The 112,599-nt window shown below is 67.3% G+C and carries 100 protein-coding genes and 3 pseudogenes (1 of these 103 only partly in view); 45 read left to right on the top strand and 58 right to left on the bottom strand.

What is annotated here, in order from left to right; genetic code table 11:
• Window positions 1–13, bottom strand: the 5' end (the start) of a protein-coding gene (locus NR810_RS35155; RefSeq protein WP_257458906.1) for a TIGR02587 family membrane protein. 869 nt of this gene lie to the left of the window's left edge; the window shows 13 of its 882 coding nt (coding positions 1–13); it begins with the start codon at window positions 11–13; its stop codon lies off the left edge, out of view.
• Window positions 14–104: 91 nt separating this feature from the next.
• Here NR810_RS35155 and NR810_RS35150 point away from each other — a divergent pair, with 91 nt between their 5' ends.
• The 5 genes from NR810_RS35150 (at window position 105) to NR810_RS35130 (ending at window position 6,019) form a co-directional block, all read left to right on the top strand.
• Complete coding sequence (locus NR810_RS35150) at window positions 105–1,925, top strand: CocE/NonD family hydrolase (RefSeq protein ID WP_257458904.1); 1,821 nt, start codon at window positions 105–107, stop codon at window positions 1,923–1,925.
• A gap of 466 nt (window positions 1,926–2,391) precedes the next feature.
• On the top strand, window positions 2,392–3,609 hold the full coding sequence (locus NR810_RS35145; RefSeq protein ID WP_257458903.1) for an esterase-like activity of phytase family protein: 1,218 nt from the start codon (window positions 2,392–2,394) through the stop codon (window positions 3,607–3,609).
• Window positions 3,610–3,630: 21 nt separating this feature from the next.
• Window positions 3,631–4,095 (top strand): GNAT family N-acetyltransferase, encoded by a 465-nt coding sequence (locus tag NR810_RS35140; RefSeq protein ID WP_257458901.1) that lies wholly within the window; start codon window positions 3,631–3,633, stop codon window positions 4,093–4,095.
• Between the two features lie 592 nt (window positions 4,096–4,687).
• A complete protein-coding gene (locus NR810_RS35135; RefSeq protein WP_257458899.1) occupies window positions 4,688–5,179 on the top strand; it encodes a hypothetical protein in 492 nt (163 codons plus the stop codon).
• 12 nt (window positions 5,180–5,191) lie between these two features.
• On the top strand, window positions 5,192–6,019 hold the full coding sequence (locus NR810_RS35130) for a nucleotidyltransferase domain-containing protein (RefSeq protein WP_257458896.1): 828 nt from the start codon (window positions 5,192–5,194) through the stop codon (window positions 6,017–6,019).
• Window positions 6,020–6,049: 30 nt separating this feature from the next.
• On the opposite strand, the gene NR810_RS35125 is transcribed toward NR810_RS35130, so the two are convergent.
• Window positions 6,050–7,828 (bottom strand): phosphatase PAP2 family protein, encoded by a 1,779-nt coding sequence (locus tag NR810_RS35125; protein ID WP_257458894.1) that lies wholly within the window; start codon window positions 7,826–7,828, stop codon window positions 6,050–6,052.
• A gap of 304 nt (window positions 7,829–8,132) precedes the next feature.
• Here NR810_RS35125 and NR810_RS35120 point away from each other — a divergent pair, with 304 nt between their 5' ends.
• Window positions 8,133–9,143 (top strand): Rossmann-fold NAD(P)-binding domain-containing protein, encoded by a 1,011-nt coding sequence (locus NR810_RS35120; RefSeq protein ID WP_257458891.1) that lies wholly within the window; start codon window positions 8,133–8,135, stop codon window positions 9,141–9,143.
• Between the two features lie 12 nt (window positions 9,144–9,155).
• Here NR810_RS35120 and bfr read toward each other — a convergent pair whose 3' ends face one another.
• The 3 genes from bfr to NR810_RS35110 form a co-directional block, all read right to left on the bottom strand.
• Window positions 9,156–9,632 (bottom strand): bacterioferritin, encoded by a 477-nt coding sequence (bfr, locus tag NR810_RS35115; RefSeq protein ID WP_257458890.1) that lies wholly within the window; start codon window positions 9,630–9,632, stop codon window positions 9,156–9,158.
• Window positions 9,629–9,871, bottom strand: a complete 243-nt coding sequence (locus tag NR810_RS52895) for a (2Fe-2S)-binding protein (RefSeq protein ID WP_407653870.1) — start codon at window positions 9,869–9,871, stop codon at window positions 9,629–9,631. The genes bfr and NR810_RS52895 overlap by 4 nt, the downstream gene beginning before the upstream one ends.
• Window positions 9,872–10,162: 291 nt before the next feature.
• Window positions 10,163–11,092 (bottom strand): class I SAM-dependent methyltransferase, encoded by a 930-nt coding sequence (locus tag NR810_RS35110; protein ID WP_257458888.1) that lies wholly within the window; start codon window positions 11,090–11,092, stop codon window positions 10,163–10,165.
• 116 nt (window positions 11,093–11,208) lie between these two features.
• On the opposite strand from NR810_RS35110, the gene NR810_RS35105 reads away from it, so the two are divergent.
• Window positions 11,209–13,365 carry a neutral/alkaline ceramidase gene (locus NR810_RS35105; protein ID WP_257458886.1) on the top strand — a complete coding sequence of 719 codons (2,157 nt, stop codon included), beginning with the start codon at window positions 11,209–11,211 and terminating at the stop codon, window positions 13,363–13,365.
• A 4-nt stretch (window positions 13,366–13,369) separates the two neighbouring features.
• Here the strand turns inward: NR810_RS35105 and NR810_RS35100 are convergent, their stop codons facing one another.
• Entirely contained in the window at window positions 13,370–14,287 is a 918-nt protein-coding gene (locus tag NR810_RS35100) for a phosphotransferase (protein WP_257458884.1), read from the bottom strand.
• 174 nt (window positions 14,288–14,461) lie between these two features.
• Window positions 14,462–17,344: a YncE family protein gene (locus tag NR810_RS35095; protein ID WP_257458883.1), complete on the bottom strand. Its 2,883-nt coding sequence runs from the start codon at window positions 17,342–17,344 to the stop codon at window positions 14,462–14,464.
• Between the two features lie 260 nt (window positions 17,345–17,604).
• On the opposite strand from NR810_RS35095, the gene NR810_RS35090 reads away from it, so the two are divergent.
• Window positions 17,605–20,403, top strand: a complete 2,799-nt coding sequence (locus NR810_RS35090; protein WP_257458881.1) for a LuxR C-terminal-related transcriptional regulator — start codon at window positions 17,605–17,607, stop codon at window positions 20,401–20,403.
• A gap of 108 nt (window positions 20,404–20,511) precedes the next feature.
• On the opposite strand, the gene NR810_RS35085 is transcribed toward NR810_RS35090, so the two are convergent.
• From NR810_RS35085 to NR810_RS35075, 3 genes are all read right to left on the bottom strand, one after another.
• Complete coding sequence (locus NR810_RS35085; protein ID WP_257458879.1) at window positions 20,512–20,931, bottom strand: hypothetical protein; 420 nt, start codon at window positions 20,929–20,931, stop codon at window positions 20,512–20,514.
• Between the two features lie 186 nt (window positions 20,932–21,117).
• Window positions 21,118–21,615, bottom strand: a complete 498-nt coding sequence (locus tag NR810_RS35080) for a hypothetical protein (RefSeq protein ID WP_257458878.1) — start codon at window positions 21,613–21,615, stop codon at window positions 21,118–21,120.
• 11 nt (window positions 21,616–21,626) lie between these two features.
• Complete coding sequence (locus NR810_RS35075) at window positions 21,627–21,869, bottom strand: hypothetical protein (RefSeq protein WP_257458877.1); 243 nt, start codon at window positions 21,867–21,869, stop codon at window positions 21,627–21,629.
• Between NR810_RS35075 and NR810_RS35070 the strand changes: the two genes are divergently transcribed.
• A complete protein-coding gene (locus NR810_RS35070; RefSeq protein ID WP_257458876.1) occupies window positions 21,868–22,167 on the top strand; it encodes a DUF5110 domain-containing protein in 300 nt (99 codons plus the stop codon). The genes NR810_RS35075 and NR810_RS35070 overlap by 2 nt on opposite strands.
• A gap of 91 nt (window positions 22,168–22,258) precedes the next feature.
• Here NR810_RS35070 and NR810_RS35065 read toward each other — a convergent pair whose 3' ends face one another.
• On the bottom strand, window positions 22,259–22,840 hold the full coding sequence (locus NR810_RS35065) for a TetR/AcrR family transcriptional regulator (RefSeq protein WP_257458875.1): 582 nt from the start codon (window positions 22,838–22,840) through the stop codon (window positions 22,259–22,261).
• A gap of 76 nt (window positions 22,841–22,916) precedes the next feature.
• Between NR810_RS35065 and NR810_RS35060 the strand changes: the two genes are divergently transcribed.
• Entirely contained in the window at window positions 22,917–23,900 is a 984-nt protein-coding gene (locus NR810_RS35060; protein WP_257458874.1) for an aldo/keto reductase, read from the top strand.
• Between the two features lie 209 nt (window positions 23,901–24,109).
• Here NR810_RS35060 and NR810_RS35055 read toward each other — a convergent pair.
• Window positions 24,110–24,405, bottom strand: a pseudogene (locus tag NR810_RS35055) (transposase); the annotation flags it as partial.
• 241 nt (window positions 24,406–24,646) lie between these two features.
• Window positions 24,647–25,822 (bottom strand): MFS transporter, encoded by a 1,176-nt coding sequence (locus NR810_RS35050; protein WP_257458873.1) that lies wholly within the window; start codon window positions 25,820–25,822, stop codon window positions 24,647–24,649.
• 127 nt (window positions 25,823–25,949) lie between these two features.
• On the opposite strand from NR810_RS35050, the gene NR810_RS35045 reads away from it, so the two are divergent.
• The 4 genes and pseudogenes from NR810_RS35045 to NR810_RS35030 all read left to right on the top strand — a co-directional run.
• Window positions 25,950–26,450, top strand: coding sequence for a MarR family winged helix-turn-helix transcriptional regulator (locus NR810_RS35045; RefSeq protein ID WP_257458872.1), 501 nt, complete (start codon window positions 25,950–25,952; stop codon window positions 26,448–26,450).
• A 394-nt stretch (window positions 26,451–26,844) separates the two neighbouring features.
• The gene (locus NR810_RS35040) at window positions 26,845–27,708 is read left to right on the top strand and encodes a hypothetical protein (protein ID WP_257458870.1); all 864 of its coding nucleotides are present in this window, start codon (window positions 26,845–26,847) and stop codon (window positions 27,706–27,708) included.
• Window positions 27,709–27,769: 61 nt separating this feature from the next.
• Window positions 27,770–27,994 (top strand): annotated as a pseudogene (locus NR810_RS35035) (transposase); the annotation flags it as partial.
• A gap of 5 nt (window positions 27,995–27,999) precedes the next feature.
• Window positions 28,000–28,158 (top strand): annotated as a pseudogene (locus NR810_RS35030) (IS3 family transposase); the annotation flags it as partial.
• Window positions 28,159–28,183: 25 nt separating this feature from the next.
• On the opposite strand, the gene NR810_RS35025 reads toward NR810_RS35030, so the two are convergent.
• Window positions 28,184–29,044 (bottom strand): DJ-1/PfpI family protein, encoded by an 861-nt coding sequence (locus NR810_RS35025; RefSeq protein WP_257458869.1) that lies wholly within the window; start codon window positions 29,042–29,044, stop codon window positions 28,184–28,186.
• Window positions 29,045–29,305: 261 nt separating this feature from the next.
• Here NR810_RS35025 and NR810_RS35020 point away from each other — a divergent pair, with 261 nt between their 5' ends.
• Both NR810_RS35020 and NR810_RS35015 read left to right on the top strand, forming a co-directional pair.
• The gene (locus NR810_RS35020; RefSeq protein ID WP_257458868.1) at window positions 29,306–30,496 is read left to right on the top strand and encodes a sialidase family protein; all 1,191 of its coding nucleotides are present in this window, start codon (window positions 29,306–29,308) and stop codon (window positions 30,494–30,496) included.
• A gap of 119 nt (window positions 30,497–30,615) precedes the next feature.
• The gene (locus NR810_RS35015) at window positions 30,616–31,740 is read left to right on the top strand and encodes a hypothetical protein (RefSeq protein ID WP_257458867.1); all 1,125 of its coding nucleotides are present in this window, start codon (window positions 30,616–30,618) and stop codon (window positions 31,738–31,740) included.
• 1 nt (window position 31,741) lies between these two features.
• Here the strand turns inward: NR810_RS35015 and NR810_RS35010 are convergent, their stop codons facing one another.
• Window positions 31,742–34,486, bottom strand: coding sequence for a PKD domain-containing protein (locus tag NR810_RS35010; protein WP_257458865.1), 2,745 nt, complete (start codon window positions 34,484–34,486; stop codon window positions 31,742–31,744).
• Window positions 34,487–34,845: 359 nt separating this feature from the next.
• On the opposite strand from NR810_RS35010, the gene NR810_RS35005 reads away from it, so the two are divergent.
• On the top strand, window positions 34,846–36,981 hold the full coding sequence (locus tag NR810_RS35005) for an RCC1 domain-containing protein (protein WP_257458864.1): 2,136 nt from the start codon (window positions 34,846–34,848) through the stop codon (window positions 36,979–36,981).
• Window positions 36,982–36,998: 17 nt separating this feature from the next.
• Here NR810_RS35005 and NR810_RS35000 read toward each other — a convergent pair whose 3' ends face one another.
• Window positions 36,999–37,688, bottom strand: coding sequence for a chloramphenicol phosphotransferase CPT family protein (locus NR810_RS35000; RefSeq protein WP_257458863.1), 690 nt, complete (start codon window positions 37,686–37,688; stop codon window positions 36,999–37,001).
• A gap of 161 nt (window positions 37,689–37,849) precedes the next feature.
• Here NR810_RS35000 and NR810_RS34995 point away from each other — a divergent pair, with 161 nt between their 5' ends.
• From NR810_RS34995 to NR810_RS34980, 4 genes are all read left to right on the top strand, one after another.
• A complete protein-coding gene (locus NR810_RS34995) occupies window positions 37,850–38,317 on the top strand; it encodes a nucleoside deaminase (RefSeq protein ID WP_257458861.1) in 468 nt (155 codons plus the stop codon).
• 254 nt (window positions 38,318–38,571) lie between these two features.
• A complete protein-coding gene (locus tag NR810_RS34990) occupies window positions 38,572–39,783 on the top strand; it encodes an MxcI protein (protein ID WP_257458860.1) in 1,212 nt (403 codons plus the stop codon).
• Between the two features lie 53 nt (window positions 39,784–39,836).
• A complete protein-coding gene (locus NR810_RS34985) occupies window positions 39,837–40,490 on the top strand; it encodes an MXAN_6652 family MXYO-CTERM-anchored protein (RefSeq protein ID WP_257458859.1) in 654 nt (217 codons plus the stop codon).
• A 174-nt stretch (window positions 40,491–40,664) separates the two neighbouring features.
• Entirely contained in the window at window positions 40,665–41,645 is a 981-nt protein-coding gene (locus NR810_RS34980; RefSeq protein WP_257458858.1) for a hypothetical protein, read from the top strand.
• A gap of 30 nt (window positions 41,646–41,675) precedes the next feature.
• Here the strand turns inward: NR810_RS34980 and NR810_RS34975 are convergent, their stop codons facing one another.
• The 3 genes from NR810_RS34975 to NR810_RS34965 all read right to left on the bottom strand — a co-directional run bounded on the left by NR810_RS34975 (window position 41,676) and on the right by NR810_RS34965 (window position 44,168).
• Window positions 41,676–42,038: a DUF4180 domain-containing protein gene (locus NR810_RS34975; RefSeq protein WP_257458857.1), complete on the bottom strand. Its 363-nt coding sequence runs from the start codon at window positions 42,036–42,038 to the stop codon at window positions 41,676–41,678.
• An 18-nt stretch (window positions 42,039–42,056) separates the two neighbouring features.
• Complete coding sequence (locus tag NR810_RS34970; protein ID WP_257458855.1) at window positions 42,057–42,473, bottom strand: helix-turn-helix domain-containing protein; 417 nt, start codon at window positions 42,471–42,473, stop codon at window positions 42,057–42,059.
• 123 nt (window positions 42,474–42,596) lie between these two features.
• A complete protein-coding gene (locus tag NR810_RS34965) occupies window positions 42,597–44,168 on the bottom strand; it encodes an FAD-dependent oxidoreductase (RefSeq protein WP_257458854.1) in 1,572 nt (523 codons plus the stop codon).
• Window positions 44,169–44,258: 90 nt separating this feature from the next.
• On the opposite strand from NR810_RS34965, the gene NR810_RS34960 reads away from it, so the two are divergent.
• The gene (locus NR810_RS34960; RefSeq protein ID WP_257458853.1) at window positions 44,259–44,996 is read left to right on the top strand and encodes a TetR/AcrR family transcriptional regulator; all 738 of its coding nucleotides are present in this window, start codon (window positions 44,259–44,261) and stop codon (window positions 44,994–44,996) included.
• Window positions 44,997–45,098: 102 nt separating this feature from the next.
• Here NR810_RS34960 and NR810_RS34955 read toward each other — a convergent pair whose 3' ends face one another.
• The gene (locus NR810_RS34955) at window positions 45,099–46,565 is read right to left on the bottom strand and encodes an alpha/beta hydrolase (RefSeq protein ID WP_257458852.1); all 1,467 of its coding nucleotides are present in this window, start codon (window positions 46,563–46,565) and stop codon (window positions 45,099–45,101) included.
• A 283-nt stretch (window positions 46,566–46,848) separates the two neighbouring features.
• Between NR810_RS34955 and NR810_RS34950 the strand changes: the two genes are divergently transcribed.
• Window positions 46,849–47,463, top strand: coding sequence for a glutathione S-transferase family protein (locus NR810_RS34950; protein ID WP_257458851.1), 615 nt, complete (start codon window positions 46,849–46,851; stop codon window positions 47,461–47,463).
• Here the strand turns inward: NR810_RS34950 and NR810_RS34945 are convergent.
• Window positions 47,373–48,452, bottom strand: a complete 1,080-nt coding sequence (locus NR810_RS34945) for an AraC family transcriptional regulator (RefSeq protein ID WP_257458850.1) — start codon at window positions 48,450–48,452, stop codon at window positions 47,373–47,375. The two genes, NR810_RS34950 and NR810_RS34945, sit on opposite strands and share 91 nt — an antisense overlap.
• Window positions 48,453–48,623: 171 nt before the next feature.
• Here NR810_RS34945 and NR810_RS34940 point away from each other — a divergent pair, with 171 nt between their 5' ends.
• Window positions 48,624–49,073 carry a nuclear transport factor 2 family protein gene (locus NR810_RS34940; protein WP_257458849.1) on the top strand — a complete coding sequence of 150 codons (450 nt, stop codon included), beginning with the start codon at window positions 48,624–48,626 and terminating at the stop codon, window positions 49,071–49,073.
• A 14-nt stretch (window positions 49,074–49,087) separates the two neighbouring features.
• Here NR810_RS34940 and NR810_RS34935 read toward each other — a convergent pair whose 3' ends face one another.
• From NR810_RS34935 to NR810_RS34905, 7 genes are all read right to left on the bottom strand, one after another.
• Window positions 49,088–50,041 (bottom strand): hypothetical protein, encoded by a 954-nt coding sequence (locus NR810_RS34935; RefSeq protein ID WP_257458847.1) that lies wholly within the window; start codon window positions 50,039–50,041, stop codon window positions 49,088–49,090.
• Window positions 50,038–50,871, bottom strand: coding sequence for a hypothetical protein (locus NR810_RS34930; protein ID WP_257458845.1), 834 nt, complete (start codon window positions 50,869–50,871; stop codon window positions 50,038–50,040). Before NR810_RS34930 ends, NR810_RS34935 begins: the two co-directional genes overlap by 4 nt.
• Window positions 50,872–50,896: 25 nt before the next feature.
• Entirely contained in the window at window positions 50,897–52,303 is a 1,407-nt protein-coding gene (gene pyk, locus NR810_RS34925) for a pyruvate kinase (RefSeq protein WP_257458843.1), read from the bottom strand.
• Between the two features lie 203 nt (window positions 52,304–52,506).
• Window positions 52,507–53,712, bottom strand: a complete 1,206-nt coding sequence (locus tag NR810_RS34920) for a PD-(D/E)XK nuclease family protein (protein WP_257458842.1) — start codon at window positions 53,710–53,712, stop codon at window positions 52,507–52,509.
• Window positions 53,709–56,054, bottom strand: coding sequence for a DEAD/DEAH box helicase (locus tag NR810_RS34915; protein ID WP_257459018.1), 2,346 nt, complete (start codon window positions 56,052–56,054; stop codon window positions 53,709–53,711). The genes NR810_RS34920 and NR810_RS34915 overlap by 4 nt, the downstream gene beginning before the upstream one ends.
• Before the next feature lie 64 nt (window positions 56,055–56,118).
• On the bottom strand, window positions 56,119–56,853 hold the full coding sequence (locus tag NR810_RS34910) for a bifunctional nuclease family protein (protein WP_257458841.1): 735 nt from the start codon (window positions 56,851–56,853) through the stop codon (window positions 56,119–56,121).
• Between the two features lie 120 nt (window positions 56,854–56,973).
• Window positions 56,974–57,324, bottom strand: a complete 351-nt coding sequence (locus tag NR810_RS34905; protein WP_257458840.1) for a CpXC domain-containing protein — start codon at window positions 57,322–57,324, stop codon at window positions 56,974–56,976.
• A gap of 86 nt (window positions 57,325–57,410) precedes the next feature.
• Here NR810_RS34905 and NR810_RS34900 point away from each other — a divergent pair, with 86 nt between their 5' ends.
• Window positions 57,411–59,231 (top strand): AMP-dependent synthetase/ligase, encoded by a 1,821-nt coding sequence (locus NR810_RS34900; RefSeq protein WP_257458839.1) that lies wholly within the window; start codon window positions 57,411–57,413, stop codon window positions 59,229–59,231.
• A 117-nt stretch (window positions 59,232–59,348) separates the two neighbouring features.
• Here NR810_RS34900 and NR810_RS34895 read toward each other — a convergent pair whose 3' ends face one another.
• The 8 genes from NR810_RS34895 to aroF all read right to left on the bottom strand — a co-directional run bounded on the left by NR810_RS34895 (window position 59,349) and on the right by aroF (window position 67,524).
• Window positions 59,349–60,644: a citrate synthase gene (locus NR810_RS34895; protein WP_257458838.1), complete on the bottom strand. Its 1,296-nt coding sequence runs from the start codon at window positions 60,642–60,644 to the stop codon at window positions 59,349–59,351.
• A gap of 89 nt (window positions 60,645–60,733) precedes the next feature.
• A complete protein-coding gene (locus NR810_RS34890; RefSeq protein WP_257458837.1) occupies window positions 60,734–62,002 on the bottom strand; it encodes a 3-phosphoshikimate 1-carboxyvinyltransferase in 1,269 nt (422 codons plus the stop codon).
• Entirely contained in the window at window positions 61,999–63,069 is a 1,071-nt protein-coding gene (locus tag NR810_RS34885; protein ID WP_257458835.1) for a 3-dehydroquinate synthase, read from the bottom strand. The genes NR810_RS34890 and NR810_RS34885 overlap by 4 nt, the downstream gene beginning before the upstream one ends.
• On the bottom strand, window positions 63,066–64,085 hold the full coding sequence (gene aroC, locus NR810_RS34880) for a chorismate synthase (protein ID WP_257458834.1): 1,020 nt from the start codon (window positions 64,083–64,085) through the stop codon (window positions 63,066–63,068). The genes NR810_RS34885 and aroC overlap by 4 nt, the downstream gene beginning before the upstream one ends.
• Entirely contained in the window at window positions 64,082–65,359 is a 1,278-nt protein-coding gene (locus NR810_RS34875; RefSeq protein ID WP_257458833.1) for a shikimate dehydrogenase, read from the bottom strand. The genes aroC and NR810_RS34875 overlap by 4 nt, the downstream gene beginning before the upstream one ends.
• Window positions 65,356–65,961, bottom strand: a complete 606-nt coding sequence (locus NR810_RS34870) for a shikimate kinase (RefSeq protein ID WP_257458832.1) — start codon at window positions 65,959–65,961, stop codon at window positions 65,356–65,358. Before NR810_RS34870 ends, NR810_RS34875 begins: the two co-directional genes overlap by 4 nt.
• Entirely contained in the window at window positions 65,942–66,631 is a 690-nt protein-coding gene (ubiE, locus tag NR810_RS34865) for a bifunctional demethylmenaquinone methyltransferase/2-methoxy-6-polyprenyl-1,4-benzoquinol methylase UbiE (RefSeq protein ID WP_257458831.1), read from the bottom strand. The genes NR810_RS34870 and ubiE overlap by 20 nt, the downstream gene beginning before the upstream one ends.
• On the bottom strand, window positions 66,628–67,524 hold the full coding sequence (aroF, locus tag NR810_RS34860; RefSeq protein WP_257458830.1) for a 3-deoxy-7-phosphoheptulonate synthase: 897 nt from the start codon (window positions 67,522–67,524) through the stop codon (window positions 66,628–66,630). The genes ubiE and aroF overlap by 4 nt, the downstream gene beginning before the upstream one ends.
• Before the next feature lie 132 nt (window positions 67,525–67,656).
• On the opposite strand from aroF, the gene NR810_RS34855 reads away from it, so the two are divergent.
• From NR810_RS34855 to menE, 6 genes are read left to right on the top strand one after another with little or no spacing between them, the layout of a single operon-like run.
• Window positions 67,657–68,958, top strand: coding sequence for an isochorismate synthase (locus tag NR810_RS34855; RefSeq protein WP_257458828.1), 1,302 nt, complete (start codon window positions 67,657–67,659; stop codon window positions 68,956–68,958).
• Window positions 68,951–70,720, top strand: a complete 1,770-nt coding sequence (menD, locus tag NR810_RS34850) for a 2-succinyl-5-enolpyruvyl-6-hydroxy-3-cyclohexene-1-carboxylic-acid synthase (protein ID WP_257458827.1) — start codon at window positions 68,951–68,953, stop codon at window positions 70,718–70,720. The genes NR810_RS34855 and menD overlap by 8 nt, the downstream gene beginning before the upstream one ends.
• Complete coding sequence (menH, locus tag NR810_RS34845; protein WP_257458825.1) at window positions 70,711–71,571, top strand: 2-succinyl-6-hydroxy-2,4-cyclohexadiene-1-carboxylate synthase; 861 nt, start codon at window positions 70,711–70,713, stop codon at window positions 71,569–71,571. The genes menD and menH overlap by 10 nt, the downstream gene beginning before the upstream one ends.
• Before the next feature lie 21 nt (window positions 71,572–71,592).
• Window positions 71,593–72,504, top strand: coding sequence for a 1,4-dihydroxy-2-naphthoate polyprenyltransferase (locus NR810_RS34840; protein WP_257458824.1), 912 nt, complete (start codon window positions 71,593–71,595; stop codon window positions 72,502–72,504).
• Window positions 72,505–72,508: 4 nt separating this feature from the next.
• Window positions 72,509–73,588 carry an o-succinylbenzoate synthase gene (menC, locus tag NR810_RS34835; RefSeq protein ID WP_257458823.1) on the top strand — a complete coding sequence of 360 codons (1,080 nt, stop codon included), beginning with the start codon at window positions 72,509–72,511 and terminating at the stop codon, window positions 73,586–73,588.
• A complete protein-coding gene (menE, locus tag NR810_RS34830) occupies window positions 73,585–75,027 on the top strand; it encodes an o-succinylbenzoate--CoA ligase (protein ID WP_257458822.1) in 1,443 nt (480 codons plus the stop codon). Before menC ends, menE begins: the two co-directional genes overlap by 4 nt.
• Window position 75,028: 1 nt before the next feature.
• Here menE and NR810_RS34825 read toward each other — a convergent pair whose 3' ends face one another.
• A complete protein-coding gene (locus tag NR810_RS34825; protein ID WP_257458820.1) occupies window positions 75,029–75,385 on the bottom strand; it encodes an STAS/SEC14 domain-containing protein in 357 nt (118 codons plus the stop codon).
• Between the two features lie 241 nt (window positions 75,386–75,626).
• Between NR810_RS34825 and NR810_RS34820 the strand changes: the two genes are divergently transcribed.
• From NR810_RS34820 to NR810_RS34810, 3 genes are all read left to right on the top strand, one after another.
• Window positions 75,627–76,700, top strand: coding sequence for a type IV pilus twitching motility protein PilT (locus NR810_RS34820; RefSeq protein ID WP_306818781.1), 1,074 nt, complete (start codon window positions 75,627–75,629; stop codon window positions 76,698–76,700).
• 77 nt (window positions 76,701–76,777) lie between these two features.
• Window positions 76,778–77,125, top strand: a complete 348-nt coding sequence (locus NR810_RS34815; RefSeq protein ID WP_257458819.1) for a PilZ domain-containing protein — start codon at window positions 76,778–76,780, stop codon at window positions 77,123–77,125.
• 108 nt (window positions 77,126–77,233) lie between these two features.
• Window positions 77,234–77,830: a hypothetical protein gene (locus tag NR810_RS34810; RefSeq protein ID WP_257458818.1), complete on the top strand. Its 597-nt coding sequence runs from the start codon at window positions 77,234–77,236 to the stop codon at window positions 77,828–77,830.
• A gap of 11 nt (window positions 77,831–77,841) precedes the next feature.
• Here NR810_RS34810 and NR810_RS34805 read toward each other — a convergent pair whose 3' ends face one another.
• Window positions 77,842–78,597: a hypothetical protein gene (locus NR810_RS34805; RefSeq protein ID WP_257458816.1), complete on the bottom strand. Its 756-nt coding sequence runs from the start codon at window positions 78,595–78,597 to the stop codon at window positions 77,842–77,844.
• A 449-nt stretch (window positions 78,598–79,046) separates the two neighbouring features.
• Here NR810_RS34805 and NR810_RS34800 point away from each other — a divergent pair, with 449 nt between their 5' ends.
• The 10 genes from NR810_RS34800 to sbnB all read left to right on the top strand — a co-directional run bounded on the left by NR810_RS34800 (window position 79,047) and on the right by sbnB (window position 89,709).
• On the top strand, window positions 79,047–79,748 hold the full coding sequence (locus tag NR810_RS34800; RefSeq protein WP_257458815.1) for a polysaccharide deacetylase family protein: 702 nt from the start codon (window positions 79,047–79,049) through the stop codon (window positions 79,746–79,748).
• A gap of 13 nt (window positions 79,749–79,761) precedes the next feature.
• Window positions 79,762–80,421: a class I SAM-dependent methyltransferase gene (locus NR810_RS34795; RefSeq protein ID WP_257458814.1), complete on the top strand. Its 660-nt coding sequence runs from the start codon at window positions 79,762–79,764 to the stop codon at window positions 80,419–80,421.
• Between the two features lie 137 nt (window positions 80,422–80,558).
• Window positions 80,559–81,854 (top strand): NADP-dependent isocitrate dehydrogenase, encoded by a 1,296-nt coding sequence (gene icd, locus NR810_RS34790; RefSeq protein WP_257458812.1) that lies wholly within the window; start codon window positions 80,559–80,561, stop codon window positions 81,852–81,854.
• Between the two features lie 21 nt (window positions 81,855–81,875).
• Window positions 81,876–82,817 carry a malate dehydrogenase gene (mdh, locus tag NR810_RS34785; RefSeq protein WP_257458811.1) on the top strand — a complete coding sequence of 314 codons (942 nt, stop codon included), beginning with the start codon at window positions 81,876–81,878 and terminating at the stop codon, window positions 82,815–82,817.
• A 230-nt stretch (window positions 82,818–83,047) separates the two neighbouring features.
• A complete protein-coding gene (gene sdhA, locus NR810_RS34780; RefSeq protein ID WP_257458810.1) occupies window positions 83,048–84,925 on the top strand; it encodes a succinate dehydrogenase flavoprotein subunit in 1,878 nt (625 codons plus the stop codon).
• 12 nt (window positions 84,926–84,937) lie between these two features.
• Complete coding sequence (gene sdhB, locus NR810_RS34775) at window positions 84,938–85,768, top strand: succinate dehydrogenase iron-sulfur subunit (protein ID WP_257458808.1); 831 nt, start codon at window positions 84,938–84,940, stop codon at window positions 85,766–85,768.
• A gap of 225 nt (window positions 85,769–85,993) precedes the next feature.
• Window positions 85,994–87,154 (top strand): ADP-forming succinate--CoA ligase subunit beta, encoded by a 1,161-nt coding sequence (gene sucC, locus NR810_RS34770; RefSeq protein ID WP_257458807.1) that lies wholly within the window; start codon window positions 85,994–85,996, stop codon window positions 87,152–87,154.
• 24 nt (window positions 87,155–87,178) lie between these two features.
• On the top strand, window positions 87,179–88,081 hold the full coding sequence (gene sucD, locus NR810_RS34765; protein ID WP_257458805.1) for a succinate--CoA ligase subunit alpha: 903 nt from the start codon (window positions 87,179–87,181) through the stop codon (window positions 88,079–88,081).
• 36 nt (window positions 88,082–88,117) lie between these two features.
• Window positions 88,118–88,561: a nucleoside-diphosphate kinase gene (gene ndk / locus NR810_RS34760; protein ID WP_257458804.1), complete on the top strand. Its 444-nt coding sequence runs from the start codon at window positions 88,118–88,120 to the stop codon at window positions 88,559–88,561.
• A gap of 134 nt (window positions 88,562–88,695) precedes the next feature.
• Window positions 88,696–89,709 (top strand): 2,3-diaminopropionate biosynthesis protein SbnB, encoded by a 1,014-nt coding sequence (gene sbnB, locus NR810_RS34755; protein WP_257458803.1) that lies wholly within the window; start codon window positions 88,696–88,698, stop codon window positions 89,707–89,709.
• Between the two features lie 164 nt (window positions 89,710–89,873).
• Here sbnB and NR810_RS34750 read toward each other — a convergent pair whose 3' ends face one another.
• The 15 genes from NR810_RS34750 to NR810_RS34685 all read right to left on the bottom strand — a co-directional run bounded on the left by NR810_RS34750 (window position 89,874) and on the right by NR810_RS34685 (window position 104,881).
• Complete coding sequence (locus NR810_RS34750; RefSeq protein ID WP_257458802.1) at window positions 89,874–90,635, bottom strand: DUF5953 family protein; 762 nt, start codon at window positions 90,633–90,635, stop codon at window positions 89,874–89,876.
• A 1-nt stretch (window position 90,636) separates the two neighbouring features.
• Entirely contained in the window at window positions 90,637–90,783 is a 147-nt protein-coding gene (locus NR810_RS52300; protein ID WP_326522533.1) for a DUF6310 domain-containing protein, read from the bottom strand.
• Entirely contained in the window at window positions 90,776–91,390 is a 615-nt protein-coding gene (locus NR810_RS34745; protein WP_326522532.1) for a DUF6310 domain-containing protein, read from the bottom strand. The genes NR810_RS52300 and NR810_RS34745 overlap by 8 nt, the downstream gene beginning before the upstream one ends.
• A 526-nt stretch (window positions 91,391–91,916) precedes the next feature.
• Entirely contained in the window at window positions 91,917–93,371 is a 1,455-nt protein-coding gene (locus NR810_RS34740; RefSeq protein WP_257458800.1) for a DHA2 family efflux MFS transporter permease subunit, read from the bottom strand.
• 10 nt (window positions 93,372–93,381) lie between these two features.
• On the bottom strand, window positions 93,382–94,617 hold the full coding sequence (locus NR810_RS34735) for a cytochrome P450 (RefSeq protein ID WP_257458798.1): 1,236 nt from the start codon (window positions 94,615–94,617) through the stop codon (window positions 93,382–93,384).
• A gap of 53 nt (window positions 94,618–94,670) precedes the next feature.
• Window positions 94,671–94,997 (bottom strand): (2Fe-2S)-binding protein, encoded by a 327-nt coding sequence (locus NR810_RS34730; RefSeq protein WP_257458797.1) that lies wholly within the window; start codon window positions 94,995–94,997, stop codon window positions 94,671–94,673.
• Between the two features lie 32 nt (window positions 94,998–95,029).
• Complete coding sequence (locus tag NR810_RS34725) at window positions 95,030–96,274, bottom strand: NAD(P)/FAD-dependent oxidoreductase (protein ID WP_257459014.1); 1,245 nt, start codon at window positions 96,272–96,274, stop codon at window positions 95,030–95,032.
• Window positions 96,275–96,353: 79 nt separating this feature from the next.
• Window positions 96,354–96,998, bottom strand: a complete 645-nt coding sequence (locus NR810_RS34720) for a TetR/AcrR family transcriptional regulator (protein ID WP_257458796.1) — start codon at window positions 96,996–96,998, stop codon at window positions 96,354–96,356.
• Between the two features lie 94 nt (window positions 96,999–97,092).
• Window positions 97,093–97,785, bottom strand: coding sequence for a ubiquinone biosynthesis protein COQ4 (locus tag NR810_RS34715; protein WP_257458794.1), 693 nt, complete (start codon window positions 97,783–97,785; stop codon window positions 97,093–97,095).
• A 41-nt stretch (window positions 97,786–97,826) separates the two neighbouring features.
• Complete coding sequence (locus NR810_RS34710; protein WP_257458792.1) at window positions 97,827–98,639, bottom strand: SDR family NAD(P)-dependent oxidoreductase; 813 nt, start codon at window positions 98,637–98,639, stop codon at window positions 97,827–97,829.
• A 16-nt stretch (window positions 98,640–98,655) separates the two neighbouring features.
• The gene (locus NR810_RS34705; RefSeq protein ID WP_257458791.1) at window positions 98,656–100,308 is read right to left on the bottom strand and encodes an SMP-30/gluconolactonase/LRE family protein; all 1,653 of its coding nucleotides are present in this window, start codon (window positions 100,306–100,308) and stop codon (window positions 98,656–98,658) included.
• Between the two features lie 26 nt (window positions 100,309–100,334).
• A complete protein-coding gene (locus NR810_RS34700) occupies window positions 100,335–102,152 on the bottom strand; it encodes a flavin-containing monooxygenase (protein ID WP_257458790.1) in 1,818 nt (605 codons plus the stop codon).
• A gap of 77 nt (window positions 102,153–102,229) precedes the next feature.
• The gene (locus tag NR810_RS34695; protein WP_257458789.1) at window positions 102,230–102,874 is read right to left on the bottom strand and encodes a TetR family transcriptional regulator; all 645 of its coding nucleotides are present in this window, start codon (window positions 102,872–102,874) and stop codon (window positions 102,230–102,232) included.
• A gap of 207 nt (window positions 102,875–103,081) precedes the next feature.
• Complete coding sequence (locus NR810_RS34690; protein WP_257458788.1) at window positions 103,082–103,507, bottom strand: hypothetical protein; 426 nt, start codon at window positions 103,505–103,507, stop codon at window positions 103,082–103,084.
• Between the two features lie 45 nt (window positions 103,508–103,552).
• The gene (locus NR810_RS34685; protein WP_257458787.1) at window positions 103,553–104,881 is read right to left on the bottom strand and encodes a metallophosphoesterase; all 1,329 of its coding nucleotides are present in this window, start codon (window positions 104,879–104,881) and stop codon (window positions 103,553–103,555) included.
• A 327-nt stretch (window positions 104,882–105,208) separates the two neighbouring features.
• On the opposite strand from NR810_RS34685, the gene NR810_RS34680 reads away from it, so the two are divergent.
• Window positions 105,209–105,853: a hypothetical protein gene (locus NR810_RS34680; protein WP_257458786.1), complete on the top strand. Its 645-nt coding sequence runs from the start codon at window positions 105,209–105,211 to the stop codon at window positions 105,851–105,853.
• Window positions 105,854–105,932: 79 nt separating this feature from the next.
• On the opposite strand, the gene NR810_RS34675 is transcribed toward NR810_RS34680, so the two are convergent.
• The 5 genes from NR810_RS34675 to NR810_RS34655 all read right to left on the bottom strand — a co-directional run.
• Window positions 105,933–106,517 carry a DUF2911 domain-containing protein gene (locus NR810_RS34675; protein WP_257458785.1) on the bottom strand — a complete coding sequence of 195 codons (585 nt, stop codon included), beginning with the start codon at window positions 106,515–106,517 and terminating at the stop codon, window positions 105,933–105,935.
• A 158-nt stretch (window positions 106,518–106,675) separates the two neighbouring features.
• A complete protein-coding gene (locus NR810_RS34670) occupies window positions 106,676–108,259 on the bottom strand; it encodes an MBL fold metallo-hydrolase (protein ID WP_257458783.1) in 1,584 nt (527 codons plus the stop codon).
• A 39-nt stretch (window positions 108,260–108,298) separates the two neighbouring features.
• The gene (locus NR810_RS34665) at window positions 108,299–109,156 is read right to left on the bottom strand and encodes a glycosyltransferase family 2 protein (RefSeq protein ID WP_257458782.1); all 858 of its coding nucleotides are present in this window, start codon (window positions 109,154–109,156) and stop codon (window positions 108,299–108,301) included.
• Between the two features lie 19 nt (window positions 109,157–109,175).
• Entirely contained in the window at window positions 109,176–110,819 is a 1,644-nt protein-coding gene (locus NR810_RS34660; protein ID WP_257458781.1) for a cyclic peptide export ABC transporter, read from the bottom strand.
• Window positions 110,816–112,599, bottom strand: a 1,784-nt coding sequence (locus NR810_RS34655; RefSeq protein ID WP_257458780.1) for a condensation domain-containing protein, incomplete at its 5' end; no start/stop codon positions are given. The genes NR810_RS34660 and NR810_RS34655, both read right to left, overlap by 4 nt.

Genomic DNA, 112,599 nt, shown 5'->3' with positions numbered 1-112,599 from the left:
GCGCGTCATCCATGGCGCCGCCAATGTATGCAGTCCCTCCCGGGTGGACAGTCCCCACCCACGCCTCGCTGTTGCCCGGATTCGATTGTGGATACCCTCGGCGCATGCGGAGTGTTCGAGCGTTCTGGGTCCGGTGTTTCGTCGTCCTCCTGGGGTGCTGCACCGTGGGCTGTGGCCTGGTGCGCAACGCCATCCAGGAAGATCGGCGGTCCTCCCATGAGCTTCCGGCCTTCACCCACGAGCCGGGGTCCTGGCGAACGGAAGCCGTGCGCATGCGGGATGGTGTGGAGCTGTCCACGCGCATCTTCCTGCCGAAGGGAGTGGAGCGCGCACCGGTGGTGCTCATCCGCAACCCCTACGACCTCGGGCCGTTCATCGATCTGACCTGTGATCTGTTCGTCCGCTACGGCCTGGGTTGTGTGCTGCAGGACGTGCGGGGACGGATGGCCAGTGGCGGTGAGTGGTGGCCCCTGATGAACGAGGTCTCCGATGGCCAGGACACCCTGCGCTGGCTCGTGGGGCAACCCTTCGTCGATGGCAACATCGCGCTCTACGGCATGTCGTACCTCGGAGGCACGGCGCTCGCCGCGATGACGGGGGAACTGCCGGTCGAGGTGAGGACGGTGGTCGTCTCCGTCTTCGGCACGGACCTGCGGGAGGTGGTCTCCGAGCGAGGGCACCTCCCGCATGAGCTGTTGACGGCGTGGGCGGCCTTCATGCCGGGCCGCCAAGGGACCCGTGCCTCGGCGGGGAAGGCCTACCGGAAGATGCTCGAGCACCGGCCGCATCTCGAGGCCGATGTCGCGGCCACCGGCGCGCCGCTTCCGTTCTACCGGGAGTGGCTGAACGCGTTGGAGCCCGGGGGAGGCCTGTGGCGGCGGCCGGAGACCGAGGCCCTGCGGCGGATGCCGGAACGGCTCCCGGTCCCGATGCTCCTCGTCGGTGGCTTCGATGATCCCTTCCTGCCGGCCACCCTGCGCACGTGGGAGTCACTCGCCTCGCGCGACCGGAGCGTGATGGTGCTGGGGCCGTGGAACCATGTGGGCGCGCAGAGCGGGGCCGTGAAGACCCCCGGTATCAAGGACGACATGAACCAGTGGGGGTTCACCATTCCGTGGCTGCGCCATGCGCTCCAGGGCGTGCCCCTGCCGTACGAGGCGGGCCGCGTGGTGGTCGCCGGGCACGGGGACAGCGGGGCCCGTGTCCTGCCCACGTGGCCTCCCGCGACGCGGGAGCAGGTGTTCTTCCTGGACACGGCGCCGGCCGGAGGTGCGCCCGGGGCGTGTGCCTCGGCCTCGTTGGGCGCCCAGCCACCGGCCGCGTCCGCGTCGCTGACCTACCGATACGATCCCGCCGAGCCCTGGCGGAGCGAGGGTGGGGCGCGAGGGCTGGCCTTCGCCATGTTGGGCCGCCAGGGAATCACGCCGGGCCCGGTGGTGCAGACGTGGCCGTGCGCGCGGCAGGACGTGCTGCGCTTCGTTGGACCCGCGGCGGAGTCCGATATGCGCATCGCCGGCCGCGCTCGGCTGCGTCTTCGCGTGCGGTCGAGCGCGGAGGACACCGCCTTCGTCGCCAAGCTCGTCGACGTGGATGCGGAAGGGCGCGCGCTGCATGTCACCGACGGTGCGGCGACCCTGCGTCTGCCGCTGGCGGACACGCTGGAGCCCCTGCCATACGCACTGGGCAGTGAGCGCGAGGTGGAGATCGACTTCTATCCCGCCTCGTGGGTGCTGGCGAAGGGCCACCGGCTCGGGCTCTGGGTGTCCTCGTCGAACTACCCCATGCTGTCGGCGCACCTGAACACCGCGCGCCCCTGGTACGAGGAGACGACGCCGGTGGTGGCCGCGCAGACGGTGGAGCTCGGAGGAGGGGAGGGAGCTTCGAGGCTGCTCCTGCCGGTAGAGCTTCCGGGTGGAATCCCATGACCGAGCCATCGGGCATCTTGTGTCCGCAGTGTCAGACCCGATCGGTCCACTTCCTCCGCGAGGACCCGATGGGGATCCGGCTGTACCAGTGCACGTCATGTCTGGAGGTGAAGCGGAGTTGTCCTCGCTGCAACGAGCAGGGCTGGCTGGAGCATTTTGTGGTCACCGAGAGTCCATACAGCCGTTACATCTGCGATGAGTGCGCATCGGTGTGGACTCCGTCCCTGATTCGCTTGGATGCCGATGGCGTGATCCAATCGGCCCTGTATGGGAGTGAGCTTCGTCAGGTCTGGGACATGGAGGTTTCAACTCCTCCAAAAGCGAAGGCTTGATCGAGCGCTGTCCGTTCGATGCCAGGGGGGAAGACACACTCCGGTCAGGCAGATGTTGCCGCAGGTTCATCGTCGCCCGGTAGATGCCCCGCCATGAGCGCTCTCGCTCATCCCTGCTCGACGAGAACCTCCCCATGAGAAGGTTGCTGCTGTTCTCCACGCTCTGCGCCGCGGTATCGGGCATTGCCTGCGATTCCCCTCCCAAGGACAACGGCACGGTCAAGGAGCCCACGCTCATCAGCCGGGCCATCCTACCCTCGGATCTCTACCAGCCGGGGCCTCCCTCGGGTGCTCTCGTCACCCCCGACAACGGTGTGACGGGTCCGCTTCCGGGCCAGCCGATCCCCGGCTTCTCGGCCATTCTCGATGCGGGGGGTGGTGAGTTCTGGGCCATGCCCGACAACGGCTTCGGTACGAAGAACAACTCGCCGGACTTCCTGCTCCGCATCTACCGCATCCGCCCGCAGTTCCGCACGGAGAAGGGCGGCAGCGGTACGGTCGAAGTGCTCTCCTTCGTGCAACTCAGCGATCCGGATGGGAAGATTCCCTTCGCGCTCACTCGCCAGGACCGGCTGCTGACCGGCGCCGACTTCGACCTCGAGTCCGTGCGCCGCACACAGGCCGGCGACTTCTGGTTCGGTGAGGAGTTCGGGCCGTTCCTCCTGCACACCGACGCGAACGGCAAGGTGCTCGAGGCGCCGATTCCCCTGCCCGATGTGCGGTCGCCGCAGAATCCCTACCTCCCCGGGGAAAATGCGTGGACGCTCCGTGCCAGCCGTGGCTTCGAGGGCATGGCCCTGAGCACCGATGGCAAGTGGCTCTACCCTGTGATCGAGGGGGCGCTCCGCGAGGATACGGATCCCCGGCGCCGCATCGTGAACCAGTTCGATCTGGCCGCCGGCAAGTACACCAGCCAGAAGTGGAACTACCGGGTGGACGCGGAGTTCCCGGACGCTGTCATCGGCGATTTCACGGCACTGGATGCCAACCGCTTCCTGGCGATCGAGCGCGACGATGATCAGGGCGAGCAGGCCCGGCAGAAGAAGATCTACCTGGTCGACCTGCGGCGCATGGACGCCGAGGGGTACCTGGAGAAGCAACTCGTGGTGGATCTGCTGCGGATCCGGGACCCGAACGGAATCTCGCTCCCGGCCCGGGCGGGTGAGTTCGGTGTCGGCGACCCGTTCTCCTTCCCCCTCCAGTCCGTCGAGAGCCTCGAGGTGCTCGACTCCGAACGGCTGCTGATCGCCAATGACAACAACTACCCTGGGAGTGACGGGCGCTGGATCGCCCGCGATCGCCCGGACGACATCGAGCTGATCATCGTCCGCGTGCCGCCCCTGCGCCCCTGAGCCAGTGGCTATGATGGCGGCATGATCCACATCGTTCATGCCGCCATGCCAGGGCAGATCGATCAGGCACGTACCCTCATCCTGGAGTACACGAAAGCCCTGGGTATCGACCTCGGCTTCCAGGATTTCGAGCAGGAGATGGCCGATTTCCCGGGGGCCTACTCTCCACCGAGCGGCCGCTTGTTGCTCGCCCTGGACGGGTCTGACGCCGCGGGCTGCGTGGGAATTCGCGGGTTGGAGCAGGGCGCGTGCGAGATGAAGCGGCTCTACATCCGTCCCGCCTATCGCAGCCACGGCCTGGGGAGGAGGCTCGTCGAGGCCGCCTTGGAGCAGGCGCGAGCCATCGGATATTCCGCCATGTACCTCGACACGCTGCCCGAGATGGAATCCGCCATCAGGCTGTATCAGGCTTTAGGATTCGAGCGGACGGCGCCGTACTACGACAATCCCATCCCCGGGGCTCTGTTCTTCAGGCTCCAAATGTAGCTGACGGCTGACGCGATGCGTCGAGCGCTGCCTGGGGGAAAGTAGCTACGGTGGTCGTTCCGCCGATAACCCCAAACGGCCGGATCCCCACCCGGGTTCTGGAGTTGGTCATGCAACAAGCCCGTGTCGCCGGTCGTGGCCAACTGTACCGGCGGGTCTGCCTCGCCGTAGGTCTGGCCCTTCTGCCATCTGGGTGTGCATCAACGAGCGTCTCGGGACTCGGCGGTAGCTTCGCACTCGCTCAGGCACAGTGCGACCAGACTGACAGCACCGTCACCTGTTGCCTCAAGCAGAACCCAGGTCAGTACGAGCGGTGTGGTGCAATACCCCCAACAGAGGCCACTCTCCCCAACTATCTACCGCCTGGACGCCCTGAGTCCGAAGCGTCGCCAATCCCCGAGCTTCCGACGCAAGACGAGAGGGACGAGTGGGAGAAGGACATTTGTCTACCGAGCTACGAGAAGTGCAGAAGTGGGAGACATGACGGCCGGGTCTGGGGTGAGTCGCAGTGCAAGGCGTGCTTCGACGCCTGCATGCGGTACGGCTACTGGCCCTTGCGTGCTAACGGGAAACCCTGTCCTGGAGCGTGAGCATGAAGACTTCACCCCAGGAGCATTCCGCGACCTTCAACGAGGATCTCGATCTTCACTACCTGGAGTTGCTCAAGGCGAAGGCACCCTATGAGCAATGCAGGCGCGAGCTCCTGATGCTGGAGAAACACTGGCTGCAAAAAGCGAAAACCCCTGCCCAGCGCCTCGCGGTGCAGCGCATCATCGCAAGTACCCTTCTCACCGAGACATACGGCAACAGACTGCCTTGGAAGGAGTTTGGTCGGTGGCTTCGTCGTATCCAGCAGCTCGGCTTTCGCGATCTGGGGATGCGCGTTCATGTCGCCTGCCTCTACGTGCAGTCACTTCACCTCTTTCCCCGGCAGGCTCGCGAGGCGTGGGCCATGTTGGAGGATACGGAGAGGAGAGCGCACCGACTCCGTCGAGAGAACCCCCTCCGCGAGGAGCACCTGGAGGCCATCGCGCACGCGAAGAAGGTCGCCAGAGTGGGCCCGCCCCGGTTACGTGGACAGTAGATGGAAGATCCAATGCTTACCCGTGTGGTTGATGCGCTCCGGCCCGTTCCTGGTCTGACCGCGCTCGTTCTCGGTGGTTCGCGCGGAAGAGGCACGGCTGGCCCCGCTTCCGACTACGACATCGGCCTGTACTACGAGCCCGACGCGCCGATCGATCTCGTGGCCCTCCAGGCGGCCATCGCCCCACTCGTCGATGCTCCATCGTCGACGGTGACCCGGATCGGTGAGTGGGGGCCGTGGATCAACGGCGGCGGTTGGCTCACCATCGCGGGCACGGAGGTCGATCTCCTCTACCGCGATCTCGGACGCGTGCGCGAGGTCATCGCCGAGGCGCGGCAGGGCCGCTTCTCGATGAACTACCAGCCAGGCCACCCTCACGGCTTCTGCTCGGTCATCTGGATGGGAGAGGTCGCGACCTGTCGGCCGCTCCTCGATCCGTTCGGCCGCATCGCGGAGCTGAAGGGGGAGACCTGGCCCTTCCCGGAGGCGCTGAGGGACGCGCTGATTGCCCGCTTCGGCTGGGAAGTGGGCTTCGCCATCGAGAATGCCGGGCTCGCGGCCAGGCGCGCCGAGCAGACGCACATCGCGGGCTGCGCCTACCGGGCGCTGTGCTGCGTGGCGCAGGTGCTGTTCGCCTTGAACGGCCGCTACCTCATCAACGAGAAGGGCGCCGTCGCCGAAGCCGCGACCTACCCGATCACGATCGAGGGCCTGGCCAATACGCAGGCCGAGATCTGGCGCGACATCGGCAACGCGGACCATGAGAGCGCGCTGCGTCGGCTGCACGGCTTGTCCGACGCGCTACGCGCGATCGTCGAGCGAGCGGGGGCGAAGGTGTGAGTCGCACCGCTGGCCGTGACGGTCTATTCGTCACAGCTCGATAGGGGTGCCATCCAGACGGGTGAAGGCAAACCCCTGGAAGACCGACTCGGCGTAGGTGGGGCGCTCCTCCCGGAGAAGGCGGATGGCCACATCCTCGCCCAGACGGAAGCCGGCGAGATCATCGGCCCGGTAGTGGATGCCGTACGCATCCCGTCCCATCGAGGTGTTGTGGGCGAGCTTGTTGAGCTCCCCGGCCACGGTGAGTGGGGGTCCATCCACACCGGGCACGTAGGGCTCGAGTCCCGTGCCGTCACGGTTGGGTTTGACGGGGTTGGGGATCACGAAGTCCTCCTTGAACCAGGCCTTGAGGAGGGAGACGCGGGAGCCCGCGGTGTAGCCGTGCCCCGCCGGGTGGGAGGGATCCGTGGGCGAGCCGATGGGCATCATGACTGGCAGCAGGAACGAGCCCTGGCCGTCGTTCAACCCCCGCCGCTTGTTGACCAGCTCGTTGTAGGCATGGATGCGATCGAGCACGGGCGAGTCCAGCAGCTCCGGGTGGATGGGGTAGTCCGCGGCGCCCTGCCGGCGGTTGTGCACGCGCCCGCCAAAGGCATCTGGCCGCAGGTAGCGGTGGATGAACCACTTGCCATAGAAGCCGTGGTGGCTGGTCCGGGTGAGGCAGCCCAGCAGCGTGAGCAGGTGGGACGCCCCGAAGCTGGCGAACCCGGTCTGCGTCCTGCTCGCCTTGTAGGGATTGCGGTCGCTCAGGGCTGCATCGCCCAGGCCCAGGAGGATGAGGGCCGCCCGGAGGTAGGGGGTGAAGTGCACGTCCGAGTTGGCGTTCTGGCCCAGCGCGCGCAGATCGTGGATGTACCGGGGCACCGGATCCATGCGCGGAGGGGTGATGGTCGTCCCCGCGGGGAAGCCGCGCTGCGCCGCCAGCCACTCGTCATAGGACGTCATGAAGTCGATGCCCTCGCCGGTGGTCACGGGCAGCGGAACCCTGAGCCGGGACTCGATGGGGATGCCATCGTACGTCCAGGGCCGCAGCAGGAACTGGGAGACCATGGGTCCCTCCAGGACTCCGGGGCTGTCCATGCGGAAGAGCGTCTGCGGGGTGATGGGCTTGGGGCCCTGGTAGCCGGAGTACCGGTTGAGATCCTCGATGGCCGCGGCGATGGTGGGATCGGTGGAATAGTCGGTGAAGGGGATGTCGCGGCAGAGCGCCATCCAGTAGAGCTCCGCCACCTGGGCCGCCGCCTCGGGACTGGCCAGGGCAGGGGGCGTGTCGAGATGCACGGCGGCGGCATCCGGTCCCACCAGATCGTACGTCAGGCCGCCCAGGGGGTTGGTCAGCTTCAGTCGGCCGCCCAGCGGGAGGGCCTCGAAGTCCTCGAAGCGGCCGGTGGCGAGCGCGCGCAGCATCGCGTTGTAGGCACTGGGGTCCACCTCGCCCAGCTCATTGTGGGGCAGGCCCTTGGAGTAGTTGCCAATGCGATGGGGGTAGCGCTCTTCATCCCCGTTGGTCCGCTTGGGGAAGACGCCCTGCTTGAACTCGTTGAGGGCGGCCTGGTGGCGCAGTTGGTACGAACGGATGCGCCGGGCCTGGGCCCGGTGCGTTTCCGGATTCGTGGGGTCCTCGGGCGGCTCACAGGCGAATTCGCTCACCGGGGCGCCCGCCGCCAGGGCGGCCAGCGCCGTGCCTCCCAGCCCGCCCAGGAAGCTGCGGCGGCTGGGCAGTGCCGGCGGGTTCACCTCCTTGGGTGTTGCCTGGGCGTGGTCCGCCGCTGACTCCCGTGACGGAAAGTCCTCGTGTTGCTTTTCCATGTGTCTCCCCCCACTGCCGCGGCTCGCTTCCCACGAGCCTCGCCCCCACCTCAATCACTCATCCTCCAAGGCCGTCAATTTCACTCTCCAGCCCGGTTGATTCACTGACGCTCATCCATGACGACTGTTGGCCCGCCGCCTGCGAAGACGTCTTGGAGGGCCACGTAGCTGTCGAGCAGCACTCCCTGAACAAATCGTGGCGAACCTACTATTGGTAGGTTACTAGAGGTAGGAACCCGGGCCGGATGGGCGCGACCGCTTCCGGCCACGCCACCGCCCCGCCATGCAGAGGAGCCCTCCCGACATGTCCACGAATACACAGCAGCCCGTTCTCATCATCGGAGGCTCCGGCGTCGTCGGCAGTCGCGCGGCCCGAGCACTTCGTCGGCTCCAGCCAGCCCTTCGCATGACCCTCGGCGCGCGAGACCTCGCCCGGGCCGACGCGCTCGCGAAGGAGCTCGGCGGTGCGAATGCGGCGAGAATCGACCTGGAGCGCCAGGACCTGGGCCTCCCCACCGATGCGGCCTTCAGTGCCGTGGTCGTGTTCCTGAAGGACACCTCGCTCAATTCGATGAAGTACGCGCAGGCCAAGGGCATCCCCTATGTCGCCTTCTCGGACTTCGTCTTCGACATCGGTCCAGTGGTCGCGCACTACATCCACAAGCCTGGCAGCGCCCCCATCCTCATGCTCGGCCACTTCCTCGGCGGAACGGTGACGCTGGCGGCCCTCCTCTTCGCCAGGGAGTTCCAGCGCATTCATTCCATCGAAATCGGCGCGGTCTTCGATGAGGAGGACGTGGGCGGGCCCGCGGCGAAAGGCGACCTGGAGCGCGTCGCTCAGAGCGTGCCGCATCCTCTGCTGCTCAAGGACGGGAAGTTCCTCTGGGCCCAGGGAGAGGACGCGACCCGCGTCTTCCGGGGCGTGGATGGAACGGAGTGGAAGGGGCAGGCCTACCCGCTGCTCGACGTCGTGAGCCTCGCGGCCGCGACGGACGCCAGAACCGTTCGCCTCGACTTCGCGGTGAGGCCCACGGCCAGCCGCCGCCCTGGCCAGGGTCTTTCACACGAGGTCATCATCGAAATCGTGGGCGAGCGGAAGGATGGGACGACGGGACGCGTCCGTCACGAGCTCACCGACGGCGACGTGCACTCCGGCATGAGCGCCCGAGGCGCTGCGCTCGCGGTAGAGCGGCTGCTCGGCCTCGCGGGGGGTCCTCCCGTGGTGCCAGGGCTCTACCACCCCGAGGGACTGCTCGACCCGGCCTACGTGATCGAGCGGTTGAAGGAGTTCGGCACCCGCGTTCAACGCGTGTGACGCCGGGTTCGATCAGCTTTCCTTCTTGATCTGCTGGGCGAGGTAGTTCGTCTCGCCTACCTGCTTCATCAGCTCGATCTGGGCTTCGAGCCAGTCGATGTGCTCCTCGGTGTCCTCGAGGATCGTCTCCAGCAGCTCGCGGCTGCCGTTGTCCGCCAACGAGCGGCACAGCTCGATGCCCTCGTTGAGGCGCTTCTGCGAGCCGAGCTCCAGGTCCAGATCCAGGCGGAGCATCTCCGGGATGGTCTCGCCCACGTTCACCTTGCCCAGACGCTGCAGGTTGGGCAGGCCATCGAGGAACAGGATGCGCTGGACGATCCGGTCGGCGTGCTTCATCTCGCCGATCGACTCTTCGTAGATCTTCTTTCCGAGCCGCTCATACCCCCAGTTGCTCGCGATGCGCGCGTGCAGGAAGTACTCGTTGATCGCCGTCAACTCGGTGGTCAGGATGTCGTTGAGGAGGTCGAGGACCTGGGGGTGGCCTTTCATATGGCCGCGGACACTACCGGGAGGGTGATGCCCGTACAATCCTCCCGAGCGGCGGATGCGGATGTTGAACGGGCCTCTTGCCGGGTCTCCATGATCAGCTGAGCCAGCTGGCCCTTGCACCCGCCACACCCGGTTCCAGCTCCACACGCGCGTCCCAGGTCATCCACGGTCCGCACTCCCTCGGAAATCCGGGCTCGAATGGTCCGATCCGACACGACACGGCACAGGCACACGATCATACGGGGCTCGAGTCACGACTTGCCGCGACAAGCGGCGCTCATTCAAATGAGAATGATAATAAGTTTCAAAACCCCCCTGGTCAAGCCGCGCCCGGGGAGGGCTCTGACCAGGAGCGCACACCAGGCTCTTCGCGGTTGCGGGCTGGCTGGAGGGCAGGCGGCCTCCCGTGACGAAGAGGGCAGCGCTGGTGGACGCCCGGCACGGGCCTTGCCATGGCAGAATCTTGAGTGAATCCGGGCACCTGGAATCCACGGAGGCAGTCCTCGCCAAGGAGGATCCCGCATGAGCGCCTACCCTGGCTTGCGGCCCGACACGATCGGTACGTGCCACACCACGTATTGGGGTGGGGTCTCGATCGCAGAGATCATGGCATCGAAATCGGCGGTGACCTCGGCGATCGGACGCCGGGTCACTCCCGCCAAGGGGGCCGCGTAACCGTCGCGCCAGGCCTTGAGAATGCCGGCGAAGGTGGCGCGCGGCACGCGCAGCGTGTCGACGGTGACGTAGTCCATCGCGATGTCGAGATAACCGAACCGTTCCAGCAAGGGCGGCGAATGGCGGCCGATGCGGGCATCGCAGCCGATGTTGTGTGCGAACGGGATCACGTGCGTGTTCCAGAACCGGTCCGGATCGAAGGTCGCACCCTCGTGCACGGGCATGTGCAACATGCCGTAGTCCTCGGACAGCAGGTGGAGCCAGCCGCCGGGCTTGAGCACGCGGGAGAGCTCGGTCAGCACCTGTGGGAAGTCGGGCACCGCCTGCGATACGTGCCGGCACACCACGAGGTCGAAGCTGGCATCGCCCTGCTTGAGGGCGAAGGCATCGCCCTGCTCGTAGCGGATGCGCCCACCGGACGCGTCTCCCTGGCGGCGCGCGAGCGCGAGGTTCGACTCGAGGATGTCGATGCCGAGCAAGGTCGCCTGTGGGTAGAGCGCGGCCAGCCGCCGGGTGATCTCCCCGGTGCCACAGCCCAGATCGAGGATGCTCAACGGCCCCGACAGGCCATAGCGGTCGAACAGCCTCTGTTCCTGCGGCCAGATGGCCTGGGCCTGGTGCGAGAGGTTGCGCGCCATCGACTCGTCGCCCATCTGTTCTGCTTGCGGATTGCGATCGTTATCCATGTTGTTCCCTGCGGCGATCCTACTGACGGTGGAGGTGGCCGGGCCAGACGCGTGCTCCGGCTGCGGATGCACCTTCTGCTGGGGGGAGCCGGTCTTCAAGTACGGACTGTTCAGCATCGGGCATGGCGTTGAGTCGTATGTATTCGCAAAACACATGACTGGTGCATTGTCTGGCGCCTTTGTTTGTTTTCTCGGGAGCGGATGGGAGGATGTTCATGCGCGCAATCATAGCCAGAATCCATCGGATTCTTTCCTTGCTGCTCTGGGGATGCATCGTCTGTGCAGCCGGGTGCTTGGACAGCGCCCGGGACAACGGCTCGCCGCCGGAAGGGACGGGATATCACCGGAGCGAGCAGGACCTGAGCGGCGTGACTGCCCAGTCCGGTGGCAACGTCTTTCTCATCGGTAGCGGCATCTATGACATCACCGGCCCGGCCGGAGAGATCACGATGATGGGATTTGCCGTGTCGGATCAGAAAACCGCCGGCATCCACATGAGGTTGCGGTCGCGGGCTTTCGTCATCGGCGACGGTAGCAGGCGGGTCGTCTTTGTCAGTGCCGACCTGGGCCAACTCTTCCAGATGGTGAAACTCAAGGTGAGCGAGAAGATCGCGGCCAATGCCGAGCTCGCTCAATATTACAGCACGAAAAACGTCCTCCTGTCGGCGACGCATACCCACAGCGGCCCCGGGGGCTATTCGGGACACTTCCTGTATGACGCGACCGTCAACGGGTTCGTGAAACAGAACTTCGACGCCATCGTGGACGGCATCTACCAGTCCATCCTGCGCGCCCATGACAACGTGAAGCCCGGCAAGATCCTCGTCAACGAAGGAACGATCGAGGGCTGCGGCGGGAACCGCGCGGTGGAAGCCTACAACAACAACCCCGCGGCGGAGCGGGACCGGTATGACGGCATCACGGACAAGACCATGACGCTTCTGAAGCTCGTCGGCCTCGATGGCGAGGAGATCGGCATGGTGAACTGGTACGCGGTGCACCCGGACAGCATCGGCCCTGGAAACAAGTTGATCAGCGGCGACAACAAGGGCTGGGCGTCGTACCTCTTCGAGAAGGACAAGGGGACGGATTACCTGGCGGCCAGGACGTTCGTGGCCGCGTTCGCCCAGTCCAACGCCGGCGATGTGACGCCGAACATCGGGTTCGGCCAGGCGCCCCCTGATTTGACGTTCGAAAAGAACAAGAGCCTGGAGAACGCCACCCTCAAGCAATACAACAAGGCGAAAGAGCTTTACGACGGCGCGACGAGGGAGCTGACCGGCTCGGTGGATTTCCGCCACGAGTGGGTGGATATGAGGACGCTCTACGTCGCTTCCGCGGGAACCACGACCTGCGCGGCCGGCATGGGGGCCTCCTTCTCGGCCGGCAGCCCGTATGACAATCCGAGCCCCTCGCCGCTCTTCCCGAACGGGACCACGGTGGACAGCGTGCAGTGGAGCGAGGGCGCCGGCAAGGCGGCGCTCTTCCAACTCCTGGGCGGCGTCTTCGCCTTCGCGTGGCCGACGACCACCGACGCGGCGTACAAACAGTGCCATGCGGAAAAGCCGGTGCTGATACCGACCGGCGTGGCGCACCTCAACATCAACGGTCCGACCATGACCCCGCAGATCATGCCCCTCCAGGTATTGAAAGTAGGGAACCTGGCCATCGTCGCCGTACCCGCCGAGGTGACCACCATGGCGGGCCGCCGCCTGGCGGACACGGTGAAAACAGAGCTTGCGAGTGTCGGCGTCGACACGGCAGTCATCGCCGGGCTCTCCAACTCGTACGCGTCATACCTGGCCACCCGGGAGGAGTACGCCCTTCAGTGGTATGAGGGAGCCTGCACGCAGTTCGGCCCGAACGAGCTGGCCGCCTTTCAGCAGGAGTTTACCAGGCTCAGCAAGGCCATCGTCAGTGGCGCCGACGTCGCGGCCGGCCCCACGCCCGAGGACGTGACGGGCCAGACGGTCGATCTGACCGCGAAGGTGGTGCTGGATGACAAGCCGCTCGACAAGGACTTCGGGAGCGTGATCACCCAGCCGGCCGCGAGCTATTCGAGGGGAAGCTTGGTGACCGTGCAGTACTGGGGCGGGCATCCGAACAACAATCTCCAGACGCAGGGCTCGTTCCTGGCGGTCGAAAGACTGGTGAACGGCGCATGGGTCGCAATCGCGTGGGACTGGGACCCGGAAACGACATACCGCTGGGAACGGAGCGGCATCTCCTATTCCAAGATAACGATTACCTGGGACACGAAGAACGCCGCGGCCGGGACCTACCGCATCCGCCACAAGGGCCACTGGAAGTCTGGATGGACCGGGCAGATAAGCCCCTATGAAGGGGTTTCAGCGTCATTCACGGTGCTGTAAGGGGCTACACGGCGATGCCATGACGGAGCGCGTCCCGGCCCACCCGCGTGATGGCTTCGTCTCCCTCGCTCCTGCCGTACAGCAGCAGCGCCACTCCATAGTGGAACGCCCGGAAACGTGCCCGGTCCCACGTGGCCTCGTCGATGGCGCCGTAGGCCTCGCGGAACGCGCCTCGCGCCTCCGGCGGCAGGAAGGTGAAGGCGAGCGTCAGGTCGATCGCCGGATCTCCCAGGTGCACGTCTCCCCAGTCGAGCACCCCCGTCACCGTGTGGTGCTCGTCCACGAGCAGGTGTCTCGCGTACAGGTCCCCGTGCACCCAGCAGGCGCGCCGCTCCCAGGGCGGCGTGTCTACCAGCCGGGACATCCAGGCGCGCACCGCCGCTCCATCCACCTCCGGGTCGTCCGCTTCCACCTTCGCCAGCCGCTCGAGAATCATCGGCGCGCGCTTGCGCAGGTCCGCCCGGGCCAGCTCGTCCCCCGGGCCACGCGCCCGTGTCTCGTCATCCACGGGAAGGCCGTGCAGCGCCGCGAGGAACCTCCCGAGCGCCCCGGCGTTGCGCAGCCGCTCCCCGGGCGTCCACGTCACGGCGCACGCGGTGACCCCCGGCAGCCGTGCGTACCCGGCGAAGGGGTAGGGGTAGTCCCCCTCCGGCTGGCCGTGCCACACCGGTTCGGGGATGCGCAGCGGCAGGTGGGGGGCCAGCCGCGGAAGGACGCGGGCCTCGTTCTCCAGTAGCCCCACCGCCACCTTCCGGCGCGGAAAGCGGAACACCCACTGCCCATTCACCGTGTACGCCACGTTGTCCCAGCCCGTTCCCAGGTGCTCCAGCCTCGCCGGGGCGAGCTCCGGAAATTGATGCTCCACCAGCCGGGTGGCATCCTCGTGGGTCAGGCTGACATCTGCTTCCCAGATGGGTGGCATGGTGCTTTGTCCCCGCTCCAGGGACTTACGCCGAAGCGCGCACGGAAGGCTAGGAAGAAGGCGTAGCGCTCCTCGCCGTGCACGCAGTAGGCGAATCGTGCACAGAAGAAACCCCGCCTCCGGTAGGCCGGGGGCGGGGCATGAAGAGCAGGGGAGGCCTGCCTCGCTCGCTGGCTACTGGCCGTCGAGCTTGCCGTCCAGGTTGCGGTCGATCGCGATGCGCACGCCAGAGCCCGGCGGAACCGCGGTGAAGGTCACCTCCTGGCCCGCCTTGGTCGCCAGCGCGCGGAGGGCCGTGGTGGTGATGTTCGCGGTGCCGTCATCGGGCTTCCACGTCCCCGCGCTGCGGTCGTAGAGGAAGCCCTTCGGCTTGCCGCCCACGACCGCCTTCGCCACCAGGTCGGCCTCGTAGGTGGCGCCGCCCAGGACCTTCGACACGAACGGCGCCCGGGCGCGCGCGATGAGCAGGTCGATGCGCGAGCCGACGGCGGCGGCGTTCGCCGACGTGAGCGTCACCTGCTGGCCCACGATGGGCGCCAGGTCGCTGTCCACCGCCAGCATGAAGGCCTCCACGTTGCGGCGGTCGGTGTCGCCCGGGAAGCCCACCAGCGGCCCTCCGACGCTGGTGTTGGAGAACACGATGGCGCTGAAGAAGCGGAACAGGGTGTCCACCGCGCCGTCATGCGTGAAGCCGAAGCCGCGGATCTGGTCTCCCAGCTGCCCCGTCTCCGGATGCTGGAAGAAGCTGCTGTCCGGGAAGCCGAACATGCCGACCTTCGTGTACATGTTCCGCACGTGGGGAATCTTCATGATCTGGCTGATTCCCTCGAAGCTCGAGCGGCCGTCGGTGCCGTAGAAGCCCTGCGCGGCGTCGATGGTGTGGCAGCCGTTGCAGTTGAAGCCGGTGTCCGCGCCGATCGCGAGGCCGTCCACGCGGCGGCTGCCGAAGTAGAAGTCGCGGCCGGCCTTCTGGGCGGGGGTGAGTGAGTTGTCCAGCTGGCGGATGGGGTTCGGCGGCAGCTGCACCTGGAGCTGGAAGGAGGTGAACTTGTTCATCTCCTCCTCGGTCGGCATCGAGACGCGGCCGAGCAGCCCCTCGTACGCCACGATGAAGTTCTTGAACGACACGTCCTCCGCGTCCGAATTGACGCCGAAGAAGCCGTTCGAGCGGTCACCCCGCCAGTGCATGGCGCCCGAGTTCGCCATGCCGCGCAGGGTCTGCGTCGTCATGGGCCCCTTCATCGGGTGGAAGGCGTGCTGGTCTCCGGTGCCGTTGATGGGCGAGCCCGGGTGGCCGGTGAGCAGCTGGAACGCGCCGATGGCCAGATCGCTCGCGAGGCGCTTGTCGATGGGGTTGGTGGACACCTCGTCGTCCGGGTTGCCCAGATCCCAGGCGAGCTCGTCCTTGTCGCCGAAGATGTGGCAGCTGGCGCAGGACGCCTCGCCGTTGGCGGAGGAGAAGTTCGCGTCGTACAGGAAGGGACGGCCCTCCACGACGGTGGTGGGCTCCGGGTTGTAGAGGGCGGCCGAGGCCACCTGCTTCTTGGTGGACAGGTCGATGACCTTCACCGCGTTGTCGAAGCGGGTCATCACGTAGAGGCGGTTGCGCGCCTCATCCAGCACCAGACCGCTGGGGCCGCCGCCGCTCACCGGGATGTAGTTGGCGCTCGCGGTCTTCGGGTTGAAGGTGTCGGCCTCCAGCGCCGCGGTGTCGAAGACACCGACCTTGCTCGAGCTGAACGCGGCCACGTACAGCTTCGTGCCGTCGCTCGAGATCGCCATCTCCGTCGGGGTGGAGAGGCTGTGATTCTTGGCCGTGGGGTCGAACCCGGCGGAGTTGGCCAGCTTCGAGTAGTCGATGTGCTTGTTGAGGTGGCGGGGGTAGACACTTCCTCCGGAGATGACGGTGATGCGCATCTTCGCGATGTTGCCCTGCACCGTGCTGCCGCCGAAGACGCCGGGGCCCTCGAAGCGCGTGAGGTTGTTGGCTTCGCTGTTGGACGCGTACACCACGCCCGTCTTCGGGTTGGTGGCCAGGTTGAAGAGGGTCGTGCCCACGCCCGTGTAGAAGGCCTTCTCCTGCAGGCTTTCCGCGTCGATGGCGAAGACATCCTTGTCGGGCAGGTTCAGGCGCACACCGTTGTTCCAGTTGCGGCCGAGCGCGTCCTCCCACTGGCCGGTGCTGCTGTTCCACTTGACGATCAATCCGGTCTCAGGGGCCTTCGCGCCCGCGACGTTCGTCCGCGGACCGGGCAGACCACCCGGAAGGAGGTTGTTCCCCCACGGCCACGTGTCGGGGAACACGAAACAGATGCCCGATTCCTTGAACCCGTCGCACACGCTGTCCATGTTGACGGTCGTCGTCTGGTTGCCGGATTGGGCAATGGCCGCATAGACCGTCTTCTTGTCCGGGCTGACGGCGAGCCCACGCGGCGTGTCGCCGAAGAGCGTCACGATGCGCACGGGCGTGCCGCCCAGCGTCGTTCCCAGGGAGGCCGGGTTGAAGACCCAGACGTCCGCGCGGCCCACGCTCGGCGTGGTGAGCTGCGGGTCGCCCGCGCCGGGGACGGAGGCGATGGACGGGTCGGTGCGGTGCTGGCCGCGGTGCGCGGTGGTGATGAACGCATAGCCCTTGGTTCCAGCGAACACGACGTCGCGCGGCTCATCGCCGACGAGCAGGGTGCGCACCACGCGCGGAGTCCCTTCCAGGCTCACCACGCTGATGCTGTCCGAGAGGTGGTTGACCACCCACACCTCGGTGTTGCTGCGCGCGGCGACGGAGACGGGCTCGAGGCCGACCGGCACCTCGGCGATGAGCGAGAGGCCGGAGGCGGAGACCGAGAAGACCTCCAGGCGATTGTCCGGCGTGTTGACGGCGAAGAGCCGCGTCCCGTCTGGCGAGAGGGCCATCGGACGTACGTGCGCGCTATCGAACTCGATGAACGATGGCGTCTGGGCGGCGGCATTGACCGAAACCAACATCGATACGGCGGCGCACAACGAAGCGGCTCGAGCGCGCCATCGGCTCGGGCTCGCGCCCACTTGCTGGGTTCCCATGGTTGGACCTCCTCGACGGGGGGGGTAAGCGTTGCAGTCCAGACCGCAACGGACGGGGAGTACCAAGCGACGCCACGACATCGCCCCCACCGAAGGGAGGGGAAACACCCCATTGACGCATCGCGTCCTGAGCAGGACGACCCTTCTCACGACGCATCGCACCACAAGGGCTGTAAAACTCTATTTCCACGAAATAGGAGCAAAAGGCCAGCAGTCCGTGGTCTAATTGATTCTGTAATCGGTCGTAGGGGGACGTACCCATGCCGAGCCTTCGAACCGCAACGAGGAGTCGTGCGTCATCGCCTTTCCTGACGGACGTCGCGGAGCATGCGGCACCGTTCGGCGAACATCTCTCGCACCTGCTGCCGACGAAGCTCTCTCCGCCGCAGACGACCTCCGTGCTGGTGGCGCGTGGCGCGCCGCTCCGGAAGATGGACCGCGGCGCTGGCGGCAAGCTGGTGCTGGTCACCGCGCCACTCGGCTGGGGCAAGACGACGCTGCTGACGCAGTGGTACCAGGAAGCGCGCGCGCAGCGGCTGTTCGCGTGGCTGTCGCTCGACGAGCTGGACAACGCACCCGAGCGGTTCTTCTCCTATCTGGTGGGGGCGATTCGCCGGGCCGCTCCGGACTTCGACGCGTACATCGCGAGCCAGCTCGACGCGCAGGTGGAGCTTCCGCTCGACCACGCCATGTCCGTCGTGCTGCGGAGCCTGTGGAACCTGGGACGCGAGCTGGTGGTGGTGCTCGACGACTTCCACGTGCTGCGCGAGCGCGCGCTGGTGCGGGCCTTCTCGTACCTGCTCGAGCACTCGCCGCCGCACGTCCACTGGGTCGTCTCGTCGCGCAACCTGCCCGAGCTGGACCTGGCGAAGCTGAAGCTCACCGAGCAACTGGTGACGCTCGACAGCCGAGACCTGAGCCTGGATGGCGAGGCCATCCGCGAGCTGGGACAGCGCCTGTGTGACGCCGAGCTCTCGCCCGATGATGTCGAGTACCTGCTCTCGCGCACCGAGGGATGGGTCGCCGGTGTGAAGCTGGCGCTGCTGTCGGTGGGCGAGCACGCGAACGTGGGTGACGCGCTGCGCAAGGCCAGCGGCTCCAACCGGGACGTGGCGCGGTACCTGGCGGACGCGGTGCTGCGCGAGCAGACCCGGGAGGTGCAGGAGTTCCTGGTGCTGAGCTCGGTGGTGGACCAGCTCAACGGGGAGCTCTGCAACGCGCTCCTGGGCATCACCCATGGCCCGGCGTTGCTGGCGGACCTCGAGCGGGCGCAGCTCTTCATCCAGCCGCTCGACTCCCAGCGTCAGTGGTACCGGTACCACGCTCTGTTCCTCGACTTCCTGAGGACCCAGCTCGCGTGCGACTTCGGCGACCGCATCCCCTGGCTGCATCGGGCGGCGAGCGCGTGGTTCGCCGAGCACCAGCGGCCGGACGAGGCGTTGAAGCACGCGTTCGCCTCCGGCGACCGGAGCTGGTGCCTCGAGCTCACGGCGCGCTGCGCGGAGGCGTGGATGCGCGAGGGGGAGATCGCCTCCGTGCTCCACTGGACGGAGAAGCTGACGGCGGAGGAGATCATCCGTTCGCCGGCGATCTGCGTGGCGCACATCGCGTGCCTCATCCTGTCCCGGCGCTACGCGCAAGCCTCATCGGCGCTGCGGGACGCCCAGCACCGCCTCGCCACCGCGCACGCCACGTCCGGCCCGGTGCGCGAGCGGCTGTCGAAGCAGCTCGAGCGCCTCACGCTGCTCCACGCCATCCTGTCCGGCTCGGCCCCGGGCGCTGGCCTCGAGCTGGACGCGTGGTCGGGCGATGAGGACCTGGACGTCTTCATGGCGGGCGCGCTGCTGGCGGCGAAGGCCTACCAGGCGCTCCGGATGAACAGGTTCGATGCGATGCGCCGGCTCGCGCTGAGCGCGCGAGAGACCCTGCAGGGACTCAACAGCCCCTTCATCAACGGCTACACGGACGTCCTCATCGCGCTGGCGGACCGGGCGCAGGGGAACATGAAGGACGCGGCGGAGCGGTGCGACGCGGCGTTCGCGCAGGCGAACCGCGGCCGGCGCAACCCGGTGTGGGTGAACGCGGCGACGGCACTGGCCAACGCCCGCTACGAGCAGAACCGGCTCGACGAGGCCGAGGCGCTCTGCATCGAGGTGCTGCCGCTGCTGCCGCAGGCGCCCGCGTTCGAGACCTTCGCGATGGCCTACCTCGTGCTGGCCCGAATCAAGTCCATCCGCGGGAAGTACACGGAGGCCTGGCAGCTCGTGGACTATCTCCACAGCGTCCTCGAGTGCGGTCACCAGACGCGCTTCCTGGCCCATGTGTGCGGCGAGAAGATCCGGCTCGGTCTGGTGGAGCAGGCGCCGGAGCGCGTGAGGGAGGTGGCGCGGGAGTTCGGCCTGGGCGAGCGCATGCGGCGCGGAGAGTGGAGCGAGCGGCGCTTCTACGACGAGACCTGGGAGCGGCTCGGGCTGGCGCAGGCGTGGGTGCTGATGGCGCGAGGGCGGTACGGCAAGGCGCACGCGATGCTGGAGACCCTGCGAGCCAGCGCCCATGACGTGGGCTACGTGTCCCGGGAGAGCGCGCTGCTGGCGGCGATAGCGGTGTGTCACTGGCGCGGGGGAGACCCCGCGGCGGCGTTCGCCGCGCTCAACCGTGGCATCGCGTTGGTGCAGCGGTTCGGCTTCAACCGGGGCGTGTTCGACGAGACGCCGGGGCTTCAGGAGGTCATCGTCGCGGCCGCCACCCAGAGGAAGCTGAGCCACGTGCTGCCCTCGCGGTACACCGAGAGGTTCCAGGACGTGCTCTCGGCGGGAATGAGTGGGCCGCGGGAGTTGGCGGAACCGCCCAGCGTGCCGCTCGAGCCGCTCACCGAGCGCGAACTGCAGATGCTCAAGCTGCTGGCGCAGGGGCTGAGCAACCAGGAGATCAGCGAGCGCTCGAACGTGGCGCTCTCCACCACGAAGTGGCACCTGCGCAACGTGTTCGCCAAGCTCGAGGTGACCACGCGCACCGCGGCCATCGTGAAGGCACAGGAGCGACTCCACCGGAACCTGTGAGGTGCCGGCGGGGAGGGGCGGCCCAGGGGCTGCTAAAGAGGACGTGGCCATGCGTTTCCGAGCGCGCATCGCGGGCAGGCCACAGCGGCCTGCCGCTGGCCGGGTCCGTTACTTGCCGGTGAGCGTCTCCTCGTAGGGCGGGCAATCCCACTCTCCACGGCAGTAACACGTATAGGTGCCTCCGATGCCATCCGTGCAGCTGCGCTTCGTGCCGATGGCGCCGCAGGCGAGCGCGTCGAGCTGATAGCAATAGGGCAGGGTGGTCCACTCGCTGGTGGAGGCCTTCTCGGCGCTGAGGGCGTCCTCACGGGCCGGCGGGTCCGGGCAGAAGGTGGCCTCGCAGTCCATGCGGCCGATTTCGCAGTTTTCCTTGGCCTCGGCAGTCGTCGCGCGCGACATGCACCGCACGTAGAGCCAGTGGCAGTCGTCACAGCTGGCCGCCTTGACGGTGGCCGGGGTTTCCATCTCCGTACCACCGCATCCCGCCAGCAGCCCGGTCAACAGCAGTGCTCCGATCATCGCTCGCATGTGTTCTCCCAGTTGTGAAGTCCTTCCAGGCGCGAAGTTGCGGCCATTGCTGGTCCCTCACGCCCGGAAGGTATCAAAGGATTCGGAAACGTGGGACTTTGAGCCGAAACGAGACTCGGCATGGACGGTTGAACCCACCCATCGTCAAATGGTTCCGAGGACTTGCGAGTTGGCGCGCGCTTTGATTCATGCTTGTCGCCGTCGCGGTGGCTCGGGATACCACCACCACCAGTGAGAGAGCGGGAGCTCGGGCGGGATTTGGTCGTCGGACAGGTAGCCTTCGCTTCCCCGTTCGCGGATGAGCCCATCGATGGCACTGGTATCGATGGAGGCCACGTGCTCGGCGAGCACGGTCTCCTGGAACAGCTCGATGAAGAACTGGAGCCCGGAGCGGATGACACACAGTTGCTCCCACTCATTGGCTTCCCAGATTCCCTCGAACTGGTGCAAGACATTCAATGGGAAGAACGTGAGATCCACACCCTGCTTCTCGAGCACGGAAACGGTCTCGTTCAGGAATCGCTGGAGAGCGATTTCGGAGCGGAGCTCGGGGGATGTCGTGAGCACCTTCCCCACCTGGTACGTGTCGGCCATCAGCTCCGCGACCGCGCCGTTCTCGTAGCCATCGCCCCCCTGTCGAAGGACATCGAGCTTCCGACGGGCTCCCTCCAGGATCTGTGTCAAGGCCTCTGCTCTCATTTCGCTCCTTGATTCATGTAGGTCGCCAGGAAGACCTCTCCGGCTTCGGTTACGTTGACAATGGCAAACATCTTGTATTTCTTGCCGGCTTCCTCGAACTCACGCAGGAAGTGAAACTGGTACGACCCTCCTTGGGTCACCTGGTCGTGACCGTTCCATTCTGGATGGACCGACTGGTTCACCGGCAAGACGTACGCGGGCGGCACGACCCAGAGCATCACCACCGGGCTGGACACCATGCCGGTGTTCGTCAAGTCCGGCGGGATGGTGCCCACGCGCAGCAAGGACGTCACCAACGACGTCCAGAACCCGCTGGACGCGGTCACGCTCACGGTGGCGGCGGGCGCGACGGGGCACGCCAGCCTCTTCGAGGACGACGGCACGACCTCCGACCGCAAGCAGAGCACCAGCACGGACATCCGCTACACCGAGGGCGGCCAGCTCGCGGCGCTCCGTGTCGACGGCCCTCGACGAGCCTGGGTTTGGACGTGGCCTACCGGTACAGGTAGGGCGCGTTTGCCCCGGGTCAGCTTCTGACCCGGGGTGGCCGCTTGGGCCGGCGACCGAGGAGCAGCACCGCGCGTGGGGGCTGGTGTGAGCTAGGTGCTCCTGCTCATCGGCGAAGAGGTCATTTCGCGGCGGCGAGCCCGCGCAGCAGCGTCTGCAGCACCCGCTTGAGCTCGGGCTCGCGATTCTTCTCTGCGGTCTCGAGGATCAAGCGCGGATGGAAGAACCCCGCCGTGCCGTCGAGGAGCACTTCGGCGTGGCGCTGCGGTGATGGGTCTCCGGCTTCCTCGAGCAGACCGACGAGCTGCCTGGTCCGCTGCTCGAGGTACGCCTGCACGAACGGCTTCTTCACCGCGGTGGCCGTCTCGAACGCTGCATAGGTCTCGCGATCGTTCAGCGCCCGGTCTCGCTTCATCGCGTACTGGGCGACGAACCACTGTTCGAGCTTCTGCGACGCCTTTCGATTCGACGCGCAGACCTTCTCGAGCTCAGAGGTCGTCTCCCCCAGCCACCGCTCGAGCACCGCGTCGAGGAGCGCCTCCTTGCTCTCGAAGTACGCGTAGAGCGCGACGTGACTGATCCCCAGCTCGCGGGCGATGTCGGTCAGCCGAACCTTCTCGAACCCCTGGGTGCGGATGCGCGCGAGCGCGACGTCGATGGCGCGGGTCTTGAGCTCAGCGGGGGACGATCCGGTTCGAGGCATGGCGCTGCGATTCCCTTGACGATGGTTTGGTTACAACTTACAAATGTTGTAATAAGTAACAATGAGGGTACCATCAATGGCGGATTCGAGAAAGCTGGGCAACGGCGGACCGGTGGTCTTTCCCATCGCACTCGGCTCGGAGGCGCTCGCCCACGGTGACGGCATGCGGGTGCTCCACGAGGCGATCGAGCGCGGAGTCGAGCTGCTCGACACCGCCGATTTCTACGGCGCGGGCGGTGACGAGCAGCTGATCGGCAGGGCGATCGAGGGCCGTCGCGACAAGGTGAAGCTGTCGGTGAAGTTCGGGGGGCTTCGCTCTCCCGACGGGACGTTCGTCGGTCTCGATGCGCGGCCGACGTCGGTGAAGAACTTCCTCTCGTATTCACTCAAGCGGCTGGGCGTCGATCACATCGACGTCTATCGCCCGGCTCGGCTCGATCCGGTGGTGCCCATCGAAGACACCATCGGTGCCATCGCCGACCTGGTGAAGGCCGGGTACGTGCGGCACATCGGACTGTCCGAGATGGGCGCGGACACCCTCCGCCGTGCGCACGCCGTGCATCCGATCAGCGACCTGCAGATCGAATACTCGCTGTTCAGTCGCAAGCCCGAGCAGAGCGTCTTTCCCGTATTGAGCGAGCTCGGCATCGGGGTGACGGCGTACGGTGTGCTCGCGCACGGCCTCCTGAGCGGCAAGGCGAGACCTGCGGACCGGACAGGGCATCGAACGCACCTGCCGTGGTTCCACCCGGGGAACTTCGAGCAGAACGTGAAGCTCGTCGACGCGCTGTCGAGGATCGCGGCCGAGAAGGCGGTCGCCACGTCGCAGCTGGCGATCGCCTGGGCGCTGGCGCGGCGGAAGGACCTGGTGCCGGTCGTCGGCGCGCGGACCGTGGCCCAGCTCTCGGAGACCCTGGCGGCGCTGAGCATCGAGCTCAGTGCGGAAGACCTTGCGAGGATTGAGGCCGCCGTTCCGCGAGAGGCAGTCGCCGGAACGCGGTACCTGCCACGGTTGATGGAGCTGCTCGACAGCGAACGTGAGCCGCGAGGTCTCCGATGAAGGCGATCCGATCATCGCCCCCGAGGGAAGGACAGCGCGAGCGAGCGGGGAAGGCGGTCCGGACACGGCACGTCGCCGTGCTCCCGCATGTCCACCTGCTGGATTTGTCCGGTCCGGTGCAGGCGCTCTTCGAGGCCAACGGGTTCGGGGAGGACCACGGCCCGCTGATGGTGGCCCGCGTGGCGCGCGAGCTGGTCGTCTACCTACGCCTCGAGGTCTCCTTCGCGAAGAAGGCCGCCGCTTTTTTCAGGAAGTCGCGCTCCATCTCCAGATGACGCACCTCCTTGCGCAACCGGACCAACTCCTCCCGCTCGGCCGTGGAGAGCGCGCCTGCCGACTCCTTGCCCTCGCCTCCGTCCGCCTCGCGCCCCCAGTTACGCAGGGCCGATTCCGTCAGGTCGATGTCGTTGGCCACCTGGGGCAGGCTCTTGCTGCCCTCTCGCGCCAGCCGGACCGCCTCGGCCCTGAACTCCGGGGTGAAACTCCGCCCCTTCCTTCGCTCCATGAACACTACCTCCCGTGTAGCCGACTTACGAGGTGTGTCCACAAAATCGGGGCAGGCTCACGATCACCCGGAACCCCGCGTCCGCGAGTGGGACGATCTGCGGGCCCCAGGCACGACCGGAATTGCTGATGCCGTGCAGCAGGATCACCGGCCGGCCAGAACCGAACTCCATGAAGTAATTCCTGCGACCTTCATTCTCATAACGGGCCAAGGCGAGCCTCCCTGACTTCGAAGGAAATGGTTACCCGCTCATCCGGGCGTATGACGCAGGCGAGAAGCGCAGGGCGATTCCGACGAGCACGAGAGAGAGACCCGCCATCAGCACCCAGGCCAGGCTGAGACTGGCCATGTGTTGCCGGAGAACGCCGGCAATGAAGGGGAACGTCGCGGCGATCAGATATCCGCTCCCCTGCACGAAGGCGGCGAGCTCACCGGCCTGGCGGGGATCGCTCGCATGGTCCATCGCGACAATCAATGACAAGGGGAACAGCGCGCCGATGCCGAGCCCCATCAAGATGGCGGACGGCAAGGCCAATTGAAGGGGGGTGATGAGCAGACAGAGCAGGCCGACGAACAGCGACAGAATCGCAGAGAGGAGGGCGGGCCGTCGATCTGGCAGGCGGTCGATCCAGAAGGACACAGCAAGACCCGCGACGACTTCGGCGAGCGTCACCACGCCGAGCAATTCTCCTGCGTCCACCGGAGCCCACCCCAGGCCCGTGTAGTAGGGAGGAAGCCACGCAAGAACGAGCGTGTAGGCGCCAGTGCCAAGCCCGAAGAACAGCGCGAGGAGCCAGGCGCGTGGACTGCGGGAAAACGGTGTCCTGGTTGCTTCGGTGATGACAACGGAGTGTCCCGCTCCACGAGTTGCCAGCATCCACGCTCCTGCCGCGAGCAGGGCGGGAAGGCACCAGCTCGCCAACGCCGCCACCCACCCGAAGTGGCTGGCCAGACGCGGGGACAGCACGCTCGCGGATACAGCTCCTCCCATGATCGCGGTCGAGTAGTAACCCATGACTCCGCCGGCCCTTTCAGCGAAACAGCGTCTGATGAAGGCCGGCAGCAATGCCTGCACAATGGCGATCCCGATTCCAGCGGCCACAGCCGTTCCGACCAGCCCCGCGCCGGTAGAGACCCCGGCGCGCCCCGCGCACGCCAACCCGATGACAGCGATTCCGAGCAGGATACCGTAACGCTCACCCGTCAGCCGCCGCAGGCGATAGGCGCTGAGCGCACAGGCCCCCATGAGAAAGACTGGAATGGTGGTCAGCAGACTCGCGCGTGTGTCGGTGAGGCCGATCGCCCGTTGAATCGCGTCGAGAAGCGGCCCGATGGACGCAAGCGCCGGACGCAGATTCAAGCCAACCAGGACGATGGCGATGAGCAACAACAAGGAGCTTTTCCCGAACTTCGACATGTTCGCCTTTCGGCGGGGCCACGAGGCGCGCTCCCGGTTTGCACCCGCACTCATCTTGACGTAGAGTATCTTCACGCCGAGATATATGGGGAGATATCTCCATGTCAAGACACATGGACGGAGCAAGATGGATCGCGCGATGAAGGCGGCCGAGCAGTGGCGAGGGGAACGGCCAGATATCGAAACGGGACCCATGGTGGTGCTGGGCCGCTTGCTCGAAGCGGCGCACCGTATTGCCCAGGAGCGACTCAATCCGCTCTTCGCCGAGTACGGGCTCCAACCTGGAGAGTTCGATGTCCTGGCGACCTTGAGGCGGAGCGGCGCCCCCTATGAGCTGACGCCAACCGCGTTATACGATGCCGCGATGATCTCCTCCGGAAGCATGACCAACCGCATCGACCGGCTGGAGAAGGCGGGGTTGGTCAAGCGCAGACCGCATCCAACCGACCGCCGGGGGACACTGGTCGCGCTGGCGCCCAAAGGGCTGGATGTGATTGAACGCGCCATTGGCCCGCACGTACGAAACCAACAGATGATCCTGAGCGTCCTCACGAAGAGCGAACAGGAACAACTTTCCAATCTTCTGGCAAAACTCATCACCGCGGAGCGGAATCCTTCATCCAGATGATACGGCCCCGCACTTCGCCGCGGGTCGCCGCATGAGATGGCGGCCATTGCCAGACGTCCTGCCGCCGCGGACCTCCTCGGCCTCTCTGCACCAGCCCTCACCCTCCACATGGTCTCTATCCCGCCTATACGCCGTCGAGGTAGCGGGGCGTGTGGACGCGCTCCAGCGCCAGGCGATGCAGGTGTTACGGCAGAAGCACGTGCACCCGTACTTCTGGGCACCATTCCTTCCCATTACGGCGAGTCGCTCTACGCCGCCGCGGACGCGGTCGACATCGCCGTGCTCGCCGCGTTCGGCTCGCGTTGAGTCCTGCCAGACCCCGTGCGCTTTCGCATGGGCTGAAAAATCGTCGCAGGTATGGCGGGCTCGCCGTGCTACTGTCTGCTCGATGCGCATGATCCTTCTGATCGTCGGGGCCCTGCTGGCCAGCGATGCCGTTGCAGCACCGGTACGGCTGAGAACGCAGATCGAGTGTTTGGCCGAGCAAGTCCAGTGCAAGGCTGTCGAGGCCGCGATGGCCGTGGGGGTAGAGGCCGAGCGGTTGGGTTCCGCCGCGGCGGATGCCTACGACTTCGAGCTCGTCGCAAAGGTTCAGCCGATCGCGGTGTTCTTCGAGCTACGGGATCGCAAAGGTATTCGGCTCATCGCTCACACCGACGTCGCGGAGTATCGCGCCCCGCATGCGGCCTCGGACGGGCTCGTGTTGCTGGGCTTTTCCACGTTAGTCTTCGCGCCGATCGCATACGATCTCCATCAGCCGACAACGCTGGCGGATCGGTCACGAGCGTGGACCGTGATGACACGGCGGGTGATCCGGCAGGGAATCCGTGGTGGGAAGTCGTACGTTGGCGCGCGCGAGGGGCGCTCCAAGCAGTGGAGGGTGGATTTCGGCACGCCCGAGGTGCGCCGAAAGCGGGTGATCGCGGATGACGAGGTGCTTGCCCAGGACTCCGACTTCGAACTCGCCACGGCGGGATCCGACGAGGTGCTCGAGGCGACGTACAGTGCGAGCTTGCTGCTGCCGGAGCTCGTATCGTTGCTCGACAGCGCCGAGTCGATCGAGATCGGCGACGGTAAGGCCACCCTGGTGGTTCAGATGATCGAAGGTCGTTTTCACCCGTCATTGCAGGTGCGCGGGAACGCGGCGCTCTCGCGCACGCTACCGAGGTCGAGCAAGCTCGTTCCACCGCGCACTCGCGCCATCAGCCTACCCGGCGCCACACGCGTCCTGGTGCCGGTGACGCTGCGCCGGCGGTGAGTGAGCCTGCCCCGATTTTGTGGACACACCTCGTAAGTCGGCTACACGGGAGGTAGTGTTCATGGAGCGAAGGAAGAGGCGGAGTTTCACCCCGGAGTTCAGGGCCGAGGCGGTCCGGCTGGCGCGAGAGGGCAGCAAGAGCCTGCCCCAGGTGGCCAACGACATCGACCTGACGGAATCGGCCCTGCGTAACTGGGTGCGCGAGGCGGACGGAGGCGAGGGCAAGGAGTCGGCAGGCGCGCTCTCCACGGCCGAGCGGGAGGAGTTGGTCCGGTTGCGCAAGGAGGTGTGCACCACTTGGACCGGGGCAGCCAGTACGCCAGCACCGATTACCAGCAGGCGCTGGCCGCTCGCGGGATTCAATGCAGCATGTCGCGCAAGGGCAGCTGCTTGGACAACGCCGTGGTGGAGAGCTTCTTCAGCAGCTTGAAGCAGGAACTCGGGCAGAGGCGGCACTCTTCGCTGGGGCGCGCACTCACCGCTCGAAGTATTTCGGCGCCTTCTGGAACGCCTTCCGGCAGCCCTCCGAGCAAAACAGGTAGTGCTGCCCTTCATGGTCGAGTGCCGGGGCGTGCTTCGGGTCGACTTCCATCTCGCAGACCGGGCACAGCGGGTGCTCCGCGGTGGACACGGCCCGCTGCGCGAAGGCGGCGTTGCTCGCGGGATCCTTCCAGCCAAGCCCCTGGTATTCCAGCTGGGTGGCGGTCGCTTCGGCCACCTTGCGCCCGAAGGAGCGATCCACCACGTGCAGCGCCAGATCGATGCCCGAGGTGAGTCCACCGGCGGTCGCGACCCGGCCGGAGTCCACGAAGCGGGCGCCCCGCTTGACGTCGACCGCCGGGTAGCTGGATGCGAGCAGGCCGAGTGCCGAATGATGCGTGGTGACCTGCTTGCCGTCGAGGAGCCCCGCCGCCGCGAGCACGAAGGCGCCGGTGCACACAGACATGGTCAACTCCGTGTGGGCGCTGACCTTCTTGAGCCAGGCGAGCACCGCGGGCGAGGGCTCCGCCCCAAGGGCCGGGACGACGACCACGTCGGGCATGGGCGCATTGCCAAAGCTGAAATCGGGCAACACCGTGAGTCCGCCCGAGACCTTCACGGGCTGCTTCGTCTCCGCCACGGTGAAGAGCTTGTACGCCGGGCCTGAACCGCCGGGCACGTTCACGTATTGGAATACACCCCACGGGCCCGCGAAGTCGACCACCTCGGCGCCCGCCGCGAGCACGAAGGCGACAGAGATGGGGGCCTTCGGCCGCTGCGGGGAAGCGGTGGGTTCGGCGGCGAGCGCGGCAGTGGCCAGACACAGGGCCGGGAGCAAGGCATGAAGTCGTTGCATGGGTCTGTATTTAACTGACTCCGATCATGAACCCGCTGCGTCTTATTGCCGCAGTCAGCGCTCGCTCCCCCAAGCAGGGGCGAAGCCGAGTACCGCTTCGGATCGATTGCAGCCGATCCTCTGGGCACGGCTATGGACAACGCCGCTCCGAGGCGATTCTGAAGGCACTCCTGTCCGCCGGTAGCCTACGTCGACGATGCATACGGATTTTTCAGCTTATTCTGTTGATTCCGTGAAGTCATGTGCGGCACGTTCACGGTCATGACTCCGAGTCCTCTCCGCACTCGAACCTCCTCCTGTCTCACGCCACGACTGCTGGCAGCGCTCGCGCTGCTCGCCGCTCCCCTCTGCGCGTGCGCACCCGAGGAGCAGCCCGGCAGCGACGAGCCTGTCGCGACGAACGAGGCGGCGCTCCCGGCCGGGGGCTGGCGAACGCTGATGCCGAGTGGAGGGGCGCCGATCCGCACCATCACCCGCCGTTCGGATGGGGCGCTGATCGGTGGGGCGAGCACGGGCCACGGCATCAGCGTCTGGAAGAGCACCAATGGCGGCGCGAGCTGGACGCCGCACGGCTCCGTGGCCAACAACGCGGCCGTGGACTTCGGCGACGTGATGATGCTCGCCATTCCAGGGACGCGCACCATCTACTGTGCCTTCCGCGAGTACGCCAACGGCCAGTGGCGCATCACCGTCACCCGGAGCGACAACGACGGTGACAGCTGGGTCTACGACAGCACCCCCGCCGGTCCGTACTCCCGCTTCGTGGGCGCGCCGTTCCTCTTCCTGCGCGCGAACGGAGATCTGCAGGTCTACTACGACTCCGAGCAGCTCGCCGCGCAGCAGGGCTACCCCGGTCACCAGTGGATCGCGATGCAGGGCCGCAGCGGCAGGACCGGGGCGTGGACCGCGTATGGCGTCGTCACCGCCTCGCGAGACAAGCGCGCCGGCGCGCTGAGCCGCGAGGGCATGCCCACCGTGGTTCAGCTCGGTGGCGACCGCATCATGCTCGTGAACGAGGGAGTCGAGCCGTTCACGACGGGCGGTGCCCGCGCCAACGTCATTCATGCCAGCCAGTCGTGGGATGGCGGCAGGACGTGGGACGACTCGCTGCGCCGTACCGTCTACCAGTCACGGATCGATCCCGTCTCCGGGCGCCGTTACAACGCGTACGTGCCCTATGCGATCCGCGTCGGCAACGGCCCCGTGGGGGTCGCGTTCTGCACCGACGAGGACAAGGCGGGCTCCCCCGACCTCTCGAGCGCGCCCGTGGACCAGCGCAACTGCCACGTCGGGTACGTCAGCACGACCACCAACTTCGAGACCTGGTCCGGCGCGAGTCCCGTATGGACCGCGACCTCGCGCAACTACACGCCCGGCCTCTTCGAGCGAGCCCCCAACGATGTCATCGCGGTGATCGACGCGCTCGGCGACAACCGCGTCCTGCAGCGGTAGCCGCACGCAGTTGCTCGAGCGGCGACATCAGGGCACCGGACACTGGATGGAAAAACCAGGAATCGAATGATACCTTGTTCCACGCCGTTCCGTCACCCACCGCCGCCGATGAGGGATTCATGGCCTACAACAACGTCCAGTTCATCGGATTCTCCATCAACACGTTGCCCGCGGCGGATGCGGATCCAAACAATCCCTTCCATTCGAAGTATCTGGGCAATGTGAACAGCAAGATCGACCTGTCGAAGCGCTGTCAGGTCATGATGGATGCGGTGCGGACGGCCGCGAAGAGCGTGTCCATCGCGGGCGGAAACACCCTCAAGATCTTCGTTGCACCGGAGTTCTTCTTCCGCGGAGAGCAGGGGGCCTATCCCATCGAGGAAGTGTCGGCGATCCTGCCCAGGCTTCGGCAGTGGACCCACTCAGCGGCCTACAAGGACTGGCTCTTCGTCTTCGGAACGGCACTGGGCTATCTGACGGATGGCCCGACCAAGGAGATTTTCAACATCGCGCTGATCCAGCGTGGCGGAACCCAATCGGACGACAAGGATAACGCCAGGCTGGTCATGAAAGAGTATATCTCGCGCGTCGATTTCATCCGCCCCAACGTGAGAACGGGCGCCCCATGTCCAAGCTGCGGCACCTTCGTCCACACGAGTGACTTCACGAATTGGGATGTCAATCGGGCCGACCACCGATTGGCACTGGCGGACAAGCCGAATCAACGCATGACCATTCTCAGGCCCACACGGGGCTCGAGGGATCATCTCGCCAAGGGCACGAACGCTCCCGGGCGCGGAAGGGAAGGCAGTGCTTCCGGTCTGGGCGGTGGAGGCCAGTTCACCATGGCGGGCATCCGCTTCGGCCTGGAAGTCTGCTTGGATCACTTCAAGGCGCGGCTCAGGGATTCGCCGCCCGCGATGGGTGAAGACTACCCGCAGATCCATTTGATTCCATCCGCGGGGATTCAGATCACACAGGCGTCGGTTGCCTGCGGAAACCAGGGCATCATCTTCAACGTGGACGGAGGCGGGCACGTGCACCTCGCGCAGAACGCGGGGACCTACGATGCCCCCCACGTCAACAACTGGGCCTGGTATTTTCCGCCAAACACCGTGGGCTGGGCCGACGTGGGGCTGGTCAAGGCCAGGAAGGACGGGGCTGAGTACTTCGTCGGCGGTGGGGGCCTGGTCTTCATCTCCCATGGGGTCCCCATTCCGGCGGCTGTCCCCGCGCCTCCTTGACCTATCGTGGCGAGGCAGCGACCGTCCCGGTGACCACGAAGTCGAGGGCGCCCCTGGAGGCCGTGAGGGTGATGGGATTGGTGAAGTTCGCCGGCTCGACCACCGCACCCGGGATGGAGGCGGTCAGCGTCCACTGCCCCGCCGGAATGGGACCCAGGCTGTACCTCCAGATGCCCTGTCCCGAGCTGTAGTAGGAGGTGGTGGTCCTCAGCCCATCGGAGATGGTGGCGGGCCCGGTGGCCCCGGAGATGGTGCCGTAGGCGTACCAGCCGCTGGAGGTGAAGTTCTTCCCCGTGACGGTGCCGCCCTGGACCTCGATGGGCTGGGTGAAGCCCTGCGGGATGAACTGCCACCCCTCCAGCGTGGCCGTGAGCGTGTGGAAGCCGTCCAGCACGCCTTCCAGGGAGTAATCCCCGGTGCTGTTCGTCACCGCGGAACGGGTGCCATCGCTCACGCGCACTCCGGCCACTCCGATTCCTCCGTGCATCACCCGGCCCTGGATGGTGTAGCCGGAGATGGCCGTGGCGGTGAAGTCCAGGCCCGTCTGAGCGCCAGACACCGCCACCGGCACGGTGAATCCGCGCGTGAGGGTGTAACCGTAGCGGTTGGCGTTCAGGGTGTGGTTGCCCGAGGGAACGTGGGCGAGCGCATACCTGCCATCCGAGTCGGTGTACGTGACGCGAGTGCCGGTGCCATCCGAGATACGTACGTCCGCGAGCGGAAGACCCCCGTGCGTCACCCGACCGGAGAGGACGAAGGAGCTTGGCGCACCCACCTTCACCAGGACGGAGGCACTGGCGGTCCGGCCCTTCATGTCCGTCACCGTGCACCGGACGCGGTAGTCCCGCGTGGCATTGAAGGTGCGGGAGACGGTGGGGCTGTTGGTCCCGAAGGTGTCATCCCCGAAGTCCCAGTAGTAGGCGAGTGCGTCTCCATCCGGATCCTGCGCCGTGGCGGTGAAGGTGACGGAGCCATTGAGCGGCACCGCGGTGGCGCTCGCGCTCACGGAGAGCTGGGGCGCGCGGTTGCCCGGGAAGCTGCCGAGGTTCACCACGACATCCAGGGACTGGGGCTGCGTGCCTCCGAGGCGCACCGGCGTGACGTGGATGCCGGCGTTCTCGTCGGAGAAGGTCCTACCGATGACGAGCGCGGAGTCGTTCCGGCCGCTGGGGCTGCCGGGTGTCATGTCGAGCAGATGGCTCGCCTGGGGCGTCGTATAGCCCCAGTTGATGGAGACCCCGTTCATGAACCAGCGGTTCGCGGTGACGGACTGGCGGAAGTCCACCCAGTAGCTCTTCGTGCCACTGGAGCGCGGAATCCGCAGTGCATACGTGCTGGAACCGGAGGGCTCGAGTGCGTAGAGGCGGTAGGTGCCGCTGGCCGTCACCGTCTGTACTTGCGTGGGCTCGACCCACCCGAGCAACGTCTTGAACCAGGTATTGAAGTCGTACTTCGGCGTGCCGTTCAAACCCATGGTGTCGAACGGGTGGCCGTAGTCCTGGTTCGTGCCTTCACCGATGCTCAGTCCATTCGTCGGCACCCAGGCGTTGGCGTGACGCAGGCCGAGGTTGTGCCCCAACTCGTGCGCGATCACCCGGAAGGAAAACTCCCCGTTGACCCATTGCCCCTTGTTCCCCACGGTGGCGAGCCCGGCCCAGTCGCTGTAGATCTTCTTGAACCCGATGATGTCCAGCTCGTACCCGGCCGTGTCCCAGCCCGCGGCCAGCGCGGCTTCCCGCGCGTGCCGTTGCAGGGCCGCTCGGTCGTTCTTGTAGAAGGCGGCCGTCTCGGGCATCCGCAACACCGGCGTCACGGTGGCCCCGACCGTGGTGCGCCCGTAGGAGCTGGCCTTGAGGTAGTTGCTCACGGTCGTGTCGATGAGCGTTTGCACTGTGCTGGCGGAGACGGGCTCACCGGGCAGGTCGCTGAAGTCCACCAGGATGAGGAGCACGCGCTTGTGGCCCTCCGTCCAGGCGGAGAGCTGTGAGACGCCGAGCGCCGAGCGCTCCTGCTCACGGCTCTTGTCCTTCAAGGACTCGCTGAGCACGGACAGGCGCTGCTGCTCGCACAGCACCATCACCACGTCTCCGGCATGCACGCGCAGGCCACCCCCGGCGCTCACGCTCCTTCCAGCGCACGAGGTGTCCAACCGAACCGGCAGTCCTTGTACGCTCTCTTCCGGAGCCAGCACCCGCACCGGGCTGTCACTCACCGCCATGCGCTCGTCGAGCACCATGCCGTGCAGCGGGATGTTCTCCTGGCTCGGCTGGTCCAGCCGCCAGCCATACACGAAGGCCCGGTACGTCCGGCCCGCGAGCGTCACGAACCGCTCGACGTGCTCTTGCTGCTCCGAGGTGCCCTCGGGGGGCAGGGCGCTGAGGACGTTGAGATCGCCCATGCCGCTGACGGGCTGCTCCAGGTGCCGCAGCACCTGCTCTGGCATCTCCCCGCGCACATGGAAGGCCACCTCGTGCCGCAGCGCCTCACGGGGAGCCGCGGAGATGAGCGCCGAGAGGGCCTCCCTGCGTGTCATTGCGAGGGATTCGCCTTCGGGCACGAGGGATGACCGGGCCGCGGCATCCGTTCTCAGGTAACGCTCCGTCCAGGCATCGAACGCCGTGAATGCATTGGCGCCCACCACGGCGGGACGGGGCTCGGCGGCCGGAGGGGTTGTCTGGTTACAGCCCAGGAGGAACAGGGTGGCGAGCCAGAAACTCGCCCACCTTTGGCGGAACGGCAGGGTCATGAGTACCTCGCTGCGGGTTGGGACCCGCGACCCCAGCACGCCACACCGGGAACGTCTACTCCCGAACGCTCTCCAATCTCTTGAAGTCCCAGGGCTGTTATGACTCTCAAGAAATGGAAAAGCCTCGAAAAGCGCGAGGCAGGATTGACCCGGGTCCGCTCAATGAAATTGACTTTGATAATCTATTTCATTTAGGACGTGGGCCGTCTCTTCCGTCCCTGGAGACCGCTTCGACCTGGAGGCCTTGAATGCAAAGCAGCACGGGGTGGTGCATGAATCGACTGCTGTTGGGTGTCTGGCTTGGCGTCTTGCTGTTGGCTGGCTGTGGGCGGTCTGGAGATGTTTCTGGTGAGCAGGGGATGCGCGCCTCTCCCCTGCGGGCCGCGCGGGCATCGGTCCGCGTCGCGGCGGGAAGCACTCATTCCCTGTCAGTGCGCCAGGATGGCACGGTCTGGGCCGCGGGCGGCAACTCCGCGGGCCAGTTGGGAGATGGGACCACGAGCCCTCGCCAGGTACCGGTGCGGGTGCGAGGCTCGAGCGGAGTGGTGGCCGTGGCCGCGGGCGGCGGACACTCGCTGGCGCTGCGCTCCGACGGCTCCGTGTGGGCCTGGGGGGACAATTCCTCCGGACAGCTGGGGGACGGGTCCTTCGCCAACCGTGTCGAGCCCGTGCGAGTTCAAGACTTGAGCGGGGTGGTGGCCGTGGCCGCGGGGGCGGGCCACTCGTTGGCGGTGTGCTCCGATGGCACCGTGTGGGCCTGGGGCAACAATTCCTCCGGCCAGTTGGGGGACGGGTCCTTCGACAACCGTGCCGTGCCGGTACGGGTGCAAGGCTTGAGCGGGGGAGTGGCCGTGGCCGCGGGTGTGGGCCACTCGCTGGCGGTGCGTTCCGACGGAACCCTGTGGGCCTGGGGTGACAACCTCTCTGGCCAGTTGGGCAACATGAGCGTCGAGCTCAACACGTCCCAGCCGGTGCAGGTGCAACGGGTGACCGGAGGGGTGGCCGTGTCCGCTGGCGCCAACCACTCGCTGGCGGTGAGCGCCGATGGCTCCGTGTGGGCCTGGGGGGACAACAGCTACGGCCAGCTCGGAATTGACCGCACCACGTTCGGGCTGTGGATTCCGGGGCGGATCCCACAGGTGCGCGGGAGCGTGGCCGTGGCCGCTGGCGACAACCACTCGCTGGCGGTGCGAGACGACGGCACCGTGTGGACCTGGGGCTACAACGGCCATGGCCAGCTGGGGGATGGCACCCTGGTCGACAACTCCGGGCCGGAGCAACTGCGAGGGCTGGTAGGCGTGGTGGCCGTGGCCGCGGGCAGCAACCACTCGCTGGCGGTGGGCGACGACGGCTCCGTGTGGGCTTGGGGCTCCAACGCGGAGGGCCAGCGGGGGGATGGGACCACGGGCCAGCTCTCCGCGCCGACGCAGGTGCCCGGGGTGAGCGGAGTGGTGGGCGTGGCCGCGAACACCTTCCACTCGCTGGCGGTGAGCGCCGACGGCACCGCGTGGGCCTGGGGCTACAACAGGAGTGGCCAGCTCGGAAATGGCACCACACGCAACAGCCCGGCTCCCGTGCGGGTGGAGGGGCTGGAAGGGGTGGTGGCCGTGGCCGCGGGCAGCAGCCACTCGCTGGCGCTGCTTGGCGATGGCACCGTGTGGTCCTGGGGCGACAACACCTTTGGCCAGCTCGGGGATGGCACCAGGGCCAGCCGCTCCGTGCCAGCACGGGTGCCAGGGCTGCAAGGGGTGGTGGCCGTGAGCGCGGGCGGTCACCACTCGCTGGCGCTGTTGGCCGATGGCACCGTGTGGGCCTGGGGTTACAACTTGAACGGCCAGCTGGGGGATGGCACCAAGACGTACCGCTACGTGCCGGTGGCGGTGAAGGGGCTGGAAGGGGTGGTGGCCGTGGCCGCGGGCGGTAACCACTCGTTGGCGGTGCGCTCCGACGGCACCGCATGGGCCTGGGGGGAGAACGTCAAGGGTCAACTCGGGGATGGCTCCCTGGCCAGTCGCCTGGCGCCCGTGGAAGTGAAGGCAGCGGGCAAGGTCGAGGCCGTGGCCGCGGTCTATGGCTTCTCGCTGGCGGTGGGCTCCGACGGCTTCCCGTGGTCCTGGGGCGACAACAGCTCCGGCCAGCTGGGGGATGGCACCACGACCTCTCGCTCGGTGCCGATGCCTGTGCAAGGGCCGGGCGAGGTGGTGGCCGTGGCCGCGGGCAGCAGCCACTCGCTGGCGCTGAGCGCCGATGGTGGCGTGTGGGCCTGGGGCCACAATGCCCGGGGGCAGGTGGGGGATGGCACCTTGGACCGGCGCCTCGCGCCCGTTCGGGTGCAGGGCTTGTGCGGCGTGGTGGCCCTGGCCGCGGGTGGTGCCTTCTCGCTGGCGGTGCGCGACGATGGCACCGTGTGGACCTGGGGTGACAACGCCTTCGGCCAGCTCGGCAATGCTCCGCCCGTGTATGCGACCCTGGTCGTTCGCTCCCTGCTGGATTGAGCGCGACAGGAGCCCTCTTACGAGCGGCCAGCGGGTGAGGCCTGGCCAGCCTGGAACCGCTCTCGCAGCTGCGCGAAGGCAGTCGGCTCGGGGTGGGTGCGCACGTACTCGTGGATCCGGGCCGCACACTCCTCGGGAGAGGCGCGCGACGTATCGACCTCCACGTCGTACAACCCATGCGCATGCACCGTGGCGTAGTGGCTACGCGCATGTCCGCGCGGGGACGTCGCACGCTGCCGCTCTCGCTCCTCGAGAGCCTCCAGGGGAATGCGAACACCGACAAAATACGCGTTCACGGAGCGCAGCGCGTTCGCGAAGTCAGGGAGCCACTCGCGCTCGTAGAGGATGTAGTCCACGATGACGTTGTTGCCCTGCTCCGCGAAGGCCGCGATGGCATGGTGCATGCCCGCGATGACTCGCTGCCCCTTGGGTCCGAAACGCAGCGTGAAGAGCGGCGAGCCGCTCTCGTCCGTGGAGGGTACGCCATAGAGCACCTGCTCGCCGTCGGGAGGAGCGCCCATGAAGTAGCGCGGCGGCAGCATGCCGACGAGGATCGAGTCGATGCCCATCGCCATGTAGGGCTCCTCGAAGAGCTCCTGGAGCTTCTTCTGGATGCTCGTCTTTCCCGCGACCGAAGGGCCATTCAGCACGATGACGTTGCCGCCCGTACCGTGCTCTTCGTTCACGTGAGGTTTGTCGGAGTGCATCGGATTCTTCCTATTGAAGCGATTGCTCACTGGAAATCATCGTCGGAATAGAAGATGCGTTGACCAACCATAAGCCAGATTCGCCGGCGTCGATCGGCTCCTCGCCGCGCTGGCCGTGCGTGCTACCCTGAGCATGCACCCTGACAGTCACGAGGGACACCATGAGACCGGAGGACACGCAGCACCTGATGCATGCCATCGACCTGGCACGACAGGCCCGGGCACGGGGAGACAATCCCTTCGGCTCGGTGCTGGTGGACGCGAGGGGACGCGTCCTCCTGGAGGGCAAGAACACCCAGGGGACGACGAGGGACTGCACCGGCCATGCGGAGTCCAACCTCATGAGCGAGGCCACCCAGCGATACCCTCCCGAGGAGCTGGTTGGCTCCACCCTCTACGCCAGCACCGAGCCCTGTGCCATGTGCGCGGGCGCCATCTTCTGGGGCGGCGTGCGGAGGGTCGTCTTCGCGCTCTCCTCCGCGGAGCTGAGCCAGTTCACGAACCCCTCCGCGCCCACCCTTCGCATGTCCTGCCGCGACGTCTTCGCCCGCGGCTCCGAGCCCACCGAGGTGGTGGGTCCGGTGGCGCTGCCGGAGGCCCGTGAGGTGCACGAGGGCTTCTGGAAATAAGCGGTGCCTCGATGACGTCGAGGTCACGACCCTGAACATCCAGCGCTTCAACGGGAAGAGTCTCTAAGGCGATCGCCCGGGTGGTCGGTCCCTGATCCTCAACGCTTCCTGACATAAGGGGACACACGAACCTGCTTCTTGACAGGACGCGGCAATGGATTTAACACGTGCTGAAAATGAGAATGCGTATCAATTTCATTTTTGTGGGGCACTGACCCCCCACTTCCCCCCACGGCAGAAAGGCAGTTCCCCCCATGAAGCATCCTGTTTCCTTCCTCTCCTCGAGACTCTCCTCCGCGATGCTCGCCTTCGCCCTGCTCTCCGGTTGCGGTGACGAACCGGGCAACGGCGATACCAGGCCGCTGTACGCCATCACCACGCAGCTGTTCTCCTCGGACCCGATGGAGAGCTACGTCATCGTGACGGACCAGGCGGAGCAGACCGCGACGCTCTCGCTGGACAACGCCATCAAGGTTCCCGGCCGCGCGCTCGGCGTGGGCAGTCCCAAGTCTGGCTCGCTCTATTTGGTGAGTGACGAGAGCGCGACGATCACCCGCTACAAGCTGACGAGCAGCGGAGGCCTGGAGCAGGCGGGAACCCTGAGCCTCGAGGGCCAGGGCATCTCGTCGCTCGGGGAGTACCAGAACAACTTCCAGTTCATCTCGGCGACCAAGGCGTACTACTTCGACGGGACCACCGCCCAGCTCGTCATCTGGAATCCCTCCGAGATGACGGTCACGAAGACCATTCCGCTCGACGCGCTGAACATCCCGGGCACGATCCTGTCCTTCTCGGGGGCGATCGTGCACCTCGACAACCAGATCATCATGCCCGTGGGCTGGCGTCCGGTCTCGGGAGTGGGAATCACCAGGAAGGCGGGCGTCGTCTCCGTCGACACACGGACGGATGAGCCCACCATCGCGATGGATGACCGGTGCGGCTACACGCACGATGCCGCCGTCGGCCCCGATGGCAAGGTCTACATCGCCACGGAGGCGTACGGCGCCGCGGTGTACCGGGTGGTGGGAGGGGACACGCCGGAGCCGTGCCTGCTCAAGTTCGATCCCCAGACGCGCACCTTCGATCCCTCCTTCTACGAGGAGCTCGGCTCGCTGGTGGGTGGAGGCACCGCGGGTGCGCTCATCCCCGGCCCCCAGGGAACGGCCTACGTGCGCGTGCTCGATGAGAGCATCGCCCCCGTGAACGAGGGCACCCATCCCCGTACCGTGGCGAGTGGGACCGGTTGGCAGTGGTGGCAGTTGAAGCTCGACACCCTGACCGCGACGCGGAGGACCGATTTCCCGTCCACCACGGGCAGTGTCTTCCTCTTCGAGTCGCAGAATCAGACTCTCTACAGCGAATTCGGGGCAGGCAGCGCGTCGACGACCCTGCACGTGCTGGGCGAGAGCGGCAGGCCCACCGTGACCACGCAAGGGCTCTCCTTCTCCTTCCTCCAGCTGCGCTAGCGCACATTCCCGCTGTAACGACACGATTGCCTTCACCCATTCATGGAGTTCCGATGCGTTTTGCCTTCCGTACCGTGGGCGTGGTTGCTGTCTGGCTGTTGTCGACTCCCGCTCTTGCCACCAGCACGGGCATCACCGGTCAATCCGGCAAGGAGGGGCCCGCGTGCAACATGTGCCACAAGGGGGGGCCGACCCCCACCGTCGAGTTCCAGGGTCCCACGACGCTCGCTCCGGGAGAGACGGGCCGGTACTCGTTCATCATCCGGGGTGGGGCCGCGAAAATAGGAGGTGTGGACATCGCCGTGGATAACGCGGCGGCGGTTCTCCAGGCCGGAGAGGGCCTGAAGAAGCTGGGGAGCGAGCTCACCCACTCGGCGCCCAAGGCCTTCAATGGCAACGAGCTTCGTTTCGACTTCTCCCTGGTCGCTCCCTCCACGGATGTCACCCTCACGCTCTTTGGCGCCGGGAATTCCGCCAACGCGGACCTCGACAGCGGTGGCGACAAGCCCGCGGCCACGAAGTGGAGCGTGAACGTTGGCAAAGGCTCGCCCGACGCGGGATCGGGCTCACCCGACGCGGGCTCGGGCGGCACGGGCGACGAAGGTGATGATGACAAGGGAGGTTGCTCCACCACGGGTGGCTCGCCCGTGTGGATGCTCGCGATGGCCGGAACCTTCCTGGCCCTGCTCTGCCGTCGCCAGGGCTGAAATCCGTTCACGGACACCGGGCTGACGTTCTTCGTCCAGCCCGGTGTCCTTCTTCGTCAGCCGCGCGTGAGCTCGGCTCAGCGTCTGTTCGTCGTGGCCCGTGTCAGGTCTCCCGGGGCTCCCGCGTCCCAGGCGGCAGGCCGGACTGGCCCCCCTCTTTCAAACGAGAACGTCATGACGCTCCGCGCCGAACGCATCTTCCTTCCCACCGACTGCGCGCCCGAATCGCTCTGCTGGAGCGGAGATGCGCTCATCGACTGGGTCTCCGGCGGTCTCCGCCATGGCCTGGACGGAAGCTCCTTCGATCCCTGTGTGCGCTATGGCTACCGCTTCGATGGCGCGGTGATGTCCCAGGACGGCCAGTACGCCGTCATCTACGAGCGGCTTGGCACGAAGGGGCTCCTGCTGCGGCAGGGCAAGTTCGTGCGTGAGCTCAACCGCAGCTACTACCACGCCGAGGCCTACGAGTACCCCGTGGCCCTGTGTACGCTCCCGAGTGGCCGCACGCTCCTGGCGCACTGCCCCGACGAGTACTGCCGCCTGGAGCTGGAGGACGCGGAGACAGGGGAGCGGCTCACCCGGCGCGAGGGCGATTCTCCCGACGTCTTCCACTCCCGGCTCCAGTTCAGCCGCGATGGCCGTTACCTGCTCAGCGCGGGGTGGGTCTGGCATCCCGTGGACGTGTTGTATGTCTTCGACGTGGCCCGCGCGCTCGAACGGCCCGCGTCCCTGGACGAAATGCGCGAGCTCGAGCTGGGGCTGGGTGACGTATTCGTGGAGTTCTACTCGGCGGCCTTCGGTGAGCGCGACACGCTCGTCTTCCATTGCTCGGGTGACGAAGAGGTCGATTCGGCGCCCCTCATGTCGTATTCGCTCACCGAAAAGCGGGTGCTGTCCAAGGCTCCGCTGGAGCGGCCCGCGGGGACGATGATGGTGATGGACGGGTACGTGGTGAGCTTCTTCGAGCACCCCCAGCTCATCGAGCTCGCGACCGGCCGCTTCGTGGAGCGCTGGCCCGAGCTCGGCACGGGCACGCAGTCCAGCAGCATCTGCCGTGGGGTTGGGTGCCTGCCTCCACTCGCGATGGATCCCGTGGGGCGCCGCTTCGCCGTGGGGACGAAGAAGGGCATCGAGGTCGTCCGCTTCGTCCCGTAGCTGGCGGGCGGGCCCGCCCGTCCGGGTGTTCTATGTGAGCTTCTGTTCGAGCGCGGCCAGGTTGGGGACGAACCAGATCGTCTCCCCGCGGTTCGACTCGCGGACGAAGTCCCTGAGCGCGTCGCTCGCCTCGACCGCCGCGGCGATGTCGCCCAGGATCGCCACCCGGAGCCGGTAGTTCACGAACTTCTGGAGGATCTCCCCAGCGAGGCGCGAGCGAAGCTTCAGGAAGTCCGGGGTGAGGCGCTCCAGCGGAATGGCGACCATCTTCACGTCCGTACCGAAGAGCTCGCCGATGACGTCGGTGGCATCACGGTCGCTTGCCATTACCGGCCCATCGGCCGCGCATAGGAATACGCGCACGCCCGCGAGCTCGAGGATTCTTCCAGTCATTGCGTGTAGCCTCCAGTCTCATGCTTCCAGCCAGGCCTGAACGAGCCGGATGAGCTCGGCCGTGTCACCCGGAGAACCGAACATCACGATCTTCAGGTGCTCGCGCTCAGGGTCATAGGCGGTGTCGACGCGGACGGGGGCAGGGTGGGCCTCCCGGCTGCCCACGACGGCGACGACCCGGTTGGCCATCCGGATCGCGGCCTCCCGGCCGATGCCGGGGATGTCGATGATGCTGGTCACCTGGGCTGTCGGGACGGGGGGACCGCGCCTGGGGCTTGCCCCGCCGAACGCCTCCAGGTCCGAGCGAAGGATCCGGTACGACTTGCCGATCCGTGTCGCCCTGAGCCGTCCGTCGCGGATGAACCGCAGCACGGTCTTGGCGTGCAGCCTCAGCCGCTCGGCCGCCATCTCAACCGTGTAGAACTCCTCGGACATACCCGGCTCCCGCTCCGGTTCGTGTTCCCTATTGTTCCATGAAGTGCTCGATTCTTGGGGAGTATATAGCACTTTGTGGAGCAATTGGCACTGCGACCTGCAACGCGAACGCAGGGTCAGGCCTCAGCAGGCCAGCGTGGCGCACGACACCCGCTCGAGGGCTTCGCCGAGCGAACGGAGTGGATCCGCCGGCAGCTCGATCGCGCGCCAGGCCACGTATCCATCCGGACGGATCAGCGAGGCCCCTCCTGCCCCGAGGCCGAAAGCCGTCCGGAAAGTGCTCTCATCGGACGGACGCACATCGATGCCGATGCGGAGGCACTGCACATCGATGCCCAACTGCTTGCCGATCCGCGCTGCGGCGGGGCACCACCGCGCGTCCTGGGCAAGCAGCACCCAGCCTCGCTGGAACAAGTCGAGCGTGGACACCCGCTCGCCGTCCCTGGTCATCCACAGATGCGGCGCGCGCGTGCCGGGTTGACCAGCCCACTGCTCGGGCCGCAGCGCGGGCGGGAGTCCGTCACCGGCATCGAGCACCGCGGTCGAGCGATACAGCTGACCCAACTCCATGGCGTCGTCGTCGATGATCGGCACGTCCCTGGCGGTCCCGGCCGCGTCCGACGCGTAGTCGCTTCGGGCGAAGAGCTGCCCATGCCGGAGCCACGCGATCGGGCGCCGTTCGGCGTCGTAGGTGTCGAGCAGCCGCGGCGTCGATGCACCGGAGAGGACCGCGGACAACTTCCACGCGAGATTGTGCGCATCCTCGATGCCGGTGTTCGCACCATAGCCACCACGCGTAGGCGGCAGGGTGTGCGCGGCGTCCCCGGCCAGGAAGATCCTACCGGACGCGAAGCTGTCCGCGATGCGTGCGCTCAGCTCCCAACGGCCGGTGGTGATGAGCTCGACCTCGAGGTCCGTCCTGCCGATCGCCTTGAACACCATTGCCCTCAACGTGCCTTCATCGCGTTCCTCGTCATCCGAGAACATCAGCACCCAGCGACCATCGCCGTAGGTCGTGAGGAATGCCTTGAGTCCCGGCTGGTCGATGTTGAACTGCGAGATCCCCGAGCGAAGGTACTCCTCGAGCGGAGCCCGGAAGAGAACGCTGCGCAGCGTCCGGATGGAGCCGCGTCCCTGCTGGCCGATTCCCAATGCCTCGCGAATCGGGCTGGCATGGCCATCCGCCGCGATCAGGTATGCGGCCCGCATCGCGTACTCTCGTCCATCGCGAGCGCGCAGCGAGGCGACGACACCATCCGCATCCTGTTCGAACCGGATCAACTCCGTTGAGAGCCGGATGTCGGCACCGAGCGCGATCGCCTTCTCACGAAGGATGGGCTCGAGACGATCCTGGGAGAGCGCGGCGCCCGCGCACGGCGAGTACTCGAGCCTGGGCGACTGCCGGGTCTCGGGTGTCCAGGGGGTCTCCTCGAACCACTTCCCGGCCAGACTCTCGACCCGGCTCCGGCGCAGCCGGAAGTCGGCCGGCATCTGTGGAATGCGAGGGCCCAGCCCGATCGCACGAAAGAGCTCCAGCGTCCTCGGCGTGTAGCCGATCGCACGCGGATGCGGAGAGCTGCCTGGGTGCCGCTCGACGAGGACGGTGGGCACCCCGCGCCAGGAGAGGAACATCGCGGCCGACAAACCCACCAGGCCGCCCCCGACCACGAGCACCGCGGTTGACTCTGCTTTCATGACTGGCTCCGATACGCTGTATTGGCCGATACAGTGTATCGGCCGGGCAGGGTTGTCAACCGCGCTCCATTCGGGACAAGAAGAGCCGCGATGCCCGCTCGAAAAAAACCGCCCGCAGCCGAGGCGGCGCTCATCTGGGAGCGCCCCGAGCCCGCGAACCGTCCCGCGCCCGGACCCCTGAGCAGGGACCGGATCGTGCGCGCCGCCATCGCGCTCGCCGACAAGGAAGGCCTCGCCTCGGTGTCGTTGCGAAAGGTCGGAGCCCAGCTCAATGCCGGGCCCATGCGGCTCTACGGCTATCTGTCCACCAAGGAGGAGCTGCTCGAGCTCATGGTGGACGTGGTCTACGGCGAAATGGCCTCCGCCGGGCAGCTCCGCGGCAACTGGCGCGAGGTGCTCCGGTCGATCGCGCAGCGCACCCGGCAGGCGGCCAGGAAGCACAAGTGGTTCATCGACCTGCTGGGAGGCCGTCAGCATCTCGGCCCGAATGCCCTGGCCTATTCCGAGGCCTCACTCGCCGCGCTGAGCGAGACGCCGGGCTTCGAGAACATCGATGACGTCCTCCATGCCGTCAGGACCGTCAATGCCTACGTCATCGGCGCGCTCCTGAGTGAAGCCAGCGAGCTGCGTGCCGAGCTCGAAAGCGGCATGAACGAGACGGAATGGCAGAACGCCACGTGGCCCTACATCCAGCGGATGATCGCCACCGGCCGCTTCCCGACGCTCGCCAAGGTGGTTCGGGACGCCACCCACCCATCGTCCGACGTCAGGTTCGACAGGGGGCTGGACTGCGTGCTCGACGGCATCGCGGTACGACTCTCGCGCTGAACGCTGAGCGTCGTCATCTGGCAGATGAAGCCGGGTCCTTGGTGCGCCTGCCCAGGCGGAAGCGATCGATGCCTACTATGAGCAATCCGTCCGGAAGAACCTCTATTGATGGGGCTGACCCCGGCCCGATGATGCTAGGGGTCGAATCGAGCAGGCCGCACGAGGCGCTCGCCGCTTCTGGACGAAGGTGCTCACCGCGGCCTTGAAGCAATCTGGCGCCGTGAAGAGCAGGAAGTGCGGCCCGCCCTTGACGGTGAACAGATTGACGCCAGCGGCTTTGGGCAGGAGCCGGATATGGGCCTGGGCGCCAGCATGGGGTGTCTTGGGGTCCATGTCGCCCTGGAGAACGAGGACTGGCGGAAGAGCGGTGGGAGACCGGCCGAACCACTCGTCGCGCGGATAGGCCAGAGACGCCCGACCGACGAGCTGGCCCGGCAGGCTGCTGACGAACAGGAACCGGGCGGCTTCGGCTTCCACCTGGGCCTTGGTGAGGCCCGGCCGGGCGTTGTTCTCGGATGCGCTGATGACACTGACGAGCGGGATGGACATCGACGACTGCGGAAAACGGCCGAACTGGGCGTTCAGTGCCTCCAGGTCCTGCTGGACCTGCCGCAATGGCTCGAGGTCGCCGCCCCTCAGGCCCGCGAGGACCAGGGGAATCCGCGCCCGCAGCTCCGGGCCATCCAACAGTGCGCCGAAGAAGAGTTTCGGACGCCCCCCGGGGACGGACGCGGACAACTTGGAGTCGTCGACGAGCCCCTGCATGGCGGCAACCGCCGAGCCTCCGAGACGAGCACGGCAGCCCGGGTCCGCATCACACTGCGCGAGAACCGCGCGGCCCACCTCGTCGACGACGGCAGAGCGATGGCTGAGGTCCCATTGCTCGGCCGTTTCCGGAGGGACGAGGGAATCGAGCACGATCCCCTCGAGGCGCCGCGGTGGGGCGACCGTCATCATGCGCAACACCAGCTGCGTGCCGTAGGAGACCCCATAGAGCCACGTCGGCCGGCCGGCGGAGTAGCGCTCCATCAGCGCGCGCAGATCGTAGGCGGCGTGGGTGATGGTGAAGGCGCGGGTGCGCTTGGAATCGGACTCCAGCGCCTCGAAGCATGTCGCCCACTCGGCGCCTTGAAGCGCGGAGCCACCGTCGCTGTCGGCGGCCTCCTCCTTCTGGCAGAGCCGGCTCGAGAAACCGGTCCCGCGATGATCGGGGACCAGCAGGTCATATCCCGGGAAGGCGGCCCGCAGGGTCTTCAGCAGAGGGTAGAACGAAGCCCCTGACTCGCCGGGCCCGCCCGCCACGAGCCAGACCTGCCCGGCCGATCGCCCCGGAGCCGGGAACTTGCGGATGAAAAGCTCGATCCTCTCACGGCTCGGATCCGCGTAGTCCAACGGTGCGCTGAAGCGAGCGCAGAGGGAGCCGGCGAGGGCGTCATCCTCCTTCGCGTCCGGGCAACCGATGAACTCATCGGCACGGGCCGCCGTGCCCTGATCGGACGCGTGCGAAGAACCGCTCAAGACGAGTGCGCCCCAGACCGCGACCACGGCTGCAAAAGTGGGATGCTTCATGTTCGTTCGTGCTCCGAGAGAGCCCGGGAACTTCACAGAGAAGACCTGTGAGCGCAATCCAATGGGGGCCGTGGTGCGCCAGACTCAGGCACTTTGATGGGGTTGTGAGCTTCCACCTGGGCCTGGTGAGGCCCGGCCAGGCGTTGTTCGACGGGTGTCTCCAAGGGGACTGGCCGCATGCGCCAGAATGACTTACCGGACGCGCCACGCCTGAGCGAGCCACTCACATGAACGGCCTCGCGGATCCATCGTTCAGGACTCACATTGTTTCGGAGGAGAACCGATGAAGCTCTACTTCAATCCCCAAAGCCGCGCGGTCGTCAGCAAGTGGATGCTCGATGAGTGTGGTGCGGAGTACGAACTCGTGCCCATCGACTTCGCGAAGCGCGAGCACAAGACGCCGGAGTTCCTGAAGATCAACCCCGCCGGCAAGCTGCCGGCGCTGGTGGATGGCGAGACGAAGGTGTTCGAGGGAGCGGCCATCTGTTTGTACCTCGCCGACAAGTACCCCCAGGCCAACCTCGCGCCGAAGATCGGCTCGCCGGAGCGGGGGCGCTATCTCTCCCTGATGGTGTATTCGACCTCGCAACTCGAACCCGCCATGGCAGACAGGATGCTGAAGGTGGAGACGCTGCCCCAGCGTGGCTGGACGGACTTCGAGACGGCGCTGAATGTGGTCGAAGAGGAGCTGGGCAAGGGACCTTATCTGTTTGGTGACTGGTTCACCGCGGCCGACGTGATGATCGGCTCGATGTGCATATGGATGCGGAGGTGGGCCTCGCCGACCGGCCGGCCTGCAATCGATGCCTATGTCGAGCGGCTGCTGGCCCGTCCCCATGTCATGAAGGTGGGAGGAGACGTTTCCGGCCCGCCCCGGGCGCCGGAGCGCGCCCGGTAGTACTCGGGGCTGGAGCCCGTCCAGCGCTTGAAGGCCCGGTGGAAGGCCGTCGGGTTGGAATAGCCCAGCAGGAAGGAGATCTCGGAGATGCTCAGCCGCTTCTCCAGGTAGACCCTCGCCAACTCCTGCCGAAGCCCATCGAGCAGCACCTCATGGCTGATTCCCTCCTCTCTCAGCCGGCGCTGGAGGGTACGAGGGCTCATGTGGAGCTTCGCCGCCACCGCCACCAGGCTGTAATCCCCACCGCCCAGTGCCCCGCGCAGCGCCGTCCGCACCTGCTCGCTCAACAGGCTCGTGGAAGGCAACTGCTCGACCTTCACCTTCGCCTGTTGCTCGAAGAAGGAGAGGAAGAGCGCGTTGGCGTGGGTGAGCGGCAGGTCCAGCGTGGCGTTGGAGAAGGCAATCTCCGTGGTCGGTGCTCCGAAGAAGACCGGAGTGCCGAAGAAGGCCTCGTGCGCAGAGGTGTCGGAGGGGGGCTCGTGTTCGAAGTGCACCCACAGGGGCACCACGGGCGTGGCGGTGAGCGCACGTGTCGCCAGCAGCAGCTCCGCCAGGATGCACTCCGCGAGGAGCCAGTGGACCGGCCGCCGTGGCTCATGCGAGAGGAAGCGGAGCCTGCCGCCACCCTCACAGGGCTCCAGGGCGAGGCGCTCGAAATCCTCCCAGAGCCGCTGGTAGCGAAAGGCCCGTTCGAAGCCCTCTCGTAGCGTGGGACTGGCCATCAGCACCAGCCCACCGACGCCATAGGCTTCCAGCGTGAACTCCCGCGCCAGCTCGAGCCCCAACGTGGGCTCCTTCACCCGGGAAGCGAGCGCCTCCATCAGCCGCTCGAACGCGGAGAGGGGAATACGTGCCTCGGGGTCCCGCAGCACGGCGGGGTCCAGGCCCGCATCCTGGCAGAGCGAGCTCTCATCCAGTCCACGCCGCCGGGCCAGTGCCAGCTGGGGGAGTGCCAGACGAGCGGAGATCTGGATGGACGGATGGGTCATCCGCGTGCGCCTCCAGGAAAACGCTAGGGAGATGTGGCGCGTCCTGCAAGTCACTCTGGCGCATCGGGTCAGTCCTCGCGGTGCTCACTTCGAGCGTGGTCCGCATCTTTCCATATGAAAGGTGCCTGGCTGGATCGCTGCTCCAGCGGGCTTGAAAGAAAGGGAACGGTCATGGAGAGCACGGTCGCGGAAATGGAGCTGGGGACAGGCGCGCGCATGTCGAAGGACAACGCGGGTCTCTTGAAGTGGATTTTCGAGGAGATGGACAGGGTGATGGATGCGAAGCCCTTGCTCGACCACATGGCGGAAGACGTGGTCTGGAAGGTGACGATTCCGGACGGAACGCCCCTCAGCGGAGAGTTCCGCGGCAAGCAGGCCGTGATCGATTACTACTCCCGGCTGCCTGAAATCGCCGAGTTCCACCAGGAGCGGCCCCAGGAGTTCATCGACCACGGTGACCAGGTCATCGTCCTGGGGGACGACTCCTTCCTCGTGAAGAAGACGGGGAAGACCTTTCGCAGCGAGTACGCGGTCGTCACGGACTTCCACCAGGGGCTCATCACGAGGATGGTGGTGATCCAGAACCTGTGCGGCATCGCCGACGCCTATCGCGACAGCTGACCCACTCCTTCACGTCACAGTTGGCAGTAGCAAGGGCTGGTGTTACAGACGCATTCGTTGTTGGAGCAGTATTGATTCTTGCAGCACAGATAATAAGTGGCTCCGCACGCGCCGGAGCCATCGCACACATCGGGACCGTAACAGCCGCGCCCATCGTCACAACCCGTGCCGGCGGGCTTGGGCGGGTAGGTGCAGGCTCCAGTGGCCGGGTTGCAGGTGCCGGTAGGATTGAAGCACTGGCCCGGGGGGGTGTTGCAGGCCTTGGCGGTTCCCCCGCACGCGCCGGAGCCGTTGCACTTGTCGTCGGAGGTGCAGGCATTGCCATCGTTGCAGAGCGTTCCCGTTGACAGGGGGGCGTATTGGCACGTGCCGCTGGCGCAGGAGCCGACAGGCGCGAAGCACTGGTCCGGCGCTTTGTCGCAGGCGGAGACGTTGCAGCAGATGCCATCCACACAGAAGCCGGAGTCGCACATGCGATTCTCGGTGCAGCCCTTTCCGAGCCCCACCTTGGGAATGCACTCGGTCCCGTTCTCGTAGTGGCTGTCCAGACAGCCCCCACACTGTCCGTTCTCGCAGGCGCGTCCCTTGTACGTGCATATCGTGCAGGCTGGGTCGCAGGGGAGTCCCTCGTCCGGGGTGCCGTCGCAGTCGTCGTCCTTGCCGTTGCACACCTCGTCCACCGCGGACACGGCCCCTTCACAAGGCCCATAGGCCCCTCCCGTGTCGCAGGGGCGCTTACCGGCCTGGCACTCGCCCATGTCCGGGCCGCAGAGCGCCGACGTGCCGGGTCGACATGCCGTGCCCTGCTCGGGCTGGCAGCGGCCCTCCACGCAGACATAACCCGTCAGGCACGTGTTCTCGCTGTCACAACGCCGTGCGTCCTCCTGGTTGAAGTCGTCGATCGTTGGTACCAGACAGCCCGTGAGCAGCACTCCCAGCAGGGCCGCCATCTTCAGGAGCATCCTCATCGCGCTGCCTCCGTGTGGGGCACTTCTTCTCCGCCGGACAGCAGCCAGGTGACGACCGCACCCGTGGCCAACAGCCCGGCCGCGCCGAAGAGGACGTTGGCCACGCGCGCGCTTCCCAGGGCCTCGTCGCGGTGTGCGGCCATCGGTTGCTGGTAGCTCGCGTCTCGTGCGTCCTGGATCTGCCCGCGTGAGCGCAGCCCGAAGAAGCCGCCCACTCCGCCCGCGACTACTCCGGCTCCCAGCAGCGCCAGGCTCGGCGTGGGCACGGACACGCTCCCCATCCTTACCGAGGAGGGTAGCCACGGGCGCTGCTCCGTCTCCGGCACGAGCTCCACCGAGGGTGTCTCCGGGCGATCGTCCGGGCTGGGCGCTCGAGCCTGGGGCTCGGTTTCCGGGAGCTTCAGCTCCTTGCGCACCGCTTCTCGAAGCTCCTCGAATTCCTGCTCCACCTTGGGAGAGGTGCGCACCGGTAGCCGGGCCTGTGGGTCCAGCAACAGCGCCGTCTTGAAGGACGTGCGCGCCTCCACGCGCCGGCCCATGTCCGCGAGGATGAGTCCCTCGAAGAGCGAGATGCGCACGTCCTCGGCGAGACTTCGCGGCTGGCGCCGGGCCTGGGCAAGCTGCTCCAGGGCGCGTTCGTACTCGAGTGCCTCGTACAGCCGCTCGGCGGCGGTGATGTAGCGAGCCGCTTCATTCGGCGCGGGAGGCAGTTGGACCTTCTTCCCGGGCTGGGTTCGTTTCGTCTGGGCCGTGGCCGCGTACAGCGGCGTCAGCGCCACCCAGACTCCGAGCGCGGCAACGGACATGCGACGGCGGACATCGGTCTTCATCAGCGCCCACTCCCGGGTTGGCTCCTCAAATCCGGTGCACCGACATCATGTTGGTGCGCCCCGGCTCGTTGAGCGGCACACCGGCCACGATGACCACGGGCGTACCCGCCTGGCAGATGCCCATCTCCTTGCACAGCCGGCGCACCTGCCGGAGCATCGCGTCCGTCGACTGGCAGCGCCCCACCTGCAGCGGCTTCACGCCCCAGTAGAGCGCCATGCGGTTCACCGTCTCCGGGTTCGGCGTCAGCGCGACGATCCGCGCCTTCGGCCGGAACTCGGAGATGAGCCGCGCCGTCAGGCCCCGCTCCGTGTACGCCACGATGGTGCCGATGTTCATCTGCTCGGCCGCCGCCGCCGCCGCCGCCGCCACTCCCGTGGAGATGTCGTCTCCCGAGTTCGGGAACGGGGCCGGGCGGAATTCGCTGCGCATCACCCCCGACTCCGTCTCCTCGACGATCCGCGCCATCGTCGCCACCGCCTCCAGCGGGTATTTCCCCGCCGCCGTCTCCCCCGACAGCATCACCGCGTCCGCTCCATCCAGGATGGCGTTGGCCACGTCCGACACCTCGGCGCGCGTGGGCCGGGCGTTGTTCACCATGCTCTCCAGCATCTCCGTGGCGACGATGACCAGGCCTCCCATGCTGTTCACCGTCCGCACCATGTGCTTCTGGATGGCCGGCAGCTTCTCCAGCGGCATCTCCACCCCCAGGTCCCCTCGCGCCACCATGATGCCGTCCGCCTCGCGCGCGATCGCCTCCAGGTTCGTCACCGCCTGTGGCTTCTCGATCTTCGCGATGAGCGGTGTGCCCCGCTTGGACACCAGCTGGCGCGCCCTCCGGATGTCGTCCGCCGTACGCACGAAGGAGAGCGCCACGTAGTCCACGCCCACCTCCTGTCCGAAGGCCAGGTCCTCCTCGTCCTTCTCCGTGACGGTGGGCACCGACACGTGCGCTCCCGGCAGGTTGAGGCCCTTGTGGTCCTTCAGCACGCCTCCCAGCTCCACCAGACAGGTCACGTCCTTGCCCTGGACCTTCTGCACCTTCAGCCGCACCCGCCCGTCATCCAGCAGGATGGGGTGGCCCGGCTCCACGTCCTTGGGCAGCGAGCGGATGGGCGTGGGGATGATGTTCTCGTGGCCCATCACCTCGCGCGTGGTGACGATCACCGTCTGGCCCGTTTTCACCTCCAGGCACCCGCTCTCGAACTTGCCCAGGCGGATCTTCGGCCCCTGGATGTCCTGCAGGATGCCCACCGGCACCCCCAGCTTGCGCGAGGCGCGCCGGATGAGGTTCACCCGACGGCGGTGCTGATCGTGCGTCCCGTGCGAGAAGTTGAGCCGCGCCACGTTCATGCCGGCCCGGATGAGTCCCTCAATGACCTCGGAGGAGTCCGAGGACGGTCCCAGCGTGCAGATGATCTTCGCCTTGCGCATGGGTCCGCATCCTAGGCACACCCCGCCTCCTTGACAGCTTCCCAGCCTCGGGAATACTGCCTCCCCACGCGCGGGCGAGAGAGCGACGGCGTCGGCGCGGCGGTCCTTTTCTGTCTTTCCAAGGGGTTTCCACCCCTACGTTGCGAGAAAGCCCGGCTCCCTGGGAGGGGGGGCCGGGCTTTCGCCTGTCCGGGGTTGCTCGCTCAGGGCCCCGAGAACGGTTTCGGGATGGCTCCCACCGCGCTCGCCCCATGGGTCTCCAGGGCGATGGGGCAGTAGGTGCGGTGGTCACACGCGATGCACGTCTTCAGGTCCGGTGCGCGGCGGGGTCCGCCGTCAGGCGTGGGAAGCCGCCGCCAGGTGTCGATCCAGGCCTTCGAGAGGGGCTCGCCCCGGATCTCCAGGGCCACCGCCGTCTCGATGAGGGAGACCGGCTGGTCGAACAATCCCGCCCCCGTCTCCGCCCGCGCCGCGTCGAGCGGGATGATGTACAGCGAGCGGTGCATCCGCAGCTGCTCGCTGAGGGGTGGCACCGGGCGGTCCCAGCGGTGGTTGCGCAGCGCCTCCACGTCCTCGGCCGTGGCGCCTTCGATGGGCTCCCCCAGCCGGGCCCGCTCCGCCAGCCGTCCGAGCACCTCCCGCGAGGGGTGCACCTCGGTGAGGAACAGCAGGATGCCGGCGCGCACGGGGCGGGCGCCCTCCTGCCTCGAGCGCAGCCACGCATAGGTCTCCAGCTGCCACTGGTAGACGCGGAGCATCTCGTCGGAGGGCTCCGGGCGGTCCGTTCCCTTGTAGTCGACGATGATCTCGAAATCGCCGTCCTGGAGCGGCAGCACCTCCTGGAGCTTGCGCACGAGGACGTTGTCGGTCAGGGCCCGGATGTTCGCGGCCGCCAGCACGTCGACGATGCCGCTGATCTCGAAGAAGTCCGCGCGCCGGGGATGGCCCGTCTCGGGCATGTCCCGCAGGCCGTGCAGGGGGATCTCGGGCCGATCGATGAGCGGAAAGAGGTGGGGCCCCCAGAGGTTGATGGCCTCATGGGCGCGCAGGTTGGCGCTCCGGGCCTCCTCCTGGACGGGCTCGGGGTTGAACTGGTTGGTGGGGGCGATCACGTTGCGCGGCCGCAGCCGGGTGCGATCCACCGTCACCTGCAGCTCGTGGGAGAGCGCGTAGTCCCAGGGGAAGGCGCGGTAGCGCGGGTCCGACGAGGCGTCCCTCCAGGACAGGTACGCATCCTCCATGACGCCGTGGATGAAGCCTCCGAACCACAGCTGCACGGGGGTGGAGGGCGGCAGCCGCCCCCGGTTCTGCAGGCGGTACTGCAGGCCGCAGCGGTGGAACGCGAGCAGATCCCCCGTGAGGCTGTAGTTGGGGATCTCCTTGTAGTCCTCGCGAGGCGTGAGCTTCATTGCAGCGTCACCGTGTAGGAGGTGCGGGGTCCCAGGCTCTGGTCCTCGTCGCGCCGCGTCCAGGCCGCGACGTTCGCGGTGCCCTTGGCGATCCCTCCCCGGTGGGCCACCAGCAGGAGCGTCTGCCGGGCCCGGCTCGCCGCGACGAAGTACTTGCGCACCAGGTCGTCGAAGCGCGCATCGCGCTCGGTGCGCCACTCATCCACGTACCGCGCGAACGGTCCGAACTCCCGCGTGAGCAGGTTGGGCTTGTCGGGATCGCGATCCGGGTAGCGCAGCGCCGGGTGGGCATGGCCGTCCTTGATCCAAGAGCCGATGTCGACGATGACCATGGGGTACTCCAACCCCTTGGCCTGGTGGATCGTCAGGACCGGGAGCCGGTTGGGCGGCAGGGTCTCCAGCAGCTCCTCGTCCAGCTCGAGGTCTCCGGCGGCCAGGGGCACCAGGCAGTTCCAGAGGAACTCGCGGACGCTGGCCGGGACGGGCCCGTTCGCGTCGTAGGCGATCTTCGAGCCCCATCTGCCCAGGGACTCCCCCTGTGACAGGCAGCGCTGGATGACCTCCAGGTACGCGAGCCCCTCCAGGTCATCCTGGAAGTAGGGGAGCCAGGTGACGAGCCGGTAGATGACCTCGGACACGAGCAGCGTCCTCGGGCCCTCGGCGCGGGTCGAGCGCGCGTTGCGCAGCGAATCGATGTACTGGTGCAGGTCCATCCCCGGCTGCACATGGGCGGGCGGTGACGGCGTGAAGGCCCGAGCGTCCCGGCGCCATTGCTCGAAGGTCTCGCGGATGTCGCGAGGGAGCCGCTCGTTCGCGCAGAGCGCCTCCGTGGGATCGAAGGCCTCCAGGAGCAGACCCAGGAGCACGCGCAGCCCGGTCACGTCCGCGAAGTCCCGGCCACGCGGGTTGAAGAGCGGAGGGCCCCCCAGCCGCTCGAGTTCGTTGCGCAGGTACCCGATGAAGGTGGGCTCGTTGTCGTTGCCTCGCTCCTGCGCGCTGGCGGCGATGATGGCGATGTCGCTGGCCGAGCCGCGCTCGTGATCGATGGAGATCTCCTCCGAGCCGGGCGTCGGACGCCACCCCTCGCGCGACAGGACGGAGCAGATGACCCGCGCCACCTCCCGCGCGAGAGGCTCCGCCGTCTTCCCATCCTTCACCAGCAGGTAGACGGGAACGCCGCTGTCCTCCCTGCCCGGTGGCGCCACCAGCGGCGGTTTGGGCGTGCGGCCCTCCATGTAGCCGGGATCGTTGGTCACGAACTCCTGGCAGTACCGGATGATCTCCCGCGTGCTGCGCCGGTTCACCACCAGGGGATGCCGCTGGGGACGCTGGCCGATGTGGCGCTCGTAGCGCTCGACGAAGTCGCGGAAGAGACCGACGGTCGCGCCCCGGAAGCGGTAGAGCGCCTGATCGTCGTCTCCCACCACCACGAGCGCTCCTCCGTTGCGGCGCGCATGCGCGGCGAGCCCGAAATAGATGCGCTCCTGCAGGTGATCCGTGTCCTGGTATTCGTCCACCAGGATGAGCCGCAGCGTCCTCGCGAACTCCTTCAGGGAGCCGTTCTCCAGGCGCTCGAGGAAGAGGGAGGACAGCCGCGTGTAGTCCGCGATGCGCAGCGACTCCATCGCGCGCTCGAAGTCCTGGAGGGCCTCGAAGGCGACCCTGGCCCCGGGGTGCGGATCGGGCTGCGCCAGGTACCTGCGCGTGTCCACCCCCGAGGTGAGGCAGAAGAAGCGGAGCTCGTAGAGGAGCCGGGCCTTCTCCGCGGTGCTCAGCCCCACGGGCCAGCGCCGCCCTCGTAGACGTCTCAGGTAGTCGGTGAGCAGGTCGTCGTTGTGCCGCCCGCGGGCGAAGAGGCCCTCCTTGAGCAACAGACCCCGGGCGACGAAGGGCTCGATGGGGATCGGCGGAGGATCCCTCGGCGCCTTGTGCTCGTTGAGCACCCCCTGCACCAGGCTGTCCAGCGTCCCCGTGCGCACGAGGTTGAGGTCGATCAGGCGCAGCCGCTCATAGGCCTTCTCCGGGAACTGATCTCGCAGGGCCCTCACCAGCTGCTGCCCGCGCGAGAGGATGCGCGATTGCAGCTCCCTCGCGGCTTTCTTGGTGAAGGTCGTCGCGACGATGGTCTCGGGCGGAACCGCCTCCACGTACACCGCATGGAGGCATTTCAACGTGAGCGCCGTCGTCTTGCCCGTTCCCGCCCCGGCGGTGATCTGCATCGGGGTGCCGGAGCCGGGCTGGACGATGGGCCCCAGCCCCGAGGCGTCGATCCCCATGACTCCGGAGACGAGCTGCCAGAAGAGATCGGCTGAGATCCGCGCGGGCCCGCTCTCAGAGGTCATCACGAGCACACCACCTTAGCCGTGGGGCTCGGGACCGTCAATCCAGGTGACGGCCCAGGTTACATCACAGGCTGATCTCGTCCGTCTTCTCGGGCACCAGCTTCGGGGCGAGGCCCGGAGGCGGCATGCCGTGGTGCGGATCCCCGGGCATGGGTACCACCTGCTCGTCGCCGGGGCCGCTGCCGCCCACGCCCGGACCGCCCTCGCGCAGCGAGTCGATCTCGTCGCGGGTGATGCCGGCCTCGTCCAGCACCTTGCGCGTCACCATGATGCGCGCCTGGCCATCCAGCGCCATGGCGATGGAGTCCGAGGGCCGCGCATCCAGGGCCATCTTGCGCTTGCCCTGCGTGAGGAAGACGCGGCCCGTGTAGATGTCGTCGTGCAGATCGTCGATGCGCACCTCGACGACCTTGCCGCCCAGCTCCGTCACCACCGAGCCCAGCAGATCCTGAGCGAGCGGTTGGGGCGGCCTCAGGTGCGCGAGCCGGAAGGCGATGGCCACGGCCGCCGACTCGTCCACGAAGATGGGGAGCACCATCTCCCCGTCCGAGGTGGTGAGCACCACGGCGTGTGTCTGCGCCTCGACCAGGGGGATCACGTCGCGCACCTGGAGCTCGACCAGCTCCTTGCAGGCGGCGGGGTTTCCACCCTTCTTCGGCACGCACGCCGTCTCGTCATCCACGGCCGCGGCCTTGGGCGAGGAGTGTGCACCGGAGGCCGGGAGGAAGACGCCTCCCAGGGCAAGCAGCGCGGCTGAAAGCGGACCAAGGAGGAACGTGGCAGCGATGGGCGTTTTCACCCTGCAAACGTGTACATGTGCGCTGGGGCCGGGAGGGCTCCGCGCCGTGCCCGCCTGCTCCCCAGCCTCACACCAGCCGCTCCCCGTTTTCGTCCGCTCGCGGGGGTAGACAAGCGAGCTTCAGCGCTCGTCCTCGTCCTCGTCGTAGTCCTCTTCGTCCTCGACGTCCTCGTCCTCGTCGAAGTCGAGCTCCTCGTCGTCGGACTCCTCGTCCTCGTCGGACTCGTCGTCCTCGTCGAGCTCGTCCTCCAGATCCTCGGTCTCCAGCGCCAGCGAGACGGCGAACTTCTTGCCGAGCACGGCCACCTGGGTCCGCATCTCGGTGAGGGCCGAGACGAAGTCCTCCTGGACGTTGGTGGGCGCTTTTTGACCGCAATGCGGGCAGACGAGTTTCTCCGTCCCGTCAATGAGATCCTGAGCGTCCAGCTCGAAGGTGCCCTCACACTTCTGGCAAGTGAGATCGATCGTCATGTGCGTCGCGCGGAATACATAGGGCTCCCGTTGGCTGTCAACGCCCGTGGCGGGGGGGAACCCGGTTTCAGTAGCTTGCGCTTCCCATGGACACTCCCAGGACCCTGGTGCATGCGCTGCATGATCAAGCCACCCGGCGACAGTACCGTCCGGCCCTGTGGACGCGCAGGGGCCGGACGTACATCCCCACCTCGTGGCACGAGTATGCCCTCCGGGTGAAGCGCTTTGCCCTGGGGTTGCTCTCCCTGGGGTTCCGGAGTGGAAGCGCCTTGCCCATCCTCTCCTTCAACCGCGAGGAGTGGCTCGTGGCGGACCTGGCGGCCATGGCCCTGGGAGGCATGCCGGTGGGGGTCTACACCACCAGCAGCGTGGAGCAGGTCCAGTACATCGTCGACCACTGCGAGGCGGAGTTCCTCGTGGTGGAGAACGAGAAGCACCTGGCCACCGCCCTCGCCGTGCGCGAGCGCGTGCCCCGGCTGCGTCACATCATCGTCCTGGAGTCCAATCCGGCCCTCCCCGAGGGCGTGCTGCGCTATTCGGACGTGCAGGCGCTCGGTACCGGTGCCGACGAGGCGCCCTACTGGGGGGCCGTCAACACCCTCCAACCCGAGGGGCTCGCCACCCTCATCTACACCTCCGGCACCACCGGCAACCCCAAGGGGGTCATGCTCAGCCACCGCAACCTCGTGTGGACGGCCCATCATCTGATGCGCGCCACCGGCATGCGCGAGGAAGGGGAGGCGCTGTTGTCGTACCTGCCCCTGGCGCACATCGCCGAGCAGATGCTCAGCCTCCACGGGCCGCTGCTCATCGGTGCCGAGGTGTTCTTCGCGCGCTCCATGGAGTCGGTGCCGGAGGACCTGCGAGAGGCCCGGCCCACGCTCTTCTTCGGCGTGCCGCGCGTGTGGGAGAAGTTCAAGGGCCGCATCGAGGAGGCCCTCCGCGAGCAGCCCGCCTCCCGCCAGAAGGTGGTCTCCTGGGCCCGCCAGGTGGCCGCCGAACGCAATGCCCTCGCCATCCGTCACGAGCGCGTTCCCCTGTTCCTGGAGGGCCAGTATCAGCTCGCCCGGCGCTCCGTCTTCCAGTCCCTGCTGGGGAGGGTCGGGTTGGATCGCGCCCGCTTCGTCGTCAGCGGCGCCGCCCCCATCGGCCGGGACGTGCTCGAGTTCTTCGCCTCGCTCGACCTCGTCCTGCGCGAGGTCTACGGCCAGTCCGAGGTGTGTGGCCCCACCACTCTCAACACCCTCGAGGCCACCCGCCTGGGCTCCCTCGGCCGGCCCATCCTGGGCGTCGAGGTCCGCATCGCCGGTGACGGGGAGATCCTCGTGCGCAGCGGCGGCGTCTGCATGGGGTATTTCAAGGACCCGGATGCCACCGCCGAGCTGCTTCGTGAGGGGTGGTTGCACTCGGGCGACGTCGGCCAGCTCGACCCCGAGGGGTTCCTCCACATCACCGGCCGCAAGAAGGAGATCCTCGTCACCTCCGGCGGCAAGAAGACCGCACCCGCTCACATCGAGATGCTCCTAAAGGCCGTGCCTCCCGTCGGCCACGCGCTCGTCATCGGCGAGCGCCGCAAGTTCCTCGTGGCCCTCCTCACCCTGGATCCCGAGCGCTCCCGGGCGCTCGCCCGACAGCAGGGCTGGCCCGAGGAGCTGTCCGCACTCGCCGTGGATCCCCGCCTGCGCCAGCACCTCCAGGCCTCCATCGAGCACGAGGTGAACCCCCGCCTGGCCCGCTTCGAGGGCATCAAGCGCTTCGCCGTGCTCGCCCAGGACTTCTCCATCGACGGCGGTGAGCTCACCCCCAGCATGAAGATGCGCCGCCAGGTCATCGAGGCCCGTTACAAGGACCTCATCGAGTCCTTGTATGCAGACGCGGAGTCCCCGGGGGTGGTCCAGGCGGGGTAGGGGAGGGGGTAGAAACGGCGAGAGGGCCGCGGGTTCCAGGTCCGTAGACCCTCACCCCAGCCCTCTCCCAGAGGGAGAGGGTGCCCGGAACCCCTGGCACCCTCACCACCACTGGTTCTACTTGCGATCCGTCATCGGCACGTAGTCGCGACGCTTCGAGCCCGTGTACACCTGACGCGGACGCGCGATCTTCTGCTCCGGATCCTTCACCATCTCCTGCCACTGCGCGCACCAACCCACCGTACGCGGAATCGCGAAGAGCACCGGGAACATCTCCACCGGGAAGCCCATCGCCTCGTAGATGAGCCCCGAGTAGAAGTCCACGTTCGGGTACAGCTTGCGCTTCACGAAGTAGTCGTCCTGCAGGGCAATCCGCTCGAGCTCCACCGCGATCTCCAGCAGCGGGTTCTTGCCCGTCACGTCGAAGACCTCGTCCGCCACCCGCTTGATCACCTTCGCGCGCGGGTCGTACGACTTGTAGACGCGGTGACCGAAGCCCATCAGCTTCTTCTCACCCTCGCCGGTCTTCACCGCCTTGATGAAGTCGGGCACCTTCGAGATGTGGCCGATCTCGCGCAGCATCCGCAGCACCGCCTCGTTGGCGCCGCCGTGCAGCGGGCCGTAGAGGGCCGCGATGCCCGCCGCCACCGCCGAGTACGGATCCACCTCGGACGAACCCACCGTGCGCACCGACGTCGTCGAGCAGTTCTGCTCGTGGTCCGCGTGCAGGATGAACAGCACGTCCAGCGCCTTCTCCAGCGTCGGGTGCACCTTGTACGACGCCGTGCCGATCTTCCGGATCATCGCCAGGAAGTTGCCCACGTAGGACAGGTCGTTGTCCGGGTAGACGTACGGCAGGCCCATGCTGTGGCGGTACGAGAAGGCCGCGATCGTCGGCATCTTCGCGATGAGCCGGGTGATCTGGATGCTGCGGCTGCGCTCGTCCTTGATGTTGCGCGCGTCCGGGTAGAAGCCCGAGAGCGCCGCCACCGTCGAGGCCAGCATGGACATCGGGTGCGCGTCGTAGCGGAACCCGTCCATGAAGGACTTGATGTTCTCGTGCACGTACGTGTGGTGCGTCACGAGGTAGCTGAACTCCTCCTGCTGCTTCTGCGTGGGCAGCTCACCATTGAGCAGCAGGTACGCCACCTCGAGGTACGAGGAGCGCTCGGCGAGCTGCTCGATGGGATATCCCCGGTACTCAAGGATGCCCTTGTCGCCATCGATGAAGGTGATGGCGCTCTTGCAGTTGGCCGTGTTCAGGAACGCCGGGTCGTAACCCATCAGACCAAAGTCGTCCTCTGAGACCTTGATCTGCCGGAGGTTGTTCGTCCGAATGCAGCCATTCTCGATCGGGACCTCGTACGTCTTCCCGGTCCGGTTGTCCGTGATCGTCAGCGTGTCCTTTGGCATGGGCGGGACTTTTCACAGGCGGCAGAGCGCTTTCAACAAAAAAGAACCGCACCCGGGGAGGCCGCGTTTCCCCCTGGGCAACGCCCGTTTCAAGACGTGAGGCGGACTCCTGCGCGCTCCAACTGCCGCCAGAAGCCCGGGAAGCTCTTCTCCACGCATTCCGGCCCGGTGAGGGTCAGAGGCACACCGGACACCACGGAAAGAGTAGCCGCCACCATGGCCAGGCGGTGATCTTCCTTGCTGTCCATGGAGAAGTGCGACGGATGGGAGGTAGGAGGGTGGATTGTCAACGTCTCCCCCTCCAGCTGCGTGGTGCCGCCGAAAGCGTCCACCAGCGTGCGGATTCCCTCCAACCGGTCGCTTTCCTTGAGGCGCAAAACGCCCACATCCGTGAGTGTGGAGGGGCGGGGCAGCACACATGCGAGCGCTGCCAGGGTGGGCAGCAGGTCCGGGCACTCCTTGCCCGAGGCCACCAGCCCGTCCCTGGCCTTGCCCGTCATGCGCAGGGTGTTGTCGGGGCCGGCCACCGTGGTGAGGCCCGCGCGCTCCACCAGCCGCACCAGCGCCTGGTCCGGGTGGGCGCTGGAGAGGTCGGCGCGCTCCACGCTGCCCCCGGTGTGCCAGGCGATGAGCAGCAGGTAGCCCAGGGACGACCAGTCGCCCGGCATGGCCGGGGTGCGCTCGGGTGCCCGGTAGTCCGTCACTTCCAGCCGGCCCTCGGACTCCTGGACGGTGAAGCCGAAGCGGCGCAGCCAGGAGACGGTGAGCTCCAGGTAGCCCGCGCTCGTCAGCGGGCCGATGATCTCCACCCGCCACGGGCGGCGCTCGCGCAGGTAGAGGGCCGCGCACCCCAGCAGGAGGCTGGAGGCGTACTGGCTGCTCTGCGCGCCCGGCACGCGGAACACCGGCTCTCCCGTGGTGGTGGGGGCACGGATCTCCACCGGCCAGGGGTTGCCCTCCGTGAGCACCAGCCCGGAGGGGCCGAGCGCCTCGCGCAGGGAGTCGAAGAGGGCGCCATGGGGGCGCTCGCCGAGCCGGGGCGTGCCCGTCAGGCGCACGTGCGCTCCAGGGGTCACCGCGGCCTGGGTGACGAGGATGCGGAAGGGGGCTCCGCCATCCGCGCAGTTGATGTCGCGCACGGGGCCCGGAGGCAGGCGCAGGGTCTCGATGCCCCGGCGAATCACGCGCACGTCCGCGGGCAGGAACTGTTCGGGCTCCTCCTGGAGGACGGGCAGGGGCCAGGCACCGGTGAGGTGCGCCAGCACCATCGCCCGCTGCGCGTCCGACTTGGAGATGGGCGGAGTGAGGGCCGCCGGGACCAGATGGCTCGGATCGACCTGAAGCTTCGTCTTCGTCATGGGCGTTCCCCTCGGGTCCAGGCCGGCCACAGCGCTCGCCACTGCTCCGCCGACACGTCGCGCACCACCGAGGTACCCAGGTCGGTAAGCAACACCATCCGCAGCTCGCCGGCGCTCCCGGCCTTCTTGTCCGCGGCCAGCAGGGCCACCACGTCCTTGATCTTCGCGCGGGCGAGCAGCTCCGCCGTCCGCTCGCGGCCGAGCAGCCCGGGGCCCTGGTGCAGGGCGTCCTCGACCCGCCACGCCACCTCATCGGGGGTGATGCCCAGGGCGCGGCCCACGTCGAGCGCGCACAACATGCCGAGCCCCACCGCGTCCCCGTGCGACAGCTCGAAGCGCGAGACGCTCTCCAGCACGTGGCCGAAGGTGTGCCCGAAGTTGAGCACCCGCCGCAGGCCCTCGTGCTCGTAGGGATCCTTCGCGCAGACGGACTCCTTGAGGCGGCGCGCGTCCTTCACCATGCGCTCCAGCGAGGGCGCCCGGCGCGCGTAGGCGCGGAAGAGCTCGGCGTCGAGGCTGGCCACCATCTTCCAGGCCTCCAGCGAGCCCTCGCGCAGCTGCGTCTCCGAGAGGCTGGCGTAGAGCTCGGGGCAGAGCCACGCCTCCTCGGCGTAGTGGAAGACGCCCACCGGGTTCTTCACCACGCGCCCGCGCACGGTCATGTCCACCGCGCCCTTGCCGCCCAGGCTGCTGTCCACCGCGGCCAGCAGCGTGGTGGGCACCTGCACGAGCCGCACGCCGCGCTTGAGCAGGTGCGCCGCCACCGTGCTCACGTCACCGATGGTGCCGCCTCCGACGGCGAGCAGCGTGCCCGAGCGCGGCATCGACAGGCCCGCGGCCAGCACCTGCTCCAGGGCCTCGAAGGTCTTCGCGACCTCGCCGCCAGTGAGCTGGACGATGGCGCGGGGCTTGCGGGCCTGGAGGGACGGCAGCAGGGTGGGGTGCAGGCGCGCAACGCGGCGATCCACGACGGCGAGGCTGCCCTCGGGGAGGCTCGCGCACAGGCGTTTGAAGGAGCCCCACTTGTCATTCGCGGGGCGGTAGGCGCCAGGAGGAAGTGTGCTCATGCGGAGTGGGGGCGGGCGTTCAGCTGCAGGATGAGATCGGCCAGGACGACGGAGACCATGGCCTCGAGCACCGGCACGGCGCGGGGCATGATGCACGGGTCATGTCGCCCGCCCTTGGCATGGTCCGCGAGCGTGGCGGGAGGCTTGAAGAAGACGCGCAGGGCCAACGGCTCGCCATTGGCCAGACCGCCCTGGATGCCGCCGTAGGTGTCCTTCTGGGAGTGGAAGACACTGCCGGGCTGCTCGATGCGCGCCAGCAGATCCGGCGGGCCCCAGACGACGCCGGTGACGGCGCCCACGCTGCCCAGGGCATGCGCCAGCAGGGCCTTGATCTTCCCGAAGATGGGCTCGCCAAGACCCACGGGCAGGCCGTCCACGCGGACGTCGATGCTGCCGCCCAGGCTGTCACCGGCCTCCTTGGCGGCGAGGATCCGCCTGGACATCTCCTCGCGAGCCACCGGGTCCGGGCAGCGGGTGGGGTGCGCATCCACCATGGCGCGGGTGAGGCCGGGCTCGGGCACGACGGAGACGAGGTTGCCCACCTGCGACACCCAGGCGACGGTGCGGATGGAGGGGAAGGCCTGGGCGAGGTAGGCCTCGGCGACGGCGCCACCGATGACGCGGCAGAGCGTCTCGCGGCCGCTGGTGCGCCCGCCTCCCCGGTGGTCGCGGTGCTTGAAGCGCTCGCGCCAGACGGCGTCCGCGTGGCCGGGACGGTCCTCGGTCTTGAGCTTGTCGTAGTCCCCGGAGCGCTGGTTGGTGTTGCGGACGATGGCCGCCAGGGGCGTGCCGAGCGTCTTGCCCTCGAAGACACCGGAGAGGATCTCGACCTGATCGGGCTCGGCGCGGGCGGTGGTGATGGTGGACTGGCCGGGACGGCGGCGATCCAGCGCGGCCTGGATGAATTCACGCTCCAGGGGAACGCCCGCGGGGCACCCGTCGATGACGGTGCCGAGCGCGGGGCCGTGGCTCTCGCCGAAGGTGGTGATGCGGAACAAGGTGCCGAGGGTGTTCATGTTGCGGTCTCCCAGAGGGCTCGCTGCCGGCGGGCCTGGGCGATGAACCAGGCGGCGCCGAGGAGCAGCGGGCTTCCCCCGCGGCGGATGATTTCGGTGGCGATACGTCGCGCGGGTGCACCGTAGGCGATCACGGCGATGCGAGCACCCTCGAAACGAAGGGAATCGGGAGGGGTGACGCGATCGGGCCAGGTCCAGATGCCCGGGCCGGTGAGGGGCGCGGAGATTTCGGCTCGGCGGAGGAAGCGCAACTGGCAGCCGACCTCGGGGGCCACGACGCGGATGGCGGCACTGGCGCCGCCGTCACCGAGGACGAAGGCCTTGCGGGCACCGAGCCGTTCGAGGACGGTGCGAGCGCCCTCGGTGTCGGTGTTGAAGGACTCCCAGCGGTCGCGGCGGCGCACGAGGGTATTGATGGCATCGAGAGACGAGCCGGTGTGCCGTGCGAGGCGGATCTTGAAGGGGCTGGTGACGGCGAAGCCGCGGTAGTGGGGAAGGAGGGCATCCACGAGCGCCTCGACGGGAGCATCCTCGGGGATGTCGATGCGGTCGAAGGGCTGGAGGTGGATGCGGGGCGAGCGCGAGTGGGCAATCGCGGTCCCCAGAATCCCCAATCTCCCCCCCATCCCCTCTCCCCTCGGGAGAGGGACGGGGTGAGGGGACCGGGCCTCCCGGAAGGCATCCGCGAGCAACCGTTGTCCCGGAGCCGCCTTCCAGTCACCCCCGACGGCGACGTAATCGAGCACATTGCGCCGGGCGAGCACGGCGCGCACGGGAAGGGCCACGGGCCCCATCGCGAGCACGGTGACGCGCTCCGCCCCGAAACGGGCCCCCAGTCGAGCCTGGGTCTCCAACAAAGCGTCGACCCGAGCCCGGGACACCTCCCCGAGCGGCTCGACATGCTTCACCAGGGAGCCCTCCGGGAGGGTCACGTCCCACAGGCGCAGGGCCTCGTCGGTGGACAGGGGGCGCTCGGCGTGGTGCGAGGCCAGCAGCTTCCCGGGGGGCGCGGCCAGCTCGCCCGCGTGGACGACATCCCGATCCACCCACCGCGCGGCGGCCACCCACGCCGGAGGCAGGGGCGTCCCGCGCTCGGACACGAGCAGCTCCATCACTCCTGCCAGCGCCGCCGCGTCCACGGCCTCGGCGGGGTGCAGGTCCGTGCGCACCTCCAGCACTTCCGCTCCACGGCTCCGGGCCTCGGTGGCGAAGCGGAGCGCTTCGGGACCGCGGAGGGTCGGGGGGAGGGTAACGACGCGGCGGGCCGTCCTCATGGCTGACTACTCCCGGGGGAGACGAAGGCGCGGAGGAGCTCGACGAGGCTCACGGTGGGGACGCGGGCGTGGAGCACCGTGCGCTGGTGGTAGACGGAGCTGAGCTCCTCCTCCAGGGACATGCCGGGGCGCAGCCGGGGGCGGGAGGTATCGGCGAGGAGGCGCTCGCGGTAGGTCTCGAAGGAGACGGGCACGAGCAGGGTGTAACAGGGAGCGAGCGCCTCCGCGTGGTTCGAGAGGAATCCACCCCCCACGGCGACCAGGCTCCCGGGAGGCAGCTCCAGGAAGAGGGTTCGCTCGGCGGAGCGGAACGCGGTGGGATCCTCGGCGACCCAGTCGCGCAGCGAGCGGCCCGAGCGGCGCTCGAGCTCGACGTCGAGGTCCAACCCCGGCCGGCCCAGCAGGGCGCTCACCAGGGGGAGCAGCCGCGACTTGCCCGCGGCGCGGTGACCGCCGATGGCGACGGTCTGGCCCGGCGCGGGAAGCCGGCTGGGGCCGGGCCGTGCGAGCTCTTCCCGCAGCCCGGGCGCGAGCCGCGGATCCACGGCCTCGAGGATCCGCTCGACGAGCGGATGTTTCAGATCAGCGGACGGTCCCGACATAGACGTAGGATGTGCCAAACGTCATCGGGTGGGCCACTCGCTCCTTGTAGGCGCCGGCCTGATCCATCAGGGCGAGGAACCTGTCACCGGCCGGGAAGGCGGCCGAGGTGCGGGGGAGGTACTCGTAGGCGGCGCGGTTGCCGGTGAGCAGGCCACCGATGGCGGGCATGATCACCTTGCTGTACATACGGAAGAGGGCGCCGAAGAAGCCGGTGGGCTGGCCGAACTCGAGCACCACCACGCGGCCGCCGGGGCGCACCACGCGGGCCATCTCCTTGAGGCACTTCACCGGGTCATCCACGTTGCGGATGCCGAAGGCGATGGAGGCCACGTCGAAGCTGTCGTCCGCGAAGGGGAGGTCCATGGCATCGGCCACCTGGAACTCGACCTGGAGCCCCTCGCGAGCGGCCTTGGCGGGAGCGCTGTCCAGCATCTCCTTGCAGAAGTCGGTGCCCATCACGCGGCCAGAAGCGCCCACCTTGCGCTTGAAGGCCAGCGCCAGGTCTCCGGTACCGGTGGCGCAGTCGAGGACGGCGCTGCCCTCCTTTGCGCCGCTGAGCCGCACGGCCGTGCGCCGCCACAGCCGGTGGATGCCGAACGACAGGACCTCGTTCGTCACGTCGTAGCGCGTGGCGATGGAGGAGAACATCTGACGGACTTCGGTGCTCATCGAGCCCCCGCGACATGGGCCGGGATTTCCGGCCTCCAAAGGTGACGGTCCACGGCGTGTAGCACACCCGGCAGCCGCCGCATCAATTGTTGGAAACGCTCCGGTGTGAGGGCCTGCTGCCCGTCGCACAGGGCCTGCTCGGGCCTCGGATGCACTTCAATGATCAGCCCGTCCGCGCCCGCCGCCGCCGCCGCCAGCGCCATGGGCTGGATGAGCTCCGGCACGCCCGTGGCGTGCGACGGGTCCACGATGACCGGCAGGTGCGTGTGCTGTTTCGCCAGCGCCACCGCGGCCAGGTCCAACGTGTTGCGCATGGCCGTCTCGAAGGTCCGGATGCCGCGCTCACAGAGGATGACCTGCTCGTTGCCACCGTCCAGCAGGTACTCGGCGGCCAGCATCCACTCCTGGAACGTCGCCGCCAGGCCCCGCTTGAGCAGCACCGGCTTGCGCACCTTCCCCAGCGCGCGCAGCAGCGGGAAGTTCTGCATGTTGCGCGCGCCCACCTGGAGGATGTCCACGTGCTCCACCATGAGCGGAATCTGCGTGGCCTCCATCACCTCGCTGACGATGGGCAGCCCCGCCTTGCGCGCGGCCTCGGCCAGCACGCGCAGGCCCGGCTCTCCCATTCCCTGGAATGCGTAGGGGCTGGTGCGAGGCTTGAATACCCCACCGCGCAGCACATGGGCGCCAGCGGCGGCCACCGCGGCGGCGGTCTGCTCCGTCTGCTCCAGCCCTTCCACGGCGCACGGGCCGGCCATCACCACGAAACCGGGACCGCCGATCTCCACCCGGCCCACCCGCACGCACGTGCCCTCGGGCTTCGACGCCCGGGCCACACGGGGAGTGCTCTCCCGGGGCTTTCCTCCGCCCTCCTCACCTGGCTTGCCACTCACGGGCGCCTCCGTCCCATGTGGAGTTCACGTTGTTTTGAACCCCGTGATGCTTGTATAGCCAAACCGCCGTACAGAACAACAAGAGGTTGCTGCCTCGGCTGCTGGCAGGACCTCTTCTTATGAGGACCGCTGATGACGACGCTCGGACCCGTTGAGGGAGGCCGCTGGGTGGCGGGGGTGATGCCCCTGGCCGCGGTGGATCCGCTCGCGGGTGCGGAGGTGTTGGGAGAGCCTTCCGTGTACTGGGAGCGTCCGCTCGCACGGGAGGCGGTGGCGGGGTGGGGCGAGGCGTCGGCGGTGGAGGCCGGGAGCGCCGCGCAGGCCCAGGCGGTGTTGAAGGCGATCTCCGCGCCGGATTCCATGCGGTGGCTGGGCGAGGCGCCGTCCGCGTTGCCGGGCCCCTGGTTCGGCGGCATGCGCTTCTCGGCGGTGGGCGGGGACGAGGGCTGGGTGCCGTTCGGCTTCGGCCGGTGGACGCTGCCGGAGGTGGTGGTGTGGCGCGAGGGCACGGGCCTGCTCGCGGCGGCCTTCGCGCACGAGGGCCCCGGGGCCGAGGACGTGTTGCGCTCGCGGCTGGCGCGGGTGGGCGCGGCCTTCCCGGCCGGGTACCGTCACCCCACCGGTGGGCCCCAGAATCTGAAGCTGTCTTCGTCGCGGCCGGACTTCGAGGGGCGCGTGGTGCGCGCGGTGGAGACGATCAACGCCGGGGGTCTCCAGAAGGTGGTGATGGCGCGGGCGGTGGAGGTGGAGGGCGAGCGCGTCTTCGATCGGGTGGACGTGCTGGCCCGGCTGCGCGAGCAGAACCCGCGCTGCGCCACCTTCCTCTTCCGGGCGCCGGACGGGACGGCCTTCCTGGGAGCCACGCCGGAGACGCTGTGCCGGGTGGAGGGGCGCCGGTTGGAGACGGAGGCGCTCGCGGGCTCCGCTCCGCCCGCGCAGGCCGGCTCGCTGGAGGCGAGCGACAAGGACCGGCGCGAGCACGAGACGGTGGTGCGCTACATCCTCAAGGCGCTCAAGCCGCTGGCCGAGCGCGTCGAGGCGGACGCGGAGCCGGCGCTGCTCCCGTTGAGGAACGTGGTGCACCTGCGCACGGGCATCCGCGCCGAGCTGCGCGAGGGGGTGGGGGTGGCCGAGCTGGTGGCGGCGCTGCACCCCACACCAGCGGTGGGTGGAACGCCGCGGGAGCACGCACTGGAGTTCCTGCTCGAGCACGAGGCGCTGGATCGCGGCTGGTACGCGGGACCGGTTGGCTGGGTAGGACTCGGGCGGGCGCATCAGATGGTGGCGCTGCGCTCGGCGCGGGTAAAGGAATCAAAGGCACGACTCTTCGTGGGTGCTGGTATCGTGGCGGGCTCAAGCGCCGAATCGGAATGGCGCGAGACGGAGATGAAGAGCCTGGCCATGCTCAGGGCCCTCGGAGGAGGACATGTCTGACGCCAACTTGAACCAGCTCTGGGCGCGGGCGGTGTTGGAGGAGCTGGTTCGCGGAGGCGTGCGGCACGCGGTGGTCTGCCCGGGCTCGCGTTCCTCTCCCCTGGCGCTCGCGTGTGTGAGGACCCAGGGGCTTCGGACCTGGTCCGTCATCGACGAGCGCAGCGCGGGCTTCTTCGCCCTGGGGCTGGCCAAGCAGTCGCGTGCGCCCGCGGTGCTGGTGGCCACGAGCGGAACGGCGGGCGCGCACTTCTACCCGGCGGTGATCGAAGCGGCCATGTCGCAGGTGCCGCTGGTGGTGCTGACTGCGGACCGGCCGTTGGAGCTGCAAGGGTGGGGCGCGCCACAGACGGTGCCCCAGGGGAGGTTCTTCGGGGAGTTCGCGCGGCTGTTCGCGGACGTGGGGCTGCCGGAGGCGAGCGACGCGGCGCTGGTGCACCTGCGCGCCACGGTGGCGCGGGCCGTGAGCCAGGCCTCGCGGGCCCCGAGGGGCACGGTGCACCTCAACATGCAGTTCCGCGAGCCGCTCGCGCCCACGGCGGAGGACTTCGACGCGGAGCACCTCTCCGCGCTGGCCCGGGAGGGGCGGAAGGGGGCGCCGCTCACGCGCATCGTTCCGCCGACGCGCCAGCCGGACCCCCAGGTGCTGGAGCAGGTGCGTGCCCGGGTGGCGGACGTCGAGCGCGGCGTCATCGTCTGCGGCCCCCGGGACGAGAACGACGGTTTCGCGGAGGCGATCGCCTCGCTGGCCGAGGCCACGGGCTATCCGGTGCTGGCCGAGGCCACCTCGCAGGCGCGCTATGGCGGCGGCCCGGCCACGGTGTCGCTCTATGACGCGATGCTGCGGCACGAGCCCTTCGCCAAGGCGCACCGGCCGGAGCTGGTGCTGCGCTTCGGCGGGGGCCTGACGCCCAAGGGGCCGCAGGCGTGGATCGACGGCTCGGGCGCGGAGGTGGTGCTCTTCAGCGACGAGGGAGGGCTCTTCGATCCGGCCCACCGGGCGTCACGGGTGGTGGAGGGCTCGGCGGTGGCGGCCTGCGAGGCGCTGGGCAAGGGGCTCTCGCGGGGCCTGGGCCCGTGGGCGCGCAGCTTCCTGTGGGCCGAGCAGTGGACGCGGGCGGCGCTGGAGTCGGCGTTCTCGGAGGATCCCTCGCTCACGGAGATGCGGATCGCGCACGACGTGGTGGCGGCGCTGCCGGACGGGGCGAACCTCTTCGTGTCCAGCAGCATGCCCATCCGCGACGTGGACGCCTTCGCGCCGTCGATGGGCCGGCGGCTCCGGGTGCTGGCCAACCGGGGCGCCAACGGCATCGATGGAATCATCTCGAGCGCACTGGGGGTGGCCGCGGTCTCGGCGCGTCCCACGGTGCTGCTCACGGGCGACCTGGCCTTCCTGCACGACGTGGGCGGGCTGCTCACGGCGCGGCGGAGCGGGGTGCCCCTGACGGTGGTGGTGGTGAACAACGACGGGGGAGGCATCTTCTCCTTCCTTCCCATCGCGCAGGCCGAGGCGGCCCAGAAGCACTACGAGCCGTTGTGGGGCACGCCGCATGGCGTGGACCTGTCGCACGCGGCCGCGCTCTACCAGACGCGCTTCAAGCGCCCGGACTCGCCGGCGGCCCTGAGGGCGGCGGTGGCCGAGGGGCTCAAGGGCGGCCTGCACCTCATCGAGGTGAAGGTGGCGGAGCGCACGAAGAACGTGGATCTGCACCGGCAGCTCTTCGCGAGGATGGCTGTCTCACTGGGAGAAGGCCCATGGCTCTGAAGCTGGCGTACGAGACCTGGGGAGAGGGCAAATACCCGCTCCTCCTCCTGCACGGATTCACGGGGAATCGCTCCTCGTTCGATCACCTGCGTCCGCTGCTGAGCGAGCAGGTGCGGGCCATCGCGGTGGATCTGCCGGGCCATGGAGAGACGCCGCTGCCCTCGAGGACGGGGCGGGACGGCTTCCTGGAGACGGTGGAGGCGTTGTTCGGAGTGCTGGACGAGCTGAAGGTGCCGACGGCGAACCTGCTGGGGTATTCGCAGGGAGCGCGGTTCGCGCTGGCCGCGGCGCTGACGAAGCCCGAGCGCTTCGGGCGGCTGATCATGGAGAGCGGCTCGCCCGGGTTGCACCGGCGCCAGGAGCGGACGGAGCGGAGGGCGAAGGACGCGAACCTGGCGACCTTCATCCGGCAGAAGGGCGTGGAGGCGTTCGTGGCGCATTGGGAGTCGCAGCCGATCTTCGCGGGGCTGCGCAACCTGCCCGCCGAGCAGCAGGAGGTGCTGCGGTCCCGGCGGCGCGCGTGCACGGTGGAGGGGCTGGTGGGGGCGCTGGAGTGCCTGGGTCTGGGCGTGCAGCCGGACTACTGGCCGGAGCTGCAGCGCCAGCGGCTGCCGACGCTGCTGCTGACGGGGGCGTTGGACGAGAAGTTCACGCAGATCGCTCGGCGGATGGCGGCGGAGCTGCCGGTGGTGTGGAGGCGCACGTTCGAGGGGAGCAGCCATGCTCCGCATCTGGAGGCGCCGGAGGAGTACGCCAGCGAGGTGGTGTCCTTCCTGCGGACTCCCTGGTACGAAGCGCCGCAGTTCGAGAATGCCGCGCCGGACAAGAGCGCGGCCGGGGGCCAGGGCTAGCTCCCGGGAACGAGTCATCCCATGAACGCGATTGCACCCGTGGTGGAGGCACCTCGCCCCACCTTGAAGACGTGGTTGATGGCGGCGCGGCCGAAGACGCTGACGGCGGCGCTGGTGCCGGTGATGGTGGGGACGGCGCTGGCGTACGGACTGGGCGTGGGCCGCTGGCTGCCGGCATTGGCGGCGCTGGTGGGCGCGATGCTGATCCAGATCGGCACGAACCTGACGAACGACTATTACGACTTCAAGAAGGGGGCGGACACGGAGGAGCGGCTGGGGCCGAAGCGGGTGACGCAGAGCGGGCTGATCGCGCCGGGGACGGTGCTGGCGAGTGCGCTGCTGTGCTTCGGGCTGGCGGTGGTGACGGGCATCTACCTGGTGGTGGTGGGAGGGTGGCCGATCGTGGCGATCGGGCTGGCGTCGGTGCTCGCGGGGTACGCGTACACGGGAGGCCCGTTCCCGCTGGCGTACAACGGATTGGGAGACGTGTTCGTCTTCGTGTTCTTCGGGTTGGTGGCGGTGCCGGGGACGTTCTACGTGCAGGCGCTGACGGTGAGCCCGGCGGCGTGGTGGGCGGCGATTCCGGTGGGGGCGATCGGTACGGCGCTGCTGGTGGTGAACAACCTGCGGGACGAGACGACGGACACGAAGGCGGGCAAGAGGACGCTGGTGGTGCGGTTGGGGTCGACGGCGGGCAAGGCGGAGTACGTGGTGCTGCTGATGGCGGCCTACGCGACGCCGGTGGCGATGTGGGCCCTGGGGCTGGCGAGCCCGTGGGTGTTGCTGGCGCTGCTGAGCGTGCCGGTGGCGGTGGCGCCGTTGAAGCTGGTGATGGGGGAGAAGGGGGCGGCATTGAACCCGGCGCTGGGAGGGACGGCGAGACTGCAACTGGTGTTCGGGGTGCTGTTCTCGGTGGGCCTGCTGCTGAGGTGAGCCGATGCGCATCACGGAGGCATCCATCCAGCGGTTGAAGCTGGAGATGGTGCACCCGCTGAAGACGGCGAGAGGCACGTACGAAGCGCGAGAAGGCTTCGTGGTGAGCCTGAGGGACGAGGAGGGGCGTGTCGGTCAAGGCGAGGCGATGCCGTTGAGGGAGTTCGGCACGGAATCAGCAATCGAGTGCGAACAAGCCCTGGAGCAGTACCTGTCGAACCTGAGCCGTGGATTGAACCCGTGTATGCCCCCTCTCCCTCTGGGAGAGGGTTGGGGTGAGGGTCTACACGCGAACACCCCCGCGGCCAGACACGCAATCGAGCAAGCGCTCCTGGATCTCCAATCCCAGCGCGAGGGAATCCCGCTGAGCCACCTGCTGAGCGCCGAGGCGCGAGGAGAGGTGCAGGTCAACGCGCTGCTTGGGGCGCAGGGAGCGGAAGCGCTCGCGGAGGAAGCGAGACGAGCGGTGGCGGAGGGCTACACGACGCTGAAGGTGAAGGTAGCGGGTCGCCCGCTGGATGAAGACGCGGCGAGACTGTCCGCGGTACGCGAAGCGGTCGGTCCAGACATCCGACTGCGAGTGGACGCGAACGGAGGCTGGAAGGAACCGGAGGCGCTGCTAGCGCTGGAGTCCCTGAGCGGCTACGGGCTCGAGCTGTGCGAGCAGCCGGTGGCGGCGGAAGATCCCGATGCACTGTTCCGGCTGTGCGAGCGCGCCCCGTGCCCGCTGGCGGCGGACGAGTCGCTGGCGTTCCCGGAGCTCCTCCAGAAGCTCCTGACCCACCCGCGAACGGTGGGAATCCTGGTGCTCAAGCCGATGGTGTTGGGGGGCCTGTTACCGACGCTCGCGGTGGCACGAGAGGCAGCGAGAAGAGGCATGGACGCATACGTGACGAGCTCACTGGACGGGGTGATCGCCCGAGCGGGAGCGGCCCACGTGGCGGCGGCGCTGCCGTCGGGGAGGTACGCGTCGGGGCTCGGGGTGGGGCACCTCTTCAAGAACGAGCCAGAGAACCACCCATTCCGTCCGGTGCGAGGCCGCATCACCCTTCCGAGGAAGCCGGGCCTGGGGGTGAGCGGATGAAGTGGACGTGTCCCATCCGAGCGGGTGCCGAGCGGCATCCAGAGGCGCTGGCGCTCACCTTCGCGGGAGAACGGTGGACGTATCGAGAGCTGGACGCGGGGATAGGCCGGTGGGTATCCGCGCTCCAGTCACGAGGCGTGAAAGCAGGGGAGCGGGTGGCACTGCTGGCGACGAACCACGCGGCGGTGGCACACCTCTTCTTCGCACTCGGGAGACTGGGCGGGGTGCTGGCGCCGCTCAACGCGAGGCTCACCCGGGCGGAGCTCCAGCCTCTGGTCGAGGACGTGGCCCCGAGGCTCACACTGGCGCTCGGTGCGCTCGCGGAGCGCCTTCCGGGGGCGGAGCCGCTGGAGTCCTTCGCCGACACGGCACACTCCGCCTCACCCGACGACCTGCCCCTCGGGACGAAGACACCGCGGGTCATCCTCTTCACCTCGGGGACGACGGGCCGGCCGAAGGGGGCGATCCTGACGGAGGGGAACTTCCGGGCCTCGGCGAGGGGCTCGGAGGGGAACCTGGGGGCGTACCCGGGGCCGCGCTGGCTGGGGACGCTGCCGCTCTTCCACGTGGGGGGCCTGGCGATGCTGACGCGCACGGCATACGACGGGGGATGCCTCGTCCTGCGGGAGCGCTTCGAGGCGGAGGACACGAACCGGGCCATCGACGAGGAGGGCGTCACCCACGCGAGCTTCGTGGCGACGACACTGGAGCGCGTGCTGGACGCGCGGAAGGACCGGCCGGTGCCGGCCACGTTCCGGCTGGCGCTGATCGGCGGAGGGCCTGTACCGGCGCCGCTGCTGGCGCGAGCGCGGGCGGCGGGGATCCTGGCGCTCCAGACGTACGGCCTTACGGAGGCCTGCTCGCAGGTGACGACGGAGCACCCGGACGAATCGGACGGGCGTACGGCGGGCCGGCCGCTGCCGGGGATGGAGGTCCGCATCGTGAGCCCCGAGGGCGAGGTCCTGGGTCCGGGGAGGGAAGGGGACATCGAGGTCCGCGGTCCGACGGTGATGGCGGGCTACCTGAACCGGCCGGAGGCCACGCGCGAGGCGCTGAGGGACGGGTGGCTGAGGACGAAGGACATGGGGATGCTGGACGAGCGGGGGCGCCTCACGGTGCTGTCGAGGCGGACGGACCTGATCGTCCGGGGCGGGGAGAACATCTATCCGGCGGAGCTGGAGGCGGTCCTTGCCTCGCACCCGGCGGTGCAGGAGGCGGCGGTGGTGGGAGTCCCGGACGCGCGCTGGGGCGAGATTCCCGTGGCCTTCGTGGCGATGCGCGGCGGGGCCTCACTGCCGGAGGACCTGGGGGCGTGGTGCCGGGAGTCCCTCGCGGGCTTCAAGGTGCCGGCCCGCTTCCTGGCCATCGAGACCTTGCCCCGCAACGCCATGGGCAAGCTGGAGCGGACGGTGCTGCGCGAGCGGGCGCTGTCGGCCTGACTCAGACCCTGTCGAGCGCGTCTTCGCTCTCGAGCCATTGCCGGGCGGCCTGCTCGTTGTCGAAGCGGCGGAGGATGCGGTCCATGCCGCTGGCGCGCGCGACACGGTTGAGCTGGAGCGAGGCGAGCTCACTGCCGACGAGCTCGGCGATGCGCTTCATGCCCGCCTGCATGGCGGCCTGCTGGCCCTGGCGGAGGATCTCCGTCGCCTCGAGCGAGGCGGCGCGGAACTGGCGCAGGTCCGCGAGGGATTTCACGACCCGCCCCTGGGCCGCGAGGTCGCGGATGGCTTCCACGGACTGCTCGACGAACTGCCGCATCTCGTCCGGGCGGATGCTCCCTTCCAGGGTGACTTCCACGACTGCCCGAGACCTGTCGACCTTGACTTGGAACAGGGTGAATCTCTCCTCGACCGAGCCTGGCTGGTGGGGAGGCTCCTATCCCGATCCACTAACGCGTACCAGCGGCGGCCAGTGTGACGGAACGGTGAAACCCGGGGAAGGGTCCGAGGGGGAGGGCGGGTAGGGCGCCCTGGCAGGTTCTTGGCCCGGGTGGGGGGCTTTCGCCTAGAATCCGCCACCGGCGAGAGAGGTCATCCCCCTGGATCAGGCAACGCTCAACAAGCTGCTCACGGTCGGCGTGCAGAATGGCGCCTCGGACATCCACTTCCGGCCCGGCGATCCCCCCATCTATCGGGTCAACGGGGTGCTGCGGCCACTGAAGATGGAGAAGCTGCATCCGGACCACACCCGGCAGGTGGCGCTCCACATCGTTCAGGATCCGCTGACGAAGACCCAGATCGACAGCCTGCAGGAGTACGACACCTCCTATGGCCTGCCGGGGGTGGCGCGGTTCCGGGTGAACATCTACCGGCAGCGGGGCACGCTGGCCTGCATCCTGCGCATCATCCCGGACGAGATCCCCACCATCGACGGGCTGGGGCTGCCGCAGGTGCTCAAGACGATCGCCGGCAATGATCGCGGCCTGGTGCTGGTGACGGGGGCCACGGGCTCGGGCAAGAGCTCGACGCTCGCGGCGATGATCGACCACATCAACCGCTCCGAGAACCTGCACATCCTCACCATCGAGGACCCGGTCGAGTTCATCTACAAGAACATCAAGTCCTCCATCTCCCAGCGGGAGATCGGCCCGGACACGGAGAACTTCGCCATCGCGCTGCGCGCCGCGCTGCGTCAGGACCCGGACGTCATCCTGGTGGGCGAGATGCGCGACACGGAGACGATCGACATCGCGCTCAAGGCGTCGGAGACGGGCCACCTGGTGCTGTCCACGGTGCACACGACGGACGCCTCGAGGACCATCAACCGCCTGGTGTCGGTGTTCCCGGCCGAGGAGCAGGCGATGGTGCGCATGCGCCTGGCCGACAGCCTGCGCGCCACCGTCTCGCAGCGGCTGCTGCCGAAGGCGGACGGCAAGGGGCGCACGGTGGCGCTGGAGATCATGGTCCAGACCAAGTCGGTGGAGCAGTACATCCGCGAGGACCGGACGAGCGAGCTCAAGGACGTCATCGAGAAGGGCCGGGACATGTTCGGCATGCAGTCCTTCGATCAGCACCTGAGCCAGCTCTACCGCCAGGGCGTCATCTCCCTGGAGACGGCGCAGAGCGCGGCGACCAACCCCGCGGATTTCCAGCGAGCGCTCGAGTTCGAGTGAGTGGGCCCCCCTGGCTGGACGTCACGCGGTGGGAATGGGCTAGGATGCCAGGATTGCCCCTCGTCCCAGGAGAATGCATGTCCTCCGAACAGGAGCGGCGCCGCTTCCGGCGCTACCCCTTGCGGCTGCGCGCCCTTCTCCGGTTCGGCTCCGAGGAGGTGGAAGCGGAGGTCATCAATGCCTCCGTGGGCGGCTGCCTGCTGAGGACCCACCTGCGGGTGCAGGCGGGAGATGTCATCGAGGTGAGCATCCCGGACATGCAGGTGCCCCCGACGTCCATGGTGGTGGTGCGCAGTGCCGCCACGGATGACTCGGGCCACATGGTGGCCACCTGTTTCGAGTCCCCGGTGACGGACGAGTCCACCCTGGCCGAGCATTCGAGCGAAACAGCGGCTCCTTCCTCCAAACCCACGCGACCCAACTAGAGGTATCAGACACGGCATCCGCGGACGTGGCCGCGCGTTTGGTGTCTTCACTACGATGTGCTGGAATTCCCTCCCTTTCTCTCCCCCCGAGTAGGACCCTCCTCGACCATGTGGAACCAAGAGAATCTCAAGAACATTGACGTGCTGGGCAGCAACCTGGAGTGCATCAAGGATGGCTTCGCGGCCTTCACCCTGCTCGCGAGCCGGATCCTCCTGGATGAGCGTCTGGGGACCGAAGGCAAGGACGGGATGGTCACCTTCGAGAAGAATCGCTGGTATTCGCTCAACCAGTTCCTGCGGGCCTTCGAGCGCATCGGCAAGGAGTTCGGTGTCTACACGCTGAAGCAGGCGGGGATGTCCATTCCCAAGAACGCCGTGTTCCCCCCTTCCGTGGTGGACATCGACTCGGGCATCCGGTCGATCGACGTCGCCTACCACATGAATCACGGCATCAAGGGCCAGGCCCTGTTCTCGCCCCAGACCGGGGAGATGCGTGAGGGCATCGGTCACTACGGCTACGAGCGCATGCCGACCAAGAAGCTCATCGTCAGCCGGTGCGACGGGCCGTATCCGTGCGCCTTCGACGAGGGCATCCTGACCGCGATGGCGCAGCGCTTCGAGACCTCCGCCACGGTGGTGCACTCGCCCAACGGATGCCGCTCGCGCGGGGCCGAGAGCTGCACCTACAACATCTCCTGGCGGTAACGCTCCAGGCCCTAGGCGGAGAGGGCCTTCTGCGTCTTCACCGTCACGGCGACCTGGACCTTGTTGGTGGTCCGCGCCTTCGTGCTGCTCTGGGCGTAGGCCATCCACTCCGCGAACATGTCGGTGAAGAGCTCGAAGACCGCGTCCACCAGGGTGAGCGCCTTCTTCTCCTCCTCCTCCGTCAGCGCGATGTCCGCGAGCTTCGCCTCGACGTCCTCGGTGCCCATGGCGTGGCCGCTCTCCAGATCCTTGTGGAGCTTGCCGAAGTAGGCGAGCTCCTCGCCCGTCGCCTTCTCGTACTCGAGCGCCAGCTCGCTGAACCGGGTGAACGCCACGTCTCCCGTGGCCTCGATGGCCTCCACGATCGCCATGCGCACGCGCGGGTTGGTGTCCTCGATGAGCCCCATCAATCCGTAGATCGTCTGGCGGGTCTTCTTGCGGTCCTCCCCCCAGAGCAACCGCAGAGCGCCATTGAGATCCATGCTGGAGTTCAGCTCCAGCGTCCGCAGATCCTTGAGGTACATGCCCCAGTGGTGATCGTCCTCGCGGCTGTGGACGTTGATCATCTGCTGGACGGGATCGTCCGAGCCGTCATCCCGGAGGGCGTACTTGTTGACGTCCGAAAAGCCCATGACGAACGGAGCCATGCAGGGCACGAAGCTGAACCGCTTGCGGGCGTCGATGTCGCGGTTCTGGATGAACGTCATCAGCTCCGTTGCCGCCAGGGCCCGCTTGTTCTCTTCGATCCGCTTCATGACCTGCTTCATGGCTCCGTCTCCTGCTGGGTCGTTTCCGACACCGCCACATGGGGGGATGTGAAGTCCGCGAAGGACATCGGCGCGGGGGCGGGTTCGTGCGGACACCCTGTTTCGCGTCGACATGAGTAGTTCTAGCGGATTTTTCCGCGTAGGTCAAAAAGAAGAAGATCAAAACTAGTCATTTTTGTGTGGAGACCCTGGAAAAATGGCCTGTTTTGTGCGTCTCTTGTCTACCTTGGGCGACTTTTCGAGGGGTATTTCCCGGCAAGGTGTCGATTGTGACTCATCTGGTGGGTTTGACCCAGGGGTTTGAGCCCCCGAATCGAGGGCGGAGGGCCACGGAGTGTCTCCGTGCCCACGCACAACGCGTCCGTTCCGCCACGAAAAGAGGGCCCGGAGGTGGCTTCTGGACGGATCGGCCCCTGCAGTGAGGTCCGGGGATGGACAGGAAGCGCTGGGTGCGTTGGGCGGTCGGGACGCCGCTGGTGGTGCTGGGGCTGCTGGTGGGGCTGTGGCAGCTCTCGAGGTCATGGACGTTCCAGCTCTTCGGCGAGCTGCACGCCCGGGTGGAGACCTCCGAGAAGGTGGTGGCGCTGACGTTCGATGACGGGCCGAGGCCGGGTCAGACGGAGGCCATCCTCGACATCCTGAAACGGCACGGGGTGAGGGCCAGCTTCTTCATGGTGGGCCGCAACATCGAGCGTCACCGGGAGCTGGCGGCGAGGGTGCTGGCCGAGGGGCACCAGCTGGGCAACCACTCGTATTCGCACCGCCGGCTGATCTTCAAATCGCCGTCCTATGTGAGGGAGGAGCTCGACAGGACGGACGCGCTGCTGCGGGGGTTGGGGGTGGAGGGGGAGCTCCTCTTCCGGGCGCCGAACGGCAAGAAGCTGGTGGTGCTGCCCTGGCTGCTGTCCCGGAGCGGTCGCAAGCACATCACCTTCGACGTGGTGCCCAGGGACGACGCGGAGCAGGACGTGGAGCTGCTGACGTCTCGGGTGATGGAGGCGGTGAGGCCGGGCTCCATCATCCTGTTCCACGATGGAGGACAGGAGAAGCCGGGGACGGTGAAGGCCGTGGACATCGTCCTGGGGCGGCTGCGGGCGCAGGGGTACCGGTTCGTGACGGTGTCCGAGCTGCTGGCGCTCGGCGGCGGGTAGAGTGCCCGCCGTCATGGACGAAGCGGAAGAGCAGGGCGTGCGGCGGGTGTACGGGGAGATCGCCGGCATCTACGAGGCGTTCTTCCCCTCGCTGCACCGGTACGAGGGGAGGGTGGAGCGGTTCCTCGGGGAGGTGGTGGCCCCTGGCTGCCGGGTGTTGGACGTGGGGTGCGGCCCGGGACAGCTCACGCGGGAGCTCGCCCCGTCCGTGGAGGTCGTGGGGGTGGATCTCTCACCCGAGATGATCGAACGGGCGCGGAGCGGCCGGCCCTCGGGCGAGTACCGGGTGCACAGCTACCGCGACCCGCTCCCCGAGGAGCTCGGCCGCTTCGACGTGGCGCTGGCGGTGGGGTGCCTCGACTTCTGTGATGACCTGGGCCGGACGCTGCGCCACGTCTCCGCGGTCTTGAATCCGGGCGGGCGGCTGCTCTTCACGGTGCTGGAGCGCCGCCCGGGGCTGGAGGGGCACGAGGAGGCCCGGCGGCGGGTCCAGACGGCGGACACGGAGGTGACGCTGTACTTCTGGTCCTTCGAGGAGACGGCCCGGGTGCTCCTGGACGCGGGTCTGCTCCCCCGCGGCTACGCCCACGCCCCGGGGTGGGTGCAGCTCACCGAGCAGCGGACGATGCGCTTCGGCTGGTGGGATGTGGAGCGTCGCCAGCAGGGGCGCTGACCCTGGGGATTGGCTCCGATAAGTCAGGACGCTCGGAGAGCTGCCGAACGTCCTTGACGCGAGGGGCCAGTGTTGCAAAGCATCCGCCGCCCACAAGGTCACACTCTCTTTCAAGATTCCAGTCAGGAGCTTCGTCCATGGCGCCTCCGAGCGGCGAGAAGATCACCCTGAAGAACGGCAAGCTGTTCGTTCCGGACAACCCCATCGTCCCGTACATCGAGGGTGACGGCACCGGCCGCGACATCTGGCGCGCCTCCCAGGCCGTCTTCGATGCGGCGGTGGAGAAGGCGTACAAGGGCAAGAAGAAGATCGCCTGGTTCGAGGTGCTGGCCGGCGAGAAGGCCTTCAAGACGGTCAACAACTGGCTGCCCGACGAGACGGTCACCGCCTTCCGCGAGTACCTGGTGGGCATCAAGGGCCCGCTGACCACGCCCGTGGGCGGTGGCATCCGCTCGCTCAACGTGGCGCTGCGCCAGATGCTGGACCTGTACGTCTGCCTGCGTCCCGTCCGCTACTTCAAGGGCGTGCCCAGCCCGGTGAAGACCCCCGAGAAGGTCGACATGACCATCTTCCGGGAGAACACCGAGGACATCTACGCCGGTATCGAGTTCGAGGCGGGCAGCGCCCAGGCCGCCAAGGTGCTCGAGTACCTCAAGAAGGAGTTCCCCAAGGACTTCGGCAAGATCCGCTTTCCGGAGAACGTGGGCATCGGCGTGAAGCCCGTGTCGAAGGAGGGCACCGAGCGGCTCGTGCGTGCCGCGATCGAGTACGCCATCGCGCACAAGCGCAAGAGCGTGACGATCGTCCACAAGGGCAACATCATGAAGTTCACCGAGGGCGCCTTCCGCAAGTGGGGCTACGAGCTGGCCGCCCGCGAGTTCGGTGACAAGGTCTACACCTGGGATCAGTGGGAGGCCACCAAGGCCGCCAAGAGCGAGGACGCCGCCAACGCCGAGCAGAAGGCCGCGGTCTCCGCCGGGAAGATCATCATCAAGGACTCCATCGCGGACATCACCCTGCAGCAGGTGCTGACGCGTCCGGACGAGTTCGACGTCATCGCCACGCTCAACCTCAACGGTGACTACCTCTCCGACGCGCTGGCCGCGCAGGTGGGCGGCATCGGCATCGCGCCGGGCGGCAACATCAACTACGTCACCGGCCACGCCGTCTTCGAGGCCACCCACGGCACCGCGCCCAAGTACGCGGACCTGGACAAGGTGAACCCGGGCTCGGTCATCCTCTCGGGCGAGATGATGCTGCGCCACATGGGCTGGCACGAGGCCGCGGACCTCATCATCTCGGGCATGGACAAGGCCATCGCCAACAAGACGGTCACCTACGACTTCGCCCGCCTGATGCGCCAGGAGGGCCAGGGCAACGTGACCGAGGTGAAGTGCTCGGAGTTCGGCCAGGCCATCATCAAGAACATGTAGTCGTCAGGGGAGACAATCCACATGGCTCACACCAAGAAGAAGATCGGTCTCATCGGCGGCGGTCAGATCGGCGGCAACCTGGCCCTGCTCGCGGTGCAGAAGCAGCTCGGTGACGTCGTCCTCTACGACATCCCCGCGGCCGAGGGCATGGTCAAGGGCAAGGCGCTGGACATCAACCAGCTGTCCGCCGTGGACGGCTACGACTGCCGCGTCACCGGCTCCACCGACTGGAAGGACGTGGCCGGCTCGGACGTGGTCATCATCACGGCCGGCGTGCCCCGCAAGCCGGGCATGAGCCGCGAGGACCTGCTCGAGGTCAACCTGAAGATCATGCGGGACGTGGCTGCCAACATCAAGCAGCACTGCCCCAACGCCTTCGTCATCAACGTGGCCAACCCCCTGGACGCCATGGTGTTCGCGCTCCAGAAGATCTCTGGCCTGCCCAAGAACATGGTCGTCGGCATGGCGGGCGTGCTCGACACCAGCCGCTTCAAGTGCTTCATCGCCGAGGCGCTCGGCTGTTCCATCCGCGACGTCGAGGCCCTGGTGCTCGGCGGCCACGGTGACGACATGGTTCCGCTCGTGCGTCACAGCACCGTGGGCGGCGTGCCCCTCACCCAGCTCATCGCCAAGGAGAAGCTGGACGCCATCATCGACCGCACCCGCAAGGGCGGCGCCGAGCTGGTGAACCTCTACAAGACGGGCAGCGCCTACTTCGCCCCCGCCTCCAGCTCCATCGCCATGGCCGAGAGCTACCTGCTCGACCGCAAGCGCGTGCTGCCGGCCGCCGCCCTGCTCGAGGGGCAGTACGGCATCAACGGCTACTTCTTCGGCGTCCCCACGCAGATCGGCGCGGGCGGCGTGGAGAAGATCGTCGAGGTGCAGCTCAACGACGCCGAGAAGGCCGAGCTCAACAAGTCCTTCGAGTCGGTGAAGAAGACCGTCGGCGAAGTGAAGCTGTAGTCCCTCCCGCCGCGAGCCGGCCCGGTCCCGCGTGGCGCGAGCCATCGCGGGGGCCGGGCTGAGCGGGGCTGATGCCGGAGATGGAGTGGGCTTATCCCTCCACTCCGGTAATCTTTGCGGCTCGCTGAATTCACCAGTTAACTAGCCAGAGGTATCGCACCGGAGGTCTGAGCGGCGCGCCGTCCCAGCCCAAGGGTCCCCCGGCCCTCCGGTCACCAAGGAGACGCAGCATGGCAGCAGCAGCGCGGTTCACGGTGGTGGGCGGCGGACTCGCCGGGCTGATGACCACCATCAAGCTTGCCGAGGCGGGCCACCAGGTCGACATCCTGTCGCTCGTGCCGGTGAAGCGTTCCCACTCGGTCTGCGCCCAGGGCGGTATCAACGGCGCGGTGAATACGAAGGGTGAGGGCGACTCCCCGGAGATCCACGTCAAGGACACGCTGCGAGGCGGCGACTTCCTGGCCGAGCAGATCTCCGTTCGCGGCATGTGCTACGCGGCCCCGGGCATCATCTACCTGCTCGACCGCATGGGCGTGACCTTCAACCGCACGGCGGAGGGTCTGCTGGACTTCCGGCGCTTCGGCGGCACGTTGCACCACCGGACGGCCTTCGCGGGCGCCACCACGGGCCAGCAGCTGCTGTACGCGCTGGACGAGCAGGTGCGCCGCTGGGAGGCCGAGGGCCGCGTCACCAAGTACGAGTACTGGGAGTGGCTCGGCACGGTGAAGGACGGCACGGGCCGCGTCATCGGCAGCGTGGCCATGGATCTGCGCACCAATGAGATCCGCACCTTCCCGGCCGAGGCGGTGTGCCTGGCCACCGGTGGCCCGGGCATCGTCTTCGGGCGCTCCACCAACTCCATCATCAACACCGGTACCGCCGCCGGCCGCGCCTTCATGGAGGGCGCCATCTACGCCAACGGCGAGTTCATCCAGGTGCACCCCACCTCCATCCCGGGTGAGGACAAGCTGCGCCTGATGAGCGAGTCGGTGCGTGGCGAGGGCGGCCGCGTCTGGGTGCCGCGCAAGAAGGGCGACACGCGCGACCCGAAGAACATCCCCGAGAGCGAGCGCTTCTACTTCCTCGAGGAGAAGTACCCCAAGTACAAGAACCTCGTGCCGCGCGACGTGGCCACGCGTGAGATCTTCACCGTGTGCCGCGAGATGGGCCTGGGCCTCGGCGGCGGCGACGCCGTGTACCTGGACGTCACGCACATCCCGGCCCACGTCCTCACCGCCAAGCTGGGCGGCGTGATGGAGATCTACGAGAAGTTCGTGGGGGATGATCCGCGCTACGTGCCCATGAAGATCTTCCCGGGCATGCACTACTCGATGGGCGGCCTGTACGTGCGCTTCGAGGCGGGCCCCAACAACGAGCCGCTCGCCGGCAGCCCCATCAACCAGTCCACCAACATCCCCGGCCTGTACGCCACGGGCGAGGCGGACTACGCCTACCACGGCGCGAACCGCCTGGGCGCCAACTCGCTGCTGTCCTGCATCTACGGCGGCATGATCGGCGGCCCGGCCATGGCGGCCTTCGCCAAGAACAACGCGAAGAGCGCCACCGACGCGGACAACCAGAAGTACTTCGCCGAGTCGAAGAAGTTCTGGGAGGAGCGCTTCGCCACCATCAAGAAGATGGACGGCAAGGAGAACGCGTACGGGCTCACCAAGGAGCTGGGCGACCTGATGACGGAGAACTGCACCGTCGTCCGCTACAACGACCGGCTCAAGAAGACGCTCGAGCGCATCCGCGACTTCAAGGATCGCTGGAAGAACCTCAACGCGCTGGACACCGGCAGCGTGGGCAACCGCAGCATCTCCTACGCCAACCAGCTGTGGAACATGTTCGAGCTGGCCGAGGTCATCGCCAAGAGCGCGCTGCTGCGCGACGAGAGCCGCGGCGCCCACTACAAGCCGGAGTTCTCGCTGCCCGAGCCCAAGTCGAAGGATCCTCGCGAGGATCCCCAGTGGATGGAGCTGTGGAAGAAGCGCCATGAGAAGTGGGCCAAGACGACCATCGCGAAGTACGCGGTGGAGGGCCCGCAGATCAGCTACGAGGACATCCCCACGCCCGTGCTCGACCCCGAGCCGCGCTGGTACGCCTGAGGAGGGAAAGACATGGACAACGCGACCGCGCAGGCGCCTGTCAGCACCAACACCAAGCACGTCACCTTCCGCATCTGGCGCCAGGACGGCCCGGACAAGGCGGGCCGCTACGACGAGTTCCGCGTCCCGTATCGTCCGGGCGCCAACGTCGTCTCCTGCCTCATGGAGATCCAGCGCAACCCGGTCACCACGGACGGCCGCAATGTTCCTCCGGTCATCTGGGACGCCGCCTGCCTCGAGGAGGTCTGCGGCAGCTGCGCCATGAACATCAACGGGCGGGTCCGCATGGCCTGCTCGGCGCTGATCGACCGCATCATCGGCAACGGGGAGCCCATCATCACCCTGGAGCCGATGAAGAAGTTCCCGGTCACGCGCGACCTCGCGGTGGATCGCAGCCGCATGTTCGACGCGCTCAAGCGCGTGAAGGCGTGGATCAACATCGACGGCACGCACAACCTCGGCCCCGGTCCCCGTCAGTCCCCGGGTGATCAGACGGTGATGTACAAGCTGTCCACGTGCATCACGTGCGGCAGCTGCCTCGAGGCGTGCCCCCAGGTGACGATCGACAACGACTTCCTCGGCGCCGCCGCCATCAGCCAGGCCCGCCTCTTCAACATGAACCCCACCGGCAAGATGAACGCCGAGGAGCGCGTCCGGGGTCTCATGGGTCCGGGCGGCATCCAGGACTGCGGCAAGGCGCAGAACTGCGTCAAGGTGTGCCCGAAGGAGATCCCCCTGACCACGTCCATCGCGGTGATGAACCGCGAGGTGACCAAGCAGGTCATCAAGGACATCTTCTTCGACCAGGAGGACGAGAAGAAGTCCGCGGGCGGACCTGCCTAGCAGGGCAGGGGAGTGTTCGTTTCACCGCTGTTGCTCGGGGCCCTGTGTCCGGCCGTTCCTCGCCGGGCCGGGGCCCCGGTTCTTTACCGGTCCGCGGGTTTCGCCCTTGACAATAGGGCCTTGCCAAGCGGGCCATTCTGCGCGAGAGAGGCAGCCGCGTCGTCCCGCCCCGGGGATTTGCTCCCGGGTGCCAGTCTCGCGTCACCCGCGTCACCCGGAGCTTCGATGAAGATCCACGAGTACCAGGGCAAGGAACTCTTCCGGAAGTATGGCGTCCCCACGCCGAGGGGCATCCTCGCGCTCTCGCCCAACGAGGCCGAGGCGGCCGCCAAGCAGCTGGCGACCCCCGTGGTCGTCGTGAAGGCCCAGATCCACGCGGGTGGCCGCGGCAAGGGTGGCGGCGTGAAGCTCGCCAAGAGCCCCGCCGAGGCCAAGGAGCTCGCCAAGCAGATGCTCGGCATGAAGCTCAAGACGATCCAGACCGGGCCCGAGGGCCAGACGGTCCACAAGGTCTACATCGAGGAGGGTCTGGCCATCGGTCAGGAGCTGTACCTCGGTGTGACGCTGGATCGTGCCACCTCGCGCATCACCTTCATGGCCTCCCGTGAGGGCGGCGTGGAGATCGAGGAAGTGGCCGCCCACAGCCCCGAGAAGATCCTCCGCGAGGCGGTGGACCCGGCGGTGGGCTTCCAGGACTTCCAGGGCCGCAAGCTGGCCTTCGGCCTGGGCCTCACCGGCCCCACGGTGAACAAGTTCGTCCAGTTCTGCTCCGCGCTCTACCGCATGTACGTGGAGACGGACTCCTCCCTGGTGGAGATCAACCCGCTCGTCATCCTCAAGGACGGCGGCGTGGTGGCGCTCGACGCGAAGGTGAACTTCGACGAGAACGCCCTCTACCGGCACAAGGAGCTCATCGAGTACCGCGACGTGGCCGAGGAGGAGCCTCGCGAGACCCAGGCCAAGGAGTGGGACCTGGCCTACATCGCGCTCGAGGGCAACATCGGGTGCATGGTGAACGGCGCCGGTCTGGCCATGGCCACCATGGACACCATCAAGCTGGTGGGCGGTGCGCCGGCCAACTTCCTGGACGTGGGCGGTGGCGCGAGCAAGGAGAAGGTGACGGCGGCCTTCAAGCTGATCCTCGCCGACCCGGCCGTGAAGGCGGTGCTCGTCAACATCTTCGGCGGCATCATGAAGTGCGACGTCATCGCCGAGGGCATCATCGCCGCGGCGAAGGAAGTGCAGCTCAAGGTTCCGCTCGTGGTGCGGCTCGAGGGCACCAACGTGGAGAAGGGCAAGGAGCTGCTGCGCAACTCCGGCCTCGCCATCACCCCCGCCGACAACCTCCGCCAGGCCGCCGAGAAGGCCGTCGCGGCGTTGAAGTAGTCCAGGCAGAGAAAGGTTCAAGCCATGAGCATCCTCGTCAACGAGAACACGAAGGTCCTCTGCCAGGGCATCACCGGCTCGGCGGGCTCGTTCCACTCCAAGCAGATGCTGGAGTACGGCACGAAGCTGGTCGCGGGCGTCACGCCGGGCAAGGGTGGCACCGACTTCGAGGGCAAGGTCCCCGTCTTCAACTCGGTGGCCGACGCGGTGAAGCAGACCGGCGCCAACACCTCGGTCGTCTTCGTTCCGCCCCCCTTCGCCGCCGACTCCATCATGGAGGCCGCTGACGCGGGCATCTCCCTCATCATCGCCATCACCGAGGGCATCCCCGTCAACGACATGGTCAAGGCCAAGCGCTACCTGCAGGGCAAGCCCGGCGTGCGCCTGATCGGCCCCAACTGCCCCGGCGTCATCACCCCGGGCGCCAGGTGCAAGATCGGCATCATGCCGGGCCACATCCACAAGCCGGGCCGCATCGGCGTGGTGTCGCGCTCCGGTACGCTCACCTACGAGGCCGTGTTCCAGCTCACCCAGCTGGGCCTGGGCCAGTCCACCGCGGTGGGCATCGGTGGTGATCCGGTCAACGGCACGGACTTCGTGGACGTGCTGAAGCTGTTCAACGCCGACCCCGAGACGGATGCCGTCATCATGATCGGCGAGATCGGCGGCGACGCCGAGGAGCGCGGCGCCGAGTACGTGGCGCGCGAGTTCACCAAGCCCATCGCCGGCTTCATCGCCGGCCAGTCGGCGCCCCCGGGCAAGCGCATGGGCCACGCCGGCGCCATCATCTCCGGTGGCAAGGGCACGGCCTCGGAGAAGATCAAGGCGATGGAGGCCGCTGGCATCGTCATGGCCGCCAGCCCCGCCGAGCTCGGCACCACGCTGCAGGAGGCCGTCAAGCGCGGCGTCCCCAAGAAGAACCGCTAGTCCCACCTTTCACACGACACACCGAGGACCACCACAATGGCCATCGAGCGTACGCTGTCCATCATCAAGCCCGACGGGCTGCAGAAGGGCGTCATCGGCAAGATCATCTCCCGCTTCGAGGAGAAGGGTCTCAAGCCGGTCGCCATCCGCCTGCAGCAGCTCTCCCAGGCCCAGGCCGAGGGGTTCTACGCCGTCCACAAGGCGCGCCCCTTCTTCAAGGACCTGGTCAACTTCATGATCTCCGGCCCCGTGGTGCTCATGGTGCTGGAGGGTGAGAACGCCGTCCTGGCCAACCGCGACATCATGGGCGCCACCAACCCGGCCAACGCCGCTCCTGGCACCATCCGCCGCGACTTCGCCACCAGCATCGACCAGAACACGGTGCACGGCTCGGACAGCCTCGAGAACGCCAAGATCGAGATCGCGTACTTCTTCCGCGAGACCGAGATCCACGGCTACGACTGGACGGCCAAGAAGTAGTCCCCAGGGCCTCGCGCCCAGGACCCGGCCCGGCTCCCTCCTCCTCGGCGGGACCGGGCCGTTGTCTTTTTCGAAAGACACCGTACTTCGAGTGAAGGCGGGAATAAGATGGCGCCCCTCCCAGGAGCCACTCCATGTCCTTCGAATTCGCCATCGTCCCCGGCAAGGTCATCCACGAACTCATCCATGGCGACATCGCCGGCTGTGTCCAGCAGGTGGAGCGTGCCTATCTGCTTCATGGCGAGCGCAAGAGCGTCAACCCGGACAGCTACTTCCTGCGCTTCCCCGACAAGCCGGACGCCCGCATCATCGCCCTCCCGGCCTACCTGGGCGGCGACTACGACGTGGCGGGGCTGAAGTGGATCTCCAGCTTCCCGGCGAACGTGAAGAAAGGCTTCCCCCGGGCCTCCGCCGCGCTGCTGCTCAATGACTACGAGACGGGCTACCCCTTCGCCTGCCTGGAAAGCTCCATCATCTCGGCGGCGCGTACGGCGGGCTCGGCGGTGCTGGCGGCGCAGTGGCTCAATGGAGGGCAGCGGCGCACGCGCTCGCTGGCCATCGTCGGCAACGGCCTCATCGCCCGCTACATCTACGACTTCTTCCTGAAGATGAACTGGGAGGTGGAGGAGGTGTGGCTGTACGACACCACGCCTGGCGAGGCCGAGCGCTTCGCGGACAAGGTGTGCGACAAGGCGCGGCACCGTCGCGTGCACGTGGCGCCGGATCTGGCCACCGCGCTGCGCTCCAGCGACATGGTGCTGCTGGCCACCACGGTGCCCACGCCCTACATCACCGACGCGAGCCTGCTGTCCCACCATCCCATCGTGCTCAACATCTCGCTGCGCGACGTGTCGCCGGAGATCGTCCTCCAGAGCTACAACATCGTGGATGACGTGGAGCACGTGATGAAGGCGAACACCTCGCCCCATCTGGCGGAGAAGCTCAGCGGGGGACGTGACTTCGTCACCGGCACGCTGGCCCAGCTCATCAAGGGCGAGTGCAAGGTGGACCGCTCGCGCACCATCCTCTTCTCGCCCTTCGGTCTGGGGGTGTTGGACCTGGCGGTGGGCTCATGGGTGTTCGAGCAGGCGAAGGCCGCCGGGAAGACCGTGGAGATCAACGACTTCTTCTACGAGCTGACGCGCTAGTCCCCGGAGCATCCACGCGGCGGGTTCGATTCCCGCCGCCTCCACATTCAGAAGCTCAGCAATCTCAAGGGGTTGCTGGGCTTTTTCTTTGCCCTCGTTCACCTTCCCGGTGAGCCAGCAGGCGGCGCCTTGATGAGCACGGCCACCGCGAGCAGTGCCGAGCCTCAAGGGGTGGAGCGCCCGCCGATCTCCGGGAAGCGCTCATAGGCCCGTTTAAGCGCGTCCAGGTGCGCGGGGTTGTCCAGGTCGAGCGGCGCATCAGTGAGCCGAACAACCCACCCGCCCGTCGCGGTACGCCGTGAGCGCGAAAGCAGCTCCGCGTCGCACGTCGGGTCCGGAAAGCCGATGGTCCGTGCAGCGGCGTCTGACCAGTAGTTCAGCCACCCGAGGCGATGCGGAATCTCTGGCGAGCGCATGGCGCTAGGGGATCTGATCACCGGCAGGCCACGGGGAGGCGGCTCCAGGTCGTCTGGCCGATTCTTCGTCTGGCGTGCAATGTCCACCCCCGCGCTGAACGGCGTCGCGTGCCCCCAGAACGCGTGTGCTTCCTCCGCCACAGCCTCTAGCAAAGCCGCCGCAGCCGCGATGCCGTCCGCGGACAGAGGCACTGACACATGGAATTCAAACTGTGCCCGACCGCCAGGGGACATCCCCGCCGGTTTCCTCCATCCCATTACGCTCACTCGGAAGTTGTCATCGATGCTGCGCAGAGTCGGAAATTCCCCGCGCTTACTCTCGCGGGCAACGAGTGCATCACGATCCTGTAACGGGATGAGTTGTCCCTCGTCAGAAATCATAAGCCCGATGCACAAGCCAGGAACTGCGCGTTCCATTGCATGAACAACAGCCAATGGACGGCCATCATTGACCGCAAGCGCAGGCGCGTAGACGATCATGGTCATCTGGTCTTTTCGTGTGGCGGACATTTCAGCACCAATCCATGAGGACGATAACGCCCTGGAGTTGCGGTTCCTCGATCTCCAGCATGGCCTTGTGCGTTGCGCTTCGCACACCGACCCGGAAGTCAAATCCACATGTCCTCGCAAGCTCACGCTCGATCAGGAAATCATGCACATTTTTTTCTGATCACAATGTTTTGAAGTTCTAGCGGGTACGAGTCGAAGTTGTCAGTCTTCACCTCCCAAAGCACGCCCGCGACAACCTGCAACGCGTCGAAAGCCTTGCCGTTAACCAGCGCGTTGGCCCCACGGTAGGCATTGAACTTGATTCCGTCAGCGCACTTGTTGTGCAGCTTGTTTCCACCCTTGGGCGGCACCCGGCGAGGCTTGCACTCCGGACGGCGCTCTCGCTCCGTGACTTCGATTGGCCCCACGGGAGGGAAATCCGGTCCTTTGGGCTCCGGCTTGGGCCTTTTTTCCGGCGAAGGTTTCTGCGGCGCTGGCGTCGTTTCAGGCACAGGGCGCGTTTCTGGCGCGGGCCTTGCGTCCCCTTGGTCGGCCCATTTCAGCTCATAGGCATCGAGTGCCTCTTTGATGGCGAATCCCACCACCACCACGCCCGCGACGATCACCGCTCCCACGACGATCTCCGGGGCCGCGAGGACGCAGACCCCGATTCCCGCTGCACCGGCACCCACCGAGGCCACCGCGCATCGTCCTGTTGTGTCGTGAAACTCGAGCCGGTCATGATCGAGGGCATGAAAGCACCTCTCCACCAGCACGGGCCAGGGCTCAGAAGCTTCGCGGACGGCGCACCGCCCTCCGTCCGTCCAGGACAGCGTCGCCGCTCGCTGGAGGTTGGCGAGCCTCGGGTACCGGGCCGCTGGCTCTCTCAGGCTGGGCGCTGATGTAGCGCATGCTGAGACATAGAGCAGAAGTGCAATGCACGCTCGGAGACGCATGGCCGGGTCGGTCCTCCAATCAAGTCAGGACCTGGCGAGTCCTGGCGGGGGTGTCCGGAGTATCCAAGCGCGCTCCGATAGCGACGAACGAGCATGCGAGGGCGCGGCACGCGGCAGCCCATGCTCGGGCACGGGCTGGCTCCTGGGCACGAGGTTGCACACTCCTGCCTGCCGGTCCGCGAGCGGGGTTACGGCTCGCTTACGGCCTTCGCGGAGGCCCGCCCGACTGCCTCGCTGAGCTCCAACCGTTTCGCAGTCGCCATGGCACTCGCCACTGACCAGGCCGGTGAGCGGGTAGGGCGCCGGGGCGGCCACCGCCGCCCCGGTGCCGGACTCAGCGGTGTCCTCAGCGTGCTTCCGCGGAGGCCGCGAGCACCACCGGCTTCTTGCGGATCCCCAGGCTGAGGGGCACCGCCACCAGGGTGATGATCGTGGCGACCAGGTAGACGTCGTTGATGCCCTCCACGAACGAGAACAACTCGATGTGACGGCGATCCGTCATCCCCTGCCGCACGAGATCCTCCGCCTCCCGGGCCGTGAAGGTGGACAGGAGCGACGTGAAGATGGCGATCGAGAACGCTCCGAACACGTTTCGCAACCAGTTGCTGATGGACGAGGCGTGGCCGCTCAGCTCGCGCGGTATCTGCTCCATGCCCGCGTTGCTGGCCGGCATCATGGAGAGGGAGATGCCTACGTTCCGCACCACCATCCACATCAACATGTAGAAGTGTGGAACCTCCGGCGTCAAACGGCTCAAGGCATACGTGCCCCCCGCGATCAACAGGACGCCAGCCGTCATGAGCGTGCTCGGCCCGATCGGGCCATACAGGCGCCCGACCAGGGGCATCAGGAGCGCCATGGCCAGGGAGGCGGGGAGGAGGATCAACCCGGTCTCGAGCGCCGTCACGCCCTGGACCTTCTGCAGGAACACGGGCACGAGGAACGCGCCCGAATACAGGCTGATCGTGATGATGCTCGAGATGAGCAGCGTCACCAGATAGCGGCCATTCGCGAGCACACGCAGGTCGAGCAGCGGAGCGCTCGTCTTCAGCTCCCTGACGACGAAGACGATCAGTGACAGCGTCCCGAGCAGGAACAGGGACACTGTCTTCCCATGGGTCCACCCCCACTCCCTTCCCTGGCTCAGGGCGATCAGCAGCGACAGGGTGCCGGTGATGACGGTGAGCAGCCCGGGGAGATCGAATGCCTTCGGGGCCTTCAGGCGGTAGAAGGGAATGGTCCGCACGGCCAGACCCACGGCGACGACGCCGAGCGGAACGTTGATGAAGAACAACCATCGCCAGTTGCCCAGGGTGATCAACCAGCCCGCGAAGGTCGGCCCGAACGCGGGAGCGAGGCTCGCCGACAGGCTCCAGAGACTGGCGGCCAGCGCCTGCCGCTCCCGTGGAACGAGCTGGTAGATGAGCGTCATGGTCACGGGCATGATGGCGCCGCAGAACGCGCCCTGCAGGAACCGGAAGGCCACGAGCGAGCCCGCATCCCAGGCCACCCCACACAGCACGGACGCCAGGATGAAGCCCACCAGGGTGGCCACGTACAGCCATTTGAAACTGAAGCGCCCACCCAGATAGCCGGTGAGCGGCGCGCTCGTGCCCATGGCGAGCATGAACCCCGTCAGGGTCCACTGGAGCTGCGAGAGATCAGCCCCGAAATGCCGCTGCAACTCGGGAATGGCGATCGTGATCGTGCTGGAGCTGAGCACGGACATGAACGACCCCACGAAGAGGGCGAACATGAACGGCCAGAATCGGGTGGCTCGTGGCTCTTCTGACGGGTGCATGGGTCTCTGTCTATTCCCAGATCAGTGGCAGGCTCGTGACCGCCAGGTTGAAGCCACCCACGAACCGAGGCGGGTTCTGGGGATCCAGCCGGAACGGCGGGACGCGCTTCAACCACTCCTGGTAGAACACCTTCATCTCCAGGCGGGCCAGATTCAGACCGACGCACCGGTGCGGACCCGTGTTGAACGTCATGTGCTGCTCCGGCCGGCCCAGGATGAACTGCTCGGGGTTCGGGAACGCCGCGTCGTCGTAGTTGGCCGCGGGCAGGAGCAACAACACCGTGTCGCCCTCCTTGAACTGGACGCCCTCGCAGACCACGTCGCGCATCACCCGCCGGGGCGTGGACGCGACGCTATAGAGCCGCAGCAGCTCCTCGATGGCTCCAGGCAGGAGGCTGGGGTCGGCCCGGAGCCTGGCCTGCAACTCCTGATCGCGCGCCAGGTGCCGGACACCGAAGCTCAGGGCATTCACCACGGTCTCCAGCCCCCCGAGGAACAGGGTGATGCTGTAGCCCAACATCTCATGGAACGTGGGGTTGCGGCCGTTGATGTTCGCGTCGAGCAGCCGGCTGATCAGATCATCCTCGCGCTTCTCCTGCCGGGCCTTGATGGTCTCCGTGAGGATCCCCGCGATTTGTTTGAACGTCGCCTCGCGGGTCGCTGCATCCACCGTGGCGGACGTCGCCTGCGTGGCCAGGTGGCGGAACTCCGCGAGGCGGTTGGTCGGCATGCCGGCCAGCTTCATGAACAACGTGACGGGCAGCGGCTCGGCGATCTCCGAGAGGAAGTCGCAGCGTCCCGCGCCGAGCACCTTGTCGATGAGCTCGTTCGTCATGGTCCGGATCGCCGTCTCGAGTCCGGCAACGGATTTGGCCGCCAGCGGCTGGTTGAGCGGCGCCCGGTACGCCGTGTGCTTCGGCGGATCCACCGCGATGGGCAGCATCACCAGACCCTGCTGCTGCTCCTTGTGCTCCCCCGAGTGTTCCCCCGAGGCCGCGAGGAAGGCGTTGCTGTAGACCTCCGGATTCATCGTGATGTCCACGATCGTCTTCTTCCGGGTCACGAACCACTGGCCCCCGTTGCATGGGGAGAAGAAGATGGGCGGAGCCTCGAGGATGAGGGAGCGCATCCGGGCGTGCGGATCCTCCAGCATCCGCGGATCCCTGGCGTTGTCGTATTCGTAGACCAGCTCCGGCGGGATGTGCGCGGGAATCTTGTCCAGCTTCTGTCCGGTAAAGGCGCTCATGGTCGAACCTCTTCTGGGTGTTGGAGAAAAAAGCGCGGGGACCTGTCCGGTCCTCACTCTTCCGTCTGCGAGACGGGAAGCCGGACCACCAGCCCATCCAGCGCGGGCGTCATCTTGAGCTGACAGGTCAGCCGGCTGTTGGGCTGCACGTGGAAGGCGCACGCGATCATTCCCTCTTCCGCCGCATCGGGAGGGGGGAGCTTCGTCAGCCAGGCCTCATCGACGTAGCCGTGGCAGGTCGCGCAGCTGGCGAAGCCTCCACACTCGGCGACGATTCCCGGCACGAGGTTGTTCGTCGCCGCCTGCATGACGGACTGTCCCTCCTCCGCCTCGACTTCGTGCTGCTTCCCATTCGCCTCGATGAACTTGATCTTCGCCATATGTCCTCCTGGATCGTTGGGTTTGACTGTCTTCACGCGGCGAGGCTGGCGAGCGGGACGGCCGCGTCACCCAGGCGGGCCGCATCCACCTGCACCCGGCTCGAGACCAGCCGCTTCGCGGCCATGAACTCCGCGGGCCGGCCAATGACATCCGCGGCGATGACCCGTCTGTCCTTGAGGTAGAAGGCCGAGAACTCCTTGCCCTCGACGGAACCTCGCGTGACGCACTGCTCGTGGCCGGTGGAGAGCCCCACCATCTGCAGCTTCAAGCCGTACTGGTCCGACCAGAACCAGGGAATGGCGGCGGAGGGCTCCCGCTTGCCCATCAGCGTGGCCGCCGCGACGCGCGCATGCTCGATGGCATTGGGCACGGATTCCAGACGGATGCGTCCACCCGTGTAGGCGCTGGGTTGATTGGCGCAGTCCCCGATGGCGAGGATGTCCGGATCGGCCGTACAGGCGTACTCGTCCACGACGATGCCATTGTCGACGGCCAGGCCCGCCGCGGAGGCCAGCTCCGTGTTCGGAATGAGGCCGATTCCCACCAGCACCAGGTCGGCCTCGAGCCGCTCCTGCACGCCCTGACACGCGAAGCCCACCTCGCGCACCTGGCGGCGCGCCTCGTCGAGCTCCATGCTCCGCACCTCGCACGAGAGCCGGAGCTCCACGCCCCGCTCGCGGTGGAGTTTCTCGATGAACGCGGACACCTCCGGACCCGTCACCCGGCAGAGCAGGCGAGGCGCCGCCTCCAGCAGCGTCACACGCAACCCGAGCTGCACGGCCACGGCCGCGACCTCGAGCCCCACGTAGCCGCCACCGATGATGACCAGGCGGTTGCCGGGGATGAACCTCCCGCGCATCGCCTCGACGTCGGCGATGGACCGCAGGGAGAACAGGTTCTCGGGCCGGGCACCCGCCAGCCCGGGAACACTCAAGGGCCGTGCGCGGCCTCCCGTGGCCAGGACGAGCTTGTCGTAGGCCAGCCGGCTCCCATCCCCCAGGGAGACCTCCTTCGTGGCGCGGTCGATGGCCTCGACGCGCGTGCCGGGCTTGAGCTCGATGTCGAAGCGCTCATAGCTCGCCAGCGGCTTGAGGTAGAGGTCGGTCAGCGCCACCTTTCCCTGCAGGAATCCCTTCGACAGCGGAGGCCGCTGGTAGGGCGGATGCGCCTCGTCTCCCAACAGGAGGACGCGCCCCTTGTAGCCCTGCTTGCGCAAGCCGGCGGCCAGCTCGCCTCCGGCCTGGCCGGCTCCCACGATGACGATGCGCTCTTCCATTGTCACGACGTTCCTTTCTCCGTGCGCCCGGCTCGAACGCCGACTGCGTCACGGGGTGTGCCGTTTTCGTTCCGCGGGCTCACCGCCGGGCGGAGACGGGGGCCAGCCATAATCCGACGAGTGCGTCGATCAATCCGTCCGCGGTGGATGTCCACGTCGAGCGTGGGTTCGCGGTGCCCGCGTGCAGCGCGCGTTCCCGCTCGGCGCACATGTGAACGAGCATCAACCGTCCCATGTCGCTACGCTCCTGCCGCACGTCCTCGGGCAGACGCGGGATGAGCCGGAACATGCCTTCGAGGGCCTGCCGCAGCGACTGCGAGGTGGACGACTCCTTGCTCACGCGCTCGCGCAAGGCGGGATGGGTCGTCATCTGGGCGACGAACCGTGCGTGCCAGGAGGGGATGCCCAACGAGGCGAGGTGCTGGGTGGTGGGTCGCACGAGGCAGGACACCCAGTCACGCAGGTCGGGCGAGCCGGTGATCTCCGCGAGCATCTCGGTCCGCCGCAGCTCCACCGACTCGGAGTACCGGCGGACGATCTCCACCACGAGGTCCTCCTTGGAGCCGAAGTGGTAGCCGACGGCGGAGTTGTTGGACTGGCCGGCCGCCTCGCTGATCTGGCGGTTGGAGACGGCCTCGATCCCGTGCTCGGCGAACAGGCGCTCGGCGGTGACGAGGAGAAGCTCGCGCGTCTCGCTGCCCCGGTCGGATTTGCTCGAGCTCACCAGAGCACCGGGACCTTTCCCAGGAACTGCTTGCTGTCGTCGGCGCTCATCATGACCTCTGTTGAATCAGTGCCTGCCAGAAGGCTCAGCCGGGTCAGTGCAACTGCGTCGCGGGGGCGCACAGGCTCGCGCTCAGCGTGGCCACGGGGGTCTCCCAGTGGTCCTCGAACCAGAAGTCCAGGAACAGCGGGGACGCGCGGCCACGGTGGTACGCGGCCCACACCCGCCGCATGTACTCGGACGAATCGACTCCGGACTGCCGGTCCTTGAGTTGTCCGACCGTGCCAACCAGCACGATGAGCGCAGCGGTCCGGATGCCCAGATTGCCGAGGGCGTACGCCTGCAGCTCCATCTCGCCCATCACGTCCGTGCCGTAGCCCGTCACCAGGTGCAACAGATCATGCGTCTCACGGTAGCGCTTGGCGATGAAGTCGATGTCGTTCTTGATCTCGAGCGTCGTCTCGAAGGGCGAGATCTTGTTGTCGCGGAAGTAGCGCGCGTACGCATGGCCGAGCGTTCCCTCGGGCAGGCGCTCGAGGGCGTCCAGGTCGAGATTCCTGCTCTCCAGGGAAGGGCGCTCGGACAGCATGCGGCGCCAATACGCGCTGCTCTGGAGCCGCTGGGCGAGTGATTCATAGACGTTGTAGTCCAGGCAGGCGTTGAGCGTCTGGCCATAGACGGGATTCCCCTCATTGCCCTTGATCACCTTCAGGATTTTGAGCGCCAGGTTCAGGCGGGTGAACAAGGAGGCGTTTTCGGGCAGGGTCAGGGTATTGGGATCGAGCATGGGGCGGTGTCCTCGGACGGTGACAGGGTTTTGGGGACGACCTACTTCGGCAACAAGGCACTCATCTGGGTGTAGATGAACCGCGCCGCGCGCTGGGGGTTCAGTCTGTAGATGGCATCCATGAGCCTGGCATCGGCTCCCACCAGGACGCGATACTGGTCGTTCTCGATGCCCTCGAGGATGATCTGCGCGGCCTTGCCAGGAGCCAGCACCTTGGGCGGCGGCCCCTCCCGGCGCTTCTCCTGCTGGCTGTCCATCGTCACGCCAGAGTTCACCACGATGTTCGTGCCAATCGCTCCCGGGAAGACCACCGTGACCTTCACGTTCGTCCCCAGGAGCTCCGAGCTCAAGCCTTCCGTCAGGAGCTTCACGGCCGCCTTGGCCGCTCCGTAGATGGTCTGCCCCGGAACGGGCAGGAATCCACCCATGCTGGAGATGTTCGTGATGTGCGCCACCGGGCGTGCGAGCAGGTGCGGCAGGAACGCCTTGGTCATGTAGAGCGTTCCGAACAGGTTGACGTTCATCACCCGTTCGATCGCCGCGTAGTCGAGGTCCTTCAACCTGACAAAGGGTTGAATGATGCCCGCGTTGTTGATGATGCCGTCGACAGCCCCGAAGCGGGAGATGACCTGCTCCGGGAGCGCCTCCACCAGGGCCCGGTCCGTGATGTTCAGGGTATAGGTGGCCAGCCTGTCCCGATTCCGCCCCGCCAGCGCGAGGGTCTCCTCGAGGGCGGATGCGTTGATGTCAACGGCGGCGACGCTCGCGCCCTTCGACAGGAGAGCCAGGACCAGCTCCCTGCCCATGCCATTTCCGCCACCGGTCACGACGACAACCTTGTTCTGGACCTTCATTGCCGTTCTCTCTCTTTCAGGGCACGGGGACGAAGCGGTAGAGGGCGCTCTCGATGTCGGACGTCAGGTAGATGGTTCCCGAGCCACCCACCGCGACCCCCGTGGGGATGTAGCCCGGCGGCATGCCCGCGTTCTCGGGCAGACCGATGCGCAGGCCGCTCGCGAGCACGGTCAACCGGCCCGTGGCCGGCTCGATGCGCACCAGGCGCTTGCGGCCCACCTCGGCGACGATCAGCCCTCCATCCGGATGCCGGGCGATGCCCTCGGGGGCCTTGAGGCCCTTGGCCACCGTGCGCCGGGCGCCATCCGACAGGCGCACCCGGGTCACCTTCCCCGAGCGCACCTCCGTGACGTACACCCCCGGCTCCTTCGCCTCCGTGTCGGCCGCGAGGCCCACGGGCCCCTCCAGGCCCTCGGCAAGCATCGTGGTCCCCGCGGGCTCGGCGGCATCCACCCGCACCAGCCGGCCCGTGGCGGCCTCGGCGAGGAGCAGCGTGCCGTCGGCGAGCTCGAGCACGCCCTGGACGCCATTCGCATTGGGAATCGTCCGCAGGACCTCGCCAGAGGCGCGATCCAGCACCTGCACGTTGCTGTGGCCGCCCAGGTAGGCAGTGCTCAGCACCACATGCTTCGCGCTCAGGCTCACGTTCATGGGGAAGTTCATCCGGGTGGAGAGGACCCGGGTCGTCTGGTTGATCTTCCCATCGCGCCCGCCCACCCGGCGGAAGGCATACACATCCGCCACGTACAGCTGCTCGTCCGGATCATCCGGCGCGACGGCGAGCCCGGAGGGCACGCTCAAGCGCGCCTCGACGAGGGGCCGGACGGAGCCATCGGCGGGATTGACCACGCGGATGTCGTTGTCCACCATGTTGGACACGTACACCTGGTCATCCGGGCCCACGGCCAGGTTGTCGAGCCCGGTGGGCAGCTTCGCGACGACCTCCTTGGCGCCCGTGGGCAGCCGGACGCGCACCAACTCGCCACGCGCCGCGTCGACCACATAGAGGTTCTCCCGGCGCGCGTCGAAATTGACGGCGACCGGAATCGTGAAGCCCTCCGCCACGGTCTCGATCTTCCCCGTGTCCACGTCCACGCGGGCGATCTGCCCCTTGGTCAGGATCGGACCGTAGAGCTTGTCGTCCGGGCCGAACTCGAAGCCGTTGAGGAAGCCGGGCTCGGAGAGGACCTTCCGAGGCGGCTTCTTCCCGCTCGGGTCCACTTCCCACAGCGCATCGCCCCGGCCGAGCTGGGTGACGTAGAACCTGCCATCGCGGCGGAAGGCCAGCGAGTTGAGGCCCGGCAGATCCCTGGCGATGACGCGCGTCTTTCCATCCGGGGTGCGCCGCATCAACTGGCCGGTGAAATAACCGGTCCAGTAGACCGAGCCGTCGGGACCCAGGGTCACGTCATCCGCGCCGCCCAGCGGAGGCCCCACCAGGGTGGATACCTTGCCATCCTTCAAGTCGATGGAGTGGACCGACTGGCCGAGCAGATTGCTGGCCAGCAGGTGCCCCTTGCCATCGACGGCGAGCCCGTGGACGCCCTGGAAGTGGGAGCCGGCCACCACCACCTCCTGGCGATAGGCCGGTGGTGGAGGGGCGGCCAGGGCCTGGGAGCTCGCCATCAACAGCCAGGCGAGCAGGGACTTGTAGGGGAATCGATGCATGGGGGCCTCCGGGGGGCGTGGATGAATCATGGGGTAGGGGACGTCTCTCCAAACGTGACTTCCATGCCCGCGAGATCGTTGCCGTCGCGCCAGTTCCGCAGGACTTCGATGAACTCGAGCGTGCCGCCTCCGAAACCGGCATTGCGCATCGCGCTCGGGGGAGGCCGGACGCCTTCGTTGTTGTAGTAGCCGGGCGTGCACTCGGGACCGCCGAAGGTGGTGCCGCCCTTCATGAGGGTGCTGAGGATCACCTCCCACCACTGCTGCTGCGCCTTCTCCGTCGGTTCGATCGTCTCGATGCCTTGCTTCAGGCAATGCTCGATGACGTAGGCGGCGTGTTGCGCCTGCTCACCGAGGATGTGGACGAAATTGATCGCCCAACCGCTCTGGGGGGCGCTGAACATCACGAGGTTCGGATAGCCGCGGCTGTACATGCCGTGGAACGTCGCCGCGCCATTGGCCCAGCTGTCACGCAGGGACTTGCCGCCACGCCCGCGAATGTCGAAGCCCAGCCGGCGGGTGTAGTCGCCCGTGACCTCGAAGCCCGAGGCGTAGACCAGGCAGTCGACCTCGTATTCCTTGCCATTCACCACCACGCCGTTGGGCGTGATGCGCTCCACGCCCTTGCCCTCGGTATCCACGAGCTGGACGTTGGGGCGGTTGAACGTGTCCAGGTATTCATCGTGGAAGCAGGGCCGCTTGCACAGCGGATCGTAGTAGGGCTTGAGCGCCTCGGCCGTCACCGGGTCCTTCACGATGGAGGCCACCCGCGCGCGGATCTCCTCCATCTTGCGGAAGTCCGCCAGCTGGCGGAGCTCGGCCGCCTCCTCGGGGGTCCTGGCGCGGCGGCTCTCGCTACCATCGAAGATGTACGTCCACCCGTCCCGTACCATGTCGACGTCCATCTCGCCGCCGGAGACGATGGCGGTGAAGTTGACCATGCGCTCCTTCTGCCAGCCGGGCTGGAGTGTCTTCACCCAGGCCTCGTCGGTGGGCCGGTTGTCCCGCGCGCCGACGCTCGAGGGCGTGCGCTGGAAGACGTACAACTTCTTGGCCGAGGCACCGAGGTGGGGGATTGCCTGGATCGCGGTCGCGCCCGTCCCGATGACGCCCACGCGCTTGTCGGCAAGCTTGCTCAGGCCGCCCATGGGTCCGCCGCCGGTATAGGCATAGTCCCACCGGCTGGTGTGGAAGCTGTGACCCTTGAAGGTCTCGATCCCAGGGATGCCGGGCAGCTTGGCCTTGTGGAGGATGCCACCGGCGATGATGACGAATCGCGCCGCGAGCCTGTCGCCCCGGTTGGTGGTGATGTTCCAGCGCCGGGTGTCCTCGTCCCAGTCCATCTTCTCGACCAGGGTCTGGAACAGCGCCGTCTTGTAGAGGTCGAACTGCCGGCCGATCCGCTGGCAGTGGGCGAAGATCTCCGGCGCCTTGGCGTACTTCTCCGTTGGGATGTAGCCGGTCTCCTCCAGCAGCGGCAGGTAGATATAGGATTCCACGTCGCAGGCGGCGCCGGGATAGCGGTTCCAGTACCAGGTGCCGCCGAAGTCGCCGCCCTTCTCGATGATGCGGAAGGAATCGACCCCCGCCTGGCGCAGCCGCACCGCCGACAACATGCCGCCAAAGCCACCGCCGACGATGAGCACGTCGATCTTCTCGGTCACCGCCGGGCGGGTGAAGCCGGGCTCGACGTACGGATCCTTGTCGAAATCCGGGTAGACGCGGCTGAGGTCGAGGTATTGGGTGTCGCCGTCGGGACGCAGCCGCTTCTCACGCTCGAGCCGGTACTTCTCCCTCAGCGCTTCCGGGGAGAACGAGGGCACACCTTTCTTGTTCGCGGTCATGCGCATTCCTTCTTCACTTCGGTGGTTTCAGACGGATGTGTTGCCTTTGCCGGGTGTGTCGGGCTCGTCCAGCGAGGTCACCGGCGGGCGGAGACGGGGGCCAGCCACAAGCCGACGAGCGCGTCGACCAGACCGGCCGCGATGGAGTCCCAGGTCGAGCGGGGCTGGGCAGTGCCCGCGTGCAGCGCGCGTTCCCGCTCGGCGCACATGTGCACGATCAGCAACCGGCCCATGTCGTTACGCTCCTGCTGCACGTCCTCGGGCAGACGCGGGACCAGCCGGGACATGCCTTCGATGGCCTGCTGCAGCGAGGGCGAGGTGAACGACTCCTTGCTCACGCGCTCACGCAAGGCGGGGTGGGTCATCACCTGGGCGATGAACCGCGCATACCAGGAGGGCGTGCCCAGCGAGGCGAGGTGCTCGGTGGTCGGCCGCACGAAGCAGGACACCCAGTCGCGCAGGTCGGGCGAGCCGGTGATCTTCGCGAGCATTTCGGTCCGCCGCCGATCCATCGACTCGGAATGCCGGCGCACGATCGCCAGGATGAGCTCCTCCCTGGAGCCGAAGTGGTAGCCAACAGCGAAGTTGTTGGACTGGCCGGCCGCCTCGCTGATCTGGCGATTGGAGACGGCCTCGACCCCGTGCTCGGCGAACAGGCGCTCGGCGGTGACGAGGAGAAGCTCGCGCGTCTCGCTGCCCCGGTCGGATTTGCTCGGGCCCATCAGCGCACCGGGACCTTTCCCAGGAGCTTCTTGCTGTCGTCGGCACTCATCACGACCTCCGGGGGTTGGAACGTCCTCGAGCCCACGCGAGAAGAACTAAGTCAATCGACTGAACAAGTCAACCGACTTAAATACGGGTCCGATGAGGGCGCCGCGCAAGGCAGGGATGGCTGCCTGGCCGGGAATCCAATCCCCTGGAGCCCGCGCTCAACGCCCCGTGGTCACCGCCAGGAGCGGTCCCACGAGCAGCCCCTGCGCGGTCTGGGGCTCCCCGAGACGCCAGCTCTGCCCGGTTCCGCTGTAGGGGTACACCAGGAAGAGCGACGAGGCGCGCGTCTCGACCTGGATGCCCAGGCCGGACTCGCTTCCGGACTCAAGCGTGGTGGCGAGTGCGATCGCCCCCACGTCGGCCGAGGCGCCGCATTGCTCGAGATGCCCGATGGTGGCATCCAACAACTCGTCCCACGAGGCGCGTGGCAATTGGTCTCGGGGAAACCAGGTCCTTGGGTTGCCGCCCGACGTGTCGAGCGTCAACCCGAACGGGAGCACGGAGCCGTGCTTGCGGAGCAGGAGCAGGCCCGCCTCCCGCGCTACATGCAGCGTCTTACCCAGCAGCTCCTCGTCGTTCATCATCGCCGCTCTCCGTCGCCGGACCCGCTTCTTCCGGCGCCGGCCATCCTAGCGGACCCAGGAGACGTTGCTGATGGTGAACTTCGAGCCGTCCTGCTTCTCCGCGTTCGTGTAGGGCGAGTACACGCGCGTGGAGAAGGTGTTCGCGGCGGTGTCGACCTCGATCAGCCGCGTCGGGTTCGTCGTCGAGTCATGGTAGGTCGTCAGGATCTGGTGGATCTTGTTGCCCTGGACGCCGGTGACCTCGCGGTAGGCCGAGGTTCCCACGTGGCCGGAGAAGATGAACCGCACGTTGGCGTACTGCTTGAGCGCGTTGTCGAACACGTACTGGGGGCTGTTGTTGCCATAGCCACCGTTGCTCTGCTCGATGCCGCCGCTGCTCGTCTGGTGTGAGTGGGTGATGACGATGACGTTGTGGCGGGGATGCTGGGCCAGCACCGTCTTCGCCCACTCGACCGCGCCCGTGCGGGCCCACAACTCCAGGTTGAGCACGAGCCAGTTCAGGCCGCCCGCCGAGAACGTGTGATAGGCATTGTCACACTTCCCCGTCTCGTACACGCCAGCGAGCGCCTTGAACCGCGTCGTCGGGAAGTACGTGTTGAACGTGGTGGTGTTGCGCAGGTTGGCGTTCACGTTGCCGGGGCAGGCACCGCCGCCAGTGCAGGTGGCCGCCGTGTCATGATTCCCAATGGCGAGCGCGTAGGGAATGCCGGCGGCTTCCAGCTTCTCGAGCGCATTGCTGGCGCGCTCGTACTGGATGTGGTCGGGCGTGTCCCAGTTCATCATGTCGCCGGTCTGCATCACGAAGCGGAGGTCGAGCGCGGACTTGTTGTCGGCGAGCCACTGCATGCGGTGGTCGATCAGTGTCGAGTTGTTGACGACCTCGTTCTGCGTGTCCGGGATGACGACGAAGGTGAACTTCGTGTCGATGGGCTGGGTGGAGGAGGGCGCGGCGTAGAGCTTGATGCCCTCGTCGACCCATCCGGCGGCGCTCAGGCTGTTGCGCTCGGCGTCGGTGATGGCGAAGCGGTGCTTCTTGAGCGCCGTGTTGGAGTAGCGGTACACGGGCACGAGGCACGGGTCCGCCGTCTTCGAGGCGTAGAAGCCGATGCCCTCGTCGGTGGTGAAGCCCCCCGTGCTCACGAGGTTCTGCTTCTCCGTCGCGTCGATGGTCCAGAAGTGCTCGCCCCGGCTCGGGCTGTAGATGCGGTAGACGGGGGACAGCCCCGTTCCCGTGGCGGTGGAGGCGCGGAAGGCCACGCCGCGGTCGTCGGTGTAGCCGTAGGTCGTCGCGGCGTTGGCCGCCTCGTTCGCGTTGGTCGTGTAGAGGCTGTCACCCGACGTCGGCCGGATGCGGTGATACACGGGAGCACTCATGGCGGCGCAGTCCAGCGCGGACCCGACGGACCCGACGGGCTCGAGCCCGGGAGCCTCGGCCGGGAGGCCGTCGCCACAGGCGGAAAGCGCGCCTGCCAATGCCAGGGATGTGACGAATCTCGAGATCCTCAAGGGTGTCTCCTTCCAGGGTGGGGCGACGCGAGGCGACTGGCCCCGTGCCGCTTCTGACCGTTTTCTCAGTGAAAGACGGGATTGCTTGTTTCCGATAGCATTTGACCGGAGGTCAGGAAAGGCAAAACTTCCCCATAGGGAGGGCGGCTCGAGTCGCATAGAGTCCGCGGCCTCTACCCCGTGGAGGCCGCATTCATGCGCATTCTTGGAACGATTGCCGTTGGGATTGTCGCGTTGCTCGGTTCATCGGCCCATGCCGAGCTGCCCGTCGTCAACGAGGCGCGAGTCTCCTGGCAGGGCTGTGATTATTCGGTCAAGGTGCGGCAGGACGCCGATCCGTCGGCTCCGTACTACCAGCCGCTCTACAGAATCTCCGTCCAGAGCGAGGTGGTTTCGTCCGGCACCTGCTCGCTGACGCCCGGGACCGTCGAGTTGGCGACCTCGAAGCTCACGCCGCGGATCGCGATCGCGGCCAATGCCGAGGGGCTCGTTGTTGCCTACTCCTTTGGCGAGTATTACCGCGGCTTCGGTAACTGGGTTCGCATCCGCACCCACCGTCTGGACCCGAGCACTCTGGGCTCCGTGAAGGTGGTGGGTCTGCAGGGGCACTTCGTGCCGTCGAATGGCGGGGCCGGCGGCCCGGGCGCTACCTACCTGGAGGAGCTCTCCCTTCACACCGGCTACCTCGAGGTGAGTGGCACCTTGACCGGGAATTCGATCACGGAAGATCCCACGACCCTTTCCTGGCCGTACCCGATCGTGCAGGGAAGCCGCTTCGTCGCCATCTACCCTGACTTCTTCGGCTCGACGCCGCGGTCTCCCCACTTCGTCACCTTCTGAGTGGGGCAGGGTTGAAGCGCTCGAAGTGAGAACCCCTGGGCGCGGAGGCGCGTGGCTTCCGCACCCGGGGGTGGCCCGCTCAGCCCTTCTTCGCCGGCTGGACTGGCACGGAGACCTGCGTGTTCTCCCACGAGAAGTTCAGCGCCGTGCCCTTCTCATCGAAGGCGATGGTGAACGCCTCGTAGGTGTCCGCGCTCTTCTTCACCGGCACGTCCACCCGCAGGACGTCATTGTCCTTGTTGTACTTGTAGGCGCCCCACTGGCCCACGTCCTTGTTGACGATGAGCGTCCACTTGTCCGCCTGCGGAATGGTGAAGAGCGCGTAGGTGCCCGCCGGCAGCCGCTGGCCCGCAAGCTCGATGTCCCCCGTCGTGGTCAGCTCCGTGGCGGCGTTCGCTCCCAGCCTCCACACCTCCCCGTAGGGCACCAGCTTGCCGAAGATGACCCGCTTCTTGCCCGTCTTCGGATCCTGGATGCGCGGCGAGTGGTACGTCACCTTCACGTACGTCGTGTCATCCAGCTTCTTCGCCGCCATCTCCATCGGGCTCACGGGCGCCTTCGGCGGCGCAATGGTCTTCTGCGCCAGCGCCGGCGTCGCGGCCAGGAGGATGAGCGCGGCCAGGGTCGGAATGCTCAGGTACGACGTGGAACGAGTGTTCGTCATGGGTTGAGACCTCCGGGTGATGGGTACGGAAACGGCGACGGACCGTACCATCTACCCGCAGGTGGAGCTTGCCAACTCCGCATCCCGGGGTCCGGTTACCCTCACCCCCCGCCCTCTCCCAGAGGGAGAGGGAGCATGCGAAACCCTCGTGTTCTTCGTCAGACGAACACCTTCTCCATCTGGATGTACGGCCTCTCGGCTCGGATTCCCCGGCCCCGGCAGTACTCGAGCAACTTGTTGGACTCGACGATCTGCGGCGCCTTCTCGTCGTACGCCAGCGCCATCACGTGTCTCAGCCACGGCTCCTGGCCCATCGCGTAGATGTAGACCTCCTTCGGGTTCAGGTGGTTCACGATCTCGCTGGCTCGCGCGCAGTTCGACCCGTTCAGTCTCCTCGACTGGTCCACCTTGCGCGGCACTGGCTGGCTCAATAGCGGCCCGTACATCCAGCTCATCGGCCCGCCCTCGCACTCCATCCCCAGGCACAGCACGTCGATCTCTCCCACCACCTCCCGCAGGTGCTGGTACAGCCGCGGCTCCAGCGCGTTCGAATCCGCCGCCATCAGGAACGACTTGCCTCCCATCTGCACCAGGTGCGCGAGCTTCGCCTGGATCGACAGATCGCAGTGCTCACCGATGAACGGCAACCCGGTGATCGACCCGCCCGGAATCGCGAGGCGCTGCAACTCGTCCAGCTCCACCACGTTGCGGAAGCCGTTGTGCTCCAGCATCAGCCGCAGTGACGGATCCGCCAGTCCTCCGCCGTTGTTGCGCGGCACCACCACCGTCCCCACCCGGTGACGCAGTTGGATCAGCGTCTCCATCATCAGGTGATCCGCGTGCGCGTGGGTGAGCACCATGTAGTCGATCCGCTCGGGCAGATCCGCGTGCGTGAAGCGCGGCTGGTCCGTCGGGAACTCGTAGCTGATCACCGGATCCGTCAGCACCGACGTCTCCCGGGACTCCATCAGCACGCACGCGTGGCCGAAGTAGCGCATGCGCACCCCGTCCCCCGTCCAGCGCTCCGGGCGCCGCGGCGGCGTCTCCGTGAAGAGCGCCGCGAACTCGTTCGCCGCGCTCGCGGGCACCCCCAGCATCTCCGCCACCTTCCCCGGCGAGCCCGGCGTCGTGCGCATCCGGAACAGCTCGTCCAGGCCCTCGTGGCGGAAGGGCACCTTCAGCCACAGCGGCGACTCCCCCTCGAGCCGCGGCGTACTGTAGATGAACTTGCGCGCGTCCCCGTCCACCTGCATCAGGAACACGCTCTGCGACGACTCCTGATTGTAGCGGCTGTGGTACAGCAGCGGCTCGATGAAGCGGATGCTCGCGCGGTGCACCATGTCGTACGTCAGCTCCACGTAGCCGCGCAGCACGTCCGGCACCTTCGGATAGAGGCTCTCCATCGACGGGCCCGTGGCATTGATGGCCAGCAGCTGCTCCAGCTCCGCCACCGCCTTGGTGAAGGCCACCATGTGCGCCTGCTCGCGCAGGGTGCGATCCAACAGCGCCTTCACGTCCGCCACCCGCGAGGCCGGGTAGTTGAGGAAGGGTCCTCCCATCAGCGCCGGGTTCTTCAGCGCCGCCACGTGCACGTCCGGATTGGCCACGAACGACTGCATCACCTTGATGTGCAGGTTCGTCACGTACAGCGGCGCCGTCGCGGGTGAGAGCAGGTAACACCACGTGTACCACTGGTTGTAGAGCGGCTCGATGGCGACGTTGGGCTTGAGGTACATGGTCATGTGTCTACTGTAGAGGAGGGGGGAAGGAATCGTCGGGAGCTAGGAGTCGGCCAGGGGTTTGAGCTGGCGCAGGCGCAGCAGCAGATCCGTACGCTCCTGGAAGAAGTCCTGGCGGGTGCGCCACGTGGCCACCCCGAGCCGGTGTGCCGAGAGGCACTGCGCCACCGGACCCACGTCATGGACGCGCGGACGGAGTCGCCCACAGGCGCTCAGCAGCAGATCCTCGCCGTTGGCCAGTGTCGGCACGTTCAGGCCCAGCAGGCCCGCCAGCCGGTAGAGCTCCTCCAGGTGCTCTCGGGTGAAGAAGTACACGCGGTTGATCGCGTCCACCCGGCGCTCGCCGACCAGCCCGGGCCTCCAATCGTCGTTGGTCGGCTCTCCCGGCCGGCCCTTGTAGAGCTCTCCCTGGATGCCGTGGGGCGTGCTCGGATCCGTCACGAGCATGGTGAAGAGCTGCCGGAGCTGCTCGGGTGACAGGAAGGTGTCGTCGTCGATGCTGGCGAAGTACTCACCCTGTTCGCCGCGCGCCAGCTCGAAGCGGATGCCCGCGTACCGGCGCTCGGATTGATCCACCAGGTGCAGCCGCTCGTCGCGCACCCGCACCCAGTCCGAGATGCGGTAGGCCGGATTGTTGTTGGACACCAGGACGCGGCCGACGAAGTCCGCTCGTAGCAGGCTGTTCACCATCGGCTCGATGTTGCGCACCCGCCGGTAGCTCAGCAGGACCACCGTCAGCCGCTCGGGCCCCGTCGCCGGGAGGTTCGGTCCGTGGCGCACCTGGTTCCGCCAGCGCGTGTAGTCCCGCAGGTAGTTCACCCGGCCAGGAAACCACGAGTCGTATTGGTTGACGTGCGTGAAGGATTCGAGCAGCTCGTGCCAGGGGTTGGGCAGGGGCATACGTATTCCGGAGCGGGCCTCAGCGGGAGTTGACGGCCTGGGACAGTGCTACTCGCTGCGGCTCGTCCGTCAGGAGCTGGCCGGAGTCCAGTCGGATGAGACGGTCGCACAGGTGGAAGTAACGATCGTCGTGCGTGATGACGAAGACGGTCTTGCCCCGCTTCTTCAGGTCCGGCAGCAGCTGCTCGTAGAAGACGGCCTTGAAGATGGGATCCTGATCCGCCGCCCACTCGTCGAACACGTAGAAGGGGCGATCCTCCAGCCAGCACACCAGCAGCGCCAGGCGCTTGCGCTGACCCTGGGACAGCGCCGTGGTGGACAGCTTCCCGTCCACCACCTTCACCTTGTGGCTCAGGTGCAACCGCTCGAGGTAGCCCTGCACCTCGCTGGTGCGTCCCTGTGTCTCCAGACCCAACAGCCGATCGAAGAGGTGGAAGTCGGAGAAGATGACCGAGAAGAGCTGGCGGTAGTGCTCGCGCCGGGCGTCCGTGACGGGCTCTCCGTCCCACAGCAGCGTGCCGCCCTCGGGCGCGTACAGGCCGATGATGAGCTTGGCGAGCGTCGTCTTCCCACTGCCGTTGCCTCCCACCAGGAAGACCAGCTCCCCGGGCTCGAACGTCAGGTGGATGGGGCCCAGCGTGAAGCGTCCGTCCTCGTCGTCCTCGCGCCGGTAGACGTGGGTGATGCCCACCAGCTCCAGCCGGCGGAAGGTGGCGTTCTCGGAGGCGGGGGGCACCTCGGGCTCGACACCCAGTGTGAGCGCCTCGAGCTTCCGCAGGGCCACCACGCTCTGGCCCAGGCCGTGGAAGTTGCCCATCACCGCGTCCAGCGGTTGCTGCATGTAGAGGATGGTGAGCACGTAGCCGGTGAGCGCCTCGAACTTCACCGCGCCGAAGGCCGGCAGGGCGAAGAGCAGCAGGCCGATGAACCCGAGGAAGAGGAACAGGCCCCAGCTCGCGTTGGCGGAGTCGATGTTGCTGCTGGTGGTGTCCAGCCGCCGCAGCCTGTTCGCGGTGCCGTCCAGGTCCTCGTCGAGGAAGGCGTGGCGCCGCAGGTGGTGGATCTTCAGCTCCTTGAGGCCCTCGGTGAGGGTGCGGAAGTGCTTCTGCAGCATGTCGTAGGCCTCGCGCGAGCCCTTCATCAACCGCAGGGAGTAGGAGGCCGGCAGCCAGTAGGTGAGCATCCCCACCGCCAGGAACGCGATGAACGACAGGAAGACCCACCAGGAGAGCCACGCCAGGTAGGCCAGACAGCCGAGCACGACGGCGAGGTTGATGATGGTGTTGGGCAGCGCCAGCAGTCCGGTGCTCACGGCGAGGATGTCGTTGTTGAGGGCCGCGATCAGACGGTGGGCCCCCAGCCCCTCGAGCTGCCGCAGGGGCGTGGAGAGGAAGCGGCGGCTGAGCCCGATTCGCAGGTCGTACACCACCTGGTGGTGCAGGGTGTTGAGCAGCGTCTGTGAGCCGATACGGGTGGTCAGCACCAACGCACCGAGCAGGATGAACTGCAGCGTGGTCTCACGGGTGACCTGGCCACCGCTGCTCAGCACGCGGGTGATGAGCGAGATCATGCCGGCGCTGCTGGCTCCCGAGGCCGCGCCACACAGGATCGACAGCAGCACCACCCAACGCGAGGTGCGCAGGAGCATCCACAGCAGATTCATGACGCCACCTCTCGCTTCGCACGCACACCCACGGGAGGCACCGGCAGCGACTCCAGCCGCTGCCGGGGATCGGCCGCGACGCACTCCATCAGCACCCGCAGGTAGTCACCCAGCGCTTCCACCGTGGCGGCCTCGAAGAGCTCCGTGCGGTACTCGATGCTCACCGCCAGCCCCTCGGGCGTTTCGCGGAAGTGGAGCGACAGGTCGCTGATCGTGAGCTCCAGCTCGAGCGGCACCGGCCTCGTGGTGAGGCCCGCCACCAGCGCCTCCTGCTCCTCCTCCTCCTCGGAGTAGGACATGCCCACGGGGTAGGGCGGGCCCTGGTGCGGCGTGCCGTTCAGCAGTTTCATCAGCTCGGCGTGCGGCAACTCCTGGTGGGCGAAGGCCTCCAGGTAGGCGGCGCGCACGCGCTTTAGCAGCTCGAGGAAGGTGGGATCGCCGGACAGCTCGCCCCGCACCATGAGCAGGTTGGCCATCATGCCCACCACCGCGTCCAGCTCGGGGCGGGGCCGGTTGGCGTGAGCGAAGCCGACGAGCACGTCCGAACGGCCCGACACGCGCGCCAGCATCGTCTGCAGGGCCGTCAGCAGCAGGATGAACGGCGTGGCCCCCTCGCGGCGGCTCAGCCCGCGCAGCTCGCTCCACACGGAGCCCGGGACGACGAGCTCGTGCCACGCGCATCGCAGCGTGCCCTGGGCCGGGCGGGCCCGGTCATACGGCAGCTCCAGCGCTGGCGAGATGCCCTCCAGCTTCTGGCTCCACCACTGGCGCAGCCGCTCCAGCTCCTCTCCCCGCAGCCGCTCCAGCTGCCAGCGGGTGAAGTCGCGGTACTGCAGGGCCGGCTCGGGCAGCGGAGAGGTCTGGCTCCGCGAGAACGCCTCGTAGAGGGCGCCCAGCTCGCGCATCATCACCTGCTCGGAGACGAGGTCCGTCACCGCGTGGTGCAGCACGAGCAGCAGGATGTGCTCCTGCTCACCCAGGCGCAGCAGCCCGGTCCTCAGCAGCGGACCCCGCTCCAGGTCCAACGGGCGCCAGGCTTCCTGGCGGAGGTGGCGCAGGGCGGCCTCCTCGCGCTCGGCGGGGGCCAGGTGGCCCAGATCCACCTCCGACAGGGGCAGCTCCAGCCGCGGCAATACCTTCTGCACGGGCTCTCCGTCCACCGTGGGGAACGTGGTGCGCAGGCTCTCGTGGCGCCGCACCAGCTCCTGGAGGCTCCGCTCGAGCGCGTCCACGTCCAGCTCGCCCGAGAAGCGCATCGCCCGGACGACCAGGTTGAGCGGACTGTCCGGGCCCATTCGCTCCGGCGACCAGTACGCTCGCTGCGCGTGCGTCAGTGGCAGATGATCAGCGGGCGGCGTGGACACCACCGGCGGGAGCACGCTCTGATCCGGTCCCGCCGCCGCCAGCCGGGCCGCCAGCTCGGCCACCGTGGCGTGCTCGAAGAAGTCCTGCAGCGACAGCTCCACTCCGAAGGTGCTCCGCAGCCGGGAGACCAGCTGCGTGGCCACCAGCGAGTGTCCTCCCAGCTCGAAGAAGTTGTCGCCCGTGCCGACGCGCTCGACTCCGAGCACCTCGGACCAGATGGCGACGAGCATCTCTTCCACCGGGGTACGCGGCGCCACGTACGTGTCCTTCGCGGTGGCGCTCTCGGGAGCGGGAAGGGCCTTCTTGTCCACCTTGCCGCTGGTGGACAGGGGCAGGGCCGCCAGGGGCACGAAGGCCGAGGGCACCATGTACTCCGGCAGCTTTTGCTGCAGGGCCGCGCGCAGCTGAGCGGCGG

The sequence above is a fragment of the Archangium lipolyticum genome (genome assembly GCF_024623785.1).
In the GTDB taxonomy this organism is placed as follows: Bacteria; Myxococcota; Myxococcia; order Myxococcales; family Myxococcaceae; genus Archangium; species Archangium lipolyticum.
This window is presented reverse-complemented; position numbering and strand designations above follow the sequence as displayed.

Excerpts from the sequence above, each read along its gene's own strand:
- ubiE (WP_257458831.1), bottom strand. The coding sequence starts at position 66,631 with ATGAGCACCGAAGTCCGTCAGATGTTCTCCTCCATCGCCACGCGCTAC.
- icd (WP_257458812.1), top strand. The coding sequence starts at position 80,559 with ATGGCGCCTCCGAGCGGCGAGAAGATCACCCTGAAGAACGGCAAGCTG.
- NR810_RS34900 (WP_257458839.1), top strand. The coding sequence starts at position 57,411 with ATGGACACTCCCAGGACCCTGGTGCATGCGCTGCATGATCAAGCCACC.
- NR810_RS34890 (WP_257458837.1), bottom strand. The coding sequence starts at position 62,002 with ATGACGAAGACGAAGCTTCAGGTCGATCCGAGCCATCTGGTCCCGGCG.
- NR810_RS35120 (WP_257458891.1), top strand. The coding sequence starts at position 8,133 with ATGTCCACGAATACACAGCAGCCCGTTCTCATCATCGGAGGCTCCGGC.
- NR810_RS34930 (WP_257458845.1), bottom strand. The coding sequence starts at position 50,871 with ATGAAGACCGATGTCCGCCGTCGCATGTCCGTTGCCGCGCTCGGAGTC.
- NR810_RS34815 (WP_257458819.1), top strand. The coding sequence starts at position 76,778 with ATGTCCTCCGAACAGGAGCGGCGCCGCTTCCGGCGCTACCCCTTGCGG.
- NR810_RS34700 (WP_257458790.1), bottom strand. The coding sequence starts at position 102,152 with ATGACCGCGAACAAGAAAGGTGTGCCCTCGTTCTCCCCGGAAGCGCTG.
- pyk (WP_257458843.1), bottom strand. The coding sequence starts at position 52,303 with ATGCGCAAGGCGAAGATCATCTGCACGCTGGGACCGTCCTCGGACTCC.
- sdhA (WP_257458810.1), top strand. The coding sequence starts at position 83,048 with ATGGCAGCAGCAGCGCGGTTCACGGTGGTGGGCGGCGGACTCGCCGGG.
- ndk (WP_257458804.1), top strand. The coding sequence starts at position 88,118 with ATGGCCATCGAGCGTACGCTGTCCATCATCAAGCCCGACGGGCTGCAG.
- mdh (WP_257458811.1), top strand. The coding sequence starts at position 81,876 with ATGGCTCACACCAAGAAGAAGATCGGTCTCATCGGCGGCGGTCAGATC.
- NR810_RS35100 (WP_257458884.1), bottom strand. The coding sequence starts at position 14,287 with ATGCCACCCATCTGGGAAGCAGATGTCAGCCTGACCCACGAGGATGCC.
- NR810_RS35095 (WP_257458883.1), bottom strand. The coding sequence starts at position 17,344 with ATGGGAACCCAGCAAGTGGGCGCGAGCCCGAGCCGATGGCGCGCTCGA.
- NR810_RS34935 (WP_257458847.1), bottom strand. The coding sequence starts at position 50,041 with ATGAGGATGCTCCTGAAGATGGCGGCCCTGCTGGGAGTGCTGCTCACG.
- NR810_RS34710 (WP_257458792.1), bottom strand. The coding sequence starts at position 98,639 with ATGAAGGTCCAGAACAAGGTTGTCGTCGTGACCGGTGGCGGAAATGGC.
- bfr (WP_257458890.1), bottom strand. The coding sequence starts at position 9,632 with ATGAAAGGCCACCCCCAGGTCCTCGACCTCCTCAACGACATCCTGACC.
- NR810_RS34895 (WP_257458838.1), bottom strand. The coding sequence starts at position 60,644 with ATGCCAAAGGACACGCTGACGATCACGGACAACCGGACCGGGAAGACG.
- NR810_RS35105 (WP_257458886.1), top strand. The coding sequence starts at position 11,209 with ATGCGCGCAATCATAGCCAGAATCCATCGGATTCTTTCCTTGCTGCTC.
- NR810_RS34955 (WP_257458852.1), bottom strand. The coding sequence starts at position 46,565 with ATGAAGCATCCCACTTTTGCAGCCGTGGTCGCGGTCTGGGGCGCACTC.
- NR810_RS35050 (WP_257458873.1), bottom strand. The coding sequence starts at position 25,822 with ATGTCGAAGTTCGGGAAAAGCTCCTTGTTGTTGCTCATCGCCATCGTC.
- NR810_RS34985 (WP_257458859.1), top strand. The coding sequence starts at position 39,837 with ATGCGTTTTGCCTTCCGTACCGTGGGCGTGGTTGCTGTCTGGCTGTTG.
- NR810_RS34965 (WP_257458854.1), bottom strand. The coding sequence starts at position 44,168 with ATGAAAGCAGAGTCAACCGCGGTGCTCGTGGTCGGGGGCGGCCTGGTG.
- NR810_RS35075 (WP_257458877.1), bottom strand. The coding sequence starts at position 21,869 with ATGGTGTCCAGCCCGGTGGTGATGCTCTGGGTCGTGCCGCCCGCGTAC.
- NR810_RS35025 (WP_257458869.1), bottom strand. The coding sequence starts at position 29,044 with ATGCAACGACTTCATGCCTTGCTCCCGGCCCTGTGTCTGGCCACTGCC.
- NR810_RS34995 (WP_257458861.1), top strand. The coding sequence starts at position 37,850 with ATGAGACCGGAGGACACGCAGCACCTGATGCATGCCATCGACCTGGCA.
- NR810_RS34750 (WP_257458802.1), bottom strand. The coding sequence starts at position 90,635 with ATGTCCGCCACACGAAAAGACCAGATGACCATGATCGTCTACGCGCCT.
- NR810_RS35145 (WP_257458903.1), top strand. The coding sequence starts at position 2,392 with ATGAGAAGGTTGCTGCTGTTCTCCACGCTCTGCGCCGCGGTATCGGGC.
- NR810_RS34670 (WP_257458783.1), bottom strand. The coding sequence starts at position 108,259 with ATGACCATGTACCTCAAGCCCAACGTCGCCATCGAGCCGCTCTACAAC.
- NR810_RS35020 (WP_257458868.1), top strand. The coding sequence starts at position 29,306 with ATGACTCCGAGTCCTCTCCGCACTCGAACCTCCTCCTGTCTCACGCCA.
- NR810_RS35060 (WP_257458874.1), top strand. The coding sequence starts at position 22,917 with ATGGCGGATTCGAGAAAGCTGGGCAACGGCGGACCGGTGGTCTTTCCC.
- sdhB (WP_257458808.1), top strand. The coding sequence starts at position 84,938 with ATGGACAACGCGACCGCGCAGGCGCCTGTCAGCACCAACACCAAGCAC.
- NR810_RS34915 (WP_257459018.1), bottom strand. The coding sequence starts at position 56,054 with ATGACCTCTGAGAGCGGGCCCGCGCGGATCTCAGCCGATCTCTTCTGG.
- NR810_RS35090 (WP_257458881.1), top strand. The coding sequence starts at position 17,605 with ATGCCGAGCCTTCGAACCGCAACGAGGAGTCGTGCGTCATCGCCTTTC.
- NR810_RS35085 (WP_257458879.1), bottom strand. The coding sequence starts at position 20,931 with ATGCGAGCGATGATCGGAGCACTGCTGTTGACCGGGCTGCTGGCGGGA.
- NR810_RS34735 (WP_257458798.1), bottom strand. The coding sequence starts at position 94,617 with ATGAGCGCCTTTACCGGACAGAAGCTGGACAAGATTCCCGCGCACATC.
- NR810_RS34975 (WP_257458857.1), bottom strand. The coding sequence starts at position 42,038 with ATGACTGGAAGAATCCTCGAGCTCGCGGGCGTGCGCGTATTCCTATGC.
- NR810_RS34695 (WP_257458789.1), bottom strand. The coding sequence starts at position 102,874 with ATGGGCCCGAGCAAATCCGACCGGGGCAGCGAGACGCGCGAGCTTCTC.
- NR810_RS34980 (WP_257458858.1), top strand. The coding sequence starts at position 40,665 with ATGACGCTCCGCGCCGAACGCATCTTCCTTCCCACCGACTGCGCGCCC.
- NR810_RS34855 (WP_257458828.1), top strand. The coding sequence starts at position 67,657 with ATGACGACGCTCGGACCCGTTGAGGGAGGCCGCTGGGTGGCGGGGGTG.
- NR810_RS34990 (WP_257458860.1), top strand. The coding sequence starts at position 38,572 with ATGAAGCATCCTGTTTCCTTCCTCTCCTCGAGACTCTCCTCCGCGATG.
- NR810_RS35005 (WP_257458864.1), top strand. The coding sequence starts at position 34,846 with ATGCGCGCCTCTCCCCTGCGGGCCGCGCGGGCATCGGTCCGCGTCGCG.
- NR810_RS34725 (WP_257459014.1), bottom strand. The coding sequence starts at position 96,274 with ATGGAAGAGCGCATCGTCATCGTGGGAGCCGGCCAGGCCGGAGGCGAG.
- NR810_RS34960 (WP_257458853.1), top strand. The coding sequence starts at position 44,259 with ATGCCCGCTCGAAAAAAACCGCCCGCAGCCGAGGCGGCGCTCATCTGG.
- NR810_RS34950 (WP_257458851.1), top strand. The coding sequence starts at position 46,849 with ATGAAGCTCTACTTCAATCCCCAAAGCCGCGCGGTCGTCAGCAAGTGG.
- NR810_RS34875 (WP_257458833.1), bottom strand. The coding sequence starts at position 65,359 with ATGAGGACGGCCCGCCGCGTCGTTACCCTCCCCCCGACCCTCCGCGGT.
- NR810_RS35125 (WP_257458894.1), bottom strand. The coding sequence starts at position 7,828 with ATGGAAAAGCAACACGAGGACTTTCCGTCACGGGAGTCAGCGGCGGAC.
- NR810_RS34690 (WP_257458788.1), bottom strand. The coding sequence starts at position 103,507 with ATGATGAACGACGAGGAGCTGCTGGGTAAGACGCTGCATGTAGCGCGG.
- NR810_RS34685 (WP_257458787.1), bottom strand. The coding sequence starts at position 104,881 with ATGAGTGCTCCCGTGTATCACCGCATCCGGCCGACGTCGGGTGACAGC.
- NR810_RS35010 (WP_257458865.1), bottom strand. The coding sequence starts at position 34,486 with ATGACCCTGCCGTTCCGCCAAAGGTGGGCGAGTTTCTGGCTCGCCACC.
- NR810_RS34705 (WP_257458791.1), bottom strand. The coding sequence starts at position 100,308 with ATGCATCGATTCCCCTACAAGTCCCTGCTCGCCTGGCTGTTGATGGCG.
- menC (WP_257458823.1), top strand. The coding sequence starts at position 72,509 with ATGCGCATCACGGAGGCATCCATCCAGCGGTTGAAGCTGGAGATGGTG.
- NR810_RS34810 (WP_257458818.1), top strand. The coding sequence starts at position 77,234 with ATGTGGAACCAAGAGAATCTCAAGAACATTGACGTGCTGGGCAGCAAC.
- NR810_RS35000 (WP_257458863.1), bottom strand. The coding sequence starts at position 37,688 with ATGCACTCCGACAAACCTCACGTGAACGAAGAGCACGGTACGGGCGGC.
- sucD (WP_257458805.1), top strand. The coding sequence starts at position 87,179 with ATGAGCATCCTCGTCAACGAGAACACGAAGGTCCTCTGCCAGGGCATC.
- NR810_RS34945 (WP_257458850.1), bottom strand. The coding sequence starts at position 48,452 with ATGACCCATCCGTCCATCCAGATCTCCGCTCGTCTGGCACTCCCCCAG.
- NR810_RS34870 (WP_257458832.1), bottom strand. The coding sequence starts at position 65,961 with ATGTCGGGACCGTCCGCTGATCTGAAACATCCGCTCGTCGAGCGGATC.
- NR810_RS35150 (WP_257458904.1), top strand. The coding sequence starts at position 105 with ATGCGGAGTGTTCGAGCGTTCTGGGTCCGGTGTTTCGTCGTCCTCCTG.
- sbnB (WP_257458803.1), top strand. The coding sequence starts at position 88,696 with ATGTCCTTCGAATTCGCCATCGTCCCCGGCAAGGTCATCCACGAACTC.
- NR810_RS34920 (WP_257458842.1), bottom strand. The coding sequence starts at position 53,712 with ATGAAGCTCACGCCTCGCGAGGACTACAAGGAGATCCCCAACTACAGC.
- NR810_RS35040 (WP_257458870.1), top strand. The coding sequence starts at position 26,845 with ATGATCCTTCTGATCGTCGGGGCCCTGCTGGCCAGCGATGCCGTTGCA.
- NR810_RS34665 (WP_257458782.1), bottom strand. The coding sequence starts at position 109,156 with ATGCCCCTGCCCAACCCCTGGCACGAGCTGCTCGAATCCTTCACGCAC.
- NR810_RS34940 (WP_257458849.1), top strand. The coding sequence starts at position 48,624 with ATGGAGAGCACGGTCGCGGAAATGGAGCTGGGGACAGGCGCGCGCATG.
- NR810_RS34660 (WP_257458781.1), bottom strand. The coding sequence starts at position 110,819 with ATGAATCTGCTGTGGATGCTCCTGCGCACCTCGCGTTGGGTGGTGCTG.
- menE (WP_257458822.1), top strand. The coding sequence starts at position 73,585 with ATGAAGTGGACGTGTCCCATCCGAGCGGGTGCCGAGCGGCATCCAGAG.
- menH (WP_257458825.1), top strand. The coding sequence starts at position 70,711 with ATGGCTCTGAAGCTGGCGTACGAGACCTGGGGAGAGGGCAAATACCCG.
- NR810_RS35045 (WP_257458872.1), top strand. The coding sequence starts at position 25,950 with ATGGATCGCGCGATGAAGGCGGCCGAGCAGTGGCGAGGGGAACGGCCA.
- NR810_RS34715 (WP_257458794.1), bottom strand. The coding sequence starts at position 97,785 with ATGCTCGATCCCAATACCCTGACCCTGCCCGAAAACGCCTCCTTGTTC.
- NR810_RS35135 (WP_257458899.1), top strand. The coding sequence starts at position 4,688 with ATGAAGACTTCACCCCAGGAGCATTCCGCGACCTTCAACGAGGATCTC.
- NR810_RS35065 (WP_257458875.1), bottom strand. The coding sequence starts at position 22,840 with ATGCCTCGAACCGGATCGTCCCCCGCTGAGCTCAAGACCCGCGCCATC.
- NR810_RS34905 (WP_257458840.1), bottom strand. The coding sequence starts at position 57,324 with ATGACGATCGATCTCACTTGCCAGAAGTGTGAGGGCACCTTCGAGCTG.
- NR810_RS34885 (WP_257458835.1), bottom strand. The coding sequence starts at position 63,069 with ATGAGCACACTTCCTCCTGGCGCCTACCGCCCCGCGAATGACAAGTGG.
- NR810_RS52895 (WP_407653870.1), bottom strand. The coding sequence starts at position 9,871 with ATGATCGTGTGCCTGTGCCGTGTCGTGTCGGATCGGACCATTCGAGCC.
- NR810_RS34730 (WP_257458797.1), bottom strand. The coding sequence starts at position 94,997 with ATGGCGAAGATCAAGTTCATCGAGGCGAATGGGAAGCAGCACGAAGTC.
- NR810_RS35015 (WP_257458867.1), top strand. The coding sequence starts at position 30,616 with ATGGCCTACAACAACGTCCAGTTCATCGGATTCTCCATCAACACGTTG.
- NR810_RS34675 (WP_257458785.1), bottom strand. The coding sequence starts at position 106,517 with ATGACGAACACTCGTTCCACGTCGTACCTGAGCATTCCGACCCTGGCC.
- NR810_RS35140 (WP_257458901.1), top strand. The coding sequence starts at position 3,631 with ATGATCCACATCGTTCATGCCGCCATGCCAGGGCAGATCGATCAGGCA.
- NR810_RS34680 (WP_257458786.1), top strand. The coding sequence starts at position 105,209 with ATGCGCATTCTTGGAACGATTGCCGTTGGGATTGTCGCGTTGCTCGGT.
- sucC (WP_257458807.1), top strand. The coding sequence starts at position 85,994 with ATGAAGATCCACGAGTACCAGGGCAAGGAACTCTTCCGGAAGTATGGC.
- NR810_RS34805 (WP_257458816.1), bottom strand. The coding sequence starts at position 78,597 with ATGAAGCAGGTCATGAAGCGGATCGAAGAGAACAAGCGGGCCCTGGCG.
- NR810_RS34840 (WP_257458824.1), top strand. The coding sequence starts at position 71,593 with ATGAACGCGATTGCACCCGTGGTGGAGGCACCTCGCCCCACCTTGAAG.
- menD (WP_257458827.1), top strand. The coding sequence starts at position 68,951 with ATGTCTGACGCCAACTTGAACCAGCTCTGGGCGCGGGCGGTGTTGGAG.
- NR810_RS34795 (WP_257458814.1), top strand. The coding sequence starts at position 79,762 with ATGGACGAAGCGGAAGAGCAGGGCGTGCGGCGGGTGTACGGGGAGATC.
- NR810_RS35070 (WP_257458876.1), top strand. The coding sequence starts at position 21,868 with ATGCCGGTGTTCGTCAAGTCCGGCGGGATGGTGCCCACGCGCAGCAAG.
- aroC (WP_257458834.1), bottom strand. The coding sequence starts at position 64,085 with ATGAACACCCTCGGCACCTTGTTCCGCATCACCACCTTCGGCGAGAGC.
- NR810_RS34970 (WP_257458855.1), bottom strand. The coding sequence starts at position 42,473 with ATGTCCGAGGAGTTCTACACGGTTGAGATGGCGGCCGAGCGGCTGAGG.
- NR810_RS35130 (WP_257458896.1), top strand. The coding sequence starts at position 5,192 with ATGCTTACCCGTGTGGTTGATGCGCTCCGGCCCGTTCCTGGTCTGACC.
- NR810_RS34740 (WP_257458800.1), bottom strand. The coding sequence starts at position 93,371 with ATGCACCCGTCAGAAGAGCCACGAGCCACCCGATTCTGGCCGTTCATG.